A 111,600-nucleotide genomic window follows, 5' to 3' on the forward strand; every position below is an offset into this window, starting at 1 on the left:
TGTGAGCTCACGGTGAAGTGCAGTTCCTGATATGTCGTTTTACTCCAGCCGGTTCTGTAACTCCATCAGCTCGCTTTGAAACACCTCAGCGGGCGTTCGGTAGCCGAGGCACTTGCGCGGCGTGGAATTGACGCGGTGGCAAATCGACCTCAAGTATCGATTTGTCAGCGCCGTCGGTTCGGTGGATCTGGGGAGATACTTCCGCAGCCTGTTGTTCGTGTTCTCGACTGTGCCTTTCTGGTACGGAGCTTGTGGGTCACAAAACCATGCATCTGCACCTATCCCGGCTTTCAGGTGCCGCCAGGCGGAGAACTCGGTGCCGCGATCAAAGGTGATCGACTGGCGTGCATCGGCGGGCAGGGGAGCTAGCCCCTGGATCAGCGCCTCCATGATCGGTTTGGATTGGCGATCCTCATTGCGCATGACAACGGCGAAACGACTGACGCGCTCGACCAGAGACGTCACGTTCACCTTTCCATGCTCCTTGCGGAACATCATCAGGTCGCACTCCCAATGGCCGAACTCGGCACGCTCAGAGATGCGCTCAGGCCTGTGGGACAGGCTTTGAACGTCGAAGATGTGGGTCCGGTTATGCTTGCGATAGCCACGCGGCCTGCGGCGGCGGCGATGTTCGGGAAGGTGCCGATAAAACTGCTCCTCGCGACCGTCCTTGGAATAGGCGAAGCGATAGATCGTCTCGTGGCTCACGCGGATCGGATGACGTTCCAATCGCATGCGACCGGCTATCTGCTCTGGCGACCAGCCAGCCTTCAGCCGATCCTCGATGGCGGCCTTGAGTTCAGGATGAGCGATCATCTTGCGATGGACAGCACGGCGCTGCTCGTATTTGTCTTGAGCGACGAGAGCGTGATAGCCGTTCAGCTCCGGTATTTCTTCGTCAGTATATCGGTTCCGCTTAATGTCCCGGTAGATCGTCGAGGGGTCGCGGCACAATCTATCCGCAATCTCTGAGACCGGCATTTTGGCTTCCAGCCACTTTGCGAGCTTGCGCCGTTCGTCCAGCTTCAGGTGACAATAGTGGGTTCCCATTCTTCATACTCCATGCAACTCTCTGTATTCGTACAAAATTTGCACTTCGTTTGTGAATCCACCGGCGTGTGCCGCAAGATACCCGTAAACAGAATTATGTAATATCTGGAGTGCAGTTGTTCACCTTGGCGCAAGTCCCGGGCGGTTCAGCGTGTGAAGTGGTTCGTGTGGGATGCCCCGGTCTCGTGGCCGCGCGAAGGCGCGGGATCATGAGCGGTCGGGATCATCCTGTTCGGCCACCACAACTTCCGTGCGCCAGTCCTTGCAGGAGGCCGCGAGATCTGCAGACAGGTGTCGGTCGGTGAAGAAGGCATCCACATCGGCGATCGAGGCGATCCGGGCGGGCGCGCTGCGCGAGAACTTGGTGTGGTCGGCCACCAGGTAGGTCTTGCGCGACTGGTGCAGGATGGCCTTGCTGACGCTGACCTCCTGAATGTCGAAATCCAGCAGATCCCCGTCCTGATCGAGGGCCGAGCAGCCGATCACCGCCAGGTCGAACTTGAACTGGTGGATGGTTTCGGCCGCCAGATTGCCCACCAACCCGCCATCGGCGCGGCGCAACTGGCCCCCCGTCACCAGGATTTCACAGGACGGGTTGGCGACCAGGATGTTGGCCACGTTCATGTTGTTGGTGATCACCATGAGGTTTTCATGATGCCGCAACTCTTGTGCCACCGCCTCGGTCGAGGTGCCGATGTTCAGAAACAGGGAAATGCCATTGGGAATCCGTGCCGCGCAGGCCCGCGCGATGGCCTGCTTGGCGGAGGGATTGAGCGAGCGGCGCTCTTCATACCCGATGTTGGTGGTGCCCGACATCAGAACGGCGCCGCCATGCACACGCTCCAGCCGCCCGGCTTCGGCCAGATCGGTCAGGTCGCGCCGGATCGTCTGAAGGGTGACACTAAAATGCGCCGCCAGACCTTCGACGGTCACCTTGCCCTCGCGGCGCGCGATTTCAAGGATCTCCGGATGGCGAAAGGTCTGCGACATGGATCTGGCGTGGTCCTGAAGAGTGTTCGGTTCTATTCTTGCGTACCCGTCATCAGGGCGTACTGCGCGCAGAAAAGCAACAAACGGCTGAAGGATTTTCGTTTCTGTGGTGTTTTGCGGAGTCTTTCCCCCGAGAAATCCGCGAAATCTTGGCTGAACCCTATAAAACGATCATAAACGAACATTCTTCTTGCTCGAAGCGTCACTGTTTGAGATAACCGCCTCGTAGACGCGTTAGGGGGAGATTCGCGTGGCTCAAGCGACCGAAGACCAGACGACGGACGTGTTCATCGTCGGCGGTGGCATCAACGGCTGTGGCATTGCCCGCGACGCCGCGGGGCGCGGTCTGACGGTGGCCCTGGCCGAAATGAACGATCTGGCCTCGGCCACGTCTTCCGCCTCGACCAAGCTGTTCCACGGCGGGCTGCGGTACCTGGAATACTTCGAATTCCGCCTTGTGCGTGAGGCCCTGATCGAGCGGGAGGTGCTGTTGCGCGCCATGCCGCACATCAGCTGGCCGATGCGGTTTGTGCTTCCTTATCATAAAGATATGCGCTTCGAATCCGACACGCCAACGTCGAAACTTCTGGGCATCTTCATGCCATGGATGAAGGGCCGTCGGCCCGCGTGGCTGATCCGGTTGGGGCTGTTCCTGTACGACAACCTTGGCGGGCGGAAGATCCTGCCGGGAACCTCGACCGTGGCACTGACCGGCACGCCCGAAGGTGCGCCGCTTCAGGACCGGTTCTCTACCGCCTATGAGTATTCCGACTGCTGGGTCGAGGACTCGCGTCTCGTGGTGCTGAACGCCCGCGATGCCGAGGCGCGCGGCGCCCGGATCATGACCCGCACGCAGGTTGTCAGCGCCGAAAAGGATGGCGCCTTGTGGCGGGTCAAAACGCGCAATAGCGAAACCGGCGCGGAGCACACCCATTTCGCCCGGATGCTGGTCAATGCCGGCGGTCCCTGGGTCGGGGACATCATCCAGACCAAGGTGCGGCTGAATTCGCGCGAAGGCGTACGGCTGGTGCGCGGCAGCCATATCGTGACCCGCAAGCTGTTCGACCACGGCAAGTGCTACTTCTTCCAGGGGACTGATGGTCGGATCATCTTCGCCATCCCCTATGAAACCGACTTCACCCTGATCGGCACCACCGATGCCGAACATCCCGCCCCCTCAGCCAAGCCGGAATGCACCCCTGAGGAACGGCGCTATCTGCTGAAATTCGCCAACCAGTACTTCAAGCAGGACCTGGACGAGTCCGACGTGGTCTGGACCTATTCCGGGGTTCGCCCGCTGTATGACGACGGCGCCAGCAGCGCCACGGCGGCGACGCGCGACTATACCCTGAAGGTGGACACCAGCAGCGGCGTGCCGATGTTGAACATCTTTGGCGGCAAGATCACCACCTATCGCCGGTTGGCCGAACACGCGCTGGAAAAGATCGCGCATCATCTGGACAGCAAGGGCAAGCCGTGGACCGCCGGTGTACCCCTGCCGGGCGGTGACTTTCCGGTGGACGGGTTTGACGCGCTGGTCGAGGGCCTGCGCCGGGACTATCCGTTCCTGGATGCGTTCTGGGCCCGCCGCCTTGCGCGCGCCTACGGCACACAAGCGCGTGACATTCTGGGCAATGCAACCCAAGCTGGCGATCTGGGGCGCAATTTCGGCGCGACCCTGACCGAAACCGAGGTCACCTGGCTGATGGTGCACGAATTTGCCTTAACCGCCGAAGATGTGGTCTGGCGCCGCAACAAGCTGGGCCTGCGCCTGACGCGCGACGAGATCACCGCATTGAACACCTGGATGGCAGAGCGCCGCCACACCACGACCCAAACATCGGCCGTGGGATAAGGAGGAGGACCTGATGACGCTGGAACTGAAAGGCGTATCCAAGATCAAGGACGGACAAACCCATGTCCATCCCACGGATCTGACGCTGGAAAACGGCACGATGAACGTGCTTCTCGGGCCGACGCTGTCGGGAAAGACATCTTTGATGCGCCTGATGGCCGGGCTGGATGCGCCCGCGGCGGGTCAGATCCTGTGGAACGGAGAGGACGTCACCGGGCAACGCGTGCAGGATCGCAAGGTGGCCATGGTCTATCAGCAGTTCATCAACTACCCGTCGATGAGCGTCTACGACAACATCGCGTCGCCGATGAAGCTGCTGGGGATCGACAAGGCCGAGGTGGATCGCCGGGTGCGTGAAACCGCCGAGCTGATGCAACTGACGCCGATGCTGGACCGCAAGCCGCTGGAACTGTCCGGCGGGCAGCAGCAGCGCTGCGCATTGGCCCGCGCGCTGGTCAAGAACGCCGGCCTGGTGCTGCTGGACGAACCGCTGGCCAACCTGGACTACAAGCTGCGCGAGGAATTGCGCGTCGAGATTCCGAAGATATTCGAGGCCTCCGGCGCGATCTTCGTCTACGCGACCACCGAACCCGAAGAGGCGCTGCTGCTGGGCGGCAATACCGTCGCCCTTTGGGAAGGTCGCGTGACCCAGTTCGGTCCGACACCCGATGTCTATCGCCAGCCGGTGGATGCCACCACCGCGCGGGTGTTCAGCGATCCGCCCATGAACTTCCTGCAGATCTCGAAAACCGGCGACCGCATCATGTTCGGCGACGGCCAAAGCACGCCTGCCGCGGGCAAGCTGGGCGATCTGGCGGATGGCCGCTATACCGCAGGGTTCCGGCCCAACCATCTGGAAATCGGCCAGCATGTCGGCGACGCCATGGAATTCAAGACCACGCTGAACGTCACCGAGCTGACCGGGTCCGAGACCTTCATTCATCTCGATCATCACGGCGACCGCTGGGTCGGGCTGGTGCACGGCATTCACGACCTGCCGATCGGCGAGGCCCTGTCGGTCTGGCTGGATCCGCGTCACGTCTACATCTTCGGTGAAGATGGCAAGCTGGTTGCGCCCGCCGCCTATGCGCTGGCGGCCTGAGGGAGAAACAGATGGCCAAGATCACACTCGACAACCTCGCCCATTCCTACCTGCCGAACCCGACCAGCGAGGATGACTACGCGCTGAAAGAGCTGAACCACGACTGGGATGACGGCGCCGCCTATGCCCTGCTGGGATCGTCCGGGTGCGGCAAGTCCACGTTGCTGAACATCATTTCGGGGCTGTTGCATCCCTCGCAGGGGCGCATCCTGTTCGACGGCAAGGATGTGACCGCTGCGCCCACGGCGGAACGCAACATCGCGCAGGTTTTCCAGTTCCCGGTGGTCTATGACACCATGACGGTGCGCGACAACCTGGCCTTCCCGTTGCGCAACCGGGGCCGCGACGAGGCCTATGTGGCCGAGCGCGTGCAGGAAATCGCCCGCATGATCGGCATGGAGGACATGCTGAGCAAGAAGGCGCGTGGCCTGACGGCGGATGCCAAACAGAAGATCAGCCTGGGCCGTGGCATGGTGCGCAAGGACGTCAACGCGCTGCTGTTCGACGAACCGCTGACCGTCATCGACCCGCACATGAAGTGGGAATTGCGCACCCAGTTGAAGAAGCTGCACCACGATTTCGGTCACACGATGATCTATGTGACTCACGACCAGACCGAGGCACTGACCTTCGCCGACAAGGTGGTGGTCATGTACGACGGCCGCGTCGTGCAGATCGGCACACCGGATGAATTGTTCGAGCGCCCCGAGCACACCTTCGTGGGCTATTTCATCGGTTCGCCGGGGATGAATGTGATCCCGGTGCGGATCGACGGCAACAAGGCCTATCTGAACGGTGCCCATATGGATCTGGCGCAGGGTTACAAGCCGTTGTCGGGCAAGGTCGAGATCGGCGTGCGCCCGGAATTCGCGCGGCTGTCGCAGACCGAGGGCCTGCCGGTCAAGGTGCGCCGGGTCGAGGACGTGGGCCGCCACAAGATCATCCGGGCCGAGTTCTTTGGCACCGACATCAACATCATCGCCGGCGAGGACGATCACGTCAGCGCCGACATGAACCGCGTCAGCTTCGATGCGGCGCATGTGAACGTCTACGCCAACGACTGGCGCGTACAGGGAGAGGCCGGATGACACCGCCGCGCGACCAACCGGGTCGCGGCATCGGCCGGGCATCCGCTGTGACAGCGCGCCATGCGGCGCAATCGTCCGAGGAGGGGGCGAGCTAATGGAAAAGACAGTCAACCAAAAGGCATGGTTTCTGGTACTGCCGGTGCTGCTGCTGGTGGCCTTCTCGGCGGTGATCCCGCTGATGACCGTGGTCAACTATTCCGTGCAGGACACCTTCGGCAACAACCAGTTCTTCTGGGCCGGCCTGGAATGGTTCAAGGAAATGCTGGACTCCGAACGAATGTGGGATGCCTTGGGGCGTCAGCTGATGTTCTCGGGGATCATTCTGGCAATCGAGGTGCCGCTGGGCATCTTCGTGGCGCTCAACATGCCGAAATCTGGGTTCTGGGCCAGCTTCTGCCTGGTGGTGATGTCCCTGCCCCTGCTGATCCCGTGGAACGTGGTGGGCACCATCTGGCAGATCTTCGGACGTGTCGACATCGGCCTGCTGGGCTATGCGCTGGACAGCCTCGGTATCAACTACAACTACACGCAGGACACCGTTGCCGCCTGGATCACCGTGGTGGTCATGGACGTGTGGCACTGGACCTCGCTGGTGGCGCTGCTGGCCTATGCCGGGCTGAAGTCGATCCCGGATGCCTATTATCAGGCCGCCAAGATCGACCAGGCCTCGCGCTGGAAGGTGTTCCGCTACCTCGAGCTGCCCAAGATCACCGGCGTGCTGATGATCGCGATCCTGCTGCGCTTCATGGACAGTTTCATGATCTACACCGAACCTTTCGTCGTCACCGGCGGTGGACCGGGCAACGCCACGACCCTGCTGTCGATCGACCTTGTGAAGATGGCGCTGGGACAATTCGACCTTGGACCTGCGGCGGCGTTCTCGCTGATGTATTTCCTTGTAATCCTTCTGGTCAGCTGGGTGTTCTACACCGTGATGACCACCCTTGAAAAGCGAGAGAGCTGAGACATGGCCGACATGACCGTCAACCAATCCAGCCCGCGCCGCCTGTCGCTGCCGAAGGTCAACAGCCGCGCCGTGGTAATGGGTCTTTACCTGCTGTTCCTGATGCTGCCGATCTACTGGCTGCTGAACATGAGCCTGAAGACCAACACCGAGATCCTGAACGAGTTCACCCTGATTCCGCGCAACCTGACCTTTGCCAATTACGCCACGATCCTGACCGATCCGGCGTGGTACATGGGCTATGTGAACTCGCTGATCTATGTGGTGATGAACACCGCCATCAGCCTGGCGGTGGCCCTGCCCGCGGCCTATGCGTTCAGCCGCTATTCCTTCATGGGCGACAAGCATCTGTTCTTCTGGCTGCTGACCAACCGGATGGCGCCGCCGGCGGTCTTCGCCCTGCCCTTCTTCCAACTCTACAGTTCGGTCGGCCTGTTCGACACGCATATCGCGGTGGCGCTGGCGCATTGCCTGTTCAACGTGCCGCTGGCGGTCTGGATCCTGGAAGGCTTCATGCGCGGTGTCCCGAAAGAGATCGACGAGACCGCCTATATCGACGGCTACAGCTTCGGGCGCTTCTTCGTGAAGATCTTCATGCCGCTGATCGCCAGCGGAATCGGGGTCGCGGCCTTCTTTTGCTTCATGTTCTCATGGGTGGAACTGCTGCTCAGCCGCACGCTGACCACCGTGGATGCCAAACCCATCGCCGCGATCATGACCCGAACGCAGGGCGCCGCCGGTATCGACTGGGGCGTGCTGGCCGCCGCCGGTGTGCTGACCATCGTTCCCGGCGCGCTGGTGATCTACTTTGTCCGCAACTACATCGCCAAGGGCTTTGCCCTGGGCCGCGTGTAAGACAGAAAAGGGAGGATTCACAATGGCATGGATGGCATGGACCTGGCCGACCGCGATCTTCTTCATGGTGATTGCATCGTTGCTGGTGACCTTTACGGTGCTTGCAATCAAGTTCCCGGAATCGCCCCGGACGGGCATTCTGCGGATCGAAACCACGCGGGGCGACCGGCTCTTCATCACTCTTCTGGGTTCGGCCTTCATCAATCTGGCCTGGCTCGGGATCGTCGGGGCGCATCAACCATACGCCCTGATCGTCTGCCTGATCTACGCCGCCGCGGTGTTCCGCTGGGTGTAGGGACAGGCCCCGTGGCCGGGGAAGGAGGAGACCCGGTCGCGCATAAGACATCCTCAACTATGGTTCAAACGGGAGGACTCACATGAACCTCAACCTCAAATCCACCACGGCAGCCTTGCTGGTGCTGGCGGGTCCGGCATTCGCCGACATGAACGCGGCGACCGCGTTTCTGGATGCGGAAATCGGCGATCAGTCGACGCTGTCGCGCGCCGAGCAGGAAGCCGAGATGCAGTTCTTCGTGGATGCGGCCAAGCCCTATGAAGGGATGGAAATCAAGGTCGTTTCCGAAACCATCGACACCCACAGCTATGAAAGCCAGGTTCTGGCCCCGGCCTTCACAGCCATCACCGGCATCAAGGTCACTCATGACCTGATCGGCGAGGGCGATGTGGTCGAAAAGCTGCAAACCCAGATGCAGTCGGGCGAGAACATCTATGATGCCTACGTCAACGACTCTGACCTGATTGGCACCCATTGGCGCTATCAGCAGGTGCGCAACCTGACAGACTGGATGGCGGGCGAAGGCGCGGATGTAACCAACCCTGGACTGGACCTGGATGATTTCATCGGCACCCAGTTCACCACCGCACCGGATGGCAAGCTGTACCAACTGCCTGACCAGCAGTTCGCCAACCTGTACTGGTTCCGCTATGACTGGTTCAACGACGAGAAGAACAAGGCCGATTTCAAGGAAGCCTTCGGCTATGATCTGGGCGTTCCGGTCAACTGGTCGGCCTATGAGGATATTGCCGAATTCTTCACTGGCCGCGACCTGTCGCACATGGGTATCGAAGGCGACGTCTATGGCAACATGGACTATGGCAAGAAAGATCCCTCGCTGGGCTGGCGCTATACCGACGCGTGGATGTCGATGGCCGGTATGGGCGACGTGGGCGAGCCGAACGGCCTGCCCGTGGACGAATGGGGTGTTCGCGTGAACGAGAACTCGCAGCCCACCGGGTCCTGCGTGGCGCGCGGCGGGGCAACCAATGCGCCGGCGGCGGTCTATGCGGTGACCAAAGCCATTGAATGGTTGCAGAAGTACTCGCCGCCCGCATCCATGGGGATGACCTTCTCCGAGGCGGGTCCGATCCCCGCGCAGGGCCAGATTGCCCAGCAGATGTTCATGTACACCACCTTCGTGCCGCCGCTGGTGGCCTCCGAGACGGTCATGAACGAAGACGGCACGCCGAAGTGGCGCCTGGCCCCTTCGCCGCATGGGGTCTATTGGAAGGATGGCCAGAAGGTCGGCTATCAGGACGTGGGTTCCTGGACGCTGATGAAATCGACCCCGGTCGATCGGGCGCAGGCGGCCTGGCTTTATGCCCAGTTCGTGACCTCGAAGACCGTGGACGTGAAGAAATCCCACGTCGGTCTGACTTTCATCCGCGAATCCACCGTGCAGCATGACAGCTTCACCGAACGTGCGGACAAGCTGGGCGGTCTGGTCGAGTTCTACCGCTCGCCCGCCCGCGTGGCCTGGTCGCCGACCGGCACCAACATCCCGGACTATCCGAAGCTGGCACAACTGTGGTGGCAGAACATCGGCGACGCCATGTCGGGGGCCAAGACCCCGCAGGAAGCGCTGGATGCGCTGTGCGCCGACCAGGAACGCGTGCTGGAGCGGCTTGAACGCGCCGGCATCCAGGGCGATATCGGTCCGAAGCTGAACGAAGAGCGTGACGCGGAATACTGGTTCTCCCAGCCCGGCGCGCCTTACGCCAAGCTGGAAAACGAGGACGAAGAGCCCCAGACCGTCAGCTATGACGAGCTGATCAAGTCCTGGCAGTAACCTCCCCCCGGTCGGGGCTCCTCGGGGCCCCGACCATCTGCATGCAAGATCCAGAGGCGCCGCCTGAGCGCCCCGAATTCGCTTTGAGGAGAGGCGGTCATGTCCCACATTCTGGCCATCGATCAGGGCACCACATCGACCCGCGCGATCCTGTTCGATACGTCGCTGACGGCGGTTGCATCGGCGCAGGAAGAATTTGCCCAGCACTACCCGGCCTCGGGCTGGGTCGAACATGACGCGAACGATCTGTGGTCGACCACCGTGGACACCTGCCGCGCGGCCATCAAGACGGCCGGGATCGGCGCCGAGGGCATCGCCGCCATCGGCATCACCAACCAGCGCGAAACCACGCTGGTCTGGGATCGCAAGACCGGCAAACCCATTCACAACGCCATCGTCTGGCAAGACCGCCGCACTGCCGCCCAGTGCAAGACGCTGAAGGACGACGGGTTCGAAGCGGCGGTGACCACCCGCACCGGTCTGCTGCTGGATCCCTATTTCTCGGGCACCAAGCTGGCCTGGCTGCTGGACAACGTCGAAGGCGCCCGCGCCCGCGCCGAGGCCGGAGAGCTGATCTTCGGCACCGTCGACAGCTGGCTGGTCTGGAACCTGACCGGCGGCAAGGTGCATGTCACCGATGCCACCAATGCCGCCCGCACCATGCTGTACGACATTCGCAAGGGCCGCTGGTCGCAAACGATCTGCGACCGGCTGAACATCCCCATGTCGATGCTGCCCGAGGTGCGTGATTGCGCCGCCGATTTCGGCGAAACCCGCGCCGACCTGTTTGGCCGTCCGATCCCGATCTGCGGCATTGCCGGCGATCAGCAGGCCGCCACCGTCGGGCAGGCCTGTTTCAAACCCGGCATGCTGAAATCCACTTATGGCACCGGCTGTTTCGCGCTGCTGAACACCGGCGATACGCCGGTGACCTCGCAAAACCGGCTGCTGACGACCATCGCCTACCAGTTGGACGGCAAACCGACCTATGCGCTGGAAGGCTCGATTTTCATCGCGGGCGCGGTGGTGCAATGGCTGCGCGACGGGCTGAAGATCATCAACGACGCGCGCGAGACCCAGCCGCTGGCGCAAAGCGCCGATCCGGGACAGGACGTCATCCTGGTGCCCGCCTTCACGGGATTGGGCGCGCCCTATTGGCGGCCCGACTGCCGCGGTGCGATCTTCGGTCTGACGCGGAATTCGGGGCCCGCCGAATTCGCCCGCGCCGCACTGGAAAGCGTCGGCTACCAGACCCGCGACCTGTTGGAGGCGATGCATGCCGACATGGGCGGTGCCGGGGATGCCATCCTGCGTGTCGATGGCGGCATGAGCGCCTCGGACTGGACGATGCAGTTTCTGGCCGACATCCTGGGCGCCCGCGTCGACCGGCCGAAAGTGCTGGAAACCACCGCCATGGGCGCGGCCTGGCTGGCCGGGCAACGCGCGGGCATCTATCCTACACAGGCCGAATTCGCGGCTCAATGGGCGTTGGAGCGCAGTTTCGAACCGGCCATGCCCGATGATACCCGCGAGGCCAAATACGCCGCCTGGCGTCGCGCCGTCGATGCAACGACGCGGGCCTGAAACATGGCGGATTTCGCGCTGACCGCCCCGGACCGCACAATCTTTGGCCGCGGATGCCGGGACCAGACGGTTGCCGAAGTGGGCGCGCTGGGGGCCCGCGTGCTTGTGGTGCGCGGTCGATCCGTGGCCTGGGTGAGCGAGTTGGAAACCGCCCTCGCCACCGCCGGGATCGCGGTCGAAAGCTTGCTGTCACAGGGTGAGCCGAGCCTGCCCGAAGTTCGGCAGGGGGTCGAGACGGCGCGCAACTTCGGGGCCGATTGCATCCTGGCCGTTGGCGGCGGCGCGGTCATCGACCTGGGCAAGGCCATATCGGGCCTGTGTCCCAGTGACGGGGATCCGGCCGACTTCCTGGAACTTGGCAATGCCAGGCCGCGCCACCTGTCCGATCCATTGCCCTTCGTCGCGCTGCCCACCACCGCCGGCACCGGGGCGGAGGCCACGCGCAACGCGGTCATCGGCGTGCCGGACCGGCAGATGAAGATCAGCCTGCGCGATCCGCGCCTGTTACCGGATCTGGCCATCGTCGACCCGGCCCTGACCGATGGTGCGCCCTCGGCGCTGACCATGGCCACCGGACTGGATGCGATTACCCAGTTGATCGAAAGCTACCTGTGCATCCGCGCCAATCCGGTGACCGATGCCCTGTGCAGCGCCACCATTCCCGACGCGATGCGGGCCCTGTGCCGACTGGCCAAGGCGGAAGATCCCGCCGCGCGGGACACCATGGCGCGGGCCAGTCATCTCAGCGGTCTTGCGCTGGCCAACTCGGGGCTGGGCGTGGTGCATGGTCTGGCCTCGGTCATCGGTGGCCGGGGCGGGGCGCATGGTGCCATCTGCGGGCGCTTGCTGGCCGCAGCCCTGACCGTGAACGCGCAAAAAGCGCGGCAGCTGGACATGTCGATGCAGCGGTTCGAGGCGGTTGAACGCTGGCTTGCAGAGGCGCTTGGCGCGAACCCCGGTCAAGGCATCGTGGCGTTGCAAGCCTTCGTGACTGCGCAACGGGTGCCGACCCTGGCGCAGCTTCACGTGCCCGAGGCGGATTTCTATGCGGTTGCCGAACAGGCGCTGACCGCCTCCTCCACCAAGGGCAACCCGGTGCCGCTTTCGGCGCAGGACATCACCGACATTCTGGCCCAGGCGGCACGGGGCTGAGATCTCCGGCGGGCGGCCTGCGACCCTAGTCTTGCCGCAGAAACGCGCCCAGCCCGTCGCCGTCCAGATGCTCGACCCACATGTTTGCAGCCGCGCCCGTTGCATCGATCTGGAACGTCACCTGCGAGATTGATCCCGTCGGCTGGTTCTCGGTATCGGGGGTGACCACGAAGCTGTCACCATCCCAGTGCTGCAAGGCCAGCGTCTGCTTGTCCGGGCCAAGCGCCAGTTCCAGCCCGTCTGGCCCGGCCGACACTTCGGCAGGTCCGAAATAGGCGCTGTGGTAGGTGCCCAGATAGGCCGGGTCAGGCTGGGCGGGGGCCGGGTCGGTCGGGGGGGTCGCCCCAACAAGCTGCCCCACCGGTGCGGACAGCGGCGCCATCAGGCGGCTGTAGCCTGCCAGCCAGTCGCGGGTTTCAAGGCCAAGCTCCACCCGGTCCAGAAAGGCCGCCGCAAGGGCCTCGGGCGCTCCCGTCGGCGGGGCGTTGGTCAGAACGACAATGCCCAGCCCCAGATCGGGCAGCATCGAGATGCTGGTCGACGCTCCCAGGGCGAAAGCGCCGGAATGGCTCAGCTCGACCCGGCCCGACGGCCGGACACCGACGTTGAACCCGTAGCCATAGGCGCCGCTGCGGGCCGAAACCTGCATCGGCAGGCCTGAGATCATTTGCGGTGACAACGCCGGGCGCAAGGCCTCGGGCGCGATCACCGGGGTGCCGTCCAATGTGCCATTGCCCAGCACCATCGCCATCCAACGGGCCATGTCGTGCACGCTGGAACTGACCCCGCCCGCCGGGCTTTGCGCGTCAGGCTGGCGGCGGTCCGCGATCACATAAGTGTCGCCGTTCGGAACATGGCTGGACGCGCGATTGTCGCGCGCCATGAAATCGACGTGGCGCGAACTGGTCGCGGTCATGCCCAGCGGCTGATAGATCGTCTGTTCGGACAGGCTGGCCCAATCCGTTCCCGCCGCGCTGGCCACGGCCTCGGCAGCGGCGGTGAGGCCGAAATTGGTATAGGCATAGTCCAGGCGGAAACGCCCCTTGGGCAGAAGGGCAAGGCGGTCCAGCACCGCGCGGCGGTCAAAGCCCAGATCCTCCAGATCGTCGCCCGCATGATCCGGCAGACCGGAACGGTGCGCATAGAGATCGCCGATGGTGACATGTTCGCTGATCCACGGATCGCCCAGATCGAACCACGGCAGATAGCTGCGCACCGGATCGTCCCATGACACCCGGCCCGCCGCAACTTGGGTGGCCACCACCGTGGCACCGACAGGTTTCGACACTGACGCCAGCAGGAACACGGTGTCCGCATCAACCAGCGCCGGATCGCCCACCGCCCGCAGGCCGAAACCGCGCGCATAGACGGTTTGCCCACCGTGGACCACCGCGACGGCCAGACCGGGCACGCCAGAGCGATCAAGGATCGACTGGCCAAGCTCATCCAGCGCGGAAATCGCCGCGTCGATCCGCGTTTCAGGCACGGGCAGAAGCATGGTCAACGGCGGGGCGGGCATCGGGTCTGGCAGGGCGATCCGGGGCAGGTCTGCATCGGCCTGAGCGGTGCCGGGAAGCGACAGAAACAGCGCGGCGCACAGACAGGCGGACAGGGTGCCAAGGCGCAGGCGCGTCTTACGTGCAAAGTCTGGAATGGTCCGGGCAGACGACATGACATCTCTCTCCGCTATGCCAGACCGATGGGCAGAATGCGCCCGAGCCTCGCGTGGGTTTGCAATGTCCTCAAGGTCTCTGGAAAACGGATCAATTTCAAGTTGTATGGCCGTATGTGGGGGCCGCGCGGCCCACCGTGCATTCCGGCCTGCGCTGGGGCGCATGTGGTACGCCCTGCCCCGGCCGATGTCAGGAACACCGGGCAGGGTTCATGGCAGGTCCCAGACCCGGATGATCTCTCCGCCCGTGCGCATCTGGTCCAGATCGGCGCTTGTGGGAAGGCTGTCGGCATCGGGCAAGGCTGGCACCGCACCCACCGTGCGGCCGGCATAGACCCAGGCCCCGAGCGACCAGGTGCCGGGGGCCAGATCGCAGGTCAGTTGCGGCACCCAGGTGCGCGGGGCGATCAGGTTGGTATTGGCGTCCGGCGCAATGACCCGACCCGCCCGTGCAACGGGGGTGTCGATCGGTGCCGCCACATCGACGATGGTGGTCGTATCTGTGGCATTGGTCATTCGGGCATAGGCACCGGGGCCTTCGGCGCGAACGTCCGGTTGCAGGTCCGGTCCGGGGATTGCATCGCTTTTGCGTATCGCAAAACCGCCCTCGACCGTCTGTACCCGGCGCTTGGTGCGAATGCTGTGCAGGCGCAGATGCCAGGGCGCATGGGCCAGCAGCCAGGTTTCGACCTCCACCTCGGGCATGGGCGACCATGCCGAGTAAAGCCAGCCGTTCCCGATCCGCGCCATGGTTTCCCCGCTGCGCGGCGCTGAATATTCGCCGGTTTCGGAAAATGTCAGCATGTTGTCGGAAGGCGCATTGGCAAAGCCGCGCGCTTCGAAGTCCACGCTGAAGCCATAGCGGGTGGAATAGGCGAACTTGTTGTACTTCTCGGCCGAGCGGCCAAGGGCCGGCGGGTGCTGGCCGCCGCACAGAACCGTCACATCGCCCAGATGTTCGAATTTGACCATCCCCGGTTCCGGCAGGGTGACAACCTGATCACGCGCCAAGGGGGCGGCTTCTTCGGCGGCCCAGAACGGATGGGTTTCCGGCAGTGCCAGCGGCGCGAAGGCCTTCATCGCCCAATAGGGCGAGCCGGGCGAATTGTAGCGTTCGGCCATGTGCAACTGCGGATAGCCGTACCCGATGGTCATCACCCCGCGCGTGTCGGTGAACGGCTTGTCCGACCACCAGCGCAGATTGCGCGCCCAGTACCCGCGGATCTCGCCCCAGGGCAGAGCCTCTTCCCCGGCCATCGCCAGCGTGCCCCAGAATCCGGCATGGGCGAAGCGGTAGGTCAGCGATCGGCCATAGGGCAGCGCCGCGCCATCGGCGGCGAACCAATGGGCAACCTGCGGCGCGAAAGTGCGGGCGCGGTCGCGGAATCGGTCACGGCGCGCGGCGTCGGCTTCGGGGCCGTATTGCGCGTAGATCAGGCCGTAGAAATGCATGGCAAAGGGAATGTAGTGATCCGCCTGCCGTTTGCCGCCGTCACGGTACCAGCCGTTGCCCATGTCCCAGCTTTCCAGCCGGTCGAGATCGGCCTCGATGATCGACAGGTCATGCGCGACCCCGACGCGGGTCAGGCCCAACGAGACCAGCACGTGAAAGAAGTGCCAGTTGTTGGCCGCTGGCCTGTGTTGCAGAGAATTCAACAGCCAGTCGCCGAGGCAATCGCGCCCACGCTGCGTCATGCCATCCCAGAATACCTCGGGCGCCAGCGCCAGCGCATAGCCGATGGCAGCACTTTCCACCATGCGTTGATCGAAGTCGGTCACCGGCCCCCAGTATTCCGGATGCTCGGGGTCCGCGCCGTTTTGCAGGCCTTCGACGAACATCTCGATGCCGTCAAAGGTTCCGCCCCCGGCCAGCAGCGGCGCCAACCCCCAGAACGGGCGCACCAGCCCCTCCAGATGGGCGGCGGCATCGTGGAAATGGGCCGAGGTATCGCCCAGTTTCACCCGCGCACGACCGGGCGAAAACCCGACCTTCAATGGTGCGATCAGATCCACCACCGCCCGCTGCGCATCGGCGCGGGTCGCAAAGGGATTCCCGGTGATCGGGGTTTCGGTCAGAAGCACGTTGGACATGGGATTGAGGCCTTTCATCAGGCCACCAGATGCCGTTTGCGCGGATCAGGGATCGGCACGGCGGAAATCAGGCGCTGTGTATAGGGGTCTTGCGGGGCGTCGCAGATCTGGACGGCGGTGCCGGTTTCGACCACCCGGCCCTTGTGCATCACGGCAACCCGGTCACAGAAATAGCGCACGACGCCGATGTCATGGGCGATGAACAGGATCGACAGATCCAGTTCGCTGCGCAGATCCAGCAGCAGATCAAGGATCTGCGCCCGGATCGATCCGTCCAGCGCGCTTGTCGCCTCGTCGGCGATGATGACGCGCGGGTCCAGCGCGATAGCCCGGGCAATGCCGATCCGCTGCCGCTGACCGCCGGAAAAGGCGTGCGGATAGCGCTCCATCGCGCTGGCGGGAAGGCCGACGCGCTCCAGCAGTTCGCCCACCCGGTCACGCAGGGCGGCGCCCTTCAGCAGACCGTTGACCAGCAGCGGCTCGCCGATGATCTGTTGCACGGTCATGCGCGGGTTGAGCGAGCCATAGGGATCCTGGAAGATCATCCGCATCTCGCGGTAGACCTGCCCGTCGCGGAACGTGGCGGGATCGGTCAGATCCTTGGCCACGCCGTCGCGCGTATGATAGATCGCCTCGCCGAACTGCGGCTGGAAGCGGCCCATCAGCACCCGCGCCAGCGTTGTCTTGCCCGACCCGGATTCGCCGACGATGCCAAGGATTTCCCCGCGCCGCAGTTCGACCGACACCTCGTCCAGGGCCTGCACGCCGCTGCCGGGCTTCTTGAGCAGTTTTTTCTTCGACGGAAATGCCAGCGACAGATTGTGGGTTTCGATCAGGATCTCGTCAGAGGAGGCCGCGCCGCGACCGTGCGCGGCTTCGTCCAATCCCATCGAGGCCTTCAGCAGCTTCTTGGTGTAGGCGTGCACGGGGGCATGAAACACCTGATCCACCGCGCCGGTTTCCACCACCGAGCCGTGCAGCATGACCACGACCTGATCGGCAATCTCGGCCACCACACCCATATCGTGTGTGATGAACATCACCGCCATGCCGTGGCTTTCCTGCAAGCCTTTCAGCAGCTTCAGGATCTCGGCCTGGGTCGTCACGTCCAGTGCCGTGGTCGGCTCGTCGGCGATCAGGATGTCCGGTTCACAGCCAAGCGCCATGGCGATCATCGCCCGCTGCCGCATGCCGCCGGAATACTCGAACGGATAGCGGTCGATGGCGTCTTCGGGGTTCTTGATCTGCACGGCCCGCAGCGCCTCGATCGCGCGATCTCGGGCGGTGGCGGTGTCCACGTCCTGATGCAGCATGATCCCCTCGATGATCTGCTCGCCGATGGTGTGCACCGGGCTGAGCGAGGACATCGGCTCCTGGAAGATCATGGCGATCCGGGCACCGCGCACGGCGCGGATCTCGGCCCCGTCCGGGTTCAGGCCCGACAGTTCGATCCGCTGGCCGGCCTCGACATCCACAAGGTTGATCGCGCCCGCTTTGATGACGGCGGGTTCGACGATGTTCAATACCGCCCGTGCCGTCACCGATTTGCCCGATCCGGATTCACCCACGAAACAGGTGGTCTGGCCCAGATTCAGGTCGAAGCTGACGTTCGAGATGGCCGTGGTTTCACCCTTTCGGCCGGGGAAGGCGACGCTGAGGCCGCGCACTTCCAGAACCGTCTTGCCGGTCTGTGCAGTCATGGCTGTGTCCTCACTTGGCATAGGGATCTGCGGCGTCGCGAAGCCCGTCGCCGATGAAGTTCATCGCCAGCACGGCGATCACGATGGCCGCGCCCGGCAGCAGCAGCCAGGGGGCGGTGGCCAGCGTCCGGATGTTTTGCGCCTCTTGCAGCAGCACGCCCCAGGAAATCACCGGTGCTTGCAACCCCAGCCCAAGGAAGGACAGCGCCGTTTCCGCAAGGATCATGGCGGGCACCGCCAAGGATGCTGCGGTGATGATGTGGCTGGTGAAGGCCGGCACCATGTGGCGGACAATGACCCGCAGGTGCGAGCAGCCGTCATAGCGGGCCGCGGCCACATAGTCTTCGCCGTTCAGCGCCAGGAACCGGCCCCGCACCACTCGCGCCAGTTCGGTCCAGCCAAGGAACGACAGGATCAGGGTGATAGCGAAATAGGTCTGCAGCGGTGACCAGTCCGACGGCATCGCGGCGGCCAGCCCCATCCACAGCGGGATGGTGGGCAAAGAGCGCAGGAATTCGATGGCGCGCTGTGTCACCGCGTCGAACCAGCCGCCGAAATACCCGGCCGCCCCGCCGATGATGACGCCCAGAACAAGGCTCATGATCACCCCGACCAGGCCGACCGACAGCGAGATTTGGGTGCCATAGACCAGCCGCGAGAACATGTCCCGGCCCAGGCGGTCGGCACCGAACAGGTAGAAGGGATCGCGCGACCGCTCGGGTCCAATCAGGTGGATGTCGGTGGGGATCAGGCCGAACAGCTTGTACTCCCAGCTGCGCTTGAAGAACGTCAGGTAAATCTTCTTGTCTTCGTCGATGACGAAGGTGCGGCGCAGGGCCTCGGGTTCGATCTCGACGGTGTAGCCATAGACATGGGGGCGGAAGGCCCAGCCCTCGTCTGTCTTGTCGATGAAATGCAGCGCCTGCGGCGGCGCATAGGTGTAACGCGCCTTGACGTTGCCGGGATCGTTAGGGGCCACGAAGCCCGCGAAGATCGCGACGAACACAAAAAGGGACAGGATCCAGAGGCTGACGACCGCCAGCCGATGCTTGGAAAAACGACGGCGGATCAGCTGCCATTGGCTTTCGGTGCCGTGGGTAAGGTCGATGCGGGGATCGATTTCGCCCACGGCAAGCTCGGGGGTGTCCCGGACCTGGCCGATGCGGGCGTCAGGAGAGTTTGCGGGGGTTGTGAGGGTCATCAGGTGGCTCCCACCATGCCAAGCCGGATGCGCGGATCGATCCAGGCCAGCAGAAGATCGGATATCAGGGTGCCGACCAGTGTCAGCAGCCCCATGAACATGATGAGCGCCCCGGCAAGGTACATGTCCTGGCTGAGCAGGGCGCGCAGAAGGATGGGCGACAGGGTCGGCAGGTTCAGCACGATGGCGGTCACGAAGGACGACGAGATCACCGTGGGCAGCACCCAGCCGATGGTCGACACCAGCGGGTTCATCGCCACGCGCACCGGATAGCGCCAGATCAGGCGGCGCTTGGTCAGGCCCTTGGCGCGGGCGGTCAGAACATAGGGTTTGTTCAGCTCATCCAGCAGGTTGGCGCGCAGCACCCGGACCAACTGTGCGGCCCCGGCAGTGGAAATTACAAGGATCGGTGCCCAGACGTGGCTGGCGAAATCAAGGAACCGGTCCACCGACCAGCGGGCGTTCATGTATTCGGCCGAGAACAGGCCGGTGATGGTCACGCCGAACCAGTTGTAGCAGACGTACATCAAGACCAGCGCGAACAGGAAGTTGGGGATCGCCAGTCCAAGGAAGCCGAGGATCGTGGCGATGTAGTCGCCCACCGAATACTGGTTCACGGCGGAATAGATGCCGATCGGGATCGACACGGCCCACATGACGATGACGGCGGTCAGTTCCACCGCCAGCGAGATGCCGATCCGCTGCGAGAAGATCTCGGACACCGGGCGCTGCATTTCGAAGCTGTAGCCGAAATCGCCGCGCAGGATGTCAGACAGCCAGGCCGCGTATTGAACCAGGACCGGGGAATCCAGCTTGTAGCGGTCGCGCAGCGCAATGATCGTTTCCTGATCGACGCTTTCGCCGGCTGCCGAAAGGCTCGCGATGTAGGAGGTGACGAAGTCTCCCGGTGGCAATTGGATCACGACGAAGACGACCACGGACAATGCCAGAAGCGTCAGGATCATGGTCACCAGTCTGCGGGCCAGATAATTCAACATGCTCTTTCCCCCGAGTATTGCATGTGGGTAGTCCGGGCACCGCCAGCGGCCGCGCCCGGAAGAGACTTACTTCTTGTAGTAGAGCTGCGATGTTTCCATCGGGCCGGGCTGCGGGTAGACCCAGGTATAGACCTGACGCTCCGGCACGTTGCCCAGCTTGTTGTTGGCCACGATGTAGCCATCCGCCGGAAGGACCGTGCCCATCACGTAGAACTGGTCAGCCGCGATATCGAGGATCTCGCCGAAGATCCTCTTCTGCTCTTCATTGTCCGGCGAAGCGATCAGCTCGATGTAAAGATCCATCTGTTTCTGAACATCAGCCGGCGGGGCCTCGGCAAGGGTGCTGCCGTTCTTCATGAAGTACTGCGCCCATTTCTCGGCATAGGCGGACTCCAGGTTGAAGGGGAAGTAGAACCGCGGGTCGAGCAGCGCGTCGCTCATGCCGCCGTCGCCCCACCAGATGTGCATGTCGTGGCTGTTGTTCTGGATCCGTTCATAGACCAGGCTGCGTTCGGCGTTGCGGGCATCCAGATCGATGCCGATCTCTTTCCACTGTTCGACAACAAGCTGCGCGATGTCGTTGAACTCGGTCTGGTCCGAGGGCGAAAAAAGCTGGATGCGGATCGGTTCGCCGTCAAAGCCCAGGCGGATGCCGTCGCCGTTGCGCTCGGTCAGGCCAAGCCCGTCGAGCAGGTCGTTGGCGGTGTCCGGATCATACTCGGTGAACTGCTTGGCCAGGGTTTCGTTGTAGAACTGCGACGAGGGGCGCGGCGCGGCCTGGTATGGCTCGCCTTGACCTGCAAAGACCACGTCGATGATCTCTTCGCGATCCATCGCCATCGACAGCGCCGCGCGGAAGTCCTTTTCGTTGTAGAGCTTGCGCTTTTCCGGGTCTTCATGGGTCAGGTTGAGCTGGAAGATCGCGTGGTTCATCCGGGCGTCGGTTGTGGGCTTGAGCGTATAGCCGCCCTGTTCCTGACCATCGTAGATCACCGGCTTGTTGGTGACGGTGGCGAAATGCCGGTTCGAGAAATCGATCTCGCCGTTGACGACCTTCAGAACGATGTCCTCGACGTTCTCGGTCTGCACCATCTGCACCTTGTCGATATAGGGCAGCTGCTGGCCGTCGGTGTCGACCTTGAAGAAATAGGGGTTGCGTTCCCATTCGATCAGCTGGTTCAGCCCGTCATAGGGCGTGACCTGCCGCCAGGCGAACAGCAGCGGGCGGTCTTCGTCAACGAAGTTGAAAAAGCAGCTTTGCTCCATCGCTTGCGACCAGCTTTCAAATCCCGCGGCCTTGGCGATGTCGTTCGCATCGGCGGTCACATCCGGGAAATACTTGCCGCAATAATGCTTGGCGGCATTGACGATGAACTGCCCTTCGACCGAGGCCAGACGTTCCAGAAGCAGGCCGTTGGGGTCCGATAGGGTGATCTTGAAGGTTTGCGGATCGATGACTTCGCCGGTGATCTTGTCCCATTCGAAGCCATTTGCCTTGCGGCCGCCGTAGGCCGGGCTTTTCATCACGTTCAGGGCAAACAGAAGATCTTCGGCGGTGAAGGGTTCTCCGTCCGACCATTTGTGGCCTTCGCGCAGGTGGAAGGTGAATTCGGTGGCGTCCTCGTTGACCTCGAAGTTCTCGGCCACGTTCGGGACGACCTTGGTCCATTCGAAATCATAGGCCACCAGCGGCTGATAGCCTATGGTGCGGCGGATCCAGCCGGTGTCATAGGTGCCCTTCAAGGCCGACCGCCAGACACCGCCGTAGGTGCCCACCGAGTCCAGCGGGGTGACAACATAGGGGTTGGCCGGCAGACGCGCGGCCACTGGGGCCAGATCGCCGGCATCGACGGCGGCCTTCAGATCGGGCGCCTGGGTGTAGTCCTGCGCCAGCGCCGGACCGGCCAGGGCCAGCAAGGCTGCCAGCGATACGGCCATTGGGTTGCGTTTGAACATTATGGTTTCCTCCCTTGATTGGTTCGCGGTCAGTCCGTGGACAGACCGCACAGCGTTTTCAGGTTGTGCATGTCGTCGCGGTACTGGCCGATCTCGTCGTCGCGGACGAATTCAAGAAAGGCCGTGCGCGGATGCGGCCAGCGCGGCGCGGGTGTCCAGGCATCGAACAGGACGCGCCAGTCCGGCAGGCCTTCGGCCAGCGGACGCCGCTTCTGTCCACCATCGGTCATGATCCAGTGGAACACGTGCAGATCGCCCAGATGCGGCGAGAGCATGTCGAGTTCTTCCAGCCAGCGCGCCAGACCGCGCCCCGGCACCGGCTGCCAGTAGCTGTAAAGATTATCCTCGGCGGCGGCGTTCAGCAGCGCCAGGGCATCCTCGGCCTCTTCGGTCAGGGTGCGGCGGTGGTATTCGACGCTGACGGTGATGTTGTCCTGGGCCGCGCTGCGGGCGAAAAGCGCAAGATCGGCGGCGGCGGTGTCGAAGGCCTGTGCTCCGGCGTCGGCACGCTTTGCGTCACCGGCCCACACCCGAATATTTCTGGCGCAAAGGGCGCGGGCGGACGCCAGCACTTTGGCAAACTCCGCGCGGGCACCCGGCATCCCGGCCCGGACATAAGACCCATAAGAGGCCGGCAGGATGCCCTTGGTGTCACACAGCGTTTGCACCTGCGCGGCAAGGTCCGGATCCCCCGGCGGGACATGCTTGTCGCCGCCCCATTCGATGACCTGAACGCCGGTGGTGGCGGCCAGATCGATCAGCGCCGGGACGTCGAGCGCCCGAAATGTGACAGAGCACAGGCCGGGGCGGATCATGCCACGCGCTCCCAATCCGAGATCGCGACTTCGTTTTGCATGGGCTGGCCGTTTGAGAAGCGCTCGATATCGTCCAGCACCTGTTCGGTCATGTCGCAGACCTCGCAGCCGAAAGAGCCCGCAATATGGGGTGTGATCGTGACATTCCGCATGTCCCACAGGGGAGAGTCGTCGTTCAGCGGTTCGGGTTCGGTCACGTCCAGTACGGCGAACAGGCGACCGTCGGCCATGGCCGTCTCAAGCGCGGCGGTATCGATGATCTTGCCGCGCGCCGTGTTGATCAGAAGCGCGCCATCCCGCATCAGTGCAAATTCGCGGGCGCCGAAACTGCCTTCGGTCGTGGGCAGCAGCGGCTGGTGCAGGCTGACCACGTCGCTGCGCATCAGCAGATCGGTCATCGAGACCTTTTCGGCCCCCATGGCGGCAGCGGCTTCGGCGCTGACAAACGGATCGTGCAGCAGGACCGACACGCGGTGACGGCGCAGTTCCGCAGTCACACGACGGCCGATGCGCGAGGCTCCGACGATGCCGACCGTACGGCCGGAATTGCCCACCGGACCGGCAAGCTGGATGTCCCGCGTGGCGATATGCGACCGCTCTGCCTGATAGACCCTGCGCCATTCGGAAACGCGCTTCAGGTGCAGCAGGATGTGGGCAAGGGTGAATTCGGCAACGGGGCGGGCGTTGGCGTCGGCGGCGCTGAGCACCACCAGTCCCGTGCCGGCCACCTGTTGCGTCAGTACCCCTTTCACCGTTCCCGCCAGATGGGCGATCATCTTCAGGTTCGGCATCCTGCGGCGCAGGTCGGCATCGACAGTCTGGGAACGCCAGCCGGTCACCAGGATTTCCACCTGCGGCAGCAGCCCGGCAACCGCGTTGCAGCGCAGATCGGCCACAGGTTCGGGGTGCAAAAGGTTGGTCAGGGACGCAAGCCGGTCGGTGTTGCGGGTACGGCAACTGGCCGGGAAATGGATGTCGAACTGCGGCCTTGCCAGTTGGATCAGAGAGGAAAGGCGCATTCAGGTCTCCTTGCAGCGTCAGTGCGACTGCAAAGAACCTTGCACAACTTGCGTCTTGTCGCAAGTTTTTCCGTCATTATGCAAATTACTTGCGTAACTTGTGGACTGGCGTATATAGCATTGGTTTAGATTGATTAATTCACATCCAGAACGGTGTCCCGCTGCTTCAGGATAACTTGCGTGAGGGTTTGTTGCGCCGGACGGTCCGGTTCAAGGCTGCGCAAGGCCAACAGACGAATCGCTTCCGTGCCAAGAAACTCCCAGTCCACGGCAAGGGTGCTGAGCAGCGGTGACGACAGTTCGGCCACGGGCAGCCCGTTGAATCCCAGCAGCGAGACATCGCGCGGCACATCAATCCCGCGCAGGCGCAGCGCCTGCAGGGCGGTCAGCGCCACATTGTCGGCCGAACAGAACACCGCGGAAAAGGGAAACTGCCCGTCTTTCAGCAGTTCCCTAAGCGCGGTGCCTGCGTCGATTTCGGTGACGTTTCCCAGTTCGACATAGTCGTATTCAATGCCGCCAACACCTGCATTTTCGATCCCGTTACGAAACCCCTCGGTGCGGGCGCGCAGGGTTCCGCGACGCTTTGTGCCAAAATGAAGAATGCGCCGATGACCCATGCCCACAAGGTGCCGCGCGGCCAACCGACCGCCGTAGAAATTGTTGGGGGCGACCTGATCGTGGATCATGTCTGGATCCAGACCATTGACGAACACCGTCGCAAGCCCCTTGTTTTTAAGCTTCTTTGACAGGCTTGCGGATGGATCCACCCCGGCGAAAAGAATGCCCGTATCCGCCCGATCGAGGAATTGATCGGGGATTTCGCCGTCTTCACTTTGCAGCGCCAGTTCAACCGGCAGCCCGATCCGTTGTGCGGCCTTCTGGATGCCGGTCATCACGAAATGATAGATCGATCCGGATCCGCTGTTGATGTCCACCTGGTTGAGAAACAGCAAGGCGCGCTTCAGGCCGTGGCCTTGCGCCGGTGGCTGCGTATGGTGCACGTGCGGCAGCGGGGTGCCAAGGTCCGCTGCGGCCTGCAGAACCTTCTTCGTTGTAGTCGGGCTGATCCCCGGTGCCCCCGACAGCACCCGCGACACGGTGGATATCGAAACCCCCACGACGCGCGCGATGTCTTCCTGCCTGACCTTGTGTTGTCTCAAGATGCCTCTCCCGCCGATGGTGACGAAGCGGGCAAAAACGCAATTGCCCTCCCCCCTTTTCGACCGGGGGGGAGGGCAACGCAAGTTTTTTGCACATTCTTGCGCGATTTTGAGGGAGCGCCGTGGCCCCGAAGGTCGGTCTAGATCACCGGCAAGGCCGCGATCATGGCCCGCAGAACCTCATCGGCGGGCTTGGTCCACCAGTTGTTGGCCGAGAAGATCTCGACCTCGACAAGACCATCAAAGCCCTGCGCCTCGACCATCTGGCGGAGGGCGGGAATGTCGATCACACCTTCGCCCATCATGCCGCGATCGGTCAGCATGTCCTGCGTCGGGTTCATCCAGTCGCAGACGTGGAAGGCCAGCAGGCGGTCCTTGCCGGCGCGGGCGATCTGGTCTGCCACGTCTGGATCCCACCAGATGTGATAGACATCCAGCGCCACGCCGATGCCGTCGCCAAGCTGGTCGCAGATGTCCAGCGCCTGCTTGGTGGTGTTCACGCAGGCCCGGTCGGCGGCATACATCGGGTGCAGCGGCTCGATCCCGACCTTCACCCCGGCGGTGCGGGCATACTCCAGCGTCTTGCCCAGACCTTCGGTGACGATCTCGCGCGCTCCGACGATGTCTTTCGAGCCTTCGGGCAGCCCACCCACCACCATGACAAGGCAGTCCGCGCCGATGGCGGCGGCCTCGTCCACGGCGCGCTTGTTGTCGTCGATGACGGCCTGGGTCAGCGCCCCCTCGGCGGTGTACCAACCACCCCGGCACAGGCCCGAGACGCCCAGCCCGGCGTCGCGGATCAACTTTGCGGCGTGATCGACACCGCATTCCTGCAGCCTGTCGCGCCACGGAGAGATGCCGCCGATGCCATGCCGGGCGCAGCCGTCGACGCATTCGGCCAGATCCCATTGTTTCGACACCGTGGCGGTGTTGAGCGACAAGTCCCGCGCGGTGAGCGTTCTCATACCGACACCCCCCGCGCCTGGAACACCGGCTTGGCGCGTCGCGCAACCTCTTCAGGATCGGTGAATAGCTGCGCGGCATTGGCCAGCCGGATGGCTTCTGCCAGATGCAGGGTCGAGCGGGCGCTTTCCTGCCCGGCGACCATGGTGAAGTGGTCCTGATGGCCCATCAGATAGGCCAGAAATACCACACCGGTCTTGTAGAACCGCGTCGGCGCCTTGAAAATATGGCGGCTGAGCGGCACCGTCGGATCGAAGGCGGCGCGATAGGCGGCGCGGTCGCCCTCGGCCAGCGAGGTCAGCGCCCGGCAGGCCGCCCCGGCGATGGGATCGAAGATGCCCAGCAGGGCATGGGAAAAGCCCTGGTCGTCGCCCTCGATCAGATCGGGATAGTTGAAGTCGTCGCCGGTATACATGACCACGCCTTCGGGCAGGCGGCGGCGCATGGCGATTTCCTTTTCCGCCGACAGCAGCGAGATCTTGATGCCATCCACCTTGTCGGCGTTGTCGGCGATCACCGACAGGCAGGTGTCCATCGCCGCCATGTGATCGGCATCGCCCCAGTATCCGGCCAGGGCCGGGTCGAACATCTCGCCCAGCCAGTGCAGGATCGCCGGTTGCTTCAGCCCCGACAGGACACGGCCATAGACGCGGGCATAATCGTCGGGCGATCTGGCGGCTTTCACAAGCGCGCGGCTGGCCATCAGGATGACGCGGCTGCCGGTGGCCTCGACCGCTTCGCACTGCATTTCATAGGCCGCGATCACATCGTCGATGGTCACATCCGGGCCGGGGACCAGATGATCGGTGCCGGCGCCACTGGCAATCAGCGCGCCATCGGGCGCGACCTCCATGCTGCGGCGGATCAGGTCCAGCGAGGTCGGCCAGTCAAGCCCCATGCCGCGCTGCGCGGTGTCCATTGCCTCGGCCACGCCCAGGCCCAGCGACCACAGGAGATGGCGGAAGGCCAGGGTGCGGTCCCAGTCGACCGAGACGCCCTCGCCCGGGTCCAGATCGGCCAACGGATCGGCCACCACATGCGCGGCGGCATAGGCAGTACGGGTCCAGTTTCCGCCCGGCGCGGGCACCGGCCCGGCGGCGAGGGTCACCGTATCGGTGCCGCCGCCTGCCGTGGGAAGGATCAGGTTTGCCATGTGTCAGCCCCCCTCAGATATCCAGAGCCGGCACGTCCAGCCAGCGGCGTTCCTGCGAGCTCTTGTAACCCAGCTCGGCCAGTTGCACGCCCTTGGCGCCTTCGACCAGAGTATAGGACCACGGCGCGTCTTCGACCACGTGCAGCAGGAACTGTTCCCATTGCACCTTGAAGCCGTTGTCGAACACCTTGTTGTCGGGCACTTCGACCCAGTCTTCAAAAAAGTTCATGGTCTGCTTCTGGTCGGGGTTCCAGACCGGCTTGGGCGTGTTGACCCGCGCCTGCGAATAGCAGGTGTGCAGACCGGCCACCGCACTGCCGTGGGTGCCGTCGATGTGGAAGGTCACCAGATCGTCGCGACGGACACGGGTGCACCACGAGCTGTTGATATGGGCGATGATGTCGCCTTCCAGCTCGAACGTGGCATAGGCGGCGTCATCTGCGGTGGCGTCATAGCGTTCGCCGTTTTCGTCCCAACGTTCGGGGATATGGGTGACGGCATTGCAGGACACGGCCTTGACCGGCGCGACAACGTTGTCGAGCACATAGCGCCAGTGGCACAGCATGTCGGACACCATGCCGCCGCCGTCCTGCTTGCGATAGTTCCACGACGGACGCTGTGCTTCCATCCAGTCGCCTTCGAAGACCCAGTAGCCGAATTCGCCGCGCACGCTGAGGATCTTGCCGAAAAACCCGCTGTCGCGTAGGCGCTTGAGCTTGGCGAGGCCGGGCAGGTCCAGCTTGTCATGCACGATGCCGTTCTTGACGCCTTTGGCCTTGGCGTGCTTGGCGATGGCAATGGCTTCGTCCAGACCTTCCGAGACCGGCTTTTCGGAATAGACATGTTTGCCGGCGTCGATGGCCTTGCGCAGCAGTCCGGGGCGCATCTGGGTGCTGGCGGCATCGAAAAAGATGGTGTCATCGGGATTGGCCAGCGCCGCGTCGATATCGGTGGTATACCGCGTGACCCCGTGCTTTTTCGCAAGCTCGGCAATCTTCTTCTCGTTGCGGCCGACAATGATCACGTCCGGAACCAGCAGATCCCCGTTCTTCAGGCGCACGCCACCTTGATCGCGGATCGCCAGAACCGAGCGGATCAGGTGCTGGTTCATCCCCATCCGGCCGGTGACGCCATGCATGATGATGCCGATACGTTGTGTGGTCATGTCGTTTCCATCCTTCGCTTTGGAATTCGTGTCTCGGCACCGGCTTGCCAGCCTGGTGCGGATTGTGGTGCTGTCCTATCGGCGCGCAAGCGGCCTGTGGGCTTCGGCAGGACCAGAGGTCAGGGTGGGGAGGCCCCCGCCCGAAAATGCGATGTCCGTCATGCAATCTCCTCCAATCTACCACTCGGTAGCCCTTAAACTACCAACTAGTAGGTTAATGAATCCAAGTCAAGTCAGAATGACTTCGGCTGCGTTGTTTCAAGGGGTTCAGGGGGCTGTGACGATGGCGCAAATCGGTCCGTGTACACACACGCAGCTCTGCCCCGCGCGCGAACAACACGCGGGGTTGACGATTGGGCAGAAAGTGCACGGCCTGCGTTAAACCGCAGGGGGCACGGCGGTTTTCAGATAGCCCAGGATCATGTCGGCGGCTTGATCCGCATGGCGTTTCAGCCAGGCCTCGCCGATGGGCGCGCGGAACACCACCGTCAGCGTGTGCATGTTCGAAATTGGAAACCAGCAGACCGAGGCGATGAAAATATACAGATCGACCGGCGGAATGGCGCGGTGGAACATGCCGTTCTCCTGCCCGCGTTTCAGTATCTCCTCGACGCGGCGCAACAGGACCGACTGAATCTCGGCCAGGTCATCCAGACCGCGAATGGTCTCGCCGCCCATCAGGTTCTCGGTGTTCAGCATCCGGATGAACCACGGGTTGTTCCAGAAGTGGTTCATGGTGAAATGCACCAGCGCGCGGATCGCCTCTTCGGGGTCGAGCGTGTCCAGCTCCAGCGTCATCTCGCCTTGCCGGATCTGGATATAGGCTTCACGCAAGGCGGCGGCATAGACCGCGTTCTTGTCGCCGAAATAGTCGTAGATCATCGGCTTGCTGACCCCGGCGCGTTCGGCGATCCGATCGACGCGCGCGCCAGAATGGCCGACCTCGCTGAATTCCTCCAGCGCGGCATGCAGGATGGCGGCCCGGGTCAATTCGGGGTTGCGCTTGCGATCCTTGCGGATCGGAGAAACTCGCTTGGCCATATACCCTCGCCGTCGTCTGTCAGGACAATCCTCTCTGTACCCCGGCGCGCTGACTTGTGCACCCTACCAGCCGAAACCGGGCTGACCCAGTGACCCGATCGCCACTTTACCCCCCACGATACGCAAGGCGACGCCGCCGGAGGTGTCGGTCAGAATATCGTCGTGGCGGTGCAGCAGCATTGCGCGTTCCGCGTCTGGCGCACCCTGCAAGCCGCCGGCAAAGTGGTGGCCGTTGCGTTCGACGTCCACAACCCCGCAAGCCGACATCATCGCCGCATCCTGCAACCAGCAGATGCCCGGCTGACAGGTCAGATCCTCGCCCGACAGAACCGCCCCTGCCGCCTCGGCGCGGGCCTTGTTCAACAGGGCGCGCAACATCCCCTTGCAGCTTTTGATCGACGTGCCGGACCAGCCCAGTTCCAGCGCGCGGGCAAAGGCATCCTCACTATCGTCGCTTTCATCGATGATCAGGGGCAGCGGCGCAGCAACCGGTTCGCTCAGGGCAATCTCGCGCGCGAAGGGCTGTTCGACGAACCGCACGGTGCCAAGGAACCGCTCCAGCGCCGCATCGCGGGCCATGCTGCCCAGCAGGCGGCTGAAGTTGTCGGGCGTGTATTGCTCGTTGGCGTCCAGCGTCACGGCATAGTCGCCGCCCTGATCCAGAAGCGCCGCGATGTCGCGCAACCGGCGCTGGTCCGCCTCGGGATCGCCTTTCAGCTTGATCTTGAAGGCCGCGATGCCGGTCTGGGAAATCACCTCGTCCAGCGACACCGGCAGGCCATCCTCGGGCGCATCCTGTGCCTTTTCTGACTGCCGCAGCGGGGCATCAAAGCCGATGGTGTGGCGCAGAACAAGGGTCGTTGGGGCGGTGATCGCGGACAGTGACCGGCGGAGTTGATCGACGGTCAGATCCGGGGGGCAGCCCTGGGCCAGGCCGAAGGCATCGTCGCGCGCCGCCTGCCAGAACGGCAGACCCAGCGCCCGGCACAGCGCGTCGATCACCGCCATCTCGACCAGCGACGGGCCAAAGCCAAGGGCAAGGGGCGGCGTGTCCGGCAGGGCGCGGGCGACCTCGGCCCGCAGGCTGCGCGTCACCGTCAGGGCCGTCCCGCCCTGCCCCGGGGCTGCCGCCACCGCCGCCGCCACGACCCTGCGCAATTCATCGATGGTGTCGGCGTTGCTGAGGTCCGCGCGCTTGTTGAACCAGCGCGGCACCATCAGTTGCGCCGACCGCCCGGTCGCGCGGGTGCCGTTCACCTCGATCTCGACCCGACAATAGGCTTCGGCGGTTTCGCGCACTTCGGTGCTGCCGAACTGGAACGGCAGGCGCATCGCCACCGGGCGTTCGGACCACGAGGCCGAGAGGATCGCAAGTTGGGTCATGCGGCGGCCCTTTCACAGGCTTTCAGGGTGGCGATGCCGGTCGCGGCGGTCACGCTGGCGTCGATCAGGGTGCGGAAGGGTTCGACCCCGATGGGCCTGTTCCAGCCGGTCTCGACAAGGGCGGCGACGATCTGGGGGAACGGATCGTCGCCCATGCCCGGCGCGCCGCGATTGGTGTCATTGGCGTGGATATGGCCAATCATGCCGCCCGGCACCCAGTGCCGGATCAGATCGGCCACCGGGGCTTCGGTCTGGCCGGCGGCGCTGATGTCGATCATGGTGCGGAAGGCGGGGCTGCCGATGGCGCAGACAAGGTCCACCCCCTGCCCCACGGTGTTGAGCGTCCGATCCTCGACCCGCGACAGCGGTTCGATGCAATAGGTCACGCCCCGGCGCTCGGCCGCGGCGGCGATGGGGGCGAAGAATTCGGCAAGTTGCGAGAGCAGCGCGGCATCGTCCAGCCCCTCGGGCCGAAGTCGTTGCTTGGGCGAGCCATGGACCAGCACCGTGCCGCCGAGCCCCGCGCACAGGTCGACCATCCCCATCAGGATGTCACGCGCCCGCGCCTGCCCGGCGGGATCGGTAATCGAGACATCGGCGTAGCTGCTGAGCAGCCAGTGCAACCCGGTGACGCGCACGCCTTCCGCCGCGATCTCACCCCGGATCTGCGCAATGCGTGCATCTGTCAGGGCATGAGGGGCCGCGCCCAGCGTCGCCGGGTCCAGTTCCAGCCCGCAATAGCCCAGCTTTGCGGCGATATGCGCCTGTTCGCCCAGCGACTTGCCCTCGCCCGCCAGCAGTTCGTTGCACAGGGTGAAATCAAGCATTCAGCCGCGCTCCGATCCAGCGGAAGGGGGCCAGCGCCAGGCGGCGGACCGCGGGGATATTCATGGCAATCGAGGCCACGATCAGCGCCACGAAGATCGCCGACACCGGCCGCGTGAAGAACGGGGCAAGTTCGCCGTCGCTGAGCGTCAGGCCGCGCCGCAGGCTCTTGTCCAGCAGATCGCCCAGGATGATCCCCAGCACCAGCGGCGCCATCGGGTATTTCATCTGCCGCAGGACAAAGCCGATCAGGCCGAAGGCGACCATGATCCAGATGTCGAACATGCGCTGGCTCAGGGCGAAGGTGCCGATCACGCACAGCACGAAGACCACCGGCATCAACCGGCTGTAGGGCACCCGCAGCACCTGCACGAAGGCCTTGGTCAGGGTCAGCCCGTAGAAGGCCATGAAGACCGTCGCGATCAGAACCATGGCGCTGATCAGGCCGACGAACTGCGGCTGCTCGATCATGATCAGCGGTCCGGGCCGGATGCCATGGATGAACAGCGCCGCGATCAGAACCGCCGAACTGGCGGACCCCGGCACCGCCAGCGTGATGGCGGGGATCAACGATCCGGGCACCACGGCCGAGTTTCCGGTTTCCGCCGCGATCAGCCCTTCGTGGCTGCCATGACCAAATTTCTCTTTTTCCTTCGACAGCTTGCGGGCTGTGGCATAGCTGGCCCAGGCGCCGATATCCTCGCCCACACCGGGGATGATGCCGACGATTGTGCCGATGACGCCCGAGCGCGCGATGGTGAACTTGTGACGCCAGATATCGCCCATTTCGGGGATCGTGCGGTCGCTGGAATCCTTCTTGGTGGCGATCTCTCCGGCGCGGTTCCACATGGCGGTCAGCACCTCGGCGAATCCGAAGGCACCGACCATGGCCGGGATCAGCGCGATGCCGGCGTTCAGGTCGGACAGGCCCAGGTTGAACCGCACATGCGCGTGGATGCCTTCCGAGCCGATCATCGCTACCGCCAGCCCCAGAAGCCCGGCAATATAGCCTTTCAGCGGGGTGGTGTCGGCGGTCAGCTGGCCCGAGATCAGGATGCCGAAGACCGCCAGCCAGAAAAACTCGAAACTGCCGAAGTTCAGCGCGGCTTCGGCCAAAGGCGGCGCGATCAGCACCAGCATGACGACCCCGGCCACGGTGCCAAGGGCCGAGCCCGCGGTGGCCAGCCCCATGGCATAGCCCGCCCGGCCCGCCTTGGCCAAGGGATAGCCGTCCAGCGAGGTTGCCGCGCTGGCCGGGGTGCCGGGAATGTTCAGCAGGATGGCGCTGCGCGAGCCGCCGTAGATCGCACCGACATACATGCAGATCAGCACGAAGATGGCAGAGGTGGAGTCCAGCGAATAGGTCAGCGTGGTCATCAGGGCGACGCCCATGGTCGCCGTCAGACCGGGCAGCGAGCCCACGACGATGCCCAGAAGCGTTGCCCAGGCCGCGTGAAACAGCATGCCGGGGGTCAACAGCGTGCCCAACCCGGTCATCAAATCGCCCAGTCCGCTCATGGCAACCGCACCAGGAACAGCTTTTCAAACAGCAGCGACGATCCCAACGCCACACCAAACGCCAGCACCAGCCCCGCCGCAAGCGAAATGGCCTGCGCCCGGCGGGCGCCGCCGATGGGGAAGGAGAATGCCAATGTAAAGCACAGGGTGAAGATGAAAGTGGCCCAGAAATACGGCAACCAGCCCACCAGCCCCAGCGCATAGAGGGTGCAGATCACGGCTGTGGTCGCCAGTCGCGCCCAGGACCCGCCCGTGAAGACCATAGCCTCGTTGCGTTCGGCCTTGGCATAGGAGGAGCGGTACAGCAGGATCGCGCAGATCGACAGCAGGACGCCAAGGATCATCGGAACAAGCCCCGGAATCGAGGCCGGGTGGATTCTCCGGATTTCCAGTCTGTCCATCGTGTAGCCACCCGCCAGCAGGGCCAGACCAAGCACAAGGAAGATGACTGCCGTAAGGCGGTCCGCCTGGGCCATTCGCATCGAAATCACCTGTTATTTGTCAGGGGAAGGGCGTCCCCGGAAAGCCTGCAGATCCGGGCGACGCCATATGGCCCCGCCCGGAGAAAGCGGGTTATTCCGCGGGGCAGGTGATGCCGATCTCGGAGGGATCGACAACGGCCTCGCCACGGGTGACGCGGGCGCAGGCCTCGGCGATCACCACCGGCATGGCCCGGTCAAAGGCTTCCTTGCCGAAACTGGGGGCAAAGACCGCACCGCGATCGGTGGCATAGGTTTGCAGGGCTTCGCTGGTCATCACCTTGTCCTGCCAGACCTGGTTGACGGTGTCATAGACCTCTTGCGGGGCACCCTTCGGGATGAAGACCCCGAAATAGTCCGCGGCCACTTCGAAATCGGGCATGAACTGGGTGATCGGCGGCACCGGATCGATACCTTCCACCACCAGCGGGGTGTCGGACAGAACCGCCAGGGGGCGCAGGCGACCGGCGCGGATCATCTCGGTCTGCTCCACCGCAAGCTGGGTGGTGGCCACGACTTCGCCGCTGGCTGCCGCGATGACGGCAGGGTTGCCACCGTCATAGGCAATCATGCGCGCGCCCGACAGGTCGCCCTCGGCGCTTTCCTTGATCGCCGCAAGGGCCATGCCGCCCGAGGAGTTCACCCCGGCCGTGCCCACCGTGACCGACTCGCTGGCCATGGCGTCAAGCAGTTCGGGGAAATCCTTGTACGGGGCATCGGCATTGACACTGACCAGCGGCACGTTGGCCACATGCAGGTAGATCTCGTAGTCGTTGATCGAGGTATTCTCGATCAGCCCGGTCACCGAATAGGTGGCGTTGTTGGCAATGGCGTTGGCGGTCCAGGTATAGCCGTCGCGCGGCGCGTCCAGCGCGGCCTTGGTTCCGGTCGAACCCGACGCGCCCGGCTGGTTGACCACCACGATCTCGGTTCCCAACGCCTCTTCCAGAATGGGCGCGACCACGCGGGTCACCTGGTCGGTCGATCCGCCGGCTGACCACGGCACGATGATGTTGATCGGGCGATCCGGTTTCCAGCTGTAATCCTGCGCCGCAAGCGGTGCCGCAAGAACTGCCCCGGCTGCCGCGAGCACCGCGATCTTGGTTAGGTGTGTCATGGTATCTCCTCCGCTATCTACCATGTGGTAGGTTATGGAGGCTTTCCGGCCCTGTCAAACCCTTTGGCACGGCGTCGGCCCCTGATCCGGATATCCCGCAAGGGGCACAGCCGGGCCCAGGGCCGGGGGCGGCCCTTGCGGCGGTCCCGTTCGACGGTCCGCGCCAACTGGCAGCACCGCACATCGGCCATCCGGAGTCTGGCGACATGGCTTTGCGCCCTTGCCCACCCACGCCCCAATTCGCCTAATATTTAAGCAGTACCGCTGAATTTCACGGCCAAATGGCGCTTAAACCGGGATTTTCGAGATTCATGTGGATTTTGGATACAATATCCCGTATCGAATCATTACCAACAACGGAGGCACAAATGCTAAAAACAATGGCCGTCGCCGCGGCGCTCTCGCTGGTATCGATGACACCGACACTCGCGGATACACTGGATGATGTGGTTGATCGGGGCACTCTGCGGTGCGGCGTCGTTCTGGACTTCCCGCCGATCGGCTATCGCGATGCCAAGAACCAGCCCGCAGGTTACGACGTGGACTATTGCAACGATCTCGCCGCCGCGCTTGAGGTCGAGGCCGAGATCCTGCCGGTGACCTGGGCCGAACGTCTGCCGGTGATCGTGACCGGCCGCGCCGACGTGGTGTTCGGGGCCACTTCCGACAGCCTGGCGCGTGCCCGCACCGTCGGTTTCACCATTCCCTATGCCATCTACTACGCCCAGGGCGTCGTGCACAAAGACAGTGGCATCGAGAGCTTCGAGGACATCCGCGGCAAGCGCGTCGCCGCCGCCATCGGCACCGTGCCCGAGCAGGAGTGGCTGAAGATCGCCGCCGAATGGGGCGAAGAAGGCAACTATCAGGGCTACCAGTCCGAGAACGAGGTGTTCCTTGCCGTGGCACAGGGCAAGGCCGACATCGGCATCACCACCAACACCGCCGTCCTGCCGATCACCCAGCAGTACGACACCATCGACCCCGGCCCGCGGATGCCCTGGACCACCGACTATACCTCGGTCGTGGGCAAGCGCGAGGATGTGACCTGGCTGAACTATCTCAACCTGTTCATCACCCATCAGGTGCGCAGCGGTCGCTATCAGGAGTTGTGGAGCCACTATGTCGGGGGCGAGGCGCCCGAGTTGCGCATTCCCGGCGTGATGTACTGATCCGTCCGTGAAACCCTCCCTGTCGGCGCTGTCCGGCAGGGATCCGGAGCACATCTCCCATGTTCGACTATAATTTCCACTGGCGGCCCGTGATGAAGAGCCTGCCGGATCTGCTGGAGGCGGCCTTGCTGACCCTGCAGGTCGCGGTTCTGGCGATGATCCTCGGCATCCTCATCGGCCTGTGCCTGGCGCTGATCCGGCTGCACATGACGGGTCCGGCGCGGTGGTTCGCGACGTCCTGGGTCGAACTGGCGCGCAACACGCCCGCCTTGTTCCAGCTGTTCTTCTTCGGCTTCGGGCTGGGTGCCTTCGGCCTGCACCTGTCGCCCTATCTGATCGTGCTGACCGGGCTGACCTTCAACAGCGCGGGCTATCTGGCGGAAAACTTCCGCGGCGGCTTTCAGGCCGTGCCCGACACCCAGGTCCGCGCCGCCCGCAGCCTCGGCATGACGCCCTGGCAGACCTATACGCGGGTGATCATCCCGCAGGTTTTCCGCATCGTCTATCACCCGATCACCAACCAGATGGTCTGGGCCGTGCTGATGTCCTCGCTGGGGATGCTGGTGGGCTTTCGTGAACTCAGCGGCGAGACCCAGTTCTTCGCCAGCCGCACCTTCCGCATCTTCGAATACTTCGCCGTCACCGCCGTGATCTACTATGCCATCGTCAAGGTGATCCTGTTGTCGTCACGCCTGCTGGCCACCCGGCTGTTCCGGTACTGAGAGGACAGGATGGAAACCACGCAATCCTTCTTCAGCGGCTTCACCCCCTACGACCTTCTGTTTCTGGGCGAAGCGGCGCTGCGCACGCTCTGGATCTCGGTGCTGTCGATATCGATCGGTACGGTACTTGGGGCGATCTTCGGCTGGATCCTCTACGAGGGCCGCTGGATCGCCACGTTGACCATCGCCCCGGTGCTCGACATCTTCCGATCGGTTCCACTGATCATTCAGCTGGTGCTGTTCTACAACTTCGCGCCTATCGTGGGGCTGAACCTGGATCCCTTCGCCTCGGGGCTGGTGATCCTGACGATTTACACGGCCGCGCTGGTCGCCAATGTCGCCCGTGGCGGGATCGAGGCGGTGGGCCTGCCCATGCGCCGCGCCGCCCGCAGCCTCGGCATGAGCTATTGGCAGGACCTGCGCCACGTTGTGCTGCCCATCGGCGGGCGTGCCGTTTTCCCCTCGTGGGTGGGGGTTGCCCTTGGGGTGATGAAGGACAGCGCGCTTGTGTCGGTGCTGGGCTATGTCGAGCTGCTGAAAGCCAGCCAGATCCTGATCACCCGGACCCAGGAACCCTTCCTGATCCTGACCGTCGCGGGCGCGTTCTACTTCGCATTGTCCTACCCGCTGTCCCGCTACGCCTTGCATCTTGAAAACAGGTGGGCCCAATGATCTCCATCCGCGACCTTCACAAGTACTTCGGCTCTCTGCACGTTCTCAAGGGGATCAACCTGGACGTGGAAAAGGGCGAGGTGCTGTCCGTCATCGGCGCCTCGGGCTCTGGCAAGTCGACGCTGCTTTATTGCATCAACGGGCTGGAACCGATCCAGGGCGGCAGTGTCACCGTCGACGGCACCGATGTGCATGCCAAGGGCACCGACATCAACAAGCTGCGCACGAAGCTGGGCATGGTGTTCCAGCAGTGGAACAGCTTTCCGCATCTGACCGCGCAGCAGAACGTCGAACTGGCCCTGAAGATCGTCAAGAAGCTGCCACGGGACCAGGCCCGCGAGATCGCCTTCCGTCAGCTCCGGCACGTTGGTCTGGGCGACAAGCTGGATGTCTATCCCAGTGCCCTGTCGGGCGGCCAGCAGCAGCGGCTGGCGATTGCCCGCGCGCTGGCGATGGAGCCGACCTACATGCTGTTCGACGAGGCCACCTCGGCGCTGGATCCCGAACTGGTGGGCGAGGTGCTGGACACCATGCGCCTGCTGGCCGAGGAGGGCATGACGATGATCTGCGTCACCCACGAAATGGGCTTTGCCCGCGACGTGTCCGACCGGGTGGCCTTCTTCCACAAGGGCGTGATGGAGGAAATCGGACCGCCCTCGCAGATCTTCGGCAACGCCCTGTCCGAACATACCCGAAAGTTCCTCGCCAACGTGCGGTGAGGCCTTTTTTCAACCCTGGCACCGCCCGTCGCGGCGGACAGATCTACTAGTGAATGGAGCCTACAATGTCTTCGAACGTTTTCACCGGCACGATGCCGGCCCTGATGACCCCCTGCAACGACGACCGCACCCCCAATTTCGATTCCCTTGTGAAAAAGGGCCACGAGATGATCGACGCGGGCATGTCGGCGGTGGTCTATTGCGGATCCATGGGTGACTGGCCGCTGCTGACCGATGCACAGCGCATGGAAGGCGTCGCCCGTCTGGTCGACGCCGGTCTTCCGGTGGTGGTCGGCACCGGTGCGGTCAACAGCCAGGCCGCCGCCGCCCATGCGGCCCATGCCCAGAGCGTCGGCGCCGCCGGCCTGATGGTGATCCCCCGCGTGTTGTCGCGCGGCAGCTCGGCCACCGCGCAGCGGTTCCACTTCAAGGCCATCCTCGACGCCGCCCCGGACGTGCCTGCGGTGATCTACAACAGCCCTGTCTACGGGTTCGCCACCCGCGCCGATCTGTTCTTCTCGCTGCGCGCCGAGCACAAGAACCTGATCGGCTTCAAGGAATTCGGCGGCAAGGCCGACCTGCGCTACGCCGCCGAGCACATCACCAGCCAGGACGATCAGGTAACCCTGATGGTCGGCGTCGATACCGAGGTCTACCACGGTTTCGTCAACTGCGGCGCCACCGGCTCGATCACCGGGATCGGCTGCGCCCTGCCGAAAGAAGCGCTGCTGCTGGCCCGCCTGTCGAAGAAAGCCGCCGCAGGTCACGCCGAAGCCCGCCAGCGCGCGCTGGAACTGACCGAGGCCATCCATGTGCTGTCCACCTTCGACGAAGGCCCGGACCTGATCCTTTACTACAAGCACCTGCTGGTTCTGAACGGCGAGGAAGAGTATCGGCTGCACTTCAACGAGACCGATGCGCTGACCGATGCACAGCGCAACTACTGCGAACAGCAGTATGACCTGTTCCGCACCTGGTTCGCGGATTGGTCCAAGCAGGGCGGGATCATCGCCGAATGCATGTAGTCGACAGCCATACCGGCGGTGAGCCGACGCGCGTGATCCTCGACGGTGGCCCGGATCTTGGAACCGGGCCACTGGCCGAACAGGCGCGGCGGCTGGCCCGCGATCATACCGCTTTCTGCAACGGTGTGATGCAAGAACCGCGCGGCCAGCCGGCCATGGTGGGCGCCCTGCTGGTGCCGCCCACCGATCCCGATTGCGTCACCGGCGTGATCTATTTCGATGCCGGTGCGGTGCTGGGCATGTGCGGCCACGGCACCATCGGTCTGACGGTAACGCTGGCTCACCTTGGCCGGATCGCCCCCGGCACCCACCGGATCGAAACCCCGGCCGGGGTGGTCACGGTGACCCTGATCGACACCCACACCGTGCAGGTCACCAACATCGAAAGCCGCCGCGTGCAGAAGGCGGTCGAGGTCGTGGTGCCGGACTTTGGCACCGTGACCGGCGATGTGGCCTACGGCGGCAACTGGTTCTTCATCGTCGAGCCCAGCCCCCTGCCAGTACGCCCCGACAACATCCGCGCGCTGACCGACCTGGCGGTCGCCATCCGCACGGCGGCCAATGCGCAGGGCGTCGGCGGCGGACCGGACACGCCCATCGACCACGTGATCTTTCAGGACGAGGTGCCGGGGTCGAACGTCCACAGCCGCAACTTCGTACTGTGCCCGGACGATGCCTATGACCGCTCACCCTGCGGCACCGGCAGTTCGGCGCGACTGGCCTGTCTGGCCGCCGATGGTCGTCTCGCACCGGGCACAGAGATCACCCAGGAAAGCGTCATCGGCTCGTCCTACCGGCTGTCCTGGCAGCCCGGCCCGACCGGCGGCGTGATCCCAACCTTGACCGGCCAGGCCTTCATCATGGCTGAAAGCACGCTGGTCTTCGATCCGGAAGATCCCTTCCGGGACGGCATACCCACGGTGTTCGCCGGAAACGGCTGACACCACCCCAACTTCCACCATGGTTCCAACTCAAAGAGGTCTGAACATGAACAGGATGTCCACATTTGCAGCGGCGGGGATCACCCTTGCCCTATCCGGCAACGCCTTCGCGGCCGAGGTCGAATGGAAGATGACCGCCGCCGTTGGCGAAGGCTCGTTCCTTTACCAGAACTTCATGGAACGCTTTGCCGGCAACGTCGAAACCCTGACCCAGGGCCGGGTCGAGATCGAACCGTTCGGCGCTGGCGTCATCGTGCCCGCCTTCAAGGCCTATGAATCCGTGCAGGACGGCATCGTCGAGGCCGGGCATTCGACGCCCTCCTACCTGGTCAACCAGGATCCGACCAACGCGATCTTCGCCAGCTTCCCCGGCGGCATGTCCCCCGAGGCGACCCTGCACTGGGTCTATGAAGGCGGCGGCGAAGAACTGCTGCAGGCGTTCCGGCGCGAGGACATGGGGCTGCACAGCCTTGTGGTCGGCATCGGCACCTCGGAAATCATGGCCCATTCCAACGTGAAGATTGACACCGTCGAGGCCCTGAAAGGCGTCAAGTACCGCACCTCGGGTGCCTTCGCGGCGGTCATGCAGGAAGACTTCGGCGCCATCCCCACCGTGGTCCCCGGCAACGAGATCTACACCCTGCTGCAGCGCAAGGGCGTGGATGCTGTGGAATGGTCCACCCCCGGCGCCAACTTCTCGGAAGGCTTCCACGAGGTCGCGCCCTTCCTGATCCTGCCCGGCGTGCACCAGCCGTCGTTCCTGTGGGAGGTTTTCGTCAAGCAGGAAACCTGGGACGCGCTGCCCGCCGACCTGCAGACCCTGATCACCGCCGCCGCCAAGCTGACCACCTATGAAGGCTTCACCCACTTCGGGGATGCCGACATCAAGGCTATGGCGGACTACCGTGATACAAAGGTCGAAATGGTGCTGATGGACCGCGCCGAGTCCGAGAAGATCCGCGAAGCGGGTCGCAACTGGGCCCGTGCCCGCGCCGCCGAGCAGGCCGAGGCCGGCAACCCCCGCACGCAGGAGGTTCTGGACAGCTACCTGGCCTACCAGTCGAACTGGGCTGAAAACTCGATCTACCTGGTGCGCGACAGCGCCCAGTAAGCCCATCTCCCCGCGCAGGCCGGTCCTCTCCCGCCGGCCTGCGCATCCCTCCCGGAGGCTGCCATGCAAAGATTCACAAACGCCGTAGAACGACTGGCCAACGGGCTGGGGGTCATCGGTCAGTTGACCATTCTCGCCATGATCGCCTCGATGCTCTACGAGGTCGTCGCACGCTATGCGTTCAACGCGCCCACGCTCTGGGCATTCGACATTTCCTACATGCTGAACGGCTCCATCGTGTTTCTGGGCGCGGCCTATTCGCTGCGCAAGGAAGCCCATGTGCGCATCGACTTCCTGTCCCAGAAAATGCCCCTGCGCGCCCAACAGATCCTGAACGCGGCGGTCTATGCGCTGGTCATGGTGCCGATCACCGGGGCGCTGACCTGGGTGGCGGCGGGCAAGGCGCTGAAGGCCTTCCGCACCGGCGAGGTCGAGAACGTCAGCCCCTGGGCACCGCTCATGTGGCCCTTCTACACCGTGATCGCCATCGGGCTGCTGGCCTTCTGCCTGCAATTCCTTGCCGAAGCCCTGAAATATGCAAACGGCGAAAAACGCCCCGGCGAGACGCTTCCCGATGCGGGACCGGACGCCGCCGCCGGACCGGAGTCCTGATCCATGACACCCCTGTTGATGTTTGCCACGCTTTTCGTGCTGGTCTTTGCCGGGATCCCGGTCGCGTTTTCGATGATGATCGTCTCGGTCATCTTCGGCTACACGGTCTTTGGCGACCTGCTGTTCTTGCAACTTTACGGCCCGCTCCTGCACACAGCGTCGAACTTCGTTCTGGCGGCGATCCCGCTGTTCATCTTCATGGGCGCGGTGCTGGAACGTTCGGGCATTGCCCGGCGGCTGTTCCATGCGCTGCAACTGTGGCTGGGTGGAATGCCCGGCGGTCTGGCGCTGGCCACCATCGCCATGTGCGCGATCTTTGCCGCCGCTTCGGGCGTCGTTGGCGCGGTCGAGATCGTCGTCGGCCTGATGGCCATCCCGGCGATGCGTCGGGTCGGCTATCGCAATGACCTGATCGCGGGCACCATCTGCGCCGGGGGATCCCTTGGCACGATCATTCCACCCTCGGTCATCGTGGTGGTCTATGCCTCCATCGCGCAGCTTTCCATCGGCCAGCTTTTCGCCGCCTCGCTGCTGCCCGGTGCGCTGATGGTCGCCTTCTTCGTGGGCTACGTGCTGATGCGCAGCCTGCGCCGCCCACAGGATGCGCCCTCGCTGCCCCGTGAGGATCGCGCCATACCCTTGGGCCAGAAGCTGTGGATCACCGCGACGGCCCTGCTGCCGCCGCTGCTGCTGATCGGCATGGTTCTGGGCTCGCTGCTGGCCGGGGCCGCTTCGGCCACCGAAGCCGCCGCCGTGGGCGCGGCCGGAACACTGGTGCTGACCCTGATGTTCCGGGAACTGAACCTGACCATGCTGCGCGAGGCCCTGGGGGTTACCCTGCGCATCACCTCGATGATCATGCTGATCGTGGCGGGCGGCACCATGTTCACCAGCATCTTCGCCGTGACCGGCGGCAGCGGGCTGGTGCGCGATACGGTAGAGCTGATCGGCTATGGCAACGCCGGGCTGATCGCCTTCCTGCTTCTGGTGGTGTTCTTCGCGGGCTTCGTGCTGGACTGGGTGTCCATCGTGCTGATCCTCGTGCCGATTTTCGCGCCGCTGGTGCGCAGCGCTGGCATCGATCCGATCTGGTTCGCGATGCTGGTGCTGGTGGTGATCCAGACCTCGTATCTGACCCCGCCGATGGCACCGTCGATTTTCTATCTGCGGTCGATTGCGCCCAAGGACATGACCTACGGGGACATGTATCGCGGCGTGTTGCCATTCGTGGCGGCGCAGGGGCTGGTGCTGCTGGCACTGCTGCTGTTCCCTTGGCTGGCGACTTGGTTGCCTTCGATCCTTGTTGGACTGTGAGACTTGACATGACCCCCACCAACGCCCCCCAGGATGTTATCGTCATCGGTGCCGGCATCATCGGCATCTCGACCGCGCTGGAACTGACCCGTCAGGGCCACCGCGTGCAGGTGCTGGACCGGGCCGGCGTCGCGGAAGGGGCTTCGGCGGCCAGCGCCGGGGCCTTCGCCTTCACCGACATCGTGCCGCTGGCCACACCGGGCATCATGCGCAAGGCCCCGAAATGGCTGGCCGACCCGCAAGGGCCGCTGTCGATCCCGCCCGCCTATGCCTTGAACATTGCGCCGTGGATGCTGCGGTTCTGGCGGGCCAGCTGGCGCGACCGCTATGAGGCCGCGCTGTCGGCCCAGGCCCGGCTGATGACCCATTCCCGCGCCGCACTGGAACGCCAGGTCGCCGATGTGCAGGGCGAGCCCCTGATGCAGCGCGACGGCCAGTTGCAGCTGTATGAAGGTGCGCGCGAGTTCGAGGCCAGTCGCGAGGGGTGGGAACTGCGCCGCCGCCACGGCATCGCCTTCGACCTGCTCGACAGCCCCGGCGCCATTGCCGAGATCCAGCCGGGGCTGGACCCACGGTTCACCCATGCGGCCTTTACCCCGGACTGGCTCAACACCGTCGATCCGAAAACCTGGGCTGAACATCTGGCCGCGACCCTGCGCCAGCGCGGGGGCACGATCACCCGGGCCGAGGTGCGCGCCCTTCAGCCCGGTCCCGACGGCGTAACGGTGCAGACCGATGGCGGCCCCCTCATCGCGGCACAGGTGGTCGTCGCTGCCGGGGCCTGGTCGCATCACCTGGCGCGGACCCTGGGCGACCGTTTCCCGCTGGAGACCGAGCGCGGCTACAACACCACCCTGCCGCCGGGGGCCTTCGATCTGCGCACCCATCTGACCTTCGCGTCGCATGGCTTCGTGGTGACCCGGATCAACGGCGGCGTGCGGGTGGGCGGTGCCGTGGAACTGGGCGGTCTCAAGCTGCCGCCGAACTATCGCCGCTCCGAGATCCTGCTGCGCAAGGCCGCCAGCTTTCTGCCGGGGCTGCGCACCGAAGGTGGCACCCAATGGATGGGCTTCCGCCCCTCGATGCCCGACAGCCTGCCGGTGATCGACGCCTCCCCCCGTGTGCCGGGTGTGTTCTATGCCTTCGGTCACGGCCACCTTGGGCTGACACAGGCCGCCGGCACCGCCGAGCTTCTGGCCGCCCTGATGCGCGGTGCCCCGCCGCCGCTGTCCCCGCAGCCCTATTCCGCCGCCCGTTTCTGAAAGGACCGCTTCCGTGAAGATCACCAAGCTCAACGTCTATCAGGTGGACCTGCCCCTGAAGGAAGGCCGCTACAACTGGTCGAACGGCAATTTCGTCGAAGTGTTCGACAGCACCGTGCTGGAAATCCAGACCGACGAAGGCTTGTCGGGCTATGCCGAATGCTGTCCGCTGGGCTCGGCCTATCTGCCGTCCTTCGCGCTTGGCGTCCGCGCCGGGCTGGCAGAGCTGGCCCCGCATCTGATCGGGCAGGATCCGCTGAACATCGGGCAGATCAACCGCACCATGGATGCCGCCCTGCGCGGCCATCCCTATGCCAAGGCACCGGTGGATATTGCCTGCTGGGATCTGCTGGGCAAGGCCACGGGCCTGCCGCTGTACGTGCTGTTGGGCGGCGCGGCGCAGGACGACGTGGTGCTGTATCGCGCCATCAGCCAGGAAGACCCAGACACCATGGCCCGCAAGATCGAAGGCTATGCCGCCGAGGGCTATACCAAGTTCCAGCTCAAGGTCGGCGGTGACGCCAATGACGATATCGAGCGTATCCACGCCACCCGCGCCGTGCTGAAGCCCACCGATCTGCTGGTCGCCGATGCCAACACCGGCTGGACCCGGCACGAGGCCGCCCGCGTCGTCGGGGCCATCGCCGGGCTGGATGTCTATGTCGAACAACCCTGCCTGACCTACGAGGAATGCGTCTCGATCCGCCGCCGCACCCCCCTGCCCTTCGTGTTGGACGAGGTCATCGACACCCCCAACACGCTGGTGCGCGGCATTGCCGAGGATGCAATGGATGTCGTCAACCTGAAGATCAGCAAGGTCGGCGGGCTGAGCCAGGCCCGGCTGATGCGCGACCTTTGCGTCGCCCATGGCATCCCGATGACCATCGAGGACACCTGGGGCGGCGATATCACCACCGCCACCATCGCCCATCTGGCGCGTTCCACCCCGGCGGAGTTCACTTTTTCGGCCACAGATTTCAACAGCTACGGCACCGTGGCCATCGCCTCGGGCGCGCCCGAACGGGTCGATGGCCGGATGACAGCCGCCGACCGTCCGGGTCTGGGCATCACCCCGATCTTCGACACGCTTGGCGATCCTGTCGCCAGCTATTCCTGAGGCCCGGCCCCATGCGCAGCAACAAGACCATCCATGTGATTTCGGCCCATGCCGAGGGCGAGGTCGGCGACGTGATCGTCGGCGGCGTCGCCCCGCCGCCCGGCGACACGCTTTGGGCGCAGCGCGATTTCATCGCCCGCGACGAAACCCTGCGCAACTTGGTGCTGAACGAACCGCGCGGCGGCGTGTTCCGTCATGTCAATCTGCTGGTGCCGCCGAAGCACCCCGAGGCCGACATGGGCTTCATCATCATGGAACCGGAATACACCCCGCCGATGTCGGGCTCGAACTCGATCTGCGTCTCGACGGTGCTGCTGGACGGGGGCATCCTGCCGATGACCGAACCCGAAACCCGGCTGACGCTGGAAGCGCCAGGCGGGCTGGTGCGGGTGCGCGCCGAGTGCCGCAATGGCAAGGCCGAACGGATCTTCGTCCAGAACGTGCCCAGTTTCGCCGGCCAGATCGGCGCCGCGCTGGACGTGCCGGGGCTGGAGCGTCTGAGTGTGGACACCGCCTATGGCGGCGACAGCTTCGTGGTGGTGCAGGCCGCCGATCTGGGGCTGGAGATCACCGAAGCCAACGCCCGCAAGATCGCGCAACTGGGCAACCGGATCGTGGCCGCGGCAAACGACCAGCTTGGATTCGTGCACCCCGAGAACCCGGATTGGGCGCATATCTCGTTCTGCGCCTTCTGCGGGCCGCTGGAACAGACCGCCACCGGCCTGCGCGGGCGTTCGGCGGTGACGATCCAGCCCGGAAAGGTCGACCGTTCGCCCACCGGCACTGCGGTTTCGGCGCGCATGGCGCTGATGCTGGCCAAGGGCGAGATGACGGCGGATCAGGAGTTCGAGGCGATCTCGATCATCGGATCGCGCTTCACCGGGCGGGTGGCAGCGCAGACCACCGTGGGCGGGCGTCCGGCCATCGTGCCCGAGATCAGCGGCCGGGGCTGGATCACCGGCATTCACCAGCACATGCTGGATCCCGACGATCCCTGGCCCGGTGGCTATCGGTTAAGCGACACCTGGGGGGTGTGACCCACCGGGCCGCGCCCGGCACGCGTGATGCAAGCCGGGACACCCGCGCCTAGCCCAGCAGGGCCAGCAGGTCGCGGTGCAGCCCTTCGGAAATTTCCACATAACCCCGCTCAAGATTGCGGGCGCGGGCGGCATAGCGGCGCTGCGATGGCAGCCGCGCACCCTGATCGACGATATCGGCAAACAGGCGTTCGGCGCGGGCATCGTTGGCCTCGGCCCTCCCGCCCGAGAACTGATCGGGATCGAAGGCAAGGATGATCTGCCCGTGATAGGGCGCTGTGCCATCGGCCCCGGCCGCAGCCTGGCTTTCCTTGCTGGTCAGGTCGTCGATCAGCGGGCCGGCCATCAGTTCGATCATGATCGACAGGGCCGATCCCTTGTGTCCGCCGAAGGTCAGCATCGCACCATCCAGCGCCGCCTGCGGGTCGCGCGTCGGGTTGCCGTCCCGGTCGATGGCCACCCCTTCGGGCAGTTGCTTTCCGGCGCGCTTGTAAAGCTCGATCTCGCCGCGCGCGAAGCCGCTGGTGGCGAAGTCGAAGGTGAACGGCGTCTGGCCCTGACGCGGCCAGCTGAAGGCCAGCGGGTTGGTGCCAAGGGTGCCGCGCCGCCCGCCGGCCGGAGCCACCCAGGAATGACTGGGCACCATCGACAGCCCGGCCAGCCCGGCGCCCGCCAGATCCTCGACCTCGGGCCAGAGCGCCGAGAAATGGAAGCAGTTGTTCACCGTCAGCGCCGCCATGCCGTGGGCCCGTGCCTTCTCGATCAGCAGGGGCAGCCCGGCCTGCACCGCCAGCAACGACATGCCGTCCCGCGCGTCGGCCCGCACGATGGCATTGTCCGACGGGGTGATCTGCGGCGCCGCTGCCCCGTCGATCTTGCCGTCGCGCATGGTCGCCGCGCACATGAGCAGCCGGAACAGACCATGCGACTGGCAGTCGTCCAGTTGGCAGCGATAGAGCATCTCGGCAATGGCCCCGGCATGGGCCGCGTCATAGCCGCTGTGGGTCAGAACGTCGGTCGCAAGGCCGCGCACCTCGTCCAGGGTCAGTTTGGTTTTCGGCTCCATCCGGGCCTCCACTTTGCTGTTTGTATACGGGATACATCATCCCTCCCGCCAATACCATCCCATTTGCCGAAATCCCGTGCCGTTTCACGCTTGAAAATCCTAGGTAAAATTCTTATTGTATCCAAAATACGGAAAACAACGCTGCAAGAGGCCGCCAATGGCAAGCACCCGTGCTGTCAAGAAAAACACCCTTCCGGACATCATTGCGGACGATCTGCGCGAACGAATCCTCAGCGGTGAGCTGGCTGAAGGCGAGACCATCCGGCAGGAGAACCTGGCCGTGGAATACGACGTGTCGCGCATGCCGATCCGCGAAGCGCTGAAGCGGCTGGATGCCGAGGGGCTGGTGCAGTTCACCAACAATCGCGGCGCCACCGTGACCAAACATTCCCTGCGCGAGATCGCCGAGATCTTCGACCTGCGCATGTTGCTGGAGGTCGATCTGTTCCGCCGCGCCATCCCGGCCATGACCGACGCGGATTTCAGCCGTTGCGACGAGATTCTGGTGGCGATGGAATCCTCCTATGACGCCGATGACGTGGGCAAATGGGGGTCGCTGAACCATCAGTACCATTCGGCCCTCTACGCCGCCGCCGACCGGCGGCTTACCAATGACGTTCTGCAAGGGGTCAGCGTGCATTCCGACCGCTATGTCCGGATGCACCTGAGCGTCATGAAGCAGCGCGAGCCCGCCAAGAAAGAGCATCGCGACCTGCTGGCACTGGCCCAGGCCCGCGACATCGAGGGTGCCTGCGCAATGCTGACCTGGCATATCACCCGCACCAAGGAGGCCCTGCTGGCGCTGGTGGCGGAAAACCGCGCCTCCTCTGCCGAAGACGCCACCGCCTGACACCGCTGCCCACCGACTTCGGAAAACCGGTTGCACGACCCTCCGGGGCACTCGTATCCACGCTAAGATCATCGCACTCCACTGCTTACACAAGACAGAGGCCACACCATGTTTCACCCTCACGGAAATCACCTGATCGCAGGCAACTGGGTTGCCGGAGACGATCGCTTCCCGTCCGAGCCCGCCACGGGACCGTCGTTTGACTATTCCGTTGGCCGCGTGTCCGACGTCGACGCCGCCGCCCAGGCCGCCGAAGCGGCCTTTGCCAGCTATGGCTATTCCAGCCGCGAAAGCCGGGCGGCTTTCCTGAACACCATCGCGGATGAAATCGAGGCCCGCGCCGACGACATCACCGCCATCGGCAGCGCCGAAACCGGCCTGCCCGAAGCGCGCCTTCAGGGCGAGCGCGGGCGCACCACCGGCCAGTTGCGTCTGTTTGCCGAGCATATCCTGAAAGGCGACTACCTGGACCGCCGCCATGACGAGGCCCTGCCCGATCGCGCGCCGCTGCCCCGCCCCGAACTGCACATGATGCAGCGTCCCATCGGCCCGGTCGCGGTCTTCGGCGCCTCGAACTTCCCGCTGGCGTTCTCGACCGCGGGCGGCGATACCGCCGCCGCGCTGGCCGCCGGGTGCCCGGTGGTCGTCAAGGGTCACAGCGCCCATCCCGGCACTGGCGAGATCATTGCCGAAGCCATTCACGCCGCCATCCAGAAATGCGATGTGCATCCGGGGGTCTTCAGCCTGATCCAGGGCGGCAATCGCCAGGTGGGCGCGGCCCTTGTGCAGCATCCGATCATCAAGGCCGTGGGCTTCACCGGTTCTCTGGGCGGGGGCCGCGCGCTGTTCGACCTTTGCGCCAGCCGTCCCGAGCCGATCCCCTTCTTCGGCGAACTGGGCTCGGTCAACCCGATGTTCATCTTCGACGCGGCGCTTTCGGCACGCGGCACCGAGATTGCAAAGGGCTGGACCGGATCACTGACCATGGGCGCGGGGCAGTTCTGCACCAACCCCGGCATCGCCGTGCTGCGCGCCGGACCCGAGGCCGAAGCCTTCATTGCCACCGCGACCGAAGCATTGAATGCCACCGCACCGCAGACCATGCTGACCGATGGCATCGCCAGTGCCTATCGCGCGGGCCAGCGCCGGGTCTCGGCCACCGCCGGGGTGCGCGAAGTCCTGACCACCAGCTGCGATGCGCGGGAGGCGGCACCCTATCTGTTCGTCACCGACGCGAAAACGTGGCTGGCCAACGAGGTGCTGGCCGAGGAGGTCTTTGGCCCGCTGGGTCTGGTCGTCACCGTCGAGGATGCCGACCAGATGCGCGCCGTCGCCGAGGCGCTGCAAGGGCAGCTGACCTGCACCCTGCATGTGGACGACGGTGACACCGCCGTCGCCAGCACCTTCATGCCGGTGCTGGAGCGCAAGGCCGGGCGGGTTCTGGCCAATGGCTTCCCCACCGGGGTCGAAGTGGCGGACTCCATGGTCCACGGCGGCCCCTATCCGGCGTCCACCAACTTTGGCGCCACATCGGTCGGCACCCTGTCGATCCGCCGCTTCCTGCGTCCGGTCTGCTACCAGAACCTGCCGGCAGCGCTTTTGCCCGAGGATCTGCGCTGATCCGCGCCGCGATCTGACCCCGACACATTGCAAAGGCCCGGCACCCCAATGCCGGGCCTTCTGCTGTTCTGGCCAGGGAATGCGCGCAGGGCTGGCCAGACAAGACCTGCGCAACAGGTCCGACCCGGCCGGACGCTCGGCAAACTGCTGCCGAAACGAAAGGTGCCCGGCTTTCCAGCCGGGCACCTTGCGCATTTCCATTCCGCGATTCGCGCGAAACTTCGGAAATTATTATTCGAATGTCTGCAGGTACGCGATGACGTTCTGAATTTCTTCATCCTTGCGCAGACCGGCGAAGGACATCTTGGTTTTCGGGATCAGGTCCTTGGGCTTCGTCAGATAAAGCGTCAGGGTCGGCTCGTCCCAGGTCAGGCCACCTTCTGCCAGTTCCAGCAGGTTGTCCGAATACTTGAAGCCTTCGACCTGGCCGGCGGCACTGCCGACGATGCCGTTCAGCTCGGGTCCGACCTTGTTTTTGGCGCCTTCGCCGACCGCGTGGCAGGCTTTGCACTTCTTGAACACTTTTTCACCGGCTTCGGGGTCGCCGTCTGCCATCACGGGCAGGGCAACAGCGGTGGCCAGTGCGGCGACCATAGAGAGAAGTCCTGATTTCATTTCGATTCCTTTCGCTTCAGATCAGGGTCTCAAGGATGGTATCGGGAAAACCTCCGATCACAACCTTGATCAGTTCGGGCTCCAGAAGGCAGCATGCCGTCGAGAGACCATCGGCCAGCGCGGCTGTGCGCGCGCTCACCGATATCAGGGTGCGGCCTTCGACCGAACCGCCTGTACGTGGGTCAATGATATGGCCGATTTGGCCCGCCGGGTCCAGAACCGTTCCCAGCGGGGCCGAGGTCGCAAGAGCGCGATCCGCAAGGGTTATCCGGCGCACGATGGTGCCATCGGGGGTGGCGATCCCGGCGGTCCAGGGGGTGCCGCCCGTCTTGACGCCGCGGGCTCGGACCTCGCCCATGTCGATCACGGTATCCGCGTATCCGCGCGCCGCCAGCAGCGTCGAAATCCGGTCGGTGATATAGCCCTGCGCGATCCCGTTCAGGGTCAGCGCCATGCCCGGACGCATGAAGCGCACCGCATCGCGGTCAAAGCGCAGATGCGCCCATCCGGTGCGGGCGCGGGTCGCGTCCAGCGTTTCGGCATCCAGCCCTGGCCCGTTGGTCTGCGCCTCGGCCAGCGCCTGCCAAAGCGGCTGCACCGTCGGATCGAAGGCACCATCGGTGGCCTGGTTCAGGCTGGCGCTCAGGCTCAGCACCTCCAGCAGCTCCGCCGGGGGGGTGGTCAGCACCCCGTCGCGGTTCAGCCGCGCCAATGCGCTGTCGGGGCGATACAGGCTGAAGATGTCCTCAAGCCGCGACAGTTCCGCCTCGACCTCGGCAAAGATCGCACGGGCCTGATCTTGCGTCACGCCTTCCAGCCGCATCGACGCCGGGGCGCCAAGGGCGATCCCCTGCCATGTGGCATGGGCACCGGGGGTTGCGGCAGCGGCGGGCAAGGCCACGGCCACGGCGGAAACGGCCAGAAATCGGCGGCGGGACAGAATGGGGGTCATGAGGGTTGCTCCAGAACAGAGTCAAGATCGACCGGGCCGATGGCCGCGTGGTCGGGAATGTCGTCGAGGGAATGAATCTCGCCGCCATATTGCGCGACGAAGGCTTCGGCGCCGTCGCGCGCGGCAAAGGGCACGATCTCGGGGGCACCCATGCCGCCCGCGACCCCGGCATACACAACGAAGAACGCGGTCTTCGCGTCGGTCCAGTTGTTCTCGCCGGGCAATGCCCAACTGGCCGCAAGCGCCATGTCGCTGACATAGACGGCGGTGATCGGGGCATCGCGTTCGGGGCTTTTCAGATAGGCGACCAGATCACGCACCTGCGCGAAGAACAGCGGGTCGGGCATTCCTTCCAGGTGAACCTGCCCCTTGGGACCGCCGTGTTCGGCAACATTCATCTGGCAGAAATGGCTCAGCGCGGCTTCGGTCATCGCCACCGGAGGCGGCGCTTCGGCCACCTCTTCGCGGCAGGCGGGCAACAGCAGCAGCAGGGCAAGGATCGGGGCGGCTCTCATGGTTCCAGCCTCCGGAACGCGGCCCAGGCCAGACCGAAGGTGATCCCCAGCCACAGCACGATGGACAGCGGCGCGGCCCAGGTCGGCAGGCTGCCCGCCACCCCGGTCATCCCGGTGGTCAGCGCCACCCCGTCCGAGGCCGCGACATTCCACAGCCGGAACGCATCCGCCGGGTTGGCCACCATCACCCACGGGAAGAAGGTGGTTGTGAAGACGCCGCCGCTGTCCAGCACCACGGCGCCCAGCAGACCCAGATCATAGAGCACGACAAACACCAGCCACAGCGACGCCGCCGCCCCCGCCGCCGCAGCAGGACTGCCCGCAAGCGCCGACAGGAAATGCCCGAAGGCCAGGAACACGCCGCCCAGCAGGATCGAGGTGCCGATCAGCCGCAACAGGGCCGCAAGGCTTTCCGGCGAAGTGCCGCCGGTCAGACCGGCCGCTGCCCCGGCGATGCCGAAGCCCACGGCCAGGGCGAAACTCAGGGCGGCCAGTTGCGCAAGGTATTTGCCCAGCAGGATCTCGCCACGCCCGGCCGGATAGCTCAACAGCAGCGCCAGCGTGCCGCGTTCGGAATCCCCGGCGATGGCATCAAAGCTCATCATCAGCGCCAGCAGCGGCGCCAGATAGACCGACAGGGTGGTCATCGAGGCCACCGAAACCAGCAGACGGTCGGCGCCCAGCGACCCCGTCGGCGCGCTGCCGGCAAAGGTCAGGGCCAGCGCGAACAGCACCATGATCAGCGTGGCCAGGAACAGCCAGCGGTTGCGGCGCAGGATGGTCATCTCGCTGCGGGCCACGGCCAGAACGCGCGCGGTCATTGTTTGCCCTCCTGCGCATAGTGCCGGTACAGGTCTTCCAGTCCCGGCGGTGTCATCTCGATATCCTCGACCCGGTCCGGCATGCTGGCAAAGCGCCGCAACGCTTCCATCTTGGTGTCGGGGGCGCATTCCACGTCCACCGACGCGCCGTTGACGCGGGTGCCGCCGGTTTCGGCGGCCATCTGGTCGGCCAGCCCGCCACGCACCACGATCCGCAGCCGCGTCGGCAGCCCGGCCCGGCGCGACAGGTTGCGCAGGGTGTCATTGGCCACCAGTTCGCCCTGCCGCAGAATGGCGATGCGATCGGTGCGGGCCTCAACCTCGGTCAGCGCGTGGCTGGCAATCAGCACCGCCGTGCCCTGTGCGGCCAGTTCGTCGATGATCGTGTACAGATCCTGGCGCGAGATCGGGTCGAGCCCGCTGGTCGGTTCGTCCAGCAGCGCCACCGCCGGTTTGCCCAGCATCACCTGCGCCAGCCCCAGCCGTTGCCGCATCCCCTTGGAATAGGTGCGAATGCGGCGGTCGGCGGCATCCGCCAGCCCGACCCGTTCCAGCAGGCCCGCCACCGGGCCGGTGCCGGTGCCGGCCAGCCGGGCAAACAGCGACAACTGCTCGCGTCCGGTCAGGGCACCGTGAAAACTGACGGCTTCGGGCAGAAAGGCGGTGGCCAGACGCGCCGCGCCGCTTCCCGGCACCGAACCGGCAACACGCACGGACCCGCCATCGGGCGACAGAAGCCCCAGCGCGATCTTGATCATTGTGCTCTTGCCGGCGCCGTTGTGGCCCAGCAGCGCCACGCGCTCGCCAGCGGCGACCGACAGCGACACGTCGCGCAGCACCGGACGGCCGCTGCGCAGCTTGGTGAGGCCGTCGATTTTCAGGACCTCATGGGTCATGGGAAATCTCCTTGCCGTTGGTGGTCAGCTCGGGCGGCTGCATCAACGGATAACTGTCGATCACGCCGCCGGGCAGCAGCGCCGGGAAGGCCGATTGCGACCAGCGCACCAGTTGCACCGCCGGTGACCCCAGCAGCAGTTTTGCCGCCGGTTGGGTCCACAATACATGATCCATGCTGTCATTGGGACGGAATGGCACATCCGAAACCCCGTCGCCATTCAGGTCATAGGCCGCCAGATCGCTCCAGAAGTTGCCGCTGCCGTCCTCGGACCATTCCACCCAGCGGGTCGAGACGTATTTGACCTGCGTCCGGTTGCCGATGAAAGCATTGCCGACGATGCGGTTGCCGTCCGACCCGGCGGTGAAATGGATGCCGATGCCGCAGCCCTCGAAGTGGTTGCCGGTGAAGATGTTCTTGTTGGAATTGTAGAGAAACGCGCATTTCTCCTTGGTGCCGCGCACGTAGTTGCCGGTGATCTCGCTGTTGTTGGCGTAGTTCATCATCACGCCATGCTCGCGGTCACCGATCGAGATGTTGTCGGCCACCTTGACGCGTTTCGAGAACATCACAGCATACCCCAGATCGTTGCCGATCGAGGTGTTGCCGGTCACTTCGGAATTGTTCGCGTACATGTAGTGCACCGCGAAGCGCAGATCGCGGAACAGGTTGTTGCGGAAGATGTTCTTCTTCGAGGAATTGACGAAGATGCCGTCGCGGCCGAACTGGATGTCATTGTCCTCGACCACCGCCCCGGGCGCATTCCAGACGTAGACGCCGTTGCCCCGGTCATTGACGCGGCGATCCTGCCGCCCGACGATCCGGTTGCCGGCGACAAGGGCGTCGCGCGCGCCGTGAATGTCGATGCCGTACAGGTTCTCGACCAGCGTGTTGTCGCGGATCTCGGCGCCCACGGCGCCCTCGGTCAGCTTGATGCCAGAGTCGATGGTTTCGTGGCTGGAGCCAGAACCCACCACCTTGATGCCGCCGACGTAGACGCCCGGCGCGGTCACGGTGATGACGCTGCCCTGCCCCTGCCCGTCGATGACGGTGCCCGCGCGCCCTTCCAGGCGGATGGGGCGGTCAAGAACCACGGTTTCGGTATAGGTGCCGGGCCGCAGGCGCAGCGTGTCGCCCTGCGCGGCCCGGTCCAGTGTTTCGCCAATCGCGCCCGGGTGCACCGGCACATCCCACTCGGCCGCGAAAAGCGGCGTGGCAAGACAGACCAGAACAACCCAGAGCGCGCGCATGGCTCAGCTCGCCCGCGGTTCGACGAACATCCGGCCCCGCATCTCCATGTGGAGTGCGTGGCAGAACCACTGGCAATAGTACCAGTGCACGCCGGGACGTTCGGCCACGAAGGTGACCGAGGCGGTGGCCTGCGGACCCACTTCCATGGCGACGCCGAAGTTGGCCAGGCAGAAGCCGTGGGTCAGATCGTCGATGTCATCCATGTTGGTGACATAGATGGTCACCTCGTCGCCCTGCTTGACCGTGAATTTCTCCATCGAGAATTCCGGCGCCACCGAGGACATGTAGACCCGCACCTTGTTGCCGTCGCGGATGATTTCCTCGTGGCCCCAGTCCAGATCGACGCCATCGGCCTCGGCCTGCTTGCGGGCGTCTTCCCAGGTGGGATCGTCGCGCTGCCAGTTGGTGGCCGGGTTCACGATGTCGCGGCGCACGATGATGCTGTCATGCGGCTCGGCAAAGGTCGGGCCATCGTGCTTCAGCGTCATGCCGCCATCCGAGATATCGATCAGCTGTTCGTTCTCGGGCTTCAGCGGACCCACGTTGATGAACCGGTCCTTCGAGAACTTGTTCATCGAGATCAGCCACTTGCCATCGGCTTCCTTGGTTTCGCCCATGGAGGTCGAGTTGTGGCCCGGCTGGTAGTGCACGTCGATCTTTTCGCGGATCGGATCCACGTCCTCGCCCGCATACAGCTTGATGGCGTCCTCGATGTTCCACTTCACGACCTGACTGTCCAGGAACAGCGTGGTGAAGGCGTTGCCCTGACCGTCATAGGCGGTGTGAAGCGGCCCGAGACCCAGCTGCGGCTCGGCCACGATGCACGACCGCGGGTCGACGTCGCTTTCGAACAAGGCGTCCAGCTTGGTCACATCCATCACCGACACGGTCGGCGACAGCTTGCCGTTGATGCAGACGTGCTTGCCGTCCGGCGCGGTGTTGATGCCGTGCGGCGAGTTCGGGATCGGGATGTAACGGGTGTACTTCTTGTTCTGTCCCTTGCGGCCGTCCAGAACCTTGACGCCGTTCAGCTCCTGATAATCACCAGCGGCAACACCCGCTTCGATCTCGGCCAGGTTGAAGACGACCACATGGTCCATCTCGTTGGCGGTCATCTCGGCCAGGGTCATGCCCATTTCCGAGTTGTACGAGGTCGAATAGGCGTATTTGCCCTGGTAGTCGCAGTCGGTGTTGTCGAGGTTGCCCGACACGATCACCTGCCACGCGATCTCCATCGTGTCACCGTCGATGGCGGTGAAGATGTTCACATACTCTTCCGGCTGGTCGAGGATCTTGCCGTCGTTGACCAGCGGCGCTTCGTGCTCGCCGTTGGCAAAGACGTAACCGGTGCGCGGGTACTTCTGCGGGCGCATGCCGTGGATGTCATGCGCGTTCGGGATCTCGATGATCTTGTCGCATTTCATCACGTCGCAGCGCACGCGCGCCACGCGGGTGTTGGCCTTGTCGTTCATGAACAGATAGCGGCCGTCATAGGTGCCATCGGTGAACGACATATGCGGGTGGTGCAGGTCGCCGTTGTCATAGGTGACCTTGCCCTGCGCGGCGAGATACTTCTTGGTATCTTCGGTCAGGCCCTCGGTCAGCACCTTCAGGCTTTCGTTGGTCTGGCCCCAGCCGGTGGCCGAGCAGCGGTTGAACACCGGCACGCGCATGAATTCGCGCATCGACGGCACGCCCAGGATGCGCAATTCGCCGGTCTGGCCCGAGGACCAGAAGCCGTAGTAATCGTCCAGCTCGCCGGGTGCCAGGTGGGCGTTACCGCCGGCGGCCTTGGCGGGTTTCGCGGTCAGGACCGAGCCGCCGATACCGGTGGTGGCCAGCGCGGCACCGGTGGCCGCGGCCCCCAGCATGCCCCGGCGTGTCATCGCCAGTTGCTTCATTTTCTCAGACATGGGCTTTCCCTCCTTTGGGTACGTTCTTCTTTGCGTTGGGATGGCCGGCCGGTGGCATGGCAAGCGGCGTGCCAACATTCGCGCGCCGCTTCATCTTCTTGATGACAACGGGGCATTTCTTGTCCGACTGGTACAGAACCTGGCAATGCAGGCAGTTGATGCACTCATTCGGATTGATCTCACCGGTGGGGTGAATGGCCTGCACCGGGCATTCGTTGGCGCAGGTCTGGCACGGGCTTCCGCATTCCTTGTAGCGGCGCAGCCAGTTGAACATGCGGACCCGCGCCGGGATCGCCAGGGCGCCGCCCAGCGGGCAGATGTAGCGGCAATAGAACCGCTCGACGAACAGGCCGGCCAGCAGCAGCAGCAGGGCGAAGACCACGAACGGCCAGTCACGCACGAATTTCAGGATGATCGCGGTCTTGAACGGTTCGACCTCGGCCAGTTGTTCGGCCATCGGGATCGACGCCAGGGAGACGCCGAACAGCCCCAGGAAGATCATGTATTTGATCGGCCAGAGCCGTTCGTTCAGGCCCCAGGGCAATTCCCATTGCGGCACCTTGAAATAGCGGGCGATCTGGTTGCTCAGTTCCTGCAGCGCGCCGAAGGGGCACAGCCAGCCGCAATAGGCGCCCCGGCCCCAGAACAGCAGGGCGGCGGCGACGGCGAACCACTGGATGAAGACCAGCGGATCCATCAGGAAGGCATCCCAGCTGAACCCGGCGCGCAATTGCCCGGCCAGCGCCATCAGGTTGACCACCGACAGTTGCGCATTGGCATACCAGCCGATGAAAACCAGCGTCATGGTCAGATAGCCGATGCGGAACCAATAGAACACGCGCGCGTTCATCGTCGCCTGAAACTGGAAGAAGAACGTCGCGGTCAGCACCGCCAGCATGACGCCAAGAACGCCGATCTCGAAAGCCTTATCCCTCCAGATGCGCTTCCACAGCGCGGCCTTGGCGGCGGCCTCTTCACCGCCGGCGACTTCCAGCACCGGGGCCGCTTTCTGCGGCAGCAGGAACCGCTCGGGCAATTTGTAGCCCAGATCGAAGGTCAGGAAGGTCTTTTCCACCGCCCCCACGGCCCGTTGCACCAGCAGTTGCAGGCGGAACGGCTCGGCCGGATCGAACTCGGCGTCGGCGGAGATCTTGAAGATGTCCATCTCGGTGAAACTGGGCGCATCCGTGGTCGCCAGATCGCCCAGACGGCGATGCTGCTTGTCGAAGAAGCGCACCGAATTGTCGCCCTGGATCAGCTGGATCCGGTCGAAGATGCCCCCGCGCACATAGCCCGATCCCTTGAAGGAATAGGTGCCGCGCCCCAGCACGAGAATGGCGTGCTCGCCTTCGCCCAGCCAGCCGGTCAGGTTGTTGTATTCATTGTCCCCCAGCAGCGACCGCCCGATCGACGGCACCGAGACCAGCGCCATGTTCATGTCGATGAAGGTGTCCTCGGGGGCACCCTTCTCGGGGCGCTTGATGGCGCGGGCGTCGCCGGTGGCCTCGAAGGCGGCGTTGACCTGGCCCACGTCCAGCGTCATGCGCCGGATCGATCCGTCGCCCGACAGGGTGGTCCAGGAGTCGATGCCGGTGATGTCCGGGTCCAGTGCGCGCCGGGGGCCGGTGATTTCCTCGGCCAGCCCGCCCAGTCCCAGCAGTCGGGCAACCTTGATGCCGCCGCGCACGATGGAATCGTCGATCACGATGATCGTCACCGTCGCGCCCGAAATGATGTCCAGGTCATGCGACGACCCGCCCGAGGCCGCTTCGGCCTTCAGGTCCAGCCCGGCATAGGATTCGGTCAGCGCCTTCACCTTGCTGTCGGGAATGCCGATCAGAACGATGGGTTCAGAGTGCTTGACCAGTTGCACACCGGTCAGCACCGCGTCGGGGTCAATGGCCGCAACCACATGGATGGGCTTGCCGGAATAGCCGGTGGTGCCTACGAAATCCGAAGTCAGGAAGGCCCAGGCGACAGTCTCGCCGCCCTTCAGCACCGGGGCGACGGGCACATCGTCCCGGATCGCGCCAAAGCCGTCGGCGCCTTCGTAAAGATCGCCGGGAACAAGATCAGCCAGAAATGTGGCGAGGGTATCGGCCTTTGCCGGGGCGAGCGCCGCAAGGACAAGGCCAACTGCAAGGACAAGGGCCGACATCCAGCGGCCAAGGGTCCGGGTCACGCCCATGACGGCCTCCCGTTATCGGAGATGGGGGCCGGGGTTTGGGCGGGGAACGAATATGGGGTCATCATGCTATCGCTTGGGGGGCCTCGGGTTTCGGGCCACAGATCGGGTGTGGTGCAATGAACGGAACACGCCATGGGACGGGCACCCGCGGTGATTGGAAATTCGGGACGCTCCGGCGCGAAAGCCACTGCCAGGTCCGCAGAACCCAGGGTCGCACAGAACCGGCAGGAGTCGCAGCCCGGCGCAAGCGGGCCACCCTGTTCAACGATGTTTCCGGCTGTATCGATGCGCACGACGGCCACGCCGGTTTCGCTGCAGATTTCCGTCAGCGCTCCGGCGGGACGGGCACAGGCAAAACTTGCCTGGACCAGCACCAGCGCCACGCACAGGGCCACGGCAAACCAGCGACGGCTGGGCCATGCTCCTGTGGAAAACTGAAAATCTCGCTGGGCCAGCACGGCGCCAAACTCCGATCAAGGATGGTTGCAGGGCAAGGGGTAGTGGCCTGTGGAAGGACCGTAATTGATTTAAGTCAGTTTCCGGGCTTTCCCTCGCGACACGCCCCTTATTGCGCCGCCATCGGCATCCGCGCCATCTGGCAGCGATGCCACAATTCTTCCAGCGCACCGACCAGATGGTCGAGATCGGCTTCGCTGTGCACCGGTGACGGCGTGATGCGCAGCCGCTCCGTACCCCTTGGTACCGTGGGGTAATTGATCGGCTGGATATAGATCCCGAACTCGTCCAGAAGCGTATCCGAGATGAACTTGCACTTCACCGGATCGCCCACCATCACCGGGATGATGTGGCTGGGGTTGTCCAGATGCGGGATCTCCATTGCATCCAGGCGCGCGCGCAGATCCGCCACCCGCCGTTGCTGCAACTCCCGTTCGGCCGAAGATGCCTTCAGATGCCGGATCGAGGCCGCGGCCCCCGCCGCGACCGCCGGCGGCAGGGCCGTGGTGAAGATGAAGCCGCTGGCAAAGCTGCGCACGAAATCGCACAGTTCGGCCGACGCGGCGATATAGCCGCCAACCACGCCGAACGCCTTGCCCAGCGTGCCCTCGATCACCGTCAGGCGATCCATCAGCCCTTCGCGTTCGGCAATGCCGCCGCCACGCGGACCGTAGAGGCCCACCGCGTGCACCTCGTCCAGATAGGTCATGGCGCCATAGCGGTCGGCAAGGTCGCAAATCTCCTTGATCGGTGCGATATCGCCATCCATGGAATAGACGCTCTCGAAGGCGATCAGCTTGGGCCGGGACGGATCCGCGGCGGCCAGCTTGGCTTCCAGATCGGCCAGATCGTTGTGCTTCCAGATCACCTTTTCGGCGCGCGAATGGCGGATGCCCTCGATCATCGAGGCGTGGTTCAGCGCGTCGGAAAAGACGATGCAGCCGGGAATTTCCGAGGCCAGCGTCCCAAGGGCTGCCCAGTTCGACACATAGCCCGAAGTGAACAGCAGGGCGGATTCCTTGCCATGCAGGTCGGCCAGTTCGGCCTCCAGCAGCACATGGTCGTGCGTGGTGCCGGAAATGTTGCGCGTCCCGCCGGCGCCGGCGCCGCAGCGGTCGATGGCGTCATGCATCGCGGCGACCACATCGGGATGCTGACCCATGCCCAAGTAATCGTTGGAGCACCAGATCGTCACGTCATCGCGACGGATCCCCTTGGTCCGCTGCGCCGAGGGAAAATTCCCGCAACGGCGTTCCAGATCGACGAACACGCGGTAGTTACCTTCGTCCCGCAACGAATCGAGCCGGTCCGCGAAGAATGCCTGATAGTCCATGTCACCCCCACATTCGGATTTTCAGGCAAAGTCTGGAGTGATCCGGGCGGCGGTTACATGACAATAGTCAAGCCAAGCGCGAAGGTTGTGGCTTTCAACTGGACCCTCCCCCGCGAAATATGCGACGTGGTCCCCGAAACCCGATCCGGCACCTGCCGCCGGCGACGACGAAGGGATGATCCCATGACGGAAGACCGGCGCACGCTCATCGCCCGAAACTCCCTTTTGCTGAAAAGCTTTTCCGAGCAGCAGACCGACATGCTGCTCTCGATGTCCCATTGGCACACCTATCAGCGCAACCAGACCCTGTTTCAGCAGGACGAGAAAGCGCGCTCGATCCATGTTGTCGTGGACGGGTGGGTCAAGCTCTACCGAATCACGCCGAACGGGGGCGAGGCCATCGTGTCGGTGTTCACCAAGGGCCAGAGCTTTGGCGAGGCGGTCGCCCTGCGCGGCACCCCCTACCCGGTTTCGGCCGAGGCGGTGACCGACTCCGAGGTTTTGCAGATCCCCGCCGCCGCGGTCACCGAAATGGTGCGGCGCGACCCCGAGGCCGGCGTCACCATGCTGGCCGCGACCTTCTCTCACCTGCACGCGCTGGTGGCGCAACTGGAACAGCTCAAGGCGCAGACCGGCGCCCAGCGGGTGGCCGAGTTTCTGCTGGAACTGTCCGAACGGGACGAGGGCAGTTGCCTTGTGACCCTGCCCTACGACAAGGTCGTGATCGCCGGACGTCTGGGCATCAAGCCCGAAAGCCTGTCGCGGGCGTTTTCCAAGCTGAAGGAATTCGGCGTGAAGGTGTCCCGCAACAACGCCGCGATCGATGACATCCAGCGTCTGCGCGATTTTTCCGAATCCGACCCGGCGGCGTTCTGGAACAAGCGCTCCTAAGAGGCAAAGCCGGGCACCAGGTACAGACCCAGCAGCAGCAGGCAATATAACCCTAGCACCCAGTTGAACCCGGCCCGCCATGTGGGCGCGCGCCACAGGCCCAGATAGCGCGACAGGATCACCCGCGCCTTCATCCAGGACAGCAGCAGGATCACCGCGCCGACCACCACCGGCGCCACCGCCAGCGCATCCAGCGCGGCGATCAGGGTCGAGGCCATGCAAAGCAGCAGCAGCAGCACCCAGGCACGAGTCAGCGGGTTTGTGGGCAGGGTCCGTTTCATGAGATCAGGTAGATCACCGGGAACAGCAGCACCCAGACCAGATCGACCATGTGCCAGAAGGCAGCGCCGACTTCGATGTTGTTGGGGTCGTCCTTCCAGGCCACCAGCGCCAGAATGACCATGCCCGCCACCACATGGGCGGCGTGAAATCCGGTCAGCAGGTAGTAAAAGGTGAAGAACGCATGGGATTCGATCCCGATCCCCTGCCCTGCCTTGTCGGCGTATTCCGCGATCTTCACGGCCAGGAACACCCCGCCAAGAACGATGGCCGCCACCAGATGCCAACGCGCGGCGGTGCGGCGCGCGGCTTCGCGCAGGTTCAGCGCACGCGCGGCCAGAAACCCGCTGGTGACCAGCACCACGGTGTTCAGGGCCGCACTTGTACGATGCAGATGGCTTTGGGCTTCGGCGAACCCGACCGGGTCGGTGATCCGTACCGCCAGAAAGGCGGCCAGCCCGGCCCCGAACACCAGCAGCTCGCTGACGATGAGCACCCACATCAGAAGCTCGCCGGGCAGTTCGTCCAGCACGCTGGCAGGGGCCTGGCCCCGCGAATCCGCCATGCTCAGCCCCCCACGAGCTGTCGGTAGATCTGCGGCAACGCCTGGGTCAGCTTGTCCGGCTCGGGGATGACCGCGAAACCGCCCTGTCCGAACAGCCGGGGGAACCAGCTTTTGGCACTGCGGTCGATGGTGACGCCGAACACCGACTGGCCTTGCCGCCGGGCCTCGCGCACCGCCATGCGGGTGTCCTCGATGCCGTGGCGGCCCTCGTAGTGGTCCAGGTCGTTGGGCTTGCCATCGGTGATGACCAGCAGCAGCTTGCGCTGCCGCGTCTGCTTGGCCAGGTCTGCCGAGGCATGGCGCACCGCCGCACCCAGACGGGTGTAGAACCCCGGCCGCAGCCCGCCGATGCGTTCCTCGATGGTCCGCGACATCGGCTCGCCGAATTTCTTGCAGTTCTGGATATAGACCCGGTGCCGCTTGAGCGAGGAAAACGCGTTGATGGCGAAGTCGTCGCCGCAGGCATCCAGCCCCCAGGCCATCGCCGCCAGCGCCTCGCGCTCCACGTCGATCACGGCGCGGCCAGAAACAGCGCTTTCGGTGGAGCGGGACACATCCAGCAGGATGGACACCGCCAGATCGCGGGCCTCGGGACGGGTCTGCAACCAGATCCGCTCGCTGCTCTCGCCCGAGGCGAGACGTTCGACCTGCGCGCGCACGGCGGCATCCATGTCCAGATCATCGCCTTCCAGATGCCCGCGCGTGGTGACGCGGCCGGGGCGCAGCGCCTCGAACTGCCGCTTCACGGCACGGATGCGCCGTGCGGTGCGGGGATCCTTGGTGAAATCGTCGAATTCCGCGCGCGCCTCGGCGACCGAGGCCAGAACACAGACATGGTCGGGCAGATAGGCCCCGGTGCGGGCATCCCATTCGGGATAGGTCAGTTTCGCCGACAGGCGCTCGCGGTCCACGTCCTCGGGGGCAAGGTCCAGGTGCAGCTTCAGCCGGGTGGCCGGCGCTTTCGACACCTGCCCCAGACCGATCTCGTCCTGATCGTCGGCGGCCTTCTTGGCGTCGTCATTGTCGTCGTCATCGACACGGCGGTTCAGGTTCAGGAACTCGGCCCAGCTGAGGATGGCTTCGAACTTGTGCAGGATCAGGCTGTCCTGACGCTCGGCCAGATCGGCCTCGCGGCGTCGGGCACGCACGGTCTTTTCCCCGGCTTCCTCGGGCGTGCCCTCGGTTTCGGGGTTCTCGACCTCGTCACTGGCGGAAAACACCATGTCGCGCAGATCAGGCCACAGCGGCACCGGGCGGAACTGGCGATAGCCGCGCGGCGCGGCGATCGTGGACAGATCATCCGCGTCCAGCGCGGATTGCATGTCTCGCGCCCGTGGCGACAGATCCGCTGGATCGCCCAGCATGTGCCGCAACAGTGCCTCGACATCGGCCTCGACCCCCGGCAGCTTGCCGCGCGGGCGCTGGTACAGGGTGCCCTCGCTCAACGCCGCATAGAGATCCCGCAGCCCCGGCGCATTGTCCAGCGCCGCCGCCACCATCGCCTGTGCCGCCTGCAAGGCGCGCAGATCGGCCAGCAGCAAGTCGTCTTCGGCCATCCGCGCGGGCGCGTGGGCCACGGCAGCGGTCAGCCACAGGTACAGGGCCGCATTGGCCTCGCGCGTGGGAAAGACCGCCAACTGCGAAGGCAGGCGCAGGATTTCGCCGTCGAAACTGGCGCGCGGCACGGTTTCCACTTCGGTGCCCAGCCGGCGCCGGAAGCTCAAACGATGGGAAGAAAGTTCATCGGAGACCGAGCGGATTTCGACCGCATGGCTGCCACCCAGCCCCCGAAAAAGAACTGCCAGCCGCCCCACAACCTCAGAGAGGTCGACCGCGGCTCCATGATGCACCAGAGGCGCATCCAGACGGCTGGCAAACGCGTGCCACAGTTTCCCGACAGTTTCTTCGGGTTCCCATGGCTCGAAGTCGATCGTGCCCATATCGGCTGGCCTCACCCAAAGACAGCCGTGACAAGATCGAGGAGACCGCGTTTGACGTCCTCGTCATCCGTCAGCGGCTCGACCATTGCCGCCAGGATGGCCCGTTCCACGCTCATGCCCTGTGCGATCAGTGTCGCGGCATAAACGACCAGACGGGTCGATACCCCTTCTTCCAGATCCTGGCCCTTCAGCGCGCGCAGCTTGCCCGCCAGACGCACCAGCGCCTTGACGCGGTCCGCATCCAGCCCGCTTTCCTGGGCGACAACCTTGGCTTCCAGTTCGGGCTTGGGAAAGTCGAACTCGACCGAGATGAACCGTTGCCGGGTCGAAGGTTTCAGGGTTTTCAGAATGTTCTGATAGCCGGGGTTGTAGGAAGCCACCAGCATGAAGCCCGGTGCCGCCTCCAGCTCTTCGCCGGTGCGGTCGATGGGCAGGATGCGCCGGTCGTCGGTGAGCGGGTGCAGCACCACGGTCACATCCTTGCGCGCCTCGACCACTTCGTCGAGATAGCAGATTGCCCCCTCGCGCACGGCGCGGGTCAGCGGGCCATCCACCCAGACGGTCTCGCCGCCCTTCAGCAGATAACGCCCGATCAGATCCGCCGCCGCCAGGTCGTCATGACAGGCGACGGTGTAAAGTTTCTTGCCCAGACGCGCCGCCATATGGGACACGAAACGGGTCTTGCCGCAGCCTGTGGGTCCCTTCAGCAGGACCGGCAGACCGTTTGCATTGGCCGCCTCGAACACATCGCATTCATCGGCGTGGGCCAGGTAGAAGGGGGCGTCAGCCGCCCCCTGCAGGTTTGTCATTGTACCGTCCATGGCTCTCACTCCGCCGGTACCGACGCATCATCCGAGATGACTTCGCGACGCGGCACCCACATGGCATAGATGAACAGCAGGGCGCCGATCACAACCGCCAGGCCCGAGCCGAAGCGCATCCAGTAGAACAGCGCCAGCTGATCCTGAACGTCCATGAAGTACTCGCCACCCACCCGTTGCAGGTGCGTCTGAAGCGTCCCTGCGAAGGTCAGCACGAAGGTCATGAAGGTCATGCCCCCGGCCATCAGCCAGAACGAGGCCATGTTGAGCACCTGGTTGTACGGATCACGTCCGCGCAGGATCGGCATGGCATAGCTGAAGATCGCGAGGTTCAGCGAGACATAGGCGCCGAAGAAGGCCAGGTGACCGTGGGCGGCGGTGATCTGCGTGCCGTGGGTATAGAAGTTCACCCCGTGCAGCGTGTGCATGAAGCCCCAGACACCGGCGCCGAAGAAGGCCAGCGTGGCACAGCCCAGCGACCACAACAGCGCGGCCTTGTTGGGATGGTCCCGGCGGCCCTTCCAGACCATCACGAAGGCAAAGGCCATCATGGCGAAGAAGGGTACCACTTCCAGGGCCGAGAAGATCGATCCGATCCACTGCCAGTAGCCCGGCGTGCCGATCCAGAAATAGTGGTGGCCGGTGCCAAGGATGCCCGAGAACAGCGCGGCGGCGACGATGACATACAGCCATTTCTCGACGACCTCGCGGTCCACCCCGGTCAGCTTCAGCATCAGGTAGGCCAGGATCGAGGCCATGATCAGTTCCCAGACGCCTTCCACCCACAGGTGCACGATGTACCACCAGTACATCTTGTCCAGCGACAGGTTGTCAGGATTGACGAAGCTGAACAGGAACAGCAGCGCCAGACCCCAAAGCCCCAGCAGAAGGATGTTGGTGATCGCGGTCTTCTTGCCCTTCAGCACCGTCATGGTGACGTTGAACAGGAAGATCAGCGCCGCAACGACGATGCCCATCTTGACCCATTTGGGCTGTTCGATGAACTCGCGGCCTTCCTTGCCCAGCAGCCAGTTGCCTTCGAACAGGTTGAAGACATAGGTCAGCACCACGCCCAGCGTACCGACCACGAGGATCAGCAGCTGAAGATAGGCCAGCTTGGTCGAGTACATTTCCCGCTCGGCTTCTTCCGGGATCAGGAAGTAGGCCGCGCCGAAGAAGCCGCACAGCAGCCAGACGATCAGCGAGTTGGTGTGAAGCATCCGCACGATGTTGAACGGCAGAAGCTCGGACATGAAGTTGGGGGAGACATAGATCCACCCGGCCAGCAGTCCGCCCAGTACCTGGATGGCGAACAGGGCCATGGCCACGGCAAAGTAAGCCAGGGCAATTTTCTGAGTTTGGTATTTCATTTTCTTTGTCCTCTCGTCCCTTAGCCCGCGTCGTTCGGCGGCCATCCCTGGGCGTCGATCTTGTCGGTCCAGATCAGGAAGTTGCTGAGGTCACGAATTTCTTCGTCGGTCAGATTGAATTGGGGCATCTGACGACGACCTTCGATCCCGGTTGGCATGGCTTCCATCCAGCCTTTGAGGGTCTCGAAAGCTGCTTCGGGGTCGTCAAGGACGCCCCAGCGAGTCATCACGTTCGCGACCTCGGGGGCAAAGTAGGCCCCTTCGCCCAGGATCGTGTGACAGTTGATACACGCGTGGCGTTCCCACACGTGTTTGCCCGCGGCCACGCTTTCGTTCAGCGTGCTCGCGTCCGTCGATGTGTTGACGATGTAATAGTGAGAGTGGACCGAAAGGCCCACAAAGATGAGGATGAAGAAAAGCGACCCGCCATAGAAGATATTGCGGGCCATGCTTTTGGTCATGACTTCGCGCATTGCGCGCTCCTTTGCGCCGCTTGATGATATGCAGAACTTGCGTCGCCGAGAGCCGACTCGCCTTAACGAAAGTCAAGGGATCGTGAACTCTCTTGAAATTTGAATGTGATGGCCTAATCCATGTCTCGCAGGTCGCGCACAAACGGTCAGAGCCGGGTTCGAAACGCGACCAATAGGAAATAATAGGGATTAGTTTCAGCTATTTGCAGCAGACTGGGGCGGAGGGCCGGGCCCATGGGCCGCCCCTGCCGCACCCGGCGTCAGGCCCGCGATGGAAGCCGGACGTTGGTCACTGCCGGCCAGATTGACACGGTGTACAGAACAAAAACCGCCACCCACAGAACACCCGACGCCAGCACCAGCGGAAAGTACCAATCCGCGGGCAGGGTCGAGGCCAGCCAGCGCAGGACCGCCGCCACGGCCAGCATCAGATAGCCCGCCGCCACCGGGCTTGGGGCCACCAGCGGTCGGCCGGTATGCCCCAGCACGGCGCGGCTCATCACCGCCAGCGTCATGCCGCCCACCGCACCGATCCCCAGGATGTGCAGCGCGGCCACCTCGCTGCCGGTGCCCAGCAGCGACAGCCCCCACAGGATCAGGCCGGCGCCCAGCATGGCCATGCCCAGATGCAGCGCCAGAAGGATCGGCTGGTCCAGGGTCCAGCGCCATTTCCAGCGTGCGATCCGCAGGATCTGCACCGCGCCCGCCAGAACCGCCAGCCCGCCGACCGCCGCCTGTGGCAGTCCGGTCAGCACCGCCAGTGGCAGCACGATGGCCAGCCCCAGCGCGGCCTTCTCGGCCAGCGGTACGGTCACCGGCCAGCCTTCTTCGGGCACGCCCGCACGCTTCATCGCGTTGCGCGTGAACCCCGGCGTCACCCGACCGCCCAGCACCGCGATCATCGCGCAAACCCCCAGCAACCCGCCGCGCATCCCTGCGTCCAGCGTCGCCTTGGTCAGCCCCAGCCATTGCAGGTGCACCATCAGGTTCGACACCCAGATCATCGCGATGAACAGCAGGAACATCATGTTCTGCGGCTTCGGACGCCGCCACAGCTGGCTGCCGATCTTCGCGGCGAGAATCGGCAGAAAGGCCAGATCCAGCCCAGCCACCAGCCACAGCGGCAGCGTGCCGGAGCACCAGATCGCCAACCGTCCGGCCAGCCAGACCCCGGCCGCGGCAGTGATGAACCGGTGCCGCGCCGCCTGTGAACCGGTCCAGTTCGGAACCGCCGTCAGCAGGAACCCCCCAAGGGCCGCCCCGGCATAGCCGAAGATCATCTCGTGGGAATGCCATTGATGCGCCGGCATGCCAAAGGGCATCTCGCTGACCACCGGGCCAAGATAGTGCACCCCCAGCCACATGACCCAGACCAGCATCGACAGGACGCCGAAGGCCCCCGCCGCGAAGAAAAAGACGCGAAACCCCTCGCCGAAGAAAAGCGCTATTCTGGAGGTCATGCTTCCTGCTCCTTTTCGGCGCGGGCCGCGCGCGCCTTTTCGATGGCGGCCTGCCGGGCCGCGTCACTGCGGGCGCGCTTCAGCAGCGTCGGGCAGGTCGTGTCGTCGTTGAAAATGACCTGGCAGCGCAGACAGAGCACGCATTCATTGGGATTGATCCGGCCAAGGGCATCGATGGCGCCGACGGTGCATTTCTGTTCACACAGCCGGCACTCGCGCCCACATTGCGACCGACGGTGCAACCAGTCGAAGATCTTCAGCTTGGCCGGGATCGCCAGCGCCGCGCCCAACGGGCACAGGTAGCGGCAATAGAACCGTTCGATGAACAATCCGGCGGTCAGGATCGCCAGCACCATCAGCACGAACGGCCAGGCCCGGATCATCCGCATCGAGATCGCGGTCTTGAAGGGTTCCGCCTCGGCCAGGGTGATGGCGTCGGACATGGAATAGAAGGACAGCGCCAGAATCGCCAGGAACAGCGTGTATTTCACCGTCCACAGCCGTTCATGGATGGCTTGCGGCACGGCGATCTGCGGCACCTTCAGTTTCTGCGCGATGGCATTGGTCAGTTCCTGAAGCGCGCCGAAGGGACACAACCAGCCGCAATAGACGCCCCGGCCCCAGAACAGCAGTCCCAGTGCGACGAAACTCCACAGGATGAAGATCACCGGTTCGATCAGGAAGGTTTCCCAGTGGAACCCGGTCAGCAGCGATTGCAGGAAAGCCACCACCTGCACCACCGACAACTGGCCGTTGACGCCCCAGCCCAGCCAGACCAGCGTCAGCGTCAGGAAGCCGTAGCGGAAGCTGCGCCACAGCTTCGGCCGGGCCACCAGCGCCTCTTGCGCGAACAGCATCAGCGTCAGGGTGGCGATCATCAGGCCGACCCCGATCACGACGAAGCGCTTGTCACGCCACGTCTTTTCCCACAGCGGCGTGGGCTCGGGCGGCGGCGGCAGAATGTACTGGGACGGCAGCGCATACTCGACCGCCGTGACAAAGCGCAGCTCGGTGCCGTCGCTGGCCGGGCGCGTCGCCGCAACCTCGACCCGGAACGGCGCGATGGGATCAAAGCCGTCGCCCAGCTGGAACACGCTGCGCTCTTTCATCGGCGGCGCATCCTCCAGCCCCAGACGATCGACGCGCAGATAGCCTTCGTCGGTCAGAGCGAAGTGCCGCTCGCCCTGTACCACGGTGATACGGTCGAAGACATGGCTGCGTTTCCACCCGGTTCCACGATGCGACTGCACCCCCTGCGAGCCGATGAACAGCGCCACCTGTCCGGCCCCCAGTCCGCCGACGGCGCGGGTGTACAGGGTCTGGCCCAGCAGGTTCTGCCCGATGGCCGGCGGATCCAGCAGGGCAACGTACAGATCCAGGAACGGCGCGTCGCCGGGGCTGAGCGGTACCTTGGCCTCGGCAAAAGCCGCGGCGGCATCGGTCTTGGTGGTGCCTGCGTAGGCGATGGACCCATCGGCCACCAGCGCGGCCCAGTCCTGCGGTACAAACCCGGTGCGGTCGATTCGGCCAGCGTCGATCACCCCGCGATCCAACGCCAGCGCGCGGGCGCTGCGCAGGATGCCGTCACGAATCACCCCGGTCGACACCGTGGCGCGCGAGATCACGTCCGGCGCATTGGCCTCGGCCGCAGCCGCCGATTCGCGCGGGGCCGCCAGATCGACACCCCCGAAGCCCGCCACGAACCGCGCGATGTCGGCATCCGACAGTCCCAGCGTCAGGATCGGCTCGGAATGGCGCAGCAACTCGGCCCCGGCGATCTTGCCATCCTGGCTGACCGCCACCAGCATCTCGATCGGGCGGCCGGAATAGCCCACCGACCCGGCAATCTCCCAGGTCGACCCGATGTAGCCAAGGGTTTCGCCGCCGGCGGTGGTGACGGACCAGCCTGGCACCGCGCCGTCGTCGGGACGCACCCGGATCGGTTCCTGCGGGTCGAACAGGCGCTCGGCCATGGTTGTCAGCACCTGCACCGAAGGCGTGGTGGTGGTGTCGCGGACCAGCCCGCTCTGAGCAATCGCCATGCTGCCGGGCAGCACAAGCATCAACAGGCAGGTCCAGAGAAACGGGATGTGATGAAGCCGGATCATTGTTTCCGGATACGAAGCGAAGAACTGCCTCACCTTAACCTAAGTCAAGGCGCTCACAGCAATGTGATTCCACGTTCGGCGTGCCTCACCAGCACAACGGAGACACCGTTATGACAACTAAACGAGCCATTCGCGGATCCACGCTGATTGTCAGCGCGGCGATGGCCCTTGGGCTTTCCGCCCTTGGTGCGTCCGCGCAAGACAAACCGGCCGATCACGGGGATGAAGCATCCGCCGCGTATCAGCCGTCGATGACCACACTTGGCGAACTGCAAGTGGAAATCCCCGGCCGCCGCGAAGGCGACCCGGTGATGACAGCCGAAGAGTACCAAGCCGCCAACAAGATCTATTTCGAGCGGTGCGCCGGCTGCCACGGCGTGTTGCGCAAGGGCGCGACCGGCAAGGCCCTGACCCCGGACATTACCCGGGCCAACGGTTTTGAATACCTGCGTGATTTCATCAAGTACGGCTCGCCCGCGGGCATGCCGAACTGGGGCACATCCGGCGACCTGACCGAAGAGCAGGTCGACATGATGGCGCGCTACATTCTGCTTGATGCGGCTGCGCCGCCAGAATGGGGCATGCCCGAGATGCGCGAAAGCTGGAAAGTGATCGTCGCACCCGAGGATCGTCCGAAGGAGAAGATGAACGACATCGACATCGACAACCTGTTCTCGGTCACCCTGCGTGACAGCGGAGAGATTGCCCTGATCGATGGCGCCACCTACGAAATCCACTCGATCATCAAGACCGGCTATGCCGTACACATCTCGCGCATCTCGGCCTCGGGCCGCTATCTGCTCGTGATCGGTCGCGACGCCAAGGTCAACATGATCGACCTGTGGATGGAAGAGCCCGCCACCGTCGCCGAAATCAAGGTCGGTGCCGAAGCGCGTTCGGTCGAAACCTCCAAGTTCGAAGGCTATGAGGACAAATACGCCATTGCCGGTGCCTACTGGCCGCCGCAGTACGTGATCATGGACGGCAACACGCTTGAGCCGCTGAAGATCAAGTCCACCCGCGGCATGGTCTACGACGAACAGGTCTACCACCCCGAACCCCGCGTGGCGGCCATTCTGGCCTCGCACTACAAGCCCGAGTTCCTGGTCAACGTCAAGGAAACCGGCAAGATCCTGATGGTCGACTATTCGGACATCAAGAACCTGAAAGTCACCGAGATCGAAGCCGAACGCTTCCTGCATGACGGCGGTCTGGACAGCACCAAGCGGTACTTCCTGACAGCCGCCAACGCGCGTGGCAAGGTGGCCGTGATCGACACCAAGGAAAGCGCGCTGACCGCGATTGTCGAGACCGAAGGCCAGACACCCCACCCGGGCCGCGGTGCCAACATCATGCACCCGACCTACGGGCCGGTCTGGGCAACGTCGCACCTTGGCGATGACACGATCGCCTTGATCGGGACAGACCCTGAAGGTCACCCCGACCATGCGTGGAAGATGGTTCAGCAGCTTTACGGTCTGGGCGGCGGTTCGCTGTTCGTGAAAACGCACCCGACCTCGAACCACCTCTATGTTGACGCAACGCTGAACCCGGATGCCGAAACTTCCGGCTCGGTCGCGGTCTTCAAGATTGACGAACTGGATCAGGAAGAGCCTGAGTACGTGACGCTTCCGATCGTCGAATGGGCCGAAATTGCCGAAGGACAGCCACGCGTTGTTCAAGGTGAATTCAACCAGGCTGGCAACGAAATCTGGTTCTCTGTCTGGAATGCCAAGGATCTGGAATCGGCCATCGTGGTTGTCGATGACAAGACGCTTGAGCTGAAGAAGGTCATCAAGGACCCGCGCCTGATCACACCGACCGGCAAGTTCAACGTCTACAACACCCGGTCTGACGTTTACTGATCATTCACGTCGTTCCCGGCAGGGGCGGGCCACCGCCCCTGCCACCCCCAATTTTCGCCAAACGTTTCAGCTTACGGGGAATGCGCAATGCCCAGCCTGGGAAAAGTCTGTCTGATCGGAGCCGGTCCCGGCGACCCTGAGCTTCTGACCCTGCGCGCCCTGCGGATGCTTCAGGCTGCGGATGTGGTTGTCTACGACCGCCTGGTTTCCGAAGAAATTCTCGCGCTGTCGCCCGAGGGCGCGCGCCGGTTCTCGGTGGGCAAGGCCCCCAAGGATCACCCCGTCCCCCAGGGTCGCATCAACGAGGTTCTGGCCGAATTCGCCCAGGACGGCCTGACCGTGGCCCGCCTGAAGGGCGGCGACCCGCTGATCTTCGGACGCGGCTCGGAAGAGGCCACCTATCTGACTGCCCTTGGCATCCCGGTGGAATACGCCCCCGGCATCACCGCCGCGCAAGGGGTGGCCGCCGCCACCGGCGTGCCGCTGACCCATCGCGGGCTGGCCACCGGTGTGCGCTATGTCACCGGGCACCGGCAGGCCGATGGCGCGCTGGATCTGGACTGGAAAAGCCTCGCCTGCATCGACACCACGCTGGTGGTCTACATGGGCGTGGCCAATATCGGCCAGATCGCCATGCATCTGATGGCCGAAGGCCTGCCCCATGACACCCCGGTGATGGCCATCGCCAATGCCACCACCCCGCGCGAGCGCCGCCTGTTTTCCTGCCTTGGCCGGATTGCCCCCGACATTTGCGCCGCCGAAATGCAGGCCCCGGTCCTGTTCGTCATCGGCCGCGTCGTTTCCCTGTCCGAGGCCTGTGAGGCCGTCGGGCTGACGGCTGAATGTGACGCGCCAAAAACCGTTCGGGCGGCCCATGCGTAGCCTCGCTTTCCTGCTGGCCTCGACCCTCATGGTCTCGGCGTCCGACATTGCAGACCCCGACGCGCTGGAGCACCTGGTGCTTCAGGATTGCGGATCCTGTCACGGCCTGACCCTGAAGGGCGGGCTGGGGCCGGACATCCGTCCCGACGCCATTTCTCACTACGATCCCGACACGCTGGCCATTGTGGTGCTCGACGGCATTCCCGGTACGGCCATGCCGCCGTGGCGGCCGCTGATCTCCGAAGCCGAAGCACAATGGATCGCCGACTATCTTCTTACAGGTACCCAACCATGAAACTGCTGATCGCCGGCCTGCTGGCCTCTGTCACCCTGACCGCCGCTCAGGCCGGAGAGATCGTTGCCACAGGCGACCTTGGTCTCGTTGTCGAACGCGCCGATGGCGCGCTGCTGCTGGTCGACCGGTCCGAACGCGCGGCCATTGGCCGGATCGAGGGTCTGGGCGACCTGTCGCACGCCAGCCTTGTCTATTCGCCCGACGAACGCTTTGCCTATGTGTTTGGCCGCGATGGCGGCCTCAGCAAGGTCGACATCGTTGAGCAGGCCGTGGTGGCGCGCGTGCTTCAGGCCGGCAACTCCATCGGCGGGGCAATCTCTGACGATGGCGCGCTGGTGGCGGTGTCGAACTACGATCCCGGCGGGGTGCGGATCTTCGACGCCGACACGCTCGACATGGTCGCCGATATTCCCACCGGGTCGAAAACCATCGGGCTGGTCGATGCGCCGGGCCGCCGCTTTGTCTTCACCATGTGGGACAGCGGCGAAACCTGGATCGCGGACATGTCCGGCGACGCGCCCGAGATCACAAAGATCCCCGACATGGGCGCCAACCCCTATGACGCGCTGATCACCAGCGACGGGCGCACCTATATCACCGGGCTGTTCGGCGAGGACGGGATGACCGCGCTGGACCTGTGGCAGGTCCCGCCGGAACCGATCCGCGTGCTGCCCGGCTATGGCCGCGGCTCCGAGGAACTGCCGGTCTACAAGATGCCCCACCTGGAAGGCTGGGCGCTGGCGGGCGGTGAATTCGTCCTGCCGGCCGTCAAGCATCACCAGGTTCTGTGGGTCGATTCCACGACGTTGCAGGAAACCGGCCGCACCGCGACCTACGGCCAGCCGGTCTTTGCCATGGCGCGCCCCGATGGCCGACACGTCTGGGTCAACTTCGCGCATCCGCGCAACGACACCATCCAGGTGATCGACACGCTGACCAAGCAGGTGGTGCATGAATTCAAGCCCGGCCCCGCCGTGCTGCACATGGAATTCAGCCCGCGCGGCAACGAGGTCTGGGTCTCGGTCCGCGACGCCGGCAAGGTCATGATCTACGACACCGCGACCTTCGAAAAGCTGGGCGAGATCGACGCCGCCAGCCCTTCGGGCATCTTCTTCACCGCGCGCGCGCATCGGACGGGGCTGTAGCCATGGACATGACCGTTGATCCCATCGATCTGAGACTGCTGGACGACTGGCAGCGCGACCTGCCGCTGGTGCCCCGCCCCTTCGCCCAGATGGGCGACACGCTGGGCTGCGGCGAGGCCGAGGTGCTCAAACGGCTGGACCGCATGCAGGCAGTGGGGCGGATTTCGCGGGTGGGGGCGACCTTTGCCCCCAACACCATCTCGGCCAGCACCCTGGCCGCCGTGGCAGCCCCCCCCGACCGGATCGAATCCGTGGCCGAGATCATCGGCGCCCAGCCGGGCGTCAATCACAGCTACCTGCGCGAAAACGAATGGAACCTGTGGTTCGTCGCAACCGGGCCGGATCGCGCCCATGTGGACCAGGTTTTGCACGACATCGGGCGCAAGACCGGCCTGCGGGTGCTGGACCTGCGCCTGGTGCGCCCCTTCAACGTCGATCTCGGCTTTCGCCTGACCGGCACGCCGGGCCTGCCCGCGACCCGCCGCGAGGTGCGTCCCGAGGTTCTGGTCCCCGGCGACCGCCGTTTGCTGCAAGTGCTGTCGCACGGGCTGGAGATGGTGTCCCGCCCCTACCTGCGCGTGGCCGAACAGCTGGGCCGGACCGAGGCCGAGATTCTGGACCGTCTGGCGGTGCTGCAAGAGGCCGGCATCCTGGGCCGGCTGGGCGTCATCGTCCGCCACCGCGCCCTGGGCTGGCGGGCCAATGCCATGGTGGTCTGGGACATCAACTCGGACCGCATCGACCAGGCCGGGCCGGTGCTGGCCGCCCACAGCGGCGTCACCCTGTGCTACGAACGCCGCCCGGTGGCCGACGCCTGGCCCTACCGGCTGTATTGCATGATCCACGCCCGCAGCCGCGACGAGGCCCTGGGCGTTCTGACCGGGGCCGCCGCCCTGCCCGAACTGGCGGGGGTGAAGCATCTTGCGCTGTTCTCCAGCCGTTGTTTCAAGCAGACTGGCGCCCTGATCTCGACCAAAGGAACCGCTGCCGCATGACTCAAGATATCGACACCACCGACCGCGCGCTGCTGAACCGACTGCAGGATGACCTGCCGCTGGACCGGCGCCCCTTCGCGGCGCTGGGGCAGGAACTTGATCTGACCGAGGTCGAGGTTCTGGCCCGCATCTCGCGGCTGCGCGACACCGGCTATCTGACCCGCTTCGGCCCGTTCTACGACGCCGCGGCCCTGGGCGGCGCCTTCTGCCTGTGCGCGATGGAAGTGCCCGAGGACCGCTATGAGACGGTGACGGAACAGGTCAACGCCCATTCCGAGGTGGCCCACAACTATGCCCGCGACCATCGCCTGAACATGTGGTTCGTGATGGCCACCGAAAGCGCCGAGGGTATCCAAGCCACGGCGCGCCGGATCGAAGCGGAAACCGGCCTGCAAGTGCTGCTGTTTCCCAAGGAACGCGAATTCTTCATCGGCTTCAGGGTGGCGGCATGACACTGGATGCAACCGATCGCCTGATCGTCGAGGTAACGCAGGCCGGGCTGCCGCTGGTGCCTGCGCCATTCGCCGCCGTGGCCGAAGTTCTTGGCCTGACCGAACCCGAGGTCATCGACCGCATCGCGGCGATGAAAGAGCGCGGCGTGATCCGCCGCATCGGTGGTGCGCCCAATCACTACAAGCTGGGCATGACCGCCAACGGCATGTCTGTCTGGGACGTGGATGACGCGCTGGTGGATCAGTTGGGTGAAAAGATCGGCGCCCTGCCCTTCGTCACCCACAGCTACCGCCGCCCCCGCGCCCTGCCCGTCTGGCCCTACAACCTGTTCGCCATGGTGCACGGCTCGACCCGCGACGAGGTCGATGCCAAGCGCGCCGAGATCGCCGCGATTCTGGGCGACGCCTGCCGTGGCAGCGACATTCTGTTTTCCACGAAAATCCTGAAAAAAACCGGCCTGCGACTGCGCCGCAAGGAAGGATAGACCATGTTTCGCCTCACCGAGTACATGCACCAGCTGGTCACCCCCACACCGGTCCGCGCCCGCCGCGGCTCCGGCCCCGTGAAACCGGTGGTGATCTGGAACCTGACCCGCCGCTGCAACCTGAAATGCCGGCACTGCTACACCGTCTCGGCGGATGTGGATTTCCCCGGAGAGCTGAGCCACCAGCAGGCCATGGACACGCTCGACGATCTTGACCGCTTCGGCATTCCGGCGCTGATCCTGTCGGGCGGCGAGCCGCTGGACCGCAAGGATCTGTTCGACCTGGCCGCCCGCGCCCGGCCGATGGTCAGGATGCTGGCGCTGTCCACCAATGGCACCAAGATCCACGGCGAGAATGCCGACCGCGTGGCCGAGGCCGGATTTGACTATGTCGGCATCTCGATCGACGGTATCGGGGCCACCAACGACTGGTTCCGCGGCGTCGAGGGTGCCTTTTCCGATGCCCTGCGGGGCGTGCGCGAATGCAAGAAGCGTGGCATCAAGGTCGGGCTGCGCTTCACCCTGACCGAGTCGAACCACCGCCACCTGCCGGACCTGCTGCAACTGTGCGACGACGAAGGGGTCGACAAGTTCTACCTGTCGCATCTGGTCTATGCCGGGCGTGGCGACAAGAACCGGGGCGAGGATGCCGCGCATCAACGCTCGCGCCGGGCCATGGATGTGCTGATCGAGCGCAGCTGGGCAGGGGCCGCCGACGGCTTCCCGCTGGACATCGTGACCGGCAACAACGATGCCGACGCGGTGCATTTCCTGAACTGGGTCGAACGCAATTTCGATGCCGCCGAACACGCCAATGTGCGCGACCACCTGGAAGCCTGGGGCGGCAATTCCTCGGGTCTGGGGGTCGCCAACATCGACACCCAGGGCAATGTGCACCCCGATACCTACTGGTCGGACTACACCATCGGAAACGTGAAAAAAAACCCGTTTTCAGAGCTTTGGACAGGTCCCGATCCGATGCTGGCCAAGCTGCGCACGCGGCCGCGCCCGCTCAAGGGGCGCTGCGGTGCCTGCGCCTATCAGGCCGTCTGCGGCGGCAACACCCGCATCCGCGCCCTGCAACTGACCGGCGATCCCTGGGCCGAAGATCCGGCCTGCTACCTCAGCGACGCCGAGATCGGCGTGGCCGAGGGCGACCGCCTTACCGTGACCCCCTTCCGAGGAAAACGACATGATCCGGTTCACCGTTTCCATTAGTGCGGCCCTGTTCGCGGCCACCTCTCTGGCCGCAGATCCCGCAAGCGACTATGCCGATCACTGCACCGACTGCCATGGCCCCAGCCGTCTGGGCGCCCTGGGTCCGGCGCTGATTCCGCAGACCCTTGGCCGGATGCGCGGCCCCAACCTGGAGGCGGTGATCCGCGACGGCCGTGCCGCCACCCAGATGCCGGGCTTTGCCGAGGTGCTGGACACCGACCGTATCGCCGCGCTGGCCGACTACCTGCGCACCCCGCTGGACGATGTTCCGGCCTGGGGCGAGGCCGAGATCGCCGCCAGCCGCACCCTGACCCCGGACTACGCCGCCGCCGAAGCGCCGGTCTGGTCCTCGGACCCGATGAACATCACCCTGGTGGTGGAAACCGGCGACCATCACGTCAGCGTGCTGGATGGCGACACCTTCGAGGTGCTCGACCGGTTCGAAACCCCCTTTGCCGTGCATGGCGGCCCGAAGTTCAGCCCCGACGGGCGCTATGTCTTCATCATGTCGCGCGACGGCTGGGTGCAGAAGTACGACCTGTGGTCCCTGTCCGAAGTGGGCCGGGTCCGCGCCGGTCTGAACAGCCGCAACATCGCCATGAGCCACGATGGCAAATGGCTGGCCGTTGCCAACTACCTGCCGATGACCCTGACCCTGCTGTCGACCGAGGATCTGTCGGTTACCCGCGTGATGGAGGTGATCGGCAAGGACGGCACCCCCAGCCGGGTTTCGGCGGTCTACCAGGCCCCGCAACGCAAAAGCTTCATCCTTGCGCTGAAGGACGCCCCCGAAATCTGGGAGGTCGCCACCGATCCCAACGCCGAGCCGGTCTACGAAGGTTTCGTGCACAGCCGCGAGAAGGACATGGTCGAGGCCATCGCCTCCTCCGAAGGGCTGTTCGCCCGGCGCCGGATCGAGGTTACCGAACCGCTGGATGATTTCTTCTTTGACGACGACTATCGCAACCTGATCGGGGCCGCCCGCGACGGGCGTCGCGGGGTGGTGGTCAACCTCAACGTCGGGCGCGAGATCGCCGAACTGCCGCTGGACGGCATGCCGCATCTGGGCTCGGGCATCTCGTGGGATCGCGACGGCCGCCGCGTCATGGCGACACCGCACCTGAAAGAGGCCAAGCTGTCGGTCATCGACACCGAAACCTGGGAACGGCTGACCACCATCGAAACCGAAGGCCCGGGCTTCTTCCTGCGCAGTCATGAAAACACGCCCTACTTCTGGGCCGATGTCTTCTTTGGTCCCAACCGCGACGTCATGCATGTGATCGACAAGCAGAGCCTCGAGATCGTCAAGACCCTGCGCCCGGTGCCCGGCGCCACCGTCGCCCATGTGGAATTCACCCGCGACGGACGCCATGCGCTGGTGTCGGTCTGGGAGGATGACGGCGCGGTCATCGTCTATAACGCCGCCACGCTGGAAGAGGTCCGCCGCCTGCCGATGCGCAAACCATCCGGGAAATACAATGTCTGGAACAAGATCACCTTCTCTGAAGGCACCAGCCACTGAGGCCATCCTGGTCTCGCACGGCCAGCCCTCGGACCCGGCCCCGGCCGAGGCCCGGCTGGCCGAACTGGCCGCCAAGGTCGCGGCCCGGATGCCGGGGCGCCGCATTGGCGCGGCCACATTGGCGGCCAAGGGGTCCGTCGAGCGCGCACTGGACGGTGCGCGCGACGATGTGCTGATCTATCCGCTGTTCATGACCGAAGGCTGGTTCACCAACACCGCCCTGCCCGCCCGTCTGGGCCTGCCCGCCGCGCGCGTCCTGCCGCCGCTGGGCAGCGATCCGGCCTTGCCGGACCTCACCCTTCGGATGCTGTCGGACGCGGCCTCCAGCGCCGGTTGGAGCGCCTCAGAGACCGAAGTTCTGGTCGCGGCCCACGGATCGGCGCAGGGCGCGGTGCCCGCCGCCTGCACCCGGCGCTTTGCCGAGGCCTTGCGTCAGGCCGGAACCTTCGCCCGGATCGAGGTCGCCTTCCTGGAAGAACCCCCCCATATCCACACGGTGGCGGCAGGCTTCGGACCCAAGGCGATCTGCCTGTCCTATTTCGCCGCCGACGGCGGCCATGTCACCGACGACCTGCCCGCCGCCCTGAGCGCGGGCGGCTTTCGTGGCCCCACCCTGCCGCCGCTGGCCCTGTGGCCGGCCATCCCTGCCCTGATCGCCGACGCCCTGTGCGCCGCCGCCCGCCTGGAACACGCCTCATGACCGACACCGACGAGAAATGGACCCGCAAACGGCTGGCCATCGTGCTGTACCCCTTCGCGGCGGGGGCCGTGGCCATCAACCTGTTCATGCTCAGCCTGATGGGCCAGGCCATCGGTCTGTCAGCGCTGTCGCCGATGCTGACACTTGGGCTCAGCATTCCGCTGGGGATTCCGGCGACCTGGTGGGCGGCAAAATGGGTGCGCGGTCTGATGGACGAGGCCGAGGGCAAATAGCCGGACGGCGGGTCTTGCGGCCCGCCTGCCCTGCCCTGTCGTGACCATCTTCAAAGCCTTGCCTTGGCAAACTGGCCGCAGCAGATCCGTTGCTAAACTGATGAACCAACTGTTTTTAAACGGTAAAACCGTCTTCTTGCCAGTTGGCAACTTCACTTTCCAAAGCGATCCGCCATGTAGCGGGCAAAGGCTTCTTCCAGTGCGTTGCGGCTCAGGCTGTCCGAAAACTCCATGACCACGCTGCGGCCCTTCTTGCGCACCGTGATGCCGCTTTCCCCCGGCCCCCGGCGATACAGCGTGCCGCCCTGCCCTTTCGGTTTCGCCGGTTTGACCGCCGCCTTCAACGCCGCCAGAACCTGCGCGCCATCGCTGGCCCGCCCCTGTTCTTTCGCCGCCACCAGATCCACCGCCGCAGACAGAACCCTGGCCCGATCCGCCGGCCGCGCCAGAAGCGGTTTCAGCTGGCGGGCGTGCAGCTCCTTGATGTCGGTGATGGCACCATAGGCCGCGACGATCTCGGGCGGCAGTTTGGCCAGTTGCAGATAGCGCGACAGCCAGCCCTCCGAGACCTCAAGCCGTGCCGCCATCGCCTTCTGCTTGCCGCCGTAATAGCGCTCAAGCGCGGCGGCATAGTCGCGGGCGCGTTCGAAGTCGCTGATGTCCTCGCGGTCGCGGTTCTCGATATCGGCCAGGCGGAAGGCCTCTTCATCCGACAGGTCGCGCACATCCACCAGGTACTTGAACTGCGGATAATTGTTGGCCCGCAGCCAGCTGACGGCGAAATGCCGACGCGCACCGCAGATGACCTCATAGGCCTGCGCCCCGCCATCGCTGACCCGCCGGACGATGGCGGGAAATTCCTGCCGCCCCTGCGCGCGGATGCCGTCGATCAGATCGCGGCAACTGTCCTCGGTCAGCAGGTCGTAGGCGCGGTTGTGATGTTCCCACATGCGGCATTCGGCCGGGTCCACCCATTTCAGGGTCTTTTCCTCGATCTCGCCCGACAGCCGGTCGCCGATGGTGGTGGACCGCTTCAGGAAGCGCGCCCCGCCCCGGTCTTTCGGGGCCGCCGGTTCGGGCGGCGGCGTCGCCTCCGTGGGCTGTGCGTCCAGCCCGCTGAGAATGTCGTCAAACAGTGCGTCGTGCTTCTTGCTCACAGGATCCCCTCCTTGCGCAGGTCCGAATGGTGGCTCGGCCAGGTCTTGCGGATCAGTGTCTCCACCTCGCGCCCCACCGCATCCAGATAGGTGCGGCAGCGCTTGTGGGTCTCGGTCCGCCGGGCTGGCCCCGTCAACTCGTATACCGTCTTCAGGTTGGCCGTTGCGTTGTCGATCTCGGCACTGTCCTTGAGCACCGATTGCAGAACGTCATGCGGAAACACCGCGTCCATCATCCGCTTGATCGCCACATGCGCCGACTTCTGGTCGTCCATCTTGGTCGCCACGATCTTGACGAAGGCATAGGACCGCGCGCCGCCATGTTCCGAAATCTCGCCCAGCGTCGCCGCCATCATCTTCAGGAAATGCGCGGTCGAGGCGAAGTCGATGTTGTTGGGCGGTGCCGGGATCAGCAGCGCGTTGGCCGCCCGCAGCACCGACAGCGACAGCATCCCCAGCGCCGGCGGCGGATCCAGCAGCACGATGTCGAACTGGTCCTGGATCGACTCGACCCCGTCTCGCAGCTTGTCCAGCACGAAGGTGTGGTCGCGGGCCATGCGGGCGGCGAATTCATACTCGGCATCATACAGGCCCAGGTTGGCCGGGATCAGCGCGATGCCCGGCCAATAGGTGGCGCGCAGCGCGTAGTGCAGCGTCGCCGGGCCGCCGTGGCGGAAGAACGGATAGAGCGTGTCTTCATCCTCGTCGACATCCACGTCGGGGTTCAGCCCGAAGACGGCGGTGGTCGAGGCCTGGCTGTCGCAATCGATCACGCAGACGCGGTAACCTTTCAGTGCGAAGTACTGCGCCAGATGGGTCACCAGCGTGGATTTGCCGACGCCGCCCTTGAAGTTCTGCACCGCCATGACCAGCGGCGGATCGCCGGGCGCGCGGTGCGGCAGTGTGCCGAAGACCTCGCGCATCCGGTTGACCTCGGCCAGCGAATAGCCGGTGCGGCGGCCGGTTTCGGGATCCTTCTGCGGCTCTGGCAGGCGGCCATCGGCCTCGGCATCCCGGATCAGCTTTTCCGAGCGGCCGACCATTTCGGCGGCGGAGCGGACATTGAAACTGAGCTCGAGCTGTTTCTCGCTGCCGGGCGCATAGACGCGGTCGCGCAGGCGGTTCATGACCGTGTCGGCGCGGGTCGAGAGGTTTTGCAATTCGGAAAGCGTAACGGGGGGGAGAACCTGGTTGTCCATGGTATCCTCGAATGGTGACGCTCGAATCATGCGGGACGGGGCGCACCGCCGCAAGTGCGATAATTTTCGGAAATCAACGAAAAAAGCGGAAGTTGCAGATGTATCCCGGAATGAGTGGAATTTCGGGGCAACAGCGGCCCGGTTCGGAGATTTACGGGTGAAATTGGCGCAAACCTCTCGATTTGTAAGGCGGAGTGTGCCGATCCGGGAGTTATCCCCAAACCCCAAGCAAAAAACACCAGCACCCGCAGGGATTCTAGATTCTAATTGTTCCATGTTCAGGACGGTTAAGTCTCTGTCTTTGCGCACAACTTTCCGCCAATCGCTACTTCATGGGTGACTACGGCCTACGTTTGGGGTGGGCAAAGCTTACGGATGGGGTTGGCTGCGCCTACGTCTGGGGTGTGGAATCACCCTTACATTTTGGGTGCGCGCAGACCCCTGTAAAACAAGCATTTTCTGGTTGATCTTGGGTGAATTCCGAGTCCGGGGGCGAGTCGGCCCGAGTCGCAAACCTTACGGATTGGGTGAGCCGGCTCTGGTGGCATTGCTGTTTAAAAGATACATTTGGGCCTATTCATGTGTAAGACTTGGCGATACGGCGGCGGGCGTTGCGGCCAGACCCACGAGATCTGCCGCCGGGATCGCCGCGCTGCCCGCGCAAGTGCTTTACCGGGGCAAAGCGCCTTGGTAGCTTACATCCAACAAACTACAAACGTAAGAGAATCGAGTAGCGCGCGTGGCAGCCGACCGTTCCTATCGCACCCTGGACGCCCGACCCAATGCCGAAAGCCTCGTCAAACCGGGGGAATTGGTGGATCTGGTCGAGGTGACTCCGCTGACATTGGCAGATCGGCGGATCTATAACCAGCTTCTGGAAAACGCCTGGGACGGGATCGAGAAGCCGGTGACCCATGTGATCGCCAAGGCCGAGTTGCGCGGTTCGCACAATGCCAACGATCGCATCGGCGAAAGCCTGGAACGGCTGATGTCGGCCATCGTCAAGATCCAGGTGAACTGGGACGGCGAAGAGGCGATCGAGCGGGTGCAGCTTCTGGGCGGCAATATCGAGACCCTGCGCCGCGACGGTCTGGTCGAATATGAAATTCCGGCGCGGCTGCGCAAGATCATCAAGCATTCGTCGGTGTTCGCGCGGTTGCAGCGCGAGGTGATGTTCGCGCTGACTTCGAAATATGCGCTGACGCTGTACGAGATGGTGCAGAAGCGCGGCAACCTGAAGTACCGCGCGTCCGAGAAGTTCACTCTTGAGGCGCTGCGCGGGGTGCTGGGGGTGCCCAAGGGCAAGCTGACCAGCTGGTCAAACCTGAACCTGCGCGCCATCAAGCCCGCCGTGGCCGAGGTCAACGCGCTGAGCGACTATGTGGTGCAGATCGAACCGATCAAGACCGGGCGCCGGGTCACCCATGTGGAGCTGCGCTGGTGGCGCAAGGATCGCGACGGGGTGGATGCGGCCGAACGCGAGGTGAGCTTCTCGAAGGTCGGGCGCAAGGCGCGGGTGGCCGGAGAGGTGGAGCCCGAGGTGTCGACGCTGAAGCCGCGTCCGGCCTGGCTGGACGGGCAGGGCAGGGCGCTGCGCACCGAGACCTATGAGACCGCCAAGCTGCGCCATCCCGGCTATGACATCTACTTCGTGGAAAGCGAATGGCGGGCCTGGTCCACGGGTCGCGAGCCGGCGCGTGATCCCGACAAGGCGTTTCTCGCGTTCTTCAGAAAGTTCTCGGAAAACAACCCGTTGTAGTGAAATTGCCAATTGGCAATTTTCGGGCGGGCAGGGGGTGTTGGCGCGCAGTCTGGGTTGTGTGCATTATGGTCAATAAATGACCATAAGAATCTGCAAGACTCTGGCCCCGCGCAAACAACACGACCCCGGCAAAACCCGTCAGGACAGGCAAAATGCCTGCGACAGACCTACGGGTTTTGGGGGTCGATCTTGTGGGGGTGCCGATGACAGTGTCAGTTTGTCAGCGCATCGAAGTTTGAGGTGTCCACATCCGCGACGGCCTCGCGCCCGATGGCATCGAAGTCGGTCTCGCGCTTGACCTCTTCTGAGACCTCTTGTGCCTCGGCGGCAGCGGCGCCAGCTTGAGCGGCTGTGCTGACCTGGCTTTCACTCAGACCGCATCCCGACAGCGCGAACAGCAACAGCGAGGGTGCCAACAGGTACTTCATTGTGATCTCCTGGATCTTGGGACGGAAATGTCCCGGCGACGATCTAGGGCGACTTCGTCAATGTCAATTCCGGGGCGCAGGTTTGCGGGCCGGTGGTGGCGGGCAGGGGTCTGGAAGGCGCCTGAAACGCCATCGAAGCGCTTGAGGATCCCGCCCGGTTGGCGATGATGGCCGGGGGGGCGCCGCGCCCTTGTGGGCAAGTTTGACGTGGAGTGGGACGCATGAAGTTTTCAGCCAACCTGGGGTTTCTGTGGACCGAAAAGGCCTTGCCAGACGCCATCCGCGCGGCCCATGCCGCCGGTTTCGATGCCGTGGAATGCCACTGGCCTTATGAGGTCCCGGTGGCCGAGGTTGTCGCGGCGTTGAAGGACACCGGCCTGCCGATGCTCGGGCTCAACACACGTCGCGGGGATGTCGGGGCAGGGGACGTCGGCCTTTCCGCGCTGCCCGGCCGGGCAAGCGATGCCCGCGCCGCCATTGACGAGGCCATCGCCTATGCCACGGCCGTCGGGGCGGGCAATGTGCATGTGATGGCGGGGATGGCCAGCGGTGCGGCGGCGCGGGATGCTTTTGTTTCGGCGCTGGATCATGCCTGCACGCGGGCCGCGCCAGAGGGGATCACCATCCTGATCGAACCGCTCAACCCCCATGATGCGCCGGGCTATTTCCTGTCCACCACCGGGCAGGCGGTGGAGATCATTGCGCAGGTCGGGGCGCTCAACCTGAAGCTGATGTTCGATTGCTACCACGTGGCGCGGACCGAGGGCGACGTGATCGGCCGGCTGAAAAGCGTCTGGGGATCCATCGGCCATATCCAGTTCGCCGCGGTACCCGACCGGGGGCCGCCCGATCAGGGCACGCTGGACTATTCCCAGGTCTTCCGGGCAATCGCCCGGATGGGATATCAAGCCCCGCTTGGTGCCGAATACAAACCCGGCCCCGACACCGGTGCCAGCCTTGGCTGGATGCCCAAGCTGGCCCCCGAATGATCCGCGCGGCGTCGGGGGATGCCGCGCGGGGCAGGCTCAGTTCAGCGCGTTCTTGTAGATCACGCCATCTTTCATGATGACGTCGAAGTTCGCGTCAGGATCGCTCACCAGATCAAGATCGTCCAGCGGGTTGCCATCCACAAGGATCAGGTCGGCATAGGCGCCTTCTTCGATCACCCCCAGCGGCCCCATCGGGTAGGGTGTAAGATTGCCCGACAGCGCCAGGAGGTCGGCATTGTCGCAGGTGGCCATCTTCAGCGCCTCGTAGGGCGTGAACCAGTTTTGCAGTTTGGCAAGCTGCGCGCCCTGCCGCTTGGCAAGATCCGCGCTGAACAGCGTGTCGGTGCCGAAGGCGATCTTCACGCCCAGTTCCTTGGCCGTCTTGTAGACAAAGTCGGTGCCATCGGTGACGGAATCGTATTTCGCCTTCTGGAACGCGTTCAGGGCCGGGGCGTCCTCGTCGTCCAGAAAGGGCTGCATGCTGAGCCAGACATCGTTCTCGACGAAGCGTTGCAGGGTTTCGCGGGTCGACATGTGGCCGTGCTCGACGCTTTTGACGCCGGCGTCGATGGAATGGTTGACGGCCTCGTCATTGATGGCGTGGGTCAGCACGTAGGTGCCCCAGTTTTCCGCCTGTTCGACCGCCGCTTCCAGTTCGGCCCTGGTGTATTGGATCGTGTGGATCGGATCATAGCTTGAGGTGACGCCGCCGCCGGCCATCAGCTTGATCTGCGTCGCGCCCTGCATCAGGTTTTCGCGCACGCGCTTGAGCACCTCGGGCACGCCGTCGGCGATGTAGAACATGTCCGAGGTCTCGAAGGAATGAAGCTTGTCCGGCGTGGCGGGCACATCCCGTGTCATCCGGAAATCCATGTGCCCGGCGGTTTGCGAGATGGCAGGGCCCGAGGGAAACACCCGTGGTCCTTCGATCAGGCCCTCATCGGTGGCGCGGGCAATATCGAACATCGGGCCCGCCGTATCGCGCACCGTGGTGAACCCGCGATACAGCGTGTCGCGCTGTGCGGCCGCGGTCAGAAGGTTCCAGTAACCTTCGTTGGTGGTCATGAGCTTGCCGATTGTCGCCGTCGCATAGACCCCGTGCCAATGGGCATCGATCAGGCCGGGTATCAGCACATGCCCATCCGCGTCGATGACGGTGGCGAATTCGGGCGGTTCCAGATCCGCGCCGATCCGGGAAATCATGTTGCCGGCGATATAGACGTCCTGACCTTCCAGTAGATCGGGGGAGCAGCCGGTAAAGATGCTCGCGCCGCGGATCAGCACGGCATTTGGGGCGCCTTCCGACCCGGTTTCCTGCGCAGAGGCACAGGCGGTGGTGAGGGTTGCGGCGGTGCAAAGCAGAACAGCCAGGTGGCGCATCGTTTTTCTCCAGCATTGGCGATGGGCGAGGGATGTCCGGCGGCGGTGGCGCGGCGACCGCATGGCCCATCGTGCCCGGCGCAACAGGTGGCCGAGGTCTGACCCAATGGGTAAGACATGGGGGCAGACCTGTAAACGGTTGTGTCCGGGGGCGCAGGTCTGCACCGCCGGGGCCAAGCCCGGTGCGCCAGCGATCAGAGCGTTGCGCCCGGGAACTGCGCCAGTTCAACGCCACCCGCCAGCAGGGCCCGGCGGACCTCGGCGGCGATGCTGACGGCCGTGGGCGTGTCGCCATGCAGGCAGATGGTGTCGATCCGGGTTTCGATCCGCGTGCCGCTTTCGGTGATGATCGCGCCTTCGCGCACCATTTGCGCCATCCGCTGCCCGGCGACCTGCGGGTCATGGATCACCGCGCCCGGCAGGCTGCGGTCGACCAGCGTCGCATCGTCGTTATAGGCACGATCGGCGAAGATCTCGCAGGCGATCGGACAGCCCAGGGCCTGTGCCGCACGCTGCTGCGCGGTGCCGGCCAGAACCATGATGATGATCTCGGGGGCGACGGACAGCGCGGCCTGGTAACAGGCCGTGGCCATCGCTTCATCCTCCGAGGCCATGTTGGCCAGCGCGCCGTGCAGCTTCAGGTGCCGCACCGTGCCGCCTGCCGCCCGTGCCATCGCCTGGGCCGCGCCGACCTGATAGCGCACGAGGTTCTGCAAGGACGCCAGCGGCAGCGTCATGCGCTGGCGGCCAAAGCCGTGCAGGTCGGGAAAGCCGGGATGCGCGCCGATGCCGACACCCTTGTCCACCGCGCGCTGCATGGTCTTGGCCATCACGTCCCAATCGCCGGCGTGCAGGCCGCAGGCGACATTGGCCGAGGTCACGATCTCCAGCAGCGCTGCATCGTCGCCCATGGTCCAGGCGCCGAAGCTTTCGCCCATGTCGGCATTGAGATCCACGAAATGTGTCATGTTTCCTCCCTAGGGGTCGTCTTCATCGCCGGCGACGACACCGCTGATCAGTTGATAGGATAGCAGATCGGTCATCCGGTGCGGGTCGCGGATCAACGGGTGGCGGCTGCGGGACAGTGCCGCCCGCCGTTGCGCATCGGCACGTTCCAGCGCCACGGCTTTTTCAAGATCGACGAACTGGAATCGCAGCGCGGCGCCGACCGGGGCTTGCGCCACCTTGGGCAGATCGCAGGGCAGGACCGTGGCGATCCGTGGATAGCCGCCGGTGGTCTGGCAATCGGCCATCAGCACGAAGGGGGTGCCGTCGCCGGTGATCTGGATGTCGCCGGGTACGATGACTTCGGAGACCACGTTGCGCCCGCCTTCGACGTGAAACCCGCCACCTTCGGGATCCAGCCCGACACCCATGCGGTTGGCGCGGGCATCGCGGCGCATCGGCGCCGATTGGAACCGGTCGCGTTCGGCTTGCGCAAACAGATGGGTCTGGAAGCTGGCGACCACGCGCACCACCCCGCCGTCAAAGCGGTTGTCGGGGTCCAGCAGCAGGCCGGTTTCGGTGCCCTTGTCCTTGCCGATGGCCAGGACATCGCCCGCCGACAGCGCCGCGCCGATCCCGGCCGACAGATGCGCCGCGCGCGCGCCCAGACAGACCGGCGCGTCAATGCCACCGCCGACATGCAGGTAGCCGTAGCAGCCCGCTTGCACCGGACCGATCGACAGCCGTTCCCCGGCCTGCAGAAGATGCGAGGCATGCCAGGCCAGTTTCGCGCCGTCCCGCGTGGCCCGCATCGGCGCACCGGTCAGGGCGATGCGCATATCCGCGCTGGCCTCGAAGTCGCCCCCCATGCCGGCCATCTCGATGACCGCGCAGTCGGGCGATTGCCCCAGCAGGGCCGCGCCTTCGTCCAGCGCCAGCCGATCCACCGCGCCGCCGCGCGACAGGCCGACATCCAGATAGCCGCTGCGCCCCCGGTCCTGCAGCGTCAGGCCGGGACCGGTGCGCAGGATTTTCAGCAGGGCGGTCATGTGATAGCCTCGCATTTCGCGCCGCCGTGCGGGTCGTTTCGCATGGTGGCCAGGGCTTCGGCGTCGGTGGACACGAATTGCACCTCGTCACCGGGGCGCAGCAGGAAGGGGTCCGGGACTTCGGGCTGAAACAGCCGGATCGCGGTTTGTCCCACGTGCTGCCAGCCGGTCGGCGTCGCGACCGAGAACAGCACCAGTTGACGGATCGCCACCGCCAGCGCGCCCACGGGAATGCGCTTTGTCAAGGTGGTCTGGCGCGGAATGTCCCAGGCCTTTGGCAATTCGCCAAGATAGGGCTGGCCTGCGGCGAACCCGATGGTCTGAACCCGCACCCGGGCTTGCGTCAGCGAGGTGATGGCCTCGGCCTCGCTCAGCCCCGCGGCCTGTGCTGCCTGGCCCAGTTGCGGCGCAAGATCGGTGCCGAACACCGTGGGAATGCGCCAGAACCGGCGGCCCGTGGGCAGGTCAGCGGCGTACCAGTCCTCGCGGCGCAGCAATGCCTCAAGCTGCTGGCGCAGGCGGGCGTGGGACAGGTGCAACGGATCGAACCGCACAAAGGCCGACACCAGCGAAGAGGAGGTTTCCTCGACCCCGTCCCAGCCTTCGGCCTCGACCGCCGCGCGAAAGGCCAGCGCCGCGCGGTTGGCCGGTTCGCTCAGCCGGTCACCGAAGCTGACCAGCATCCCGGCGATGCCGATGGTGCGCACCTCGGGCGCGCGGCGGGAAAGGGGGGGCTGCGGGTCGGTCACATCTGCTCCGGCAGGTAGGTCACGATGCCGGGGAAGACGGAGATGATGGCAAGCGCCAGGATCATCAGGAAGAAGAACGGCAGCGCGGCGCGGGCGACCGTAAGGATGTCGCGCCCGGTCAGCGATTGCAGCACGAACAGGTTGAAGCCCACCGGCGGTGTGATCTGGGACATCTCGACGACAATCACAAGGAAGATACCGAACCAAAGCGGATCGATCCCGGCCTGCAGCACCATCGGCATGATGACCGAGGCGGTCAGGACCACCACCGAAATTCCGTCCAGAAAGCAGCCCATGATGACGAAGAACACGGTCAGGGCCGCCAGAAGCGTGAAGGTCGACAGCCCGAGCGAGCCGATCCATTCGGCCAGGATGCGGGGAATGCCGGTAAAGCCCATGGCGACGGTCAGGAAGGACGCGCCCGCCAGGATGAAGGCGATCATGCAGGAGGTGACCGTCGCTCCCATCAGCCCGCCGAAGAAGCTGTCGCGGGTCAGGGTGCCGGAACTCCACGACAGCACCAGTGCCAGCACCACGCCGACCGCAGCGGCGTCGGTGGGCGAGGCGATGCCGGCGTAGATCGAGCCGATGACGCCGCCGATCAGCAGCACCACGGGGATCAGGCGGCGGGTGCGGCGGATCTTTTCGCGGAAGTTGGTGCCGATGTCTTCCATCGGCAGGCTGTCGCTATTGAGCAGCGCCCAGATCACCACGTAGCCGACGAACAGCGACACCAGCAGGACACCGGGCAGGACGCCGGCGATGAACAGCCGCGCGATGGATTGTTCGGTGGCGACGCCATAGACGATCAGGATGATCGACGGCGGGATCAGCAGCCCTAGCGTGGCAGAGCCCGCCAGCGTGCCGATGACCAGCCGTTCAGGGTAACCGCGCCGCGACAGTTCCGGGATCGACAGCTTGCCGATGGTGGCGGCGGTGGCGGCGGAGGAGCCAGAGACCGCCGCGAAGATCCCGCAGGCAAAGACGTTGACGTGCAGCAACTGGCCCGGCAGGCGGTTCATCCACGGCGACAGGCCGGTGAACATGTCCTCGGACAGGCGGGATCGGAACAGGATCTCGCCCATCCAGATGAACAGGGGCAGGGCGGCCAGCGCCCAGGAATTGCTGTGCCCCCACATGGTGGTGGCCATGACAAGGCCCAGCGGCGCGTCGGTGAACAGCGCCATGGCGGCCATTCCGACACCCAGCAGCGAAAAGGCCACCCAAAGGCCCGCGCCCAGAAAGGCGAACAGCAGGACCAGCAGGAGGATGGAGAGTGTGGCGATTGACATGGGCTGGATCCTATTCCTTCAACAGGCTTTCGCCCTTGTCTTCCCAGGTTGCGGGACGGCCCCGCAGCAGGCCGAACAATTCGTCCGCCAAGGCAATGGTGAGAATGGCCAGCCCCAGCGCCACGGGAAGCTGCGGCAGCCACAGGGGCACCGACACCATGCCCGAACTGCGATCGCCGAATTCGATGGATTCATAGACCAGAAGGATCACGTACCAGGTTGCGAAGGCGCTCATCCCCAGGGCGATTGCCACCACCAGGGTTTCGACCGCGCGGCGGGCGCGGTCCGGCAGGCGTCCGACCAGCAGGGTCACGCGGATATGTCCGCCCTCCCGCAGCGAATACGCCAAAGCAAGGAAGGTTGCGGCGGCCAGGAAGAAGCCGGTGAAATCGGCGTAGGACGGGATCGTCAGACCGATGCCCTGCCCGAACAGCGCGGCAGCGATCTTGTCGGCCAGGTTCAGGCTGACCTGGGCAAAGACCAGCACGACGATGGCAAGGATGAAGGCTGCCGCAAGGCCCCCGGCCGCACGATAGGTGAAATCAAGAATGGGCCGCATGTCTGTCCCCCCAAGGCAAGACTGGCGGGTCGGGCGCGGGTGTGCGCCCGACCATTGGTCTGGATTACTGCTGGTAGGCCGACAGCAGGGCCGCGCCGGAGTCGCCGGCCTCGGCGGTCCAGTTGTCCAGCATCTGTGCTCCGATGTCGCGCAGGCCGGTCATCAGCTCGTCCGAAGGCGCTACCACCGTGATGCCGTTTTCGGCCAGAACGGCGGTTTGCGCGGCGGTTTCGGCCATGCTCATCTCCCAGCCGCGCTGTTCGGCGGCGGCGGCGGCTTCCAGAACGGCGGCCTGCGTGGCGTCATCCAGACGACGGAAGGCGCGCTTGTTGACCACGACGATGTTCTTGGGGATCCAGGCCTGTATGTCGGTGTAGTGGGTCAGGAAGTCCCAGGCTTTCGAGTTCACCCCGGTCGACGGCGAGGTGATCATCGCCTCGACCCGGCCGGTCGAGAAGGCCTGCGGAATGTCCGGCACTTCGACCTGGGTGGGGGCAGCCCCCGCCAGGTTGGCGAATTCTTCCAGCGTGGCGTTATAGGTGCGGAACTTCAGCCCGGCGAGGTCGGCAACCGAGTTGATTTCCTTGGTCGTATACAGACCCTGCGGCGGCCACGGCACGGCATAAAGCGCCATCAGGCCCTGGTCATCCAGCAGCCCGTCGATCACGTCCTTCTGGGCTGCCCAAAGCCGCATCGCCTCGTCATAGTTGGTGGCAAGAAACGGCATGGAGTCGATGCCGAAGGCCGGGTTGTCATTGGCCAGCAGCGACAGGAAAAATTCCCCCGCGGGCACCTGGCCGCTGCGCACGGCCTTGCTGATCTCGGGATGCTTGAACAGCGACCCGGCCGAATGCACCTTGATCTCAAGCCCGCCATCGGTGGCGGTGGCCACGTCTTCGGCGAACTGGTGGATGTTCACGGTGTGAAAGGTGGCGTCCGGGTACGGCGTCGGCATGTCCCAGGTGTCGGCCTGCGCCTGCACCGCGAGCCCGGCAAGTGCGGCCACTGCACCGCCCAGATAGCGTGATACGAACATTGTCATTCCTCCCTGAAAGTCGTGTTCGACTCTCACATTGATATTACGCTGACAAATTGTCAACGTTTTATCCGCGTGCGCACGGGCGCGGTTCCGGCCGAATGGCGGGGCGCGGTGCCGGGCCCGGTCGCGAAACCGTCACCACGGCCACGGGGGTCGCCGGTTGAGACGGCCACAGATCGGTGGCATAATGTTTGTAAAACGCCGATATTATGAAGATGAAATGAGGTGAGACCCATGAACGAGCAGACCTCCCCCGGCCGCCGGATCGTGTCCTCCCGCCACCTGGCGGAGGGCGACGGCTGGGAAATGTCCGAGCTTGAGTTTGGCCTGATCGTTGTCTTCAACGCCTTCTCGCGCTGGACAACCCGGTGCATGGCCGCCGCCGGCCAACCCGATCTCAGCCCGCTGGAGATCCTGATCCTGCACAACGTCAACCATCGTGCCCGCGACAAGCGGTTGGCGGATATCTGTTTCCTGCTGAACATCGAGGACAGCCACACGGTGAACTATGCCCTGCGCAAGCTGCTGAAGGCGGGGCTGCTGGAGTCGGAAAAGCGCGGCAAGGAAGTGTTCTACCGCACCTCGCCCGACGGGGTGGCGCTGTGCAAGCTTTACCGCGATGTGCGCAGCCAGTGCCTTCTGGAGGGTCTGTCGGCGACCGATCTGTCGGGCGAAGAACTGCGCGAACTGGCCCGCAATCTGCGCGCGTTGTCAGGCCATTACGATCAGGCCAGCCGGGCGGCGGCGTCGCTGTAAGGCGCCGTCGGGGCCTGCAACATCCGCCGAGATCATACAACGGCGCCGTCGTCGACCACGTCAACGACGGCCGTGAGCGCGTCTTCGATGGTTGCCGAATACTGCACCCGCGGGCGCTTCAGACCGTGGGTGACGAACACGCGCTGGATGTCGCGGCTGGTGCCGGACAGCCACAGGGCAACGCCGTCGCTTCGGCTGCCCGCATGACACCACCCCAACAGACCCGCCTCAAGGGGTCGAGAACGTGTCGATACACCATGACCAGACCGCATCCACCATGCGGCGCGGCTGGCGCGATCGCTTCCTGACAAGGTAGTAATTCATATCGGGCTCATGGTTGGATGCGCCGACTTCGATCAATCGGCCCGCCTTCAGGTCGCCCTGCACGAAAGCGCGGCTGACAATGGCCAGCCCTTGCCCGGCCAAAGCGGCATCAAGCGCCAGGGATATCTGGTTGAAAACCGGACCGGGCAACCGACCTGTCGTCCCGAAGTACTTTTGCCAGTGACCATACATGTCGTGCAGAAGCGGCATCGCACGGATCGTCTCGGGCGTCATCTGCTCTGGTTGATCCTTCAGCAGATGCGGGCTGCCCACCAGGATCAGATCCTGGCGGAACAGCAGTTGGGCCTCATGGGACGCGGGAAAGGGCGGGCGCGCTTCCCGGATGGCGATATCCACCCGGTCACGGTCGAAATCCGTCACGGCCACGGTTGCGATGGTGCGGATCTCGACGCCGGGCAGAACGGCGTTCAGGGACGGCAGGCTTGGAATCAAGAGCTTGGTGGCGAAGGTCGGCGTTACACTGATCGTGAGGCTTCCACCGGCATCGTTCAGCAGATCTGTTGCCTCTCGCAGAATGTCGAAGGCGCGGTTGACCTCGGCGTGATAGGCGGCACCGCGCGATGTCAGGGCAACACCGCGCGGCAGACGCGTGAACAGGGTCTGGCCAAGGTGATCTTCCAGCAAGCGAATCTGTTGTGCGACAGCGCCTTGGGACACGCCGAGCTCTTCCGAGGCAGCGCGGAAGTTAAGACGACGGCCCGCCACTTCGAAAGTTCGAAGGGCGTTCATCGGGGGCACGTTCCTGCGACTTTTGAGCATTCAGAGACTGTAGTTTTTCTAAAGCATACAGCGTTTCGATCTGGCGCGAAACCGCGGGAAAAACCTGTATTCTGACGGTTGCTGTTCATTTCCGGTACAAGGCGGTACCGACTCACGTCGAGGCCAACCATGATTACACAACGCACGGCGGTCCTGCCGACATCCTATTCCGTCATCCTCGCGGTGAGCGGCACGCATCTGATCAACGACCTGATCCAGTTTCTTCTGCCCGCGCTCTACCCGGTGCTGAAATCGCAATACGCGCTGAGCTACTTCCAACTGGGCCTGCTGACGCTGGCTCAGCAGATCACCGCCTGCATCCTGCAACCCGTCCTTGGGCTGTATGGCGACCTGCGGCCCAAGCCCTATTCCCTGGCCGTGTCCATGGGAGTCGTGGCCATCGGGATCGTTCTGCTGGCAACGGCCGGATCGTTTGCCGCCTTGCTTGGCGCGGCCGCCGTTCTGGGGCTTGGCTCGGCGCTGTTTCACCCCGAGGCTTCGCGGGTGTGCCGCATGGCTTCGGGCGGCAAGCTGGGATTTGCGCAATCCAGCTTCCAGGTCGGTGGCAACACCGGCACGGCGCTTGGACCGCTGGCGGCGGCGCTGATCGTGCTGCCTCTGGGGCAGGCCACCACGGCCTGGTTCGGGCTGCTCGCGGTCTGCGCGGTCGTGATCCTGCTGTGGGTCGCCCGTTGGTTCACCGAGCATCAGCGCCTGATGCAGGCTGCCGGGGCCCCTCCGGCGGTCGGCCCTGGCTTGCCGCGCAAGCGTCTTGTCATCGCGTTCGCGGTCCTGGGGGCGCTGCTGCTGAGCAAGTTCGTCTATATCGAGACCTTCAAAAGCTACTACACCTTTTTCCTGATCGAAAAATTCGGACTGGAGGTGCCGCAGGCGCAGGGATTCCTGTTCGTTTTCCTGGCGGCTGTCGCGTTTGGCACTTTTTTCGGCGGGCCTGTCGGGGATCGCATCGGCCGCAAGAAGGTGATCTGGGGCTCGATTGTCGGCGCGCTCCCCTTTGCGATCGTGTTGCCGTTCACGCCACTGTGGGCTGCGGTCGGCCTGAGCGTCGTCGTGGGGCTGGTGCTGTCGTCGGCATTCTCGGCCATCGTGGTCTTTGCGCAAGAGTTGATGCCACAGAAAGTCGGGATGGTCGCGGGCTTCGTCTTTGGCTTTGCGTTCGGGGTCGGGGCGCTTGGCGCGGCGGCGCTTGGCGCGCTGGCGGACCAGATCGGCATACAACAGGTCTTTGGCTTCCTATCCCTGCTGTTGTGCCTTGGCTTCCTGACGGTCCTGCTTCCGGACCTTGAATGATCAATGGGGGCTGCGTGCGGCCCGCCGGGCCAGCGCGGCCACCAGGTCGGTGCGCGTCACGATGCCGACGATGTTGCCGTCTTCGATGACCGGGACCGCATCGGTATCGCCATCCGCCATCATTGGCAGAAGCGCGCCGATCGGCGTGTTGGTGGACGCGCGCGGGCCCGCCACGCTCATGATGTCACCTGCCAACACCGGCTTGTCCCGGTCGCGATCCAGCAATCGGCGCAGCGCGGCGCCATAACCTCGGTGTAGGCGCAGGGCATCGGTGCGGGCCTGTGTGATGAGGTGCATCTGAAAGATGACGCCCAGGAAGGTCTGGTTGTTTTCGACCACCGGGATCGAGGTGAAACGATGCTGTCGGAACAGGTCCGCGATCTCGCCCAGGGCCGTGTCCGGGCCGACCGTGACCAGGTTGCGAGACATGATGTCCTGCGCGGTCAGGCGGCCCGAGGAATGCGTGGCCGCCTGCAGTTCCGCCGCGCCGATCAGCCGGGCCAGATCCTCGACACCGAGGTTGAAGGACTGGCTGTAGCGTTCCAGGATGGCCGTCAGTTCTTCCTCCGACAGGCCCAGGCGCTCGGTCGGGTTGCGGTCATCGGTTCCAAACTTGCTTTGATCGTCGAACTGCCGAAAGGGGTAACGGCGGCCCGTCAGCCGTGCATAGATCGCCGCCATCACCACCAGGGCAATAGTTCCCACAGCGATGGGCACCAGCGCGAACCAGAACCCCTGTTGGGCAATGGCCTCTGGGGACATGGCCGCTGTCATTGCAACGGCCCCGGCGGGCGGATGTACGGCCCGGCACAGGATGGTGGCCGTGATCGCAAGACCCACGGCCAATGCGATCCGCAGGGCCGGGTCCGGCACCGACAGGCAGACAGCCACGCCGACGATGGCCGCGACCGTATTGCCGACGATGGCGGACCAGGGCTGCGCCAGAGGGCTGTTGGGTACCGCGAACAGCAGCACCGAAGACGCGCCGAAGGGCGCCACAAGGTACAGGCCCAGTTCGGTGTCAATCTGGGGCGACAGCAGGAACAGCCCGGTCAACCCAAGGCCGATCAGCGCCCCCAGGCCGGCCCGCATGGCCTCGAAGGCCGACACCCGCGCGACAGCAGGGCCAAGTGACTTCAGAATCTGCAAATCCGCGCCTCCGGGTGAGATGCGCGCAAACTTTCATCAGTTTCCGAAAGGTTCAACCGGCCCTTTTCAGGAAGAACCCGGCTGATGGCCGGGTCAGACCAATCCCGGCAGCGGCGCACAGGGGGGGGGTGCCTAGCCCGCCGATTCGAACACCGGCTCGAACCCGGCCCACATCATCCGCTGTCCGTCGAAGCACATCTCGGGCATGTCGGACCAACGCGCGTCGCTTTCCATCTTCCGGGCGGCCGCTTCGCAGGTGGCCTTGTCGGGCCATTCAATCCACGAGAACACGACGGTTTCGTCATCCTTTGCCTTCACCGCGCGCTTGAAATCCGTCACCTCGCCGTCCGGAACGGACTCGCCCCAGCACTCCATGATTCTGGTCGCGCCGTAGTCGCGGAAGATCGGGGCCGACTTTTCGGCCAACTCGCGATAGGCCTCTTTCTTGTCGCTGGGACAGGCCAGCAGAAATCCTTGAACATAGCTCATCGGTGTTCTCCTTGGTTTGGGGCGTGGTTTTGAGCCCCGAAACGCCGACCCCGGCATCGCGATGTCGAGTTTGCCCATCGGCACTATCGCTGGCGTCACGCGCCCTGCGGCATCTGGGTCACGTCCATCCACATCGGTTCGAATACGTGGCCGTCCGGGTCTTCGAACGAACGTCCGTACATGAAGCCCATGTCTGTAGGGGGCCGGATATCCGCCGTGCCGCCCGCCGCTGCGGCGGCATCGGTGATGGCATCCACCTCGTCGCGGCTGTCCCGCGACAAGCAGATCAGCACTTCACAGGTCTTGCCCGCGTCGGCGATCTGTTTCGGCGTGAAGGTCGAGAAGAACCCATGCGTCAATAGCATGAAGGTGATCGACTCGGACCAGACCATGCAGGCGGCCTTGTCGTTGCTGAATTGCCCGTTCTTCTGGCATCCAATCGCCTCGTAGAAACGGGTCGAGACGGCAAGGTCGGCCACCGGCAGGTTGACGAAAATCATCTTGGTCATCGGGGTTCCCTCATTTCTGAAACAGCAGTTCGATATAGCGGCGCAGGTGGTCCAGACTGTCGGCGGCGACGGTGACGTCGTTGCCTGCCTTGGCCAGCACGAACGCCCCCTGAATGACAGCCTGGGTGTGCAGCGCGAGGCTTTCGGCGCTCATCGGCAGGGTGACGCCATGCTCTGCCGCTGCCGCCTTGATGTCGACCTCCAGCGTCGTGGCATGGCCGGTGATGCTGGCGTTGCAGGCCTCGCGGATGGCGGGATGCGACCCGTAGGTTTCCTGCACCATGGTTCCGACAAGACAGGTGAATTCCGGCACGTCTCCTTGCAGGATCGAGCGCCGGAAATCGACATAGCCAAGCACCCGGTCCAGCGCGTCAGCCGGTTCGTGATAGGGCGCGGCAGCGAAAAACGCGTCCGTTGTTTCGGCCCAGTATCCGGCCGCCGCTATCGCAAGATCTTCCTTCGAGCGGAAGTGATGGAAGAATGCGCCCTTCGTGACGCCAGCGGCGGCACATAGATCATCGACCGTCGTTGCCGAATACCCCTTCTGTCGGATCACCCGCAAAGCGGCATCCAGCAGTTTCACCATCCCCGCCGGACGTTTTTTATGATCCTTGGGGGCTGCCATGCTCGAAAGAATACCAACCGGTTGGTATGTAGATCAAGAGGAACCTGGAAATCCGGGGTCGGGCGCGGGCCAAGCCGGTCGGCGCCGATGCGGAATTCGACAGGGGTGACAACGAACGCTCCTTTGGGATTGGCCAGAATGCACCGCCCTTTAAAGGCTGGCGTTTTCCGGGTCGTTGGATCAGTGTTTCCCAAAGTAGTTGCCGGGGATTTCCAAACCGCATGCGCGAACGCACCGACATCGAGGACATGATCGTGCAGGTGGGCCTTGGGGACCGGGCGGCCTTTTCTGCGCTTTATGATGCGACGTCCGCGAAACTTTTTGGTGTCTGCCTTCGTGTGTTGAATAATCGGGCTGAAGCCGAAGACACGTTGCAGGACGCGTTTGTGAAGGTCTGGCAGAAGGCCGACCGCTACAGCGTGAACGGAAACAGCCCGATGACGTGGCTGATCACCCTCGCGCGCAACGCCGCCATCGACAAGCTGCGGGCCCGCAAGGCGGGCAGCGTCGACATTGACGCAGTCCATGACCTGTCCGATGGATCGCCCACGCCCGAAGGTGCGGCGATTGCCGCGTCCGAACGCAAGCGGCTGATGGGGTGCCTGGACGAGCTGGAGGCAGACCGGTCGGACGCCGTGCGGCGCGCCTATCTGGACGGCGACAGCTACAAGGAACTGGCGGAGCGTTTTGACGTGCCGCTCAACACCATGCGAACCTGGCTGCGGCGCAGCCTGTTGAAATTGAAGGACTGTCTGAGCCGATGAGCACGCAGGAAGATCATAGCGACGATATCGCCCTGGCGGGTGAATACGTGCTGCGTCTTCTGGACGATGTGGAACGGCGCGCGTTCGAGGCCCGCATGGCGAACGACGCCCACTTGCGCGACCTGGTCCGTGATTGGGAAAGCCAGCTTGCGCCCTTGGCGGATGACATTGCGCCGGTGACCCCGCCTGCGGCCGTGAAGGCGCGGCTGCAGACTGTCCTCTTCCCCGATGCCAAGCCGCGGCGCGGAAAACTCTGGGCCTGGGTTTCGGGCGGGCTGGTCGCCGCCAGTCTTGTGGTCGGCGCGCTGCTTCTGGGCCCGCTGCTGGACCCCGATATCGGAACGGCCCCGACGTTCGTGGCAAGCGTCTCTGCCGAGGACGGATCACTCGTCGTGCTGGCCAGCTTTGTGGCCGAGACCAACACGCTTGAGCTGTCGCGCGAGGCTGGCGCGGCCCTGCCGGGCCGGGTGCTTGAATTGTGGCTGATTGCCGAAGGGGCGGAGGCGCCGGTCTCTCTGGGTGTCTTGCTCGAGACCCCGACCACGCGCATCGATGTGCCTCAGACGCTGGCCGGGCAGATGGCGGGCGGTGCGCTGGCCATCAGTGACGAACCGCCCGGAGGGTCGCCGACCGGCGCGCCGACGGGGGCTGTTCTGGCTGTCGGACCGATCACCGACGCATAGGCCGCGACCGTGGTGCCGAACTGCCATCCGATTTTTTTTTCAAACTTTCTGAAACTTTCTGTCCGGCACCTGCGTGTCTTCTTCATCGCTGACCAAAACGGCGTAAGCAATGAAGGAGAAAGACCATGACATTCAAGGCATCCATCGCAGTGTCCGCCGCAACCCTGGCAATGAGCACCGCTGTTCTTGCTGCCAACCCCACCGTTGGGGGCGCCCCGATGCTGGAAGACCGCAACATCGTCGAAAACGCCGTCAACTCTCCGATCCACACGACGCTTGTCGCCGCTGTCCAGGCGGCGGGTCTGGTCGAGACGCTGCAGGGCGACGGGCCGTTCACGGTCTTTGCCCCGGTGAATGATGCCTTTGACGCCCTGCCCGAAGGCACCGTCGAAACCCTGCTGAAACCGGAAAACAAGGCCATGCTGCAAAAGGTGCTGACAGCCCATGTGGTCGCCGGTGACTGGTCCGCGGCCGACATCATCGCCGCCGCCAGGGCCAGCAACGACGGCTTCTATCACTTCAATGCGGTGTCGGGCGATGCGCTGTCGGCGCAGGTGAAGGGCAGCAACGTCTACATCATCGACGAAAGCGGCAACGCAAGCCGTGTGACCGTGGCGGATGTCGATCAATCCAACGGGGTGATCCACGTCGTGAACGCCGTGCTGGTGCCGAAGTAACCCGACGCTTCCGCAACCTTCCCCTCCGCTGCGGCGGAGGGGGTCGTCCACCCCAGACACGGAGTATCCCCATGAAACGCAGAACGCTTCTGACCGGACTGCTCGCGGTTGCAGGCACACGTCTGTCTGCCGTGGAAGGTCCATTCGAGATTGCCCGGACCAAGGCCGAATGGCGCGCGATGCTGACAGAACTGGAATACGCTGTGTTGCGTGAAGAGGCGACCGAGGCACCGTTTTCAAGCCCGCTCGACACCGAGACCCGCGCGGGGACCTATCACTGCAGGGGCTGCGATCTTCCCGTCTACGGTTCCGCACAGAAATACGACAGCGGGACGGGCTGGCCGAGCTTCTGGCAGAGCCTACCCGATGCCGTGGGCACGAAACCCGACAACACCCTGTTCGCAACCCGCACCGAGGTGCATTGCCGCCGCTGCGGATCGCACTTTGGCCACATCTTCGAGGACGGGCCGGCCCCGACGGGCAAGCGGCACTGTCTCAACGGCGTCAGCCTGACGTTCCGAATCCAGGGGGCACGGGGGACGTCGCTTTGAAAGGCCGTCCGCCCGTTTCCGAACAGAACCTGACACAGAAAAGGAAACCAAATGAACTGCATGATCACCCTGACTTCCGCCCTTGCCCTGCTGTCTGTCCCGGCCTTCGCCGACGGTCCTGCAAGCACCACGGGATATGCGCTGTCAGCCGATGGCACCAGCCTGATGGTGATGGACAGCATCGCCTCGCCCGACACGATGCGGACAGTCACCCTGTCGGCGCCGGTGCGCGCCATTGCCTGGCGTCCGGTCACGGGCGACCTGATGGGCTATGCCGATGGGCGCATCGTCACCATCGACACAATGTCCGGGGACACGATGGACCAGGGCGCGGCATTCATGGAAGGCACCGCGATCGCCGGCGATGCCGTGGTTGCCTTTGACTTCAACAACAAGATCGACGCCGTTCGCGCGGTTTCCTCGGCCGGAGACAACCTTGTCTATTTCCCGACCAGTTTCGGCGACGACAAGGCCAACTCGGTACGCCGCTTTACCGATCTGTTCTATGCCGAGGGCGATGCCTCCGAAGGCGCGGAACCGCTGGTGTTCGCCAACGCCTATACCAACGCGATCAGCGGTGCGAAGGCCGGCGGGACGTTTCAGTACGCCCTTGACGCCCGCGCCAATGCGCTTGTGAGCCTGGCGAACAACGCCGGAACCCTGGAAACCGTCGGTCTGGTCACGGTTGACGGGAAAGCCATCGACCTGCTGCCTGTCGGCGGCTTCGATATCGTCTCGCCCCGGGAAGGCACGGACATGGCCTATGCGGTGCTGCAGATCGACGGGCAGGCGACCGCCGGGCTGTACGAGATTGACCTGGAAACCGGCGCGGCCACGCGGCTTTGGGATCTTGGCGGCGCGGATGTGTCCAGCTTCGCCGTCTCTGCCGGGATGTAGTCACCCTGTTGTGCGGTAACGAGTTGCAGGCGGCACTCACTTGAGTGCCGCCTTTTTTCATTTCCCGTGCAGATTGCCGGCAAGGATTTCGGGGCAGGGAAGGCGCGCTGACCCTAGAGCTTGATCTCATCCCCGCCCGAGCCTTGTGGACCTTCCGGAACGCCATCGATACGGCGCACGGCCTCGAGGTCGACCAGAAACAGGCTGAACACCGAGACCCCGGTTCGCGGCGCATAGGATGTGGTCCCGTATTGCAGGACGCGCCCGCATTCCGCGTTGCGCAGCAGATCGGAGGCGTCCGGAGGCAACAGCACGCCAATGTCGCTGACCGCATATTGCAGATCGCTTTGGCCGGGCAGGGCGCCGCCGGAACTGACCCCTTGCAGCGGGTTGAAATACCGCTGGGGCAGAACCTGCAATTGCAGCGGCGCGCAGGTCGGGCCGTCCGACCAGGTCATGGCTGTCTGACCGTCGGCAACATGGCTGGTGGCACCGTATTTCTCGACCAGTCGCGCGCCCAGGTTCTGATAGTCGAACGGGCCGTTGCGCTTGTTGACATGGCGGGCGATCGCGACGATTGGCTCGGACCGGCTGGGCGAGAACAGCGCGATCACCTGGTCGGCATTTTCGCTTATGAACACGCGCATGTATGCCAGCGCCCGCAGATCGCCGGGGGAGGGCGCGTTGGCCTCATAGACGGCGGGGATCCGGAATTCGCGCAGGATGATCGACTGGGCCTCGTCCATCGTCATGCCGGTGCGCAGGCCGACAATGTCCTGTTCCGACACGTCTGCGGGTGCGGTCACCTCTGGCGCGGGTTGGACCTGTGGCTGCGGGGTGCCTTGCTGCGGTGCCTGCGTGACGTTTCCCTCTCCGGGCCGAAGATCAAACCCGTAGCATTGGCCGCCAGCCATCGTGAGGTCGAGCGCGCGGCCGCCTTCGACAAAGCGCCCGCTCATTTGTGGCACGGGTCGGCCCCGTGCATTGTAGATCCACCGCCCGCCCGTGAAGTCAAAGGCCCCGGTGGACTTGTCGATCGCGCCGTCCAGCGAGAAGGACCCGGCTTCGGGATTGGGGGCGGTGATGTTGAATTGAACATTCGCCGTCACGCGGGTCGCCGACGGGAAGTCGAATGTCATGGTGATCTGCGCGGCGGTCACCCCGGCGCACTGATAGCTGCCACTCCACACCTTGTGCTCGGGCTGAAAGGGCTTCGCGGCTTCTTCTGCCTTCGCCTTTTCGGCCAGCTCTTGTGCCGATCGTCCCTGTGCAGACAGCCGGTGGACCGGGTTGGTACGGTCATCAGAGATGCCCGCCTGATGGTAAAGCGTCTCTTCGGCATCAAACCGGAAAACCACATCGGGAAGCGGGGTATTGCCGGGCCGCAATTCGATTATGTCGAGCTTTGCGACAAAGCTTCTGACCGTGCGCAAGTACTGGCCATTCGGACTGAGCGAGGCTGGTGCGCCGGCCTTGGAAATCTCGGCGAACAGGTTCCAGTCGGAAAAGCTGCACAGCTTTCCGGGCGTCTGCCAGTTGGCGGTATAGAAAAGGATTTCGCGATCCATCAAGGCAGGGGTTTGCAGGCTTTCAAGCGCTCGCCTGTCCACAGCAACCTGCCCGGCGCCAAGTTCGGCCCCCAGGGGTGACAGCACATAGGATGTGTTGGCCTCAACCGATCGCCCGAAGCGACAGCCTTCGGACCCGGATCTGGGCCCATCAGCCGCAATCAGGAAAGTGCTGTTCGCCAGGGACCGGGATTTGGCATCGACCCAGGCGGTGAATTCCGGCAAAAACGCGGTTGCGACCCCGCCGGATGGAAACGGGCTGCCCTTTGGAAAGAACCCCTGTCCCGGTACTGCAAAGCCGTCGCGCTCGGACAGCCAGATGAGGGGCATCAAGTCGTCCAGGAATTGCGCGCGCGCCGCTTCGTCCTGGGACGCGGCATATAGGATACCGGCCGTGGCCATGGTGAAAGGCACCTGATCGTCTGAAAAATCTTCGGCCAAGGGTTGTGACGGACCGGTGCCGGCCTCGATGGTCTTCGATCCCACACCAACCCTTTGTTGAGTGTCGTGATCGTCATAGTAATAGGCCAGAGCCTTGGGCCGAACGAACAGGCCGATGGTGGCTTCATTGATCATGGCCGCACGGTCAATGTCGACCAGCAAGGCAAGACTGATGCGGCGGTCCTTTCTTTCGATCAGATACCGGGCGACTTCGACCGGCACCGCCAGTTTGTCCAGGGCAACGGGTTCCAGCATGGTGACCTGAAATTGCACGCTGTATTTGTTGCGGGATGAACCCGCGTGGAATGCTGGCACCTGACCGGTCAGGTCGAACGTGCCTGTTTGCGTATCGTATTGACCAAGGTTGACGCTTGACGACAGCCAGACCTCCTGCGTGGGATAGCTGTTGAACTCCTGCTCCAGCCGGGCAAGGATTTCTGCCTGATCCAACTCATTCGCTCTGCGCGCTTCCACGGTCCGCAGGGCCAGGTTCCGGGCAAAATCCGGCGGCAGCAGATCGGCTGCCTGCCGGAGAATTGAATACCCTGTATCGAGGTCTATCTTCGCGACATCGATCTCGCCGGTGTCGGACACCGCGCTTTTCGGTGGCTCCGCGGTGGTCGGCGATGCTTTTCCGAAGGTTGCAACATCGAAGATCTTGATCGGATCACTGACCTGCGCGTCGCGGTAGATTCCGATGTGCTTCAGCGCAGCTGTGCCCCTTGGGGTGCGCGGCGTCTGGACCGAACTGTCGACAGACACTGGCGGGGCCACGACATCTGCGCCCCAGTCCAACTCTGCATACCAAGCCAGATACACGTTCTGGTCACCCTGTATGCCTGCCCGCAACAAGCGCGCCTCTTCAAGGGGCATTTCAAGCCATTGCGGAAGAGGGGTGATCAACTCTGCCGAGGCGATCGGGGTTGAAACCACCCGGTCCTGGGACTCGAAGCTGGCAACATGAAGGGCAGCTTGATTGCCGAGCATCACCGTCGACAAGGGGAAGGCGCCGCGCGTGGTGTCATAGGCGCCCAGTCTGAACGGAACCACATGCATGATCGGCAACGGCCAGTCCGGGGCCTTGGCAAGAATGCGCGGGAAGATCTCGTCAAAGAACTCCTGTTTCTTGTCGGCATAGGCGAATTCATCGCCAAAGGGGTTCACCCCGTACACATTCCAGTCTTCAACGGTGCCCCCACGCGCCAGGGCCTGATTCAGCTTGCCCCGATCCGGGAAAAAGGCATCGAACGCGGCCCCTTCAAGAAAGTTGGCCGCCAATCCGACAAAGGCCGTTCCCTCCTGGAACCTGTCCGGGTACCGCGCCACCCAGGCCAGCGTTTCCAGCCGTGTCCAGGCCCCGTCGGCGGTGGGCAGTTGATCCGGTGCGATGACGTGCGGCTCTGGCGAGAGGAGAATCTGGGGATGCTTCGCAATCAGATACCCGTTCTTCGTCGGGATTCCGTATTCGGCGGCCAATGCGGCAAGTTCCGGATTGTCCGCGACGGGAACTGCCTGGGATGCCCCCGGCGTCTGTTGCGTATCGCCCACCCCAACGGACAGAAATTCGGGACGGTCGGCCAGGACAAGGATCTGGGTGTATTGACCCGGCGCCAGGGTTTCGATCCGCGCCATCATCTCGTCGCGCAGGCAGGTTTTATTCGCCCCGCAAGCGTTGCGTCTGGCCAGCCAGGCCCGCTGCCCCTCGCGGAAGTCGCCCGTGCGGGTCGAATGCTGGCGTGACAGGCCGTACTGATAGGCCTCGGCCAGGGTCCGATCCAGAAGCGCGAGCCCGTCCGAGCCGCAAATCGCATGTTCTGTCGGCGTGCCGGCCTGGTCGCAGGAAAAGCTGGGGCCCGCCCGTTGCGTATTGCCGGGGGTATTGGCCTTGCCCGCCACCTGGGTCCGGACAAGTTCCAGCACCTCGGCCATTGGGATCTGACCTTGCGTATGCCCGGAATTCTGCAAGAATCTGGTGACCGCCTGGTTGGTGCCCTTGCCAGCCACCCCGTCAATCTTGCCGTTGTAGAAGCCAAGCAGCTTCAGCCCGCCCTGCAACTCTCTGAGTTCCGCCGGCGACAGGGGGGTGTCGACAGTTCCGGCCGCCTTTGCCTGCTGATAGACCTGTTGCAGGCGATCGAATTGCGCGCGGGTCAGCTCTCCCGTTGGCGGCGCGCCCAGGGCCTGCTGAAACCGACGGATGCCTGCCCGGGTCGACGGCCCGAAAACACCGTCGGCAATTCCCACGTCGATGCCCAGGGCATTCAGGCCCAGCTGCGCGACTTGCCGTTCGCCCTGGCTCAGACCTGCCGTCGTTGCCTGTGCCAGGACCAGCGGTGGGGTCGCGGAAAAACCTTCGGCAAGAGATTTCTGTGTGGCACCATCAAACAGCGCAACCCCGCCAAGGCACAGCGCAGAGACAACAAGCCGGTGAAAACCACGTCCAAATGCAATTCGATCCCGCATGAATTTTGCCCCAGCCCCCTATTTCAAAAACAATCTAAAACGCCCGCCCACCTTGCAAAAAGTGAAGTCTGGCCATGGAAAAAGAGTTGCGGCGTTTGGCGGGCCGGTCAAGTTGCTCCCGCCGTGGTGACCTGCCGCAGGGGAACCTCGGGTATCGCCCCATGCCAAACCGGGGCAGATCGGAAATGGCCGTTGCGGGGGATGCTTTTTTCCCCATGATTGCGCTCAAGGCGCGTGTCGTGACACTTAGGCGGCATGACCCGACCCGTGAAACTCGACTCCTTCGACATGGCCATCCTGCGCGAGTTGCAGGTCAACGGCCGTATCACCAAGACCGCGCTGGCCGCGAAGGTGAACCTGTCGCCCAGCCCCTGTTGGGAGCGCTTGCGCAAGCTGGAGGAGGGCGGGCTGATCACCGCCTATCGCGCCATGGTCGAGATCCGGCGCATCGCCCCGGTGACCGAGGTCATCGTCGAGGTCACGCTGTCGGGCCACAAGGCCGAGGATTTCCGCCGTTTCGAAACCCTCGTGCAGGATCTGCCGCAGGTTCAGGCGTGTTGGGCCACGGGCGGCGGGATCGACTATATCCTGCGGGTGGTGGTGGCGGATGTGGATGCCTACCAGCGGCTGATGGATCGCCTGCTGGACACTGGCGCGGGGATCGAGCGTTATTTCGGCTATATCGTGACCAAGCCGGTCAAGGATGCGCCCGCGCCGCTGCCCCCGGCTGCCGGGTAAATCCTCTGCCGGCTGCCACTCGCGCCGAAGGTTTCTTCTGATTTCTTGCGCAAGAACAGGTGTTTCTCTGGCTGGAAACCGGCCGCTGGTTCGGTGCACTATGGCCCGGAAACGGCCGGACCTGCGGGGAAGCGAAGGATCATTCAGATGCTGCACAACGATCAATTGGAACAGTGGGACCGCGAGAATTTCTTCCATCCCTCGACCCATCTGGCCGAATTCGCGCGGGGGAACCTGCCGCAGCGGGTCATCACCGGCGGATCTGGGTGCCATATTGAAGACCGCGACGGCAACCGCCTGCTGGATGGCTTTGCCGGGCTCTATTGCGTCAACGTCGGCTATGGCCGCGCCGAGATTGCCGAAGCCATTGCCGAGCAGGCGCGCGAACTGGCCTATTACCACGCCTATGTGGGCCATGGCACCGAAGCCTCGATCACCCTGTCAAAGATGATCCTGGACCGCGCGCCCGATCACATGTCGAAAGTCTATTTCGGGCTCAGCGGATCGGACGCCAACGAAACCAACATCAAGCTGGTCTGGTACTACAACAACGTGAAGGGCCGTCCCGAAAAGAAGAAGATCATCTCGCGCTGGCGCGGCTATCATGGCTCGGGGCTGATGACCGGCTCGCTCACCGGGCTGGAGGTGTTTCACAAGAAATTCGACCTGCCGCTGACGCAGGTGATCCACACCGAAGCCCCTTATTACTTCCGCCGCGCAGACCGCTCGCAAAGCGAGGCCGCGTTCGTGGCCCATTGCGTCGCCGAACTGGAAGCCCTGATTGACCGGGAAGGGGCCGACACCATCGCCGCCTTCATCGGTGAGCCTGCCCTTGGCACCGGCGGGTTGGTGCCCCCGCCCGAAGGCTATTGGCCCGCCATTCAGGCGGTGCTGCAAAAGCATGACATCCTGCTGATCGCCGATGAGGTGGTGACCGGCTTTGGCCGACTGGGCAGCATGTTTGGATCGGAGCACTACGGCATTCGGCCCGACATCATCACCATCGCCAAGGGGCTGACCTCGGCCTATGCGCCGCTGTCGGGGTCGATCGTGTCGGAAGACGTCTGGAAGGTGCTGGAGGAGGGCACCGACCGCTTCGGCCCAATCGGCCACGGCTGGACCTATTCGGCGCATCCCATCGGGGCCGCGGCGGGGGTCGCCAACCTGAAGCTGCTGGATGAGTTAAATCTTGTATCCAACGCGGGCGCGGTGGGGGCGTATTTCAAGCAAGGGTTGATCGATGCGCTGGGGGATCACCCGCATGTGGGCGAGATCCGGGGCGAGGGGCTGCTGTGCGCCGTCGAATTCGTCGAGGATCGCGACGACCGCCGCTTCTTCGATCCGGCCAGGGGCATGGGCGCGGCGCTCAACGGTGCATTGCTGCGCTGGGGCGTCATCAGCCGGGCCATGCCGCAAGGCGATATTCTGGGTTTCGCGCCGCCGTTCTGCCTGACCCGCGCCGAGGCCGACGAGATTACCGGCAAGCTGGCCGAGTCCGTTGCGGAAGTTCTGGGCTGATCGCAAGCCCGCAATGGCGGGGCAGGGATGACGGGTGCAGCTTGCAAATGTAATGCAAAATCCCTATATGCAATGCAAGTGTAAGTTTTGAATTGGATGCCATCATGCAGGAATCCACCGTCACATCGCGGGGCCAGACGACCCTGCCGCGGCAGGTGCGCGATGCCCTTGGACTGAAGCCGGGCGACCGGATCCGTTATCTGGTGCTGGACGATGGCGAGGTTCGGATCCTGAAGCCGCGCCCGCTGCGCAGTCTCAGCGGCCTGTTGCATCGCGAGGGTCAACCCGCGCGCAGCCAGGACCAGATCGACGCGGCCATCGCCGCCGGGGCCACGGCGAAACCCGAGTGATCGGTCTGGACACCAATGTTCTGGTGCGGTTCCTGACACGGGACGACTCCGCACAATGGGCCGCGGCAGAAGAGTTGATGTCAAGTCTCAGCGCGGCGCATCAGGGGTTTGTCTGCCGCGAGGTGGTGGTCGAACTGGTCTGGGTGCTGGAACGGGCCTACGGGTTGCAGCGCGAGGTCATTGCACAGGCGCTGATTGGTTTGCTGGAGGCCCCGGAACTGTGCATCGAAGCGGCCGACCGTGTCGGGCTGGCGGTGTCGCGGTACGCGCGGGGCGGGGCCGGGTTCTCCGATCAGATGATCCGTCTGGCAGCGGAGGCCGAGGGCGGAACCCTGGTGACCTTCGACCGAAAACTGGCCCGCGAAGACCGCGTTGATCTGCTTGGGTCGGATATTGCGCCGCCTCGGCCCTGACCCGGACACGCCCCCGAAAGTCTCTTCACTCGCTTGGATTGATGAAGCAGACCGTCTGCGCGGCGGTTCGGCTGTGAGCTCACGGTGAAGTGCAGTTCCTGATATGTCGTTTTACTCCAGCCGGTTCTGTAACTCCATCAGCTCGCTTTGAAACACCTCAGCGGGCGTTCGGTAGCCGAGGCACTTGCGCGGCGTGGAATTGACGCGGTGGCAAATCGACCTCAAGTATCGATTTGTCAGCGCCGTCGGTTCGGTGGATCTGGGGAGATACTTCCGCAGCCTGTTGTTCGTGTTCTCGACTGTGCCTTTCTGGTACGGAGCTTGTGGGTCACAAAACCATGCATCTGCACCTATCCCGGCTTTCAGGTGCCGCCAGGCGGAGAACTCGGTGCCGCGATCAAAGGTGATCGACTGGCGTGCATCGGCGGGCAGGGGAGCTAGCCCCTGGATCAGCGCCTCCATGATCGGTTTGGATTGGCGATCCTCATTGCGCATGACAACGGCGAAACGACTGACGCGCTCGACCAGAGACGTCACGTTCACCTTTCCATGCTCCTTGCGGAACATCATCAGGTCGCACTCCCAATGGCCGAACTCGGCACGCTCAGAGATGCGCTCAGGCCTGTGGGACAGGCTTTGAACGTCGAAGATGTGGGTCCGGTTATGCTTGCGATAGCCACGCGGCCTGCGGCGGCGGCGATGTTCGGGAAGGTGCCGATAAAACTGCTCCTCGCGACCGTCCTTGGAATAGGCGAAGCGATAGATCGTCTCGTGGCTCACGCGGATCGGATGACGTTCCAATCGCATGCGACCGGCTATCTGCTCTGGCGACCAGCCAGCCTTCAGCCGATCCTCGATGGCGGCCTTGAGTTCAGGATGAGCGATCATCTTGCGATGGACAGCACGGCGCTGCTCGTATTTGTCTTGAGCGACGAGAGCGTGATAGCCGTTCAGCTCCGGTATTTCTTCGTCAGTATATCGGTTCCGCTTAATGTCCCGGTAGATCGTCGAGGGGTCGCGGCACAATCTATCCGCAATCTCTGAGACCGGCATTTTGGCTTCCAGCCACTTTGCGAGCTTGCGCCGTTCGTCCAGCTTCAGGTGACAATAGTGGGTTCCCATTCTTCATACTCCATGCAACTCTCTGTATTCGTACAAAATTTGCACTTCGTTTGTGAATCCACC

The 111,600-nt window shown here is 64.2% G+C and carries 104 protein-coding genes; 48 read left to right on the plus strand and 56 right to left on the minus strand.

The window, feature by feature from the left end:
* Window positions 1-39 precede the first annotated feature (39 nt).
* Together ACP15K_RS13145 and ACP15K_RS13150 are read right to left on the minus strand one after the other, a co-directional pair.
* A complete protein-coding gene (locus tag ACP15K_RS13145; RefSeq protein WP_424990000.1) occupies window positions 40-1,050 on the minus strand; it encodes an IS30 family transposase in 1,011 nt (336 codons plus the stop codon).
* 207 nt (window positions 1,051-1,257) lie between these two features.
* Complete coding sequence (locus tag ACP15K_RS13150) at window positions 1,258-2,040, minus strand: DeoR/GlpR family DNA-binding transcription regulator (protein WP_193141379.1); 783 nt, start codon at window positions 2,038-2,040, stop codon at window positions 1,258-1,260.
* A 250-nt stretch (window positions 2,041-2,290) separates the two neighbouring features.
* On the opposite strand from ACP15K_RS13150, the gene glpD reads away from it, so the two are divergent.
* From glpD to ACP15K_RS13195, 9 genes are all read left to right on the plus strand, one after another.
* Window positions 2,291-3,895: a glycerol-3-phosphate dehydrogenase gene (glpD, locus tag ACP15K_RS13155; protein WP_424990721.1), complete on the plus strand. Its 1,605-nt coding sequence runs from the start codon at window positions 2,291-2,293 to the stop codon at window positions 3,893-3,895.
* Between the two features lie 13 nt (window positions 3,896-3,908).
* Window positions 3,909-4,997, plus strand: coding sequence for an ABC transporter ATP-binding protein (locus ACP15K_RS13160; protein WP_424990722.1), 1,089 nt, complete (start codon window positions 3,909-3,911; stop codon window positions 4,995-4,997).
* 11 nt (window positions 4,998-5,008) lie between these two features.
* Window positions 5,009-6,085: an ABC transporter ATP-binding protein gene (locus tag ACP15K_RS13165; RefSeq protein ID WP_193141376.1), complete on the plus strand. Its 1,077-nt coding sequence runs from the start codon at window positions 5,009-5,011 to the stop codon at window positions 6,083-6,085.
* A gap of 94 nt (window positions 6,086-6,179) precedes the next feature.
* Window positions 6,180-7,049 carry a carbohydrate ABC transporter permease gene (locus ACP15K_RS13170; RefSeq protein ID WP_424990723.1) on the plus strand — a complete coding sequence of 290 codons (870 nt, stop codon included), beginning with the start codon at window positions 6,180-6,182 and terminating at the stop codon, window positions 7,047-7,049.
* A gap of 12 nt (window positions 7,050-7,061) precedes the next feature.
* Entirely contained in the window at window positions 7,062-7,904 is an 843-nt protein-coding gene (locus ACP15K_RS13175) for a carbohydrate ABC transporter permease (RefSeq protein WP_394355459.1), read from the plus strand.
* A 22-nt stretch (window positions 7,905-7,926) separates the two neighbouring features.
* Window positions 7,927-8,199 carry a DUF2160 domain-containing protein gene (locus ACP15K_RS13180; RefSeq protein WP_193141373.1) on the plus strand — a complete coding sequence of 91 codons (273 nt, stop codon included), beginning with the start codon at window positions 7,927-7,929 and terminating at the stop codon, window positions 8,197-8,199.
* An 82-nt stretch (window positions 8,200-8,281) separates the two neighbouring features.
* Window positions 8,282-9,991 (plus strand): ABC transporter substrate-binding protein, encoded by a 1,710-nt coding sequence (locus tag ACP15K_RS13185; RefSeq protein WP_424990724.1) that lies wholly within the window; start codon window positions 8,282-8,284, stop codon window positions 9,989-9,991.
* 99 nt (window positions 9,992-10,090) lie between these two features.
* A complete protein-coding gene (glpK, locus tag ACP15K_RS13190; RefSeq protein ID WP_193141371.1) occupies window positions 10,091-11,575 on the plus strand; it encodes a glycerol kinase GlpK in 1,485 nt (494 codons plus the stop codon).
* A 3-nt stretch (window positions 11,576-11,578) separates the two neighbouring features.
* Window positions 11,579-12,727 carry an iron-containing alcohol dehydrogenase gene (locus ACP15K_RS13195; RefSeq protein ID WP_193141370.1) on the plus strand — a complete coding sequence of 383 codons (1,149 nt, stop codon included), beginning with the start codon at window positions 11,579-11,581 and terminating at the stop codon, window positions 12,725-12,727.
* A gap of 25 nt (window positions 12,728-12,752) precedes the next feature.
* On the opposite strand, the gene ACP15K_RS13200 is transcribed toward ACP15K_RS13195, so the two are convergent.
* From ACP15K_RS13200 to ACP15K_RS13285, 18 genes are all read right to left on the minus strand, one after another.
* Window positions 12,753-14,399, minus strand: a complete 1,647-nt coding sequence (locus tag ACP15K_RS13200; RefSeq protein ID WP_424990725.1) for a serine hydrolase — start codon at window positions 14,397-14,399, stop codon at window positions 12,753-12,755.
* 210 nt (window positions 14,400-14,609) lie between these two features.
* Window positions 14,610-16,490, minus strand: coding sequence for a DUF2264 domain-containing protein (locus ACP15K_RS13205; protein WP_424990726.1), 1,881 nt, complete (start codon window positions 16,488-16,490; stop codon window positions 14,610-14,612).
* Window positions 16,491-16,507: 17 nt separating this feature from the next.
* Window positions 16,508-18,190: a dipeptide ABC transporter ATP-binding protein gene (locus ACP15K_RS13210; RefSeq protein ID WP_424990727.1), complete on the minus strand. Its 1,683-nt coding sequence runs from the start codon at window positions 18,188-18,190 to the stop codon at window positions 16,508-16,510.
* A gap of 10 nt (window positions 18,191-18,200) precedes the next feature.
* Window positions 18,201-19,391, minus strand: coding sequence for an ABC transporter permease (locus ACP15K_RS13215; protein ID WP_193141366.1), 1,191 nt, complete (start codon window positions 19,389-19,391; stop codon window positions 18,201-18,203).
* Entirely contained in the window at window positions 19,391-20,389 is a 999-nt protein-coding gene (locus ACP15K_RS13220; RefSeq protein ID WP_193141365.1) for an ABC transporter permease, read from the minus strand. Before ACP15K_RS13220 ends, ACP15K_RS13215 begins: the two co-directional genes overlap by 1 nt.
* A 66-nt stretch (window positions 20,390-20,455) precedes the next feature.
* A complete protein-coding gene (locus tag ACP15K_RS13225) occupies window positions 20,456-22,345 on the minus strand; it encodes an ABC transporter substrate-binding protein (RefSeq protein ID WP_424990728.1) in 1,890 nt (629 codons plus the stop codon).
* Window positions 22,346-22,374: 29 nt separating this feature from the next.
* Window positions 22,375-23,160: a TIM barrel protein gene (locus ACP15K_RS13230; protein ID WP_424990729.1), complete on the minus strand. Its 786-nt coding sequence runs from the start codon at window positions 23,158-23,160 to the stop codon at window positions 22,375-22,377.
* Window positions 23,157-24,179, minus strand: coding sequence for a hydroxyacid dehydrogenase (locus tag ACP15K_RS13235; protein ID WP_193141362.1), 1,023 nt, complete (start codon window positions 24,177-24,179; stop codon window positions 23,157-23,159). The genes ACP15K_RS13230 and ACP15K_RS13235 overlap by 4 nt, the downstream gene beginning before the upstream one ends.
* A gap of 134 nt (window positions 24,180-24,313) precedes the next feature.
* Window positions 24,314-25,342: a LacI family DNA-binding transcriptional regulator gene (locus ACP15K_RS13240; protein WP_193141361.1), complete on the minus strand. Its 1,029-nt coding sequence runs from the start codon at window positions 25,340-25,342 to the stop codon at window positions 24,314-24,316.
* A 140-nt stretch (window positions 25,343-25,482) separates the two neighbouring features.
* A complete protein-coding gene (locus tag ACP15K_RS13245; RefSeq protein ID WP_193141360.1) occupies window positions 25,483-26,307 on the minus strand; it encodes a sugar phosphate isomerase/epimerase family protein in 825 nt (274 codons plus the stop codon).
* Window positions 26,304-27,458: a dihydrodipicolinate synthase family protein gene (locus tag ACP15K_RS13250; RefSeq protein WP_424990730.1), complete on the minus strand. Its 1,155-nt coding sequence runs from the start codon at window positions 27,456-27,458 to the stop codon at window positions 26,304-26,306. The genes ACP15K_RS13245 and ACP15K_RS13250 overlap by 4 nt, the downstream gene beginning before the upstream one ends.
* A gap of 13 nt (window positions 27,459-27,471) precedes the next feature.
* On the minus strand, window positions 27,472-28,623 hold the full coding sequence (locus tag ACP15K_RS13255; RefSeq protein WP_193141358.1) for a Gfo/Idh/MocA family protein: 1,152 nt from the start codon (window positions 28,621-28,623) through the stop codon (window positions 27,472-27,474).
* Between the two features lie 378 nt (window positions 28,624-29,001).
* A complete protein-coding gene (locus tag ACP15K_RS13260; RefSeq protein ID WP_193141357.1) occupies window positions 29,002-29,664 on the minus strand; it encodes a TetR/AcrR family transcriptional regulator in 663 nt (220 codons plus the stop codon).
* Window positions 29,665-29,727: 63 nt separating this feature from the next.
* Window positions 29,728-31,047, minus strand: a complete 1,320-nt coding sequence (locus ACP15K_RS13265; protein ID WP_193141356.1) for an enolase C-terminal domain-like protein — start codon at window positions 31,045-31,047, stop codon at window positions 29,728-29,730.
* On the minus strand, window positions 31,044-31,874 hold the full coding sequence (locus tag ACP15K_RS13270; protein WP_424990731.1) for a sugar phosphate isomerase/epimerase family protein: 831 nt from the start codon (window positions 31,872-31,874) through the stop codon (window positions 31,044-31,046). The genes ACP15K_RS13265 and ACP15K_RS13270 overlap by 4 nt, the downstream gene beginning before the upstream one ends.
* Window positions 31,867-33,390 (minus strand): tripartite tricarboxylate transporter permease, encoded by a 1,524-nt coding sequence (locus ACP15K_RS13275; protein WP_193141354.1) that lies wholly within the window; start codon window positions 33,388-33,390, stop codon window positions 31,867-31,869. The genes ACP15K_RS13270 and ACP15K_RS13275 overlap by 8 nt, the downstream gene beginning before the upstream one ends.
* Window positions 33,387-33,866 (minus strand): tripartite tricarboxylate transporter TctB family protein, encoded by a 480-nt coding sequence (locus tag ACP15K_RS13280; RefSeq protein ID WP_424990732.1) that lies wholly within the window; start codon window positions 33,864-33,866, stop codon window positions 33,387-33,389. The genes ACP15K_RS13275 and ACP15K_RS13280 overlap by 4 nt, the downstream gene beginning before the upstream one ends.
* A 97-nt stretch (window positions 33,867-33,963) precedes the next feature.
* The gene (locus ACP15K_RS13285) at window positions 33,964-34,986 is read right to left on the minus strand and encodes a Bug family tripartite tricarboxylate transporter substrate binding protein (protein ID WP_424990733.1); all 1,023 of its coding nucleotides are present in this window, start codon (window positions 34,984-34,986) and stop codon (window positions 33,964-33,966) included.
* A 380-nt stretch (window positions 34,987-35,366) separates the two neighbouring features.
* Here ACP15K_RS13285 and ACP15K_RS13290 point away from each other — a divergent pair, with 380 nt between their 5' ends.
* The 12 genes from ACP15K_RS13290 (at window position 35,367) to ACP15K_RS13345 (ending at window position 46,687) form a co-directional block, all read left to right on the plus strand.
* Window positions 35,367-36,155 (plus strand): transporter substrate-binding domain-containing protein, encoded by a 789-nt coding sequence (locus ACP15K_RS13290; RefSeq protein ID WP_424990734.1) that lies wholly within the window; start codon window positions 35,367-35,369, stop codon window positions 36,153-36,155.
* Window positions 36,156-36,214: 59 nt separating this feature from the next.
* Window positions 36,215-36,877, plus strand: coding sequence for an amino acid ABC transporter permease (locus tag ACP15K_RS13295; protein ID WP_424990735.1), 663 nt, complete (start codon window positions 36,215-36,217; stop codon window positions 36,875-36,877).
* Window positions 36,878-36,886: 9 nt separating this feature from the next.
* Window positions 36,887-37,549 carry an amino acid ABC transporter permease gene (locus tag ACP15K_RS13300; RefSeq protein WP_424990736.1) on the plus strand — a complete coding sequence of 221 codons (663 nt, stop codon included), beginning with the start codon at window positions 36,887-36,889 and terminating at the stop codon, window positions 37,547-37,549.
* Window positions 37,546-38,268: an amino acid ABC transporter ATP-binding protein gene (locus ACP15K_RS13305; protein ID WP_424990737.1), complete on the plus strand. Its 723-nt coding sequence runs from the start codon at window positions 37,546-37,548 to the stop codon at window positions 38,266-38,268. The genes ACP15K_RS13300 and ACP15K_RS13305 overlap by 4 nt, the downstream gene beginning before the upstream one ends.
* A 65-nt stretch (window positions 38,269-38,333) precedes the next feature.
* Complete coding sequence (locus ACP15K_RS13310) at window positions 38,334-39,293, plus strand: dihydrodipicolinate synthase family protein (protein WP_193141347.1); 960 nt, start codon at window positions 38,334-38,336, stop codon at window positions 39,291-39,293.
* Window positions 39,284-40,234: a proline racemase family protein gene (locus ACP15K_RS13315; RefSeq protein ID WP_424990738.1), complete on the plus strand. Its 951-nt coding sequence runs from the start codon at window positions 39,284-39,286 to the stop codon at window positions 40,232-40,234. The genes ACP15K_RS13310 and ACP15K_RS13315 overlap by 10 nt, the downstream gene beginning before the upstream one ends.
* A 55-nt stretch (window positions 40,235-40,289) precedes the next feature.
* The gene (gene dctP / locus ACP15K_RS13320; protein WP_424990739.1) at window positions 40,290-41,345 is read left to right on the plus strand and encodes a TRAP transporter substrate-binding protein DctP; all 1,056 of its coding nucleotides are present in this window, start codon (window positions 40,290-40,292) and stop codon (window positions 41,343-41,345) included.
* 63 nt (window positions 41,346-41,408) lie between these two features.
* Complete coding sequence (locus tag ACP15K_RS13325) at window positions 41,409-41,957, plus strand: TRAP transporter small permease subunit (protein WP_193141344.1); 549 nt, start codon at window positions 41,409-41,411, stop codon at window positions 41,955-41,957.
* Between the two features lie 3 nt (window positions 41,958-41,960).
* Complete coding sequence (locus ACP15K_RS13330) at window positions 41,961-43,271, plus strand: TRAP transporter large permease (RefSeq protein ID WP_424990740.1); 1,311 nt, start codon at window positions 41,961-41,963, stop codon at window positions 43,269-43,271.
* A gap of 8 nt (window positions 43,272-43,279) precedes the next feature.
* Entirely contained in the window at window positions 43,280-44,533 is a 1,254-nt protein-coding gene (locus tag ACP15K_RS13335) for an NAD(P)/FAD-dependent oxidoreductase (RefSeq protein ID WP_424990741.1), read from the plus strand.
* Window positions 44,534-44,546: 13 nt separating this feature from the next.
* Window positions 44,547-45,650, plus strand: a complete 1,104-nt coding sequence (locus tag ACP15K_RS13340; RefSeq protein WP_424990742.1) for a cis-3-hydroxy-L-proline dehydratase — start codon at window positions 44,547-44,549, stop codon at window positions 45,648-45,650.
* 11 nt (window positions 45,651-45,661) lie between these two features.
* Complete coding sequence (locus ACP15K_RS13345; RefSeq protein WP_424990743.1) at window positions 45,662-46,687, plus strand: trans-3-hydroxy-L-proline dehydratase; 1,026 nt, start codon at window positions 45,662-45,664, stop codon at window positions 46,685-46,687.
* A gap of 49 nt (window positions 46,688-46,736) precedes the next feature.
* Here ACP15K_RS13345 and ACP15K_RS13350 read toward each other — a convergent pair whose 3' ends face one another.
* Complete coding sequence (locus ACP15K_RS13350; protein ID WP_424990744.1) at window positions 46,737-47,753, minus strand: Ldh family oxidoreductase; 1,017 nt, start codon at window positions 47,751-47,753, stop codon at window positions 46,737-46,739.
* Window positions 47,754-47,910: 157 nt separating this feature from the next.
* On the opposite strand from ACP15K_RS13350, the gene ACP15K_RS13355 reads away from it, so the two are divergent.
* On the plus strand, window positions 47,911-48,603 hold the full coding sequence (locus ACP15K_RS13355) for a GntR family transcriptional regulator (RefSeq protein ID WP_193141338.1): 693 nt from the start codon (window positions 47,911-47,913) through the stop codon (window positions 48,601-48,603).
* 108 nt (window positions 48,604-48,711) lie between these two features.
* Window positions 48,712-50,223 (plus strand): aldehyde dehydrogenase (NADP(+)), encoded by a 1,512-nt coding sequence (locus ACP15K_RS13360; protein WP_193141337.1) that lies wholly within the window; start codon window positions 48,712-48,714, stop codon window positions 50,221-50,223.
* A gap of 231 nt (window positions 50,224-50,454) precedes the next feature.
* Here ACP15K_RS13360 and ACP15K_RS13365 read toward each other — a convergent pair whose 3' ends face one another.
* From ACP15K_RS13365 to hemA, 9 genes are all read right to left on the minus strand, one after another.
* On the minus strand, window positions 50,455-50,838 hold the full coding sequence (locus ACP15K_RS13365) for a c-type cytochrome (protein WP_193141336.1): 384 nt from the start codon (window positions 50,836-50,838) through the stop codon (window positions 50,455-50,457).
* 16 nt (window positions 50,839-50,854) lie between these two features.
* Window positions 50,855-51,790, minus strand: coding sequence for an FAD:protein FMN transferase (locus ACP15K_RS13370; RefSeq protein WP_193141335.1), 936 nt, complete (start codon window positions 51,788-51,790; stop codon window positions 50,855-50,857).
* Window positions 51,787-52,305 (minus strand): nitrous oxide reductase accessory protein NosL, encoded by a 519-nt coding sequence (locus ACP15K_RS13375; RefSeq protein WP_424990745.1) that lies wholly within the window; start codon window positions 52,303-52,305, stop codon window positions 51,787-51,789. The genes ACP15K_RS13370 and ACP15K_RS13375 overlap by 4 nt, the downstream gene beginning before the upstream one ends.
* A complete protein-coding gene (locus ACP15K_RS13380) occupies window positions 52,302-53,126 on the minus strand; it encodes an ABC transporter permease (protein WP_424990746.1) in 825 nt (274 codons plus the stop codon). The genes ACP15K_RS13375 and ACP15K_RS13380 overlap by 4 nt, the downstream gene beginning before the upstream one ends.
* A complete protein-coding gene (locus ACP15K_RS13385) occupies window positions 53,123-54,022 on the minus strand; it encodes an ABC transporter ATP-binding protein (RefSeq protein ID WP_193141332.1) in 900 nt (299 codons plus the stop codon). Before ACP15K_RS13385 ends, ACP15K_RS13380 begins: the two co-directional genes overlap by 4 nt.
* Window positions 54,012-55,271 carry a nitrous oxide reductase family maturation protein NosD gene (locus tag ACP15K_RS13390; RefSeq protein WP_424990747.1) on the minus strand — a complete coding sequence of 420 codons (1,260 nt, stop codon included), beginning with the start codon at window positions 55,269-55,271 and terminating at the stop codon, window positions 54,012-54,014. The genes ACP15K_RS13385 and ACP15K_RS13390 overlap by 11 nt, the downstream gene beginning before the upstream one ends.
* A 3-nt stretch (window positions 55,272-55,274) precedes the next feature.
* Window positions 55,275-57,185, minus strand: a complete 1,911-nt coding sequence (gene nosZ, locus ACP15K_RS13395) for a TAT-dependent nitrous-oxide reductase (protein WP_193141330.1) — start codon at window positions 57,183-57,185, stop codon at window positions 55,275-55,277.
* Window positions 57,178-59,373 (minus strand): 4Fe-4S binding protein, encoded by a 2,196-nt coding sequence (locus ACP15K_RS13400; RefSeq protein WP_424990748.1) that lies wholly within the window; start codon window positions 59,371-59,373, stop codon window positions 57,178-57,180. The genes nosZ and ACP15K_RS13400 overlap by 8 nt, the downstream gene beginning before the upstream one ends.
* Window positions 59,374-59,938: 565 nt before the next feature.
* Window positions 59,939-61,162, minus strand: coding sequence for a 5-aminolevulinate synthase (gene hemA, locus ACP15K_RS13405; RefSeq protein WP_193141328.1), 1,224 nt, complete (start codon window positions 61,160-61,162; stop codon window positions 59,939-59,941).
* 183 nt (window positions 61,163-61,345) lie between these two features.
* On the opposite strand from hemA, the gene ACP15K_RS13410 reads away from it, so the two are divergent.
* Window positions 61,346-62,053, plus strand: coding sequence for a Crp/Fnr family transcriptional regulator (locus ACP15K_RS13410; RefSeq protein WP_193141327.1), 708 nt, complete (start codon window positions 61,346-61,348; stop codon window positions 62,051-62,053).
* Here the strand turns inward: ACP15K_RS13410 and ACP15K_RS13415 are convergent.
* From ACP15K_RS13415 to ACP15K_RS13450, 8 genes are all read right to left on the minus strand, one after another.
* The gene (locus ACP15K_RS13415; RefSeq protein WP_193141326.1) at window positions 62,050-62,334 is read right to left on the minus strand and encodes a nitric oxide reductase F protein; all 285 of its coding nucleotides are present in this window, start codon (window positions 62,332-62,334) and stop codon (window positions 62,050-62,052) included. The two genes, ACP15K_RS13410 and ACP15K_RS13415, sit on opposite strands and share 4 nt — an antisense overlap.
* Window positions 62,331-62,897, minus strand: coding sequence for a cytochrome c oxidase subunit 3 (locus ACP15K_RS13420; protein ID WP_226925811.1), 567 nt, complete (start codon window positions 62,895-62,897; stop codon window positions 62,331-62,333). Before ACP15K_RS13420 ends, ACP15K_RS13415 begins: the two co-directional genes overlap by 4 nt.
* Before the next feature lie 2 nt (window positions 62,898-62,899).
* Window positions 62,900-64,837: a nitric oxide reductase activation protein NorD gene (locus tag ACP15K_RS13425; protein WP_424990749.1), complete on the minus strand. Its 1,938-nt coding sequence runs from the start codon at window positions 64,835-64,837 to the stop codon at window positions 62,900-62,902.
* Window positions 64,838-64,848: 11 nt separating this feature from the next.
* On the minus strand, window positions 64,849-65,658 hold the full coding sequence (locus ACP15K_RS13430) for a CbbQ/NirQ/NorQ/GpvN family protein (protein WP_193141324.1): 810 nt from the start codon (window positions 65,656-65,658) through the stop codon (window positions 64,849-64,851).
* A 5-nt stretch (window positions 65,659-65,663) separates the two neighbouring features.
* Entirely contained in the window at window positions 65,664-67,028 is a 1,365-nt protein-coding gene (locus tag ACP15K_RS13435; protein ID WP_193141323.1) for a cbb3-type cytochrome c oxidase subunit I, read from the minus strand.
* A 20-nt stretch (window positions 67,029-67,048) separates the two neighbouring features.
* A complete protein-coding gene (locus ACP15K_RS13440) occupies window positions 67,049-67,501 on the minus strand; it encodes a c-type cytochrome (protein ID WP_193141322.1) in 453 nt (150 codons plus the stop codon).
* 260 nt (window positions 67,502-67,761) lie between these two features.
* Window positions 67,762-68,961, minus strand: coding sequence for an NnrS family protein (locus ACP15K_RS13445; RefSeq protein WP_193141321.1), 1,200 nt, complete (start codon window positions 68,959-68,961; stop codon window positions 67,762-67,764).
* Complete coding sequence (locus ACP15K_RS13450) at window positions 68,958-71,069, minus strand: 4Fe-4S binding protein (RefSeq protein WP_424990750.1); 2,112 nt, start codon at window positions 71,067-71,069, stop codon at window positions 68,958-68,960. Before ACP15K_RS13450 ends, ACP15K_RS13445 begins: the two co-directional genes overlap by 4 nt.
* A 110-nt stretch (window positions 71,070-71,179) precedes the next feature.
* Here ACP15K_RS13450 and ACP15K_RS13455 point away from each other — a divergent pair, with 110 nt between their 5' ends.
* The 11 genes from ACP15K_RS13455 to ACP15K_RS13505 all read left to right on the plus strand — a co-directional run bounded on the left by ACP15K_RS13455 (window position 71,180) and on the right by ACP15K_RS13505 (window position 80,861).
* A complete protein-coding gene (locus ACP15K_RS13455) occupies window positions 71,180-72,934 on the plus strand; it encodes a nitrite reductase (protein WP_226925809.1) in 1,755 nt (584 codons plus the stop codon).
* 87 nt (window positions 72,935-73,021) lie between these two features.
* Window positions 73,022-73,816, plus strand: coding sequence for a uroporphyrinogen-III C-methyltransferase (gene cobA, locus ACP15K_RS13460; protein WP_424990751.1), 795 nt, complete (start codon window positions 73,022-73,024; stop codon window positions 73,814-73,816).
* Complete coding sequence (locus ACP15K_RS13465; RefSeq protein WP_193141319.1) at window positions 73,809-74,111, plus strand: c-type cytochrome; 303 nt, start codon at window positions 73,809-73,811, stop codon at window positions 74,109-74,111. The genes cobA and ACP15K_RS13465 overlap by 8 nt, the downstream gene beginning before the upstream one ends.
* Window positions 74,108-75,256: a cytochrome D1 domain-containing protein gene (locus tag ACP15K_RS13470; RefSeq protein WP_193141318.1), complete on the plus strand. Its 1,149-nt coding sequence runs from the start codon at window positions 74,108-74,110 to the stop codon at window positions 75,254-75,256. Before ACP15K_RS13465 ends, ACP15K_RS13470 begins: the two co-directional genes overlap by 4 nt.
* Before the next feature lie 2 nt (window positions 75,257-75,258).
* Window positions 75,259-76,251: an AsnC family transcriptional regulator gene (locus tag ACP15K_RS13475; protein WP_193141317.1), complete on the plus strand. Its 993-nt coding sequence runs from the start codon at window positions 75,259-75,261 to the stop codon at window positions 76,249-76,251.
* Complete coding sequence (locus ACP15K_RS13480; RefSeq protein ID WP_193141316.1) at window positions 76,248-76,703, plus strand: Lrp/AsnC family transcriptional regulator; 456 nt, start codon at window positions 76,248-76,250, stop codon at window positions 76,701-76,703. Before ACP15K_RS13475 ends, ACP15K_RS13480 begins: the two co-directional genes overlap by 4 nt.
* Window positions 76,700-77,188, plus strand: coding sequence for an Lrp/AsnC family transcriptional regulator (locus tag ACP15K_RS13485; protein ID WP_424990752.1), 489 nt, complete (start codon window positions 76,700-76,702; stop codon window positions 77,186-77,188). Before ACP15K_RS13480 ends, ACP15K_RS13485 begins: the two co-directional genes overlap by 4 nt.
* A 3-nt stretch (window positions 77,189-77,191) precedes the next feature.
* Complete coding sequence (nirJ, locus tag ACP15K_RS13490) at window positions 77,192-78,406, plus strand: heme d1 biosynthesis radical SAM protein NirJ (protein WP_424990753.1); 1,215 nt, start codon at window positions 77,192-77,194, stop codon at window positions 78,404-78,406.
* On the plus strand, window positions 78,381-79,928 hold the full coding sequence (locus tag ACP15K_RS13495; protein WP_424990754.1) for a cytochrome D1 domain-containing protein: 1,548 nt from the start codon (window positions 78,381-78,383) through the stop codon (window positions 79,926-79,928). The genes nirJ and ACP15K_RS13495 overlap by 26 nt, the downstream gene beginning before the upstream one ends.
* A complete protein-coding gene (locus ACP15K_RS13500; protein ID WP_424990755.1) occupies window positions 79,885-80,628 on the plus strand; it encodes a cobalamin biosynthesis protein CbiX in 744 nt (247 codons plus the stop codon). The genes ACP15K_RS13495 and ACP15K_RS13500 overlap by 44 nt, the downstream gene beginning before the upstream one ends.
* Entirely contained in the window at window positions 80,625-80,861 is a 237-nt protein-coding gene (locus ACP15K_RS13505) for a hypothetical protein (RefSeq protein ID WP_193141311.1), read from the plus strand. The genes ACP15K_RS13500 and ACP15K_RS13505 overlap by 4 nt, the downstream gene beginning before the upstream one ends.
* 152 nt (window positions 80,862-81,013) lie before the next feature.
* Here the strand turns inward: ACP15K_RS13505 and ACP15K_RS13510 are convergent, their stop codons facing one another.
* A complete protein-coding gene (locus ACP15K_RS13510) occupies window positions 81,014-82,018 on the minus strand; it encodes a ParB/RepB/Spo0J family partition protein (RefSeq protein ID WP_424990756.1) in 1,005 nt (334 codons plus the stop codon).
* Window positions 82,015-83,217, minus strand: coding sequence for an AAA family ATPase (locus ACP15K_RS13515; RefSeq protein ID WP_193141309.1), 1,203 nt, complete (start codon window positions 83,215-83,217; stop codon window positions 82,015-82,017). Before ACP15K_RS13515 ends, ACP15K_RS13510 begins: the two co-directional genes overlap by 4 nt.
* 739 nt (window positions 83,218-83,956) lie before the next feature.
* On the opposite strand from ACP15K_RS13515, the gene ACP15K_RS13520 reads away from it, so the two are divergent.
* On the plus strand, window positions 83,957-84,976 hold the full coding sequence (locus ACP15K_RS13520; protein ID WP_424990757.1) for a replication initiation protein: 1,020 nt from the start codon (window positions 83,957-83,959) through the stop codon (window positions 84,974-84,976).
* A gap of 215 nt (window positions 84,977-85,191) precedes the next feature.
* Here ACP15K_RS13520 and ACP15K_RS13525 read toward each other — a convergent pair whose 3' ends face one another.
* Window positions 85,192-85,407, minus strand: coding sequence for a hypothetical protein (locus ACP15K_RS13525; RefSeq protein ID WP_193141307.1), 216 nt, complete (start codon window positions 85,405-85,407; stop codon window positions 85,192-85,194).
* Window positions 85,408-85,628: 221 nt separating this feature from the next.
* Here ACP15K_RS13525 and ACP15K_RS13530 point away from each other — a divergent pair, with 221 nt between their 5' ends.
* A complete protein-coding gene (locus ACP15K_RS13530) occupies window positions 85,629-86,396 on the plus strand; it encodes a hydroxypyruvate isomerase family protein (protein ID WP_424990758.1) in 768 nt (255 codons plus the stop codon).
* Window positions 86,397-86,432: 36 nt separating this feature from the next.
* Here the strand turns inward: ACP15K_RS13530 and ACP15K_RS13535 are convergent, their stop codons facing one another.
* The 7 genes from ACP15K_RS13535 to ACP15K_RS13565 all read right to left on the minus strand — a co-directional run bounded on the left by ACP15K_RS13535 (window position 86,433) and on the right by ACP15K_RS13565 (window position 93,406).
* Window positions 86,433-87,776: a metal-dependent hydrolase family protein gene (locus ACP15K_RS13535; RefSeq protein WP_193141305.1), complete on the minus strand. Its 1,344-nt coding sequence runs from the start codon at window positions 87,774-87,776 to the stop codon at window positions 86,433-86,435.
* A gap of 194 nt (window positions 87,777-87,970) precedes the next feature.
* Window positions 87,971-88,744: a LamB/YcsF family protein gene (locus ACP15K_RS13540; protein WP_193141304.1), complete on the minus strand. Its 774-nt coding sequence runs from the start codon at window positions 88,742-88,744 to the stop codon at window positions 87,971-87,973.
* Between the two features lie 9 nt (window positions 88,745-88,753).
* Complete coding sequence (locus ACP15K_RS13545) at window positions 88,754-89,770, minus strand: biotin-dependent carboxyltransferase family protein (protein WP_424990770.1); 1,017 nt, start codon at window positions 89,768-89,770, stop codon at window positions 88,754-88,756.
* Window positions 89,767-90,519: a 5-oxoprolinase subunit B family protein gene (locus tag ACP15K_RS13550; protein WP_424990759.1), complete on the minus strand. Its 753-nt coding sequence runs from the start codon at window positions 90,517-90,519 to the stop codon at window positions 89,767-89,769. The genes ACP15K_RS13545 and ACP15K_RS13550 overlap by 4 nt, the downstream gene beginning before the upstream one ends.
* The gene (locus ACP15K_RS13555) at window positions 90,516-91,811 is read right to left on the minus strand and encodes a TRAP transporter large permease (RefSeq protein WP_424990760.1); all 1,296 of its coding nucleotides are present in this window, start codon (window positions 91,809-91,811) and stop codon (window positions 90,516-90,518) included. Before ACP15K_RS13555 ends, ACP15K_RS13550 begins: the two co-directional genes overlap by 4 nt.
* A gap of 10 nt (window positions 91,812-91,821) precedes the next feature.
* Window positions 91,822-92,370: a TRAP transporter small permease gene (locus ACP15K_RS13560; RefSeq protein ID WP_424990761.1), complete on the minus strand. Its 549-nt coding sequence runs from the start codon at window positions 92,368-92,370 to the stop codon at window positions 91,822-91,824.
* Window positions 92,371-92,434: 64 nt separating this feature from the next.
* Window positions 92,435-93,406 carry a TRAP transporter substrate-binding protein gene (locus ACP15K_RS13565; protein WP_424990762.1) on the minus strand — a complete coding sequence of 324 codons (972 nt, stop codon included), beginning with the start codon at window positions 93,404-93,406 and terminating at the stop codon, window positions 92,435-92,437.
* Window positions 93,407-93,643: 237 nt separating this feature from the next.
* On the opposite strand from ACP15K_RS13565, the gene ACP15K_RS13570 reads away from it, so the two are divergent.
* On the plus strand, window positions 93,644-94,165 hold the full coding sequence (locus ACP15K_RS13570) for a winged helix DNA-binding protein (protein WP_424990763.1): 522 nt from the start codon (window positions 93,644-93,646) through the stop codon (window positions 94,163-94,165).
* A 32-nt stretch (window positions 94,166-94,197) separates the two neighbouring features.
* On the opposite strand, the gene ACP15K_RS13575 is transcribed toward ACP15K_RS13570, so the two are convergent.
* Together ACP15K_RS13575 and ACP15K_RS13580 are read right to left on the minus strand one after the other, a co-directional pair.
* Complete coding sequence (locus tag ACP15K_RS13575) at window positions 94,198-94,383, minus strand: hypothetical protein (RefSeq protein ID WP_424990764.1); 186 nt, start codon at window positions 94,381-94,383, stop codon at window positions 94,198-94,200.
* A gap of 10 nt (window positions 94,384-94,393) precedes the next feature.
* Entirely contained in the window at window positions 94,394-95,239 is an 846-nt protein-coding gene (locus tag ACP15K_RS13580; protein ID WP_226925808.1) for a LysR substrate-binding domain-containing protein, read from the minus strand.
* A 159-nt stretch (window positions 95,240-95,398) separates the two neighbouring features.
* On the opposite strand from ACP15K_RS13580, the gene ACP15K_RS13585 reads away from it, so the two are divergent.
* Window positions 95,399-96,580, plus strand: a complete 1,182-nt coding sequence (locus ACP15K_RS13585; RefSeq protein ID WP_193141296.1) for an MFS transporter — start codon at window positions 95,399-95,401, stop codon at window positions 96,578-96,580.
* Here the strand turns inward: ACP15K_RS13585 and ACP15K_RS13590 are convergent, their stop codons facing one another.
* The 4 genes from ACP15K_RS13590 to ACP15K_RS13605 form a co-directional block, all read right to left on the minus strand.
* Complete coding sequence (locus ACP15K_RS13590; RefSeq protein ID WP_424990765.1) at window positions 96,581-97,729, minus strand: HPP family protein; 1,149 nt, start codon at window positions 97,727-97,729, stop codon at window positions 96,581-96,583.
* Between the two features lie 132 nt (window positions 97,730-97,861).
* Entirely contained in the window at window positions 97,862-98,218 is a 357-nt protein-coding gene (locus ACP15K_RS13595) for a DUF1428 domain-containing protein (RefSeq protein WP_424990766.1), read from the minus strand.
* Between the two features lie 95 nt (window positions 98,219-98,313).
* Complete coding sequence (locus tag ACP15K_RS13600; protein ID WP_193141295.1) at window positions 98,314-98,727, minus strand: VOC family protein; 414 nt, start codon at window positions 98,725-98,727, stop codon at window positions 98,314-98,316.
* Between the two features lie 10 nt (window positions 98,728-98,737).
* Entirely contained in the window at window positions 98,738-99,352 is a 615-nt protein-coding gene (locus ACP15K_RS13605) for a TetR/AcrR family transcriptional regulator (RefSeq protein ID WP_193141294.1), read from the minus strand.
* A gap of 221 nt (window positions 99,353-99,573) precedes the next feature.
* Here ACP15K_RS13605 and ACP15K_RS13610 point away from each other — a divergent pair, with 221 nt between their 5' ends.
* The 5 genes from ACP15K_RS13610 (at window position 99,574) to ACP15K_RS13630 (ending at window position 102,924) form a co-directional block, all read left to right on the plus strand.
* Window positions 99,574-100,116, plus strand: coding sequence for a sigma-70 family RNA polymerase sigma factor (locus ACP15K_RS13610; protein ID WP_193141293.1), 543 nt, complete (start codon window positions 99,574-99,576; stop codon window positions 100,114-100,116).
* Complete coding sequence (locus tag ACP15K_RS13615) at window positions 100,113-100,799, plus strand: anti-sigma factor (protein ID WP_424990767.1); 687 nt, start codon at window positions 100,113-100,115, stop codon at window positions 100,797-100,799. Before ACP15K_RS13610 ends, ACP15K_RS13615 begins: the two co-directional genes overlap by 4 nt.
* 125 nt (window positions 100,800-100,924) lie before the next feature.
* On the plus strand, window positions 100,925-101,476 hold the full coding sequence (locus tag ACP15K_RS13620; protein ID WP_193141291.1) for a fasciclin domain-containing protein: 552 nt from the start codon (window positions 100,925-100,927) through the stop codon (window positions 101,474-101,476).
* A 71-nt stretch (window positions 101,477-101,547) separates the two neighbouring features.
* Window positions 101,548-102,027: a peptide-methionine (R)-S-oxide reductase MsrB gene (gene msrB / locus ACP15K_RS13625; RefSeq protein ID WP_424990768.1), complete on the plus strand. Its 480-nt coding sequence runs from the start codon at window positions 101,548-101,550 to the stop codon at window positions 102,025-102,027.
* A 60-nt stretch (window positions 102,028-102,087) separates the two neighbouring features.
* Window positions 102,088-102,924, plus strand: coding sequence for a DUF4394 domain-containing protein (locus tag ACP15K_RS13630; protein WP_193141543.1), 837 nt, complete (start codon window positions 102,088-102,090; stop codon window positions 102,922-102,924).
* A 113-nt stretch (window positions 102,925-103,037) separates the two neighbouring features.
* Here the strand turns inward: ACP15K_RS13630 and ACP15K_RS13635 are convergent, their stop codons facing one another.
* A complete protein-coding gene (locus tag ACP15K_RS13635; protein WP_424990769.1) occupies window positions 103,038-107,396 on the minus strand; it encodes a peptidoglycan-binding protein in 4,359 nt (1,452 codons plus the stop codon).
* 267 nt (window positions 107,397-107,663) lie between these two features.
* Between ACP15K_RS13635 and ACP15K_RS13640 the strand changes: the two genes are divergently transcribed.
* The 4 genes from ACP15K_RS13640 to ACP15K_RS13655 all read left to right on the plus strand — a co-directional run bounded on the left by ACP15K_RS13640 (window position 107,664) and on the right by ACP15K_RS13655 (window position 110,415).
* Complete coding sequence (locus ACP15K_RS13640; RefSeq protein WP_193141288.1) at window positions 107,664-108,134, plus strand: Lrp/AsnC family transcriptional regulator; 471 nt, start codon at window positions 107,664-107,666, stop codon at window positions 108,132-108,134.
* Between the two features lie 147 nt (window positions 108,135-108,281).
* The gene (locus tag ACP15K_RS13645) at window positions 108,282-109,652 is read left to right on the plus strand and encodes an aspartate aminotransferase family protein (protein ID WP_193141287.1); all 1,371 of its coding nucleotides are present in this window, start codon (window positions 108,282-108,284) and stop codon (window positions 109,650-109,652) included.
* A 104-nt stretch (window positions 109,653-109,756) separates the two neighbouring features.
* Window positions 109,757-110,002, plus strand: coding sequence for an AbrB/MazE/SpoVT family DNA-binding domain-containing protein (locus tag ACP15K_RS13650; protein ID WP_193141286.1), 246 nt, complete (start codon window positions 109,757-109,759; stop codon window positions 110,000-110,002).
* Window positions 109,999-110,415 carry a PIN domain-containing protein gene (locus tag ACP15K_RS13655; protein WP_193141285.1) on the plus strand — a complete coding sequence of 139 codons (417 nt, stop codon included), beginning with the start codon at window positions 109,999-110,001 and terminating at the stop codon, window positions 110,413-110,415. Before ACP15K_RS13650 ends, ACP15K_RS13655 begins: the two co-directional genes overlap by 4 nt.
* Window positions 110,416-110,526: 111 nt before the next feature.
* On the opposite strand, the gene ACP15K_RS13660 is transcribed toward ACP15K_RS13655, so the two are convergent.
* The gene (locus ACP15K_RS13660) at window positions 110,527-111,537 is read right to left on the minus strand and encodes an IS30 family transposase (protein WP_424990000.1); all 1,011 of its coding nucleotides are present in this window, start codon (window positions 111,535-111,537) and stop codon (window positions 110,527-110,529) included.
* Window positions 111,538-111,600 lie beyond the last annotated feature (63 nt).

The organism is Fluviibacterium sp. S390, assembly GCF_049800695.1.
Classification (GTDB): domain Bacteria; phylum Pseudomonadota; class Alphaproteobacteria; order Rhodobacterales; family Rhodobacteraceae; genus Meridianimarinicoccus.

Excerpts from the sequence above, each read along its gene's own strand:
- ACP15K_RS13145 (WP_424990000.1), bottom strand. The coding sequence starts at position 1,050 with ATGGGAACCCACTATTGTCACCTGAAGCTGGACGAACGGCGCAAGCTC.
- ACP15K_RS13150 (WP_193141379.1), bottom strand. The coding sequence starts at position 2,040 with ATGTCGCAGACCTTTCGCCATCCGGAGATCCTTGAAATCGCGCGCCGC.
- ACP15K_RS13160 (WP_424990722.1), top strand. The coding sequence starts at position 3,909 with ATGACGCTGGAACTGAAAGGCGTATCCAAGATCAAGGACGGACAAACC.
- ACP15K_RS13165 (WP_193141376.1), top strand. The coding sequence starts at position 5,009 with ATGGCCAAGATCACACTCGACAACCTCGCCCATTCCTACCTGCCGAAC.
- ACP15K_RS13170 (WP_424990723.1), top strand. The coding sequence starts at position 6,180 with ATGGAAAAGACAGTCAACCAAAAGGCATGGTTTCTGGTACTGCCGGTG.
- ACP15K_RS13175 (WP_394355459.1), top strand. The coding sequence starts at position 7,062 with ATGACCGTCAACCAATCCAGCCCGCGCCGCCTGTCGCTGCCGAAGGTC.
- ACP15K_RS13180 (WP_193141373.1), top strand. The coding sequence starts at position 7,927 with ATGGCATGGATGGCATGGACCTGGCCGACCGCGATCTTCTTCATGGTG.
- ACP15K_RS13185 (WP_424990724.1), top strand. The coding sequence starts at position 8,282 with ATGAACCTCAACCTCAAATCCACCACGGCAGCCTTGCTGGTGCTGGCG.
- glpK (WP_193141371.1), top strand. The coding sequence starts at position 10,091 with ATGTCCCACATTCTGGCCATCGATCAGGGCACCACATCGACCCGCGCG.
- ACP15K_RS13195 (WP_193141370.1), top strand. The coding sequence starts at position 11,579 with ATGGCGGATTTCGCGCTGACCGCCCCGGACCGCACAATCTTTGGCCGC.
- ACP15K_RS13200 (WP_424990725.1), bottom strand. The coding sequence starts at position 14,399 with ATGTCGTCTGCCCGGACCATTCCAGACTTTGCACGTAAGACGCGCCTG.
- ACP15K_RS13205 (WP_424990726.1), bottom strand. The coding sequence starts at position 16,490 with ATGTCCAACGTGCTTCTGACCGAAACCCCGATCACCGGGAATCCCTTT.
- ACP15K_RS13210 (WP_424990727.1), bottom strand. The coding sequence starts at position 18,190 with ATGACTGCACAGACCGGCAAGACGGTTCTGGAAGTGCGCGGCCTCAGC.
- ACP15K_RS13215 (WP_193141366.1), bottom strand. The coding sequence starts at position 19,391 with ATGACCCTCACAACCCCCGCAAACTCTCCTGACGCCCGCATCGGCCAG.
- ACP15K_RS13220 (WP_193141365.1), bottom strand. The coding sequence starts at position 20,389 with ATGTTGAATTATCTGGCCCGCAGACTGGTGACCATGATCCTGACGCTT.
- ACP15K_RS13225 (WP_424990728.1), bottom strand. The coding sequence starts at position 22,345 with ATGTTCAAACGCAACCCAATGGCCGTATCGCTGGCAGCCTTGCTGGCC.
- ACP15K_RS13230 (WP_424990729.1), bottom strand. The coding sequence starts at position 23,160 with ATGATCCGCCCCGGCCTGTGCTCTGTCACATTTCGGGCGCTCGACGTC.
- ACP15K_RS13235 (WP_193141362.1), bottom strand. The coding sequence starts at position 24,179 with ATGCGCCTTTCCTCTCTGATCCAACTGGCAAGGCCGCAGTTCGACATC.
- ACP15K_RS13245 (WP_193141360.1), bottom strand. The coding sequence starts at position 26,307 with ATGAGAACGCTCACCGCGCGGGACTTGTCGCTCAACACCGCCACGGTG.
- ACP15K_RS13250 (WP_424990730.1), bottom strand. The coding sequence starts at position 27,458 with ATGGCAAACCTGATCCTTCCCACGGCAGGCGGCGGCACCGATACGGTG.
- ACP15K_RS13255 (WP_193141358.1), bottom strand. The coding sequence starts at position 28,623 with ATGACCACACAACGTATCGGCATCATCATGCATGGCGTCACCGGCCGG.
- ACP15K_RS13260 (WP_193141357.1), bottom strand. The coding sequence starts at position 29,664 with ATGGCCAAGCGAGTTTCTCCGATCCGCAAGGATCGCAAGCGCAACCCC.
- ACP15K_RS13265 (WP_193141356.1), bottom strand. The coding sequence starts at position 31,047 with ATGACCCAACTTGCGATCCTCTCGGCCTCGTGGTCCGAACGCCCGGTG.
- ACP15K_RS13270 (WP_424990731.1), bottom strand. The coding sequence starts at position 31,874 with ATGCTTGATTTCACCCTGTGCAACGAACTGCTGGCGGGCGAGGGCAAG.
- ACP15K_RS13275 (WP_193141354.1), bottom strand. The coding sequence starts at position 33,390 with ATGAGCGGACTGGGCGATTTGATGACCGGGTTGGGCACGCTGTTGACC.
- ACP15K_RS13280 (WP_424990732.1), bottom strand. The coding sequence starts at position 33,866 with ATGGCCCAGGCGGACCGCCTTACGGCAGTCATCTTCCTTGTGCTTGGT.
- ACP15K_RS13285 (WP_424990733.1), bottom strand. The coding sequence starts at position 34,986 with ATGACACACCTAACCAAGATCGCGGTGCTCGCGGCAGCCGGGGCAGTT.
- ACP15K_RS13290 (WP_424990734.1), top strand. The coding sequence starts at position 35,367 with ATGGCCGTCGCCGCGGCGCTCTCGCTGGTATCGATGACACCGACACTC.
- ACP15K_RS13295 (WP_424990735.1), top strand. The coding sequence starts at position 36,215 with ATGTTCGACTATAATTTCCACTGGCGGCCCGTGATGAAGAGCCTGCCG.
- ACP15K_RS13300 (WP_424990736.1), top strand. The coding sequence starts at position 36,887 with ATGGAAACCACGCAATCCTTCTTCAGCGGCTTCACCCCCTACGACCTT.
- ACP15K_RS13305 (WP_424990737.1), top strand. The coding sequence starts at position 37,546 with ATGATCTCCATCCGCGACCTTCACAAGTACTTCGGCTCTCTGCACGTT.
- ACP15K_RS13310 (WP_193141347.1), top strand. The coding sequence starts at position 38,334 with ATGTCTTCGAACGTTTTCACCGGCACGATGCCGGCCCTGATGACCCCC.
- ACP15K_RS13315 (WP_424990738.1), top strand. The coding sequence starts at position 39,284 with ATGCATGTAGTCGACAGCCATACCGGCGGTGAGCCGACGCGCGTGATC.
- dctP (WP_424990739.1), top strand. The coding sequence starts at position 40,290 with ATGTCCACATTTGCAGCGGCGGGGATCACCCTTGCCCTATCCGGCAAC.
- ACP15K_RS13325 (WP_193141344.1), top strand. The coding sequence starts at position 41,409 with ATGCAAAGATTCACAAACGCCGTAGAACGACTGGCCAACGGGCTGGGG.
- ACP15K_RS13330 (WP_424990740.1), top strand. The coding sequence starts at position 41,961 with ATGACACCCCTGTTGATGTTTGCCACGCTTTTCGTGCTGGTCTTTGCC.
- ACP15K_RS13335 (WP_424990741.1), top strand. The coding sequence starts at position 43,280 with ATGACCCCCACCAACGCCCCCCAGGATGTTATCGTCATCGGTGCCGGC.
- ACP15K_RS13345 (WP_424990743.1), top strand. The coding sequence starts at position 45,662 with ATGCGCAGCAACAAGACCATCCATGTGATTTCGGCCCATGCCGAGGGC.
- ACP15K_RS13350 (WP_424990744.1), bottom strand. The coding sequence starts at position 47,753 with ATGGAGCCGAAAACCAAACTGACCCTGGACGAGGTGCGCGGCCTTGCG.
- ACP15K_RS13355 (WP_193141338.1), top strand. The coding sequence starts at position 47,911 with ATGGCAAGCACCCGTGCTGTCAAGAAAAACACCCTTCCGGACATCATT.
- ACP15K_RS13360 (WP_193141337.1), top strand. The coding sequence starts at position 48,712 with ATGTTTCACCCTCACGGAAATCACCTGATCGCAGGCAACTGGGTTGCC.
- ACP15K_RS13365 (WP_193141336.1), bottom strand. The coding sequence starts at position 50,838 with ATGAAATCAGGACTTCTCTCTATGGTCGCCGCACTGGCCACCGCTGTT.
- ACP15K_RS13370 (WP_193141335.1), bottom strand. The coding sequence starts at position 51,790 with ATGACCCCCATTCTGTCCCGCCGCCGATTTCTGGCCGTTTCCGCCGTG.
- ACP15K_RS13375 (WP_424990745.1), bottom strand. The coding sequence starts at position 52,305 with ATGAGAGCCGCCCCGATCCTTGCCCTGCTGCTGCTGTTGCCCGCCTGC.
- ACP15K_RS13380 (WP_424990746.1), bottom strand. The coding sequence starts at position 53,126 with ATGACCGCGCGCGTTCTGGCCGTGGCCCGCAGCGAGATGACCATCCTG.
- ACP15K_RS13385 (WP_193141332.1), bottom strand. The coding sequence starts at position 54,022 with ATGACCCATGAGGTCCTGAAAATCGACGGCCTCACCAAGCTGCGCAGC.
- ACP15K_RS13390 (WP_424990747.1), bottom strand. The coding sequence starts at position 55,271 with ATGCGCGCGCTCTGGGTTGTTCTGGTCTGTCTTGCCACGCCGCTTTTC.
- nosZ (WP_193141330.1), bottom strand. The coding sequence starts at position 57,185 with ATGTCTGAGAAAATGAAGCAACTGGCGATGACACGCCGGGGCATGCTG.
- ACP15K_RS13400 (WP_424990748.1), bottom strand. The coding sequence starts at position 59,373 with ATGGGCGTGACCCGGACCCTTGGCCGCTGGATGTCGGCCCTTGTCCTT.
- hemA (WP_193141328.1), bottom strand. The coding sequence starts at position 61,162 with ATGGACTATCAGGCATTCTTCGCGGACCGGCTCGATTCGTTGCGGGAC.
- ACP15K_RS13410 (WP_193141327.1), top strand. The coding sequence starts at position 61,346 with ATGACGGAAGACCGGCGCACGCTCATCGCCCGAAACTCCCTTTTGCTG.
- ACP15K_RS13415 (WP_193141326.1), bottom strand. The coding sequence starts at position 62,334 with ATGAAACGGACCCTGCCCACAAACCCGCTGACTCGTGCCTGGGTGCTG.
- ACP15K_RS13420 (WP_226925811.1), bottom strand. The coding sequence starts at position 62,897 with ATGGCGGATTCGCGGGGCCAGGCCCCTGCCAGCGTGCTGGACGAACTG.
- ACP15K_RS13425 (WP_424990749.1), bottom strand. The coding sequence starts at position 64,837 with ATGGGCACGATCGACTTCGAGCCATGGGAACCCGAAGAAACTGTCGGG.
- ACP15K_RS13430 (WP_193141324.1), bottom strand. The coding sequence starts at position 65,658 with ATGGACGGTACAATGACAAACCTGCAGGGGGCGGCTGACGCCCCCTTC.
- ACP15K_RS13435 (WP_193141323.1), bottom strand. The coding sequence starts at position 67,028 with ATGAAATACCAAACTCAGAAAATTGCCCTGGCTTACTTTGCCGTGGCC.
- ACP15K_RS13440 (WP_193141322.1), bottom strand. The coding sequence starts at position 67,501 with ATGCGCGAAGTCATGACCAAAAGCATGGCCCGCAATATCTTCTATGGC.
- ACP15K_RS13445 (WP_193141321.1), bottom strand. The coding sequence starts at position 68,961 with ATGACCTCCAGAATAGCGCTTTTCTTCGGCGAGGGGTTTCGCGTCTTT.
- ACP15K_RS13450 (WP_424990750.1), bottom strand. The coding sequence starts at position 71,069 with ATGATCCGGCTTCATCACATCCCGTTTCTCTGGACCTGCCTGTTGATG.
- ACP15K_RS13455 (WP_226925809.1), top strand. The coding sequence starts at position 71,180 with ATGACAACTAAACGAGCCATTCGCGGATCCACGCTGATTGTCAGCGCG.
- cobA (WP_424990751.1), top strand. The coding sequence starts at position 73,022 with ATGCCCAGCCTGGGAAAAGTCTGTCTGATCGGAGCCGGTCCCGGCGAC.
- ACP15K_RS13465 (WP_193141319.1), top strand. The coding sequence starts at position 73,809 with ATGCGTAGCCTCGCTTTCCTGCTGGCCTCGACCCTCATGGTCTCGGCG.
- ACP15K_RS13470 (WP_193141318.1), top strand. The coding sequence starts at position 74,108 with ATGAAACTGCTGATCGCCGGCCTGCTGGCCTCTGTCACCCTGACCGCC.
- ACP15K_RS13475 (WP_193141317.1), top strand. The coding sequence starts at position 75,259 with ATGGACATGACCGTTGATCCCATCGATCTGAGACTGCTGGACGACTGG.
- ACP15K_RS13480 (WP_193141316.1), top strand. The coding sequence starts at position 76,248 with ATGACTCAAGATATCGACACCACCGACCGCGCGCTGCTGAACCGACTG.
- ACP15K_RS13485 (WP_424990752.1), top strand. The coding sequence starts at position 76,700 with ATGACACTGGATGCAACCGATCGCCTGATCGTCGAGGTAACGCAGGCC.
- nirJ (WP_424990753.1), top strand. The coding sequence starts at position 77,192 with ATGTTTCGCCTCACCGAGTACATGCACCAGCTGGTCACCCCCACACCG.
- ACP15K_RS13495 (WP_424990754.1), top strand. The coding sequence starts at position 78,381 with ATGATCCGGTTCACCGTTTCCATTAGTGCGGCCCTGTTCGCGGCCACC.
- ACP15K_RS13500 (WP_424990755.1), top strand. The coding sequence starts at position 79,885 with ATGTCTGGAACAAGATCACCTTCTCTGAAGGCACCAGCCACTGAGGCC.
- ACP15K_RS13505 (WP_193141311.1), top strand. The coding sequence starts at position 80,625 with ATGACCGACACCGACGAGAAATGGACCCGCAAACGGCTGGCCATCGTG.
- ACP15K_RS13515 (WP_193141309.1), bottom strand. The coding sequence starts at position 83,217 with ATGGACAACCAGGTTCTCCCCCCCGTTACGCTTTCCGAATTGCAAAAC.
- ACP15K_RS13525 (WP_193141307.1), bottom strand. The coding sequence starts at position 85,407 with ATGAAGTACCTGTTGGCACCCTCGCTGTTGCTGTTCGCGCTGTCGGGA.
- ACP15K_RS13530 (WP_424990758.1), top strand. The coding sequence starts at position 85,629 with ATGAAGTTTTCAGCCAACCTGGGGTTTCTGTGGACCGAAAAGGCCTTG.
- ACP15K_RS13535 (WP_193141305.1), bottom strand. The coding sequence starts at position 87,776 with ATGCGCCACCTGGCTGTTCTGCTTTGCACCGCCGCAACCCTCACCACC.
- ACP15K_RS13540 (WP_193141304.1), bottom strand. The coding sequence starts at position 88,744 with ATGACACATTTCGTGGATCTCAATGCCGACATGGGCGAAAGCTTCGGC.
- ACP15K_RS13545 (WP_424990770.1), bottom strand. The coding sequence starts at position 89,770 with ATGACCGCCCTGCTGAAAATCCTGCGCACCGGTCCCGGCCTGACGCTG.
- ACP15K_RS13555 (WP_424990760.1), bottom strand. The coding sequence starts at position 91,811 with ATGTCAATCGCCACACTCTCCATCCTCCTGCTGGTCCTGCTGTTCGCC.
- ACP15K_RS13560 (WP_424990761.1), bottom strand. The coding sequence starts at position 92,370 with ATGCGGCCCATTCTTGATTTCACCTATCGTGCGGCCGGGGGCCTTGCG.
- ACP15K_RS13565 (WP_424990762.1), bottom strand. The coding sequence starts at position 93,406 with ATGTTCGTATCACGCTATCTGGGCGGTGCAGTGGCCGCACTTGCCGGG.
- ACP15K_RS13570 (WP_424990763.1), top strand. The coding sequence starts at position 93,644 with ATGAACGAGCAGACCTCCCCCGGCCGCCGGATCGTGTCCTCCCGCCAC.
- ACP15K_RS13580 (WP_226925808.1), bottom strand. The coding sequence starts at position 95,239 with ATGAACGCCCTTCGAACTTTCGAAGTGGCGGGCCGTCGTCTTAACTTC.
- ACP15K_RS13585 (WP_193141296.1), top strand. The coding sequence starts at position 95,399 with ATGATTACACAACGCACGGCGGTCCTGCCGACATCCTATTCCGTCATC.
- ACP15K_RS13595 (WP_424990766.1), bottom strand. The coding sequence starts at position 98,218 with ATGAGCTATGTTCAAGGATTTCTGCTGGCCTGTCCCAGCGACAAGAAA.
- ACP15K_RS13600 (WP_193141295.1), bottom strand. The coding sequence starts at position 98,727 with ATGACCAAGATGATTTTCGTCAACCTGCCGGTGGCCGACCTTGCCGTC.
- ACP15K_RS13605 (WP_193141294.1), bottom strand. The coding sequence starts at position 99,352 with ATGGCAGCCCCCAAGGATCATAAAAAACGTCCGGCGGGGATGGTGAAA.
- ACP15K_RS13610 (WP_193141293.1), top strand. The coding sequence starts at position 99,574 with ATGCGCGAACGCACCGACATCGAGGACATGATCGTGCAGGTGGGCCTT.
- ACP15K_RS13615 (WP_424990767.1), top strand. The coding sequence starts at position 100,113 with ATGAGCACGCAGGAAGATCATAGCGACGATATCGCCCTGGCGGGTGAA.
- ACP15K_RS13620 (WP_193141291.1), top strand. The coding sequence starts at position 100,925 with ATGACATTCAAGGCATCCATCGCAGTGTCCGCCGCAACCCTGGCAATG.
- msrB (WP_424990768.1), top strand. The coding sequence starts at position 101,548 with ATGAAACGCAGAACGCTTCTGACCGGACTGCTCGCGGTTGCAGGCACA.
- ACP15K_RS13630 (WP_193141543.1), top strand. The coding sequence starts at position 102,088 with ATGATCACCCTGACTTCCGCCCTTGCCCTGCTGTCTGTCCCGGCCTTC.
- ACP15K_RS13635 (WP_424990769.1), bottom strand. The coding sequence starts at position 107,396 with ATGCGGGATCGAATTGCATTTGGACGTGGTTTTCACCGGCTTGTTGTC.
- ACP15K_RS13645 (WP_193141287.1), top strand. The coding sequence starts at position 108,282 with ATGCTGCACAACGATCAATTGGAACAGTGGGACCGCGAGAATTTCTTC.
- ACP15K_RS13650 (WP_193141286.1), top strand. The coding sequence starts at position 109,757 with ATGCAGGAATCCACCGTCACATCGCGGGGCCAGACGACCCTGCCGCGG.
- ACP15K_RS13660 (WP_424990000.1), bottom strand. The coding sequence starts at position 111,537 with ATGGGAACCCACTATTGTCACCTGAAGCTGGACGAACGGCGCAAGCTC.